Below are 112462 nucleotides of genomic sequence, written 5' to 3'. Positions count from 1 at the left end.
CGGATGCGGGCGACGAGACCTTGGTCGCCGACCCGGTCGGGATGCACCGATCCGAGGATCGCGGACCGGCTGAGCCCGGCGAAACCCTGGCGGCGAACGTTCGCGACGGCCGCGTCCTTCCGGCGCGCCTGGGCGGGCGTGTCCGCCCGCGCCGACGTGGCGATCAACACGAGCGCCTCGATTCGCTCCGGTGCGAGGCGGGCTATCTCCCGCGCCACGTAGCCGCCCATCGAGAAGCCGATGAGGGCGAAGCGCTCCGGCGCCTCCTCGGCGACCCGCCGCGCCATCGCCGCGATGGTGTCGTCCCGGCCCAGGTCGCCGTGCAGGATCGGCCCGAACGGCGCGAGGCTCGGGGCCATGTCGGCCCACAGGTCCGGATCGGTCATGAAGCCGGGAAGCAGAACGAGGGGCATGGCGCGGTCGTGATCCTCGGTGGCCCGGGCGCAACATCGGTATCCGAGCGGCACCCCCTTTCGAGATGCGGCGCGCGCCTCCCCGGTGCGGCGTGGACCGGGTCCCGAAAGTCTACGGGCCGGCACGCCTTGGCAATTGGCCGACTCGCCTCATATGCTGATCCGCGACCCGCCGTTCCACCGCGGGGCCGATTTCCCGCGGTTCGAGACCCTGACGCATGAAGCTCGCGACGCTGGCCTGCCTCGCTGCCCTCTGCCTCGTCGGGCCGGCCGCCTACGCCGCGCCGGGCGACACGGCCAAGCCGACCGCCCCGGCGAACCCGTCCCCGTCGGCCGGTGCGCCCAGGCAGACCCAGCAGGCGCCGATCCCGCCCATGCCGGCTCAGCCCGCCCCCCCCGCGGAGCTGCCGCAGCAGCAGGCCGGCCCCTCCCCCGCGCCGCCCGCGGCCCAGCCTCAAGCCGCCCAACGGCCGGCTTCGAGCGCCCGGGCCGAGCGCCGTCGGCGGTCCTATGCCGCCTGCAACCGCGCCTCTCACCAGCGCGCCCTGCGCGGCGGCAAGCGCCGGCGGTTCCTGATCCGCTGCCGGCTCGGCTACGAGCGCACGCACGGCCAGCCCGCGCAGCAGAATCCCGGCCAGCCGCTACAGCCGGGCCGGAAGCCGTGACGGACCGTCCCGGGCCGGACGTGGCGCGGCGATGAAGCTCATCGTCTTCGACGTCGACGGTACCTTGGTCGACAGCCAACACCTGATCGTCGCCGCCCAGGGACTCGCCTTCGCGGAGAACGGCCTGCCCGCCCCGGGCCGGCGCGAGGCGCTCTCGGTCGTCGGGCTGTCGCTGCCGCAGGCGTTCCGGCGCCTCGTCGGCGAGGACGGGCCGATCGCGGACCTCTCCGAGAGCTACAAGCAGGCCTACAATCGCCTGCGGGTCGACCCCGCCTACGAAGAGCCGCTGTTTCCCGGGATGGGCGACCTGCTGGCGCGTCTGCATGCCCGCGACGACGTGCTGATCGGGCTTGCCACCGGCAAGTCCCGGCGCGGGGTGGATCGCCTGATCGCCCATCACGGCTGGGCCGACTGGTTCGCCACCACGCAGAGCGCGGACGACGCGCCATCCAAGCCCGACCCGACCATGCTGCAGCAGGCGATGGCGGAAGCCGGCTGCACCCCGGACGCTACCATCATGGTCGGCGACACGACCTTCGACATCGGCATGGGCGTCGCGGCCGGTGCCGTGGCGGTCGGGGTCGGCTGGGGCTACCACCCGGCCGGCGCCCTCTACGGGGCCGGGGCGGTCACGGTGGTGTCGAGCGCGGGCGCGCTGGAGGGGTTGTTCTCCGGGGGTGAGACTTAGCTTGCAACGAGGCTCGCCGACGTCCTGGAAAGCACCTATCTGGCATCCATGAGCGATGTGACGAACGAGTGGCTCGGCGAACCGGGCGACGGGGAACGCCCCGACCCGGTACGCGCGGCCCGCGGCCATGCCAAACCCGCCCTGCCCCGCCGGTTCTACAATGAGGCCGGCTTCGCCGAAGGCCCGGACGGGTTCCGGTTGACCCTCGACGGCCGTCCGGCCAACACGCCCGCCCGCAACCCGCTGAGCCTGCCGACTCGTGCGCTGGCTGAGAAGGTCGCGGCCGAATGGGCCGCGCAGGACACGGTGATCGATCCGGCCAGAATGCCGCTGACACGGCTCGCCAATACCAGCATCGACGGTGTGGCCCCCCGGCACGCGGCCGTGGTTGAGGATCTCTGCGCCTATGCGGGCACCGACCTGATCGCCTATCGCGCCGGAGATCCGGAGCGCTTGGTCTCGGCCCAGGCTGCCGCGTGGGACCCTGTGCTCGACTGGGCTCGCGAGACCTTCGGAGCCCGGGTGATCCTCAGCGAGGGCGTGATGCATGTCGCGCAGCCGCCCGACACGGTCCGGTCGCTGTCCGATGCCGTCGCGGCGGTGGAAAGCCCGTTCCGGCTGGCCGGTCTGCACACGCTGACCACGCTGACCGGCTCGCTGCTGATCGCGCTCGCGGTCCTGCGCGGCCGCCTCAGCCCGGCCGAGGCCTGGGATGCGGCCCTTGTGGACGAGACCTACCAGGCGGACGTCTGGGGCCGGGATGCCGAGGCCGAGGCGCGGCTGGCGATCCGCCGGGCGGAGTTCGAGGCTGCGGCCGAGCTGATCGTTAGCGTCTAAGCCGGATCTGGGCGGATTGCTCAGATGCACTTGCGCAACATTCCCAGGCGCATTGGTGGGAGATCGTGTCGCCGGCTGACAGGCGGCGAGGATTGACTTAGGGTCCGGCTATTCCAGCCGTCGGACCAACCCATGCGCGCCGATCCTTGCCACGACAGTCGTTTCGAAGACGCGTTGGCTGCGCTCCTGGCCGACAGACAGTCTTCCGACGACGCCGCGGCGGGCCAGGCGCTGTTCGCGGCCCTGTCACGGTTGGAGCGGCAGGCGCTGATTGCCGGCGCCGCTGATACCACTCTGCACAGGATCGCCGAGGCCCGGTTTCTGGTCGGCATCCTGCGCGACGCGATGCGCCCGTCGCGGATCGCGCCGCTGCGGAGCCTACTGCGGCTGGCGGCGGAGACTCGACGGCTGGCGGAGGCCGATCTCGATCCCGTTTAAGGCTGGGCTCGAGTCGGGCGGCTGGCTTCGCCATCCCAGAGAAATATTATTCGCGCGCGAATATCGAAGTTTCCCAGGCGTTCGATCCCCCGCCCTGTCATCCCGGGGCCGCGAAGCGGAGCCCGAGATCCATAACCACCAACAGCTCAAGCACTTGCAATGCCGGCGGCGCTGGATCCCGGACTCGCCTGCGGCGCCCCGGGATGACAGAGTGATGGACGCGGTCTGCGTAGCAACACGGGTCTGAGGTGAGTCACTGGAAACGCAGCAGCGGTCTCGAAAAGTCTCACCCCGCCGGCTGCGCCAGCGCTTCCCGGACCTTCCCCTCAAGCGAGGCGGGCTTGGCCGACGGCGCGAACCGGGCGATCACCGCGCCGTTCCGCGCGACCAGAAATTTCGTAAAATTCCACTTGATCGCCTTGGTGCCGAACAGCCCCGAGCGCTCCTGCTTCAGGTGGTCGAACAGCGGCTCGGCCTCCGGGCCGTTCACCGCGACCTTGCCGAGCACCGGGAAGCTGACGTCGTAGGTCAGCGAGCAGAAGCTCGCGATCTCGGCCGCGTCCCCCGGCTCCTGGGCGCCGAACTGGTTGCAGGGGAAGCCGAGCACCGTCAGGCCTTCGGCGCGATGGGCCCGCCACAGGGCCTCGAGCCCGGTATATTGCGGGGTGAAACCGCATCGCGAGGCGGTGTTGACGATGAGCAGTACCTCGCCCCGATGCCGCGCGAGGGGATAAGGGCTGCCGTCCGCCGCCGGCACGGTGAAATCGTGGATCGTCGTCATGCCCGATCAGTCGGGCAAATGGCGGGATGCCGCAAGGGCGTTACGCGGCCTTCACCTTCTGCACGTCGAAGCTCGGACCCTGCGGGGTCATCCGGTCGTGCGAGACGATCCGCTCGTCCGGCCCCACCACCCCGAGGCTCACGTCGCGGTCGGGCAGGACGACAGTGGTGGTCTTGTTGACGTGCACCAGCACGTGGCGCCGGAGGGGCACCGAGGCCGCCGCCCAGCGCTTGAGCTGGCCGTAATAGGGCTCCCGGCGCCAGACATTCGCCTGGCCGGGATCGACCTGCACGTTCATGTTGCGGGACAGCGGGTCCAGGGTGAGCACCATCTTGGCGCGGTCGGGCTTCCATTCCGGGCCGAGCCAGCTCTCGGTCATCCAGAGGCAGTGGAACGCCCGGCAATGGTCGGGGCGCGTCGCGTGGATCGCACAGCCCTGGCCGGCCTTGGTGTGGCGGCACCACTGGCCCGCGACGCTCTCCACCGCCGGCACGTCGTAGACCTTGCAGCACAGGGTGCAGGCGCCGCAGGCGCGGCCGGGGGCCGGCTGCGCCACGAAGGTTTCCGGCGCGAGGGCGGGAGAAGGACCGGAAGTGAGCATGAATCGTGCGTCGCGCGGGTCAAACACGGGGGCATGCATCCGGCAAAGGCCGGGCGCAGGGCCGCGGGACTACCTGCACGGGCATCGGGTCGGTAGTGTGGCGGATCCCCTGGGCATGAGGACGGTGCGAACGATGCTCTCGAATCTCGCGACCCGCGACGTCGAAACCCTGCTCCACCCCTACACCAACCTGTCGGCACACCGGCATACCGGCCCGCTGGTGCTGGAGCGCGGCGACGGCGTCCACGTCTACGACACGGAGGGCCGATCCTACATCGAGGGCATGTCGGGGCTGTGGTGCACGGCGCTCGGCTACTCGAACGCGGAACTGGTCGAGGCGGCCCGGATCCAGATGGGCCGGCTGCCCTTCACCCACCTGTTCTCCGGCCGCAGCCACGATCCGGGGATCGAGCTGGCCGAGACCCTGAAGGAGCTGATGCCGGTCCCGACCTCGAAGATCTTTTTTACGTCGTCCGGGTCCGAGGCCAACGATACCCAGGTCAAGCTGACCTGGTACTACAACAACGCGTTGGGCCGCCCGAACAAGAAAAAAATCATCGCGCGGCAGAAGGGCTATCACGGCGTCACCGTCGCCAGCGCCTCGATGACCGGGCTGACCGCGAACCATGCCGACTGGGACCTGCCCCTGCCCGGTTTCCTGCATGTGTCCTGCCCGCATTTCTATCGGGGCGCCGAGCCCGGCGAGACCGAAGAGGCCTACTCGGCCCGGCTCGCCGTCGAGCTGGAAGAGACGATCCTGCGCGAGGGGCCCGAGACGGTGGCCGCCTTCATCGCCGAGCCGGTTATGGGCGCCGGCGGAGCGATCGTGCCGCCGCGCGGCTACTTCGCGGCGGTCCAGGCGGTGCTGACGAAGTACGACGTGCGGATGATCGCCGACGAGGTGATCTGCGGCTTCGGCCGGCTCGGCACCTGGTTCGGCAGCGAGGCGCTGGGGATCCGGCCTGATTCGATCTCCTTCGCCAAGGCCCTGACGTCGGCCTACATGCCGCTCGGCGGCGTCAGCATCGACGAGCCGCTCTATGAGGCGATGATCGGCCAGAGCGAGAAGCTCGGCACCTTCGGGCACGGCACCACCTATTCCGGCCATCCCGTGGCGGCCGCGGTGGCGCTGAAGGCGATCGAGATCTACCGGCGCGACCGGGTGATCGAGGGCGCGGCCGAGAAGGCGCCGCACTTCCAGCGCCGGCTCGCGGCGCTGGCCGAGCACGACATCGTCGGCGAGGCCGGCGGCATCGGGCTGATCGGCGGGCTGGAGATCGTCGCCGACAAGGCCAGCAAGCGCCAGTACGAGCCGAAGGCGGGCGTGGCTGCCCGCTGCGTCGCCTTCGCGCAGGGCGAGGGGCTGATCGTGCGGGCGCTCACCGGTGACCGGGTCGCCGTCTGCCCGCCGCTGATCATCAGCTTCGACGAGATCGACGCGCTGTTCGATCGCTTGAGCCGGGCGCTCGACCGCACCCGCGACTGGATCCGTGCCGAGGGGCTGGAGGCAATGCTGGGCTGAGGAGAGCCGGGCCGCGACACGCGCCCCTCTCTCCTGCACGGGCTACGATGTTCACACAACGCGTTGAGCGAGGCTCGACGCGCCGCCTCTCCCGTGCGGGAGAGGGCTGGGGTGAGGGACCAGGTTTTTCCGGAGAGGTCGCATCCCTCACCCTGTCCCTCTCCCGCACGGGAGAGGGGACCTGCGCCTCACCTGCCCGCGTGTTGCCCAGCCCGATGGGTGAGTCCAGTAGCCCGCAGAGGGAAGAGGGAAAGCGCGTGTCGGCCTTGGAGAGACTACGATCGAAACCTGTTTCGATCGTAGTCACCTCACACCGGGTCGCGCTGCGCCTCCGCCTGCGCGGTGGTCTGGATGCCGGTCGCGGTCAGCGGCGTGATCCGCAGGGTGGTGATCCGGTTCTTGGACTTCCGGATCACCTGGAAGCGGAAGCCGTGGAAGTTGAAGGCCGTGCCCTGGTCGGGGATGGTCCGTGCCTCGTGGATGACCAGGCCCGCGATGGTGGTGGCCTCGTCGTCGGGCAGGTTCCAGTCCATCGCCCGGTTGAGGTCGCGGATCGGGACGCCGCCATCGACGTTGACCGAGCCGTCGCCCTGCGGTCGCACGCCCGAGACGGTGACATCGTGCTCGTCGGCGATCTCGCCCACGATCTCCTCCAGGATGTCCTCAAGGGTGACGAGGCCCATCACCTCGCCGTACTCGTCGACCACCAGGGCGAAGTGGGTCTTCTTGGTGAGGAACGCCTTGAGCTGGGCGCGCAGCGACGTGGTGCCCGGCACGAACCAGGTCTCCAGCGCCAGGGCTTCGACCTTCAGGCCAGAGGCGTCGCCACCCGCCGCGTCCAGCGCCCGCAACAGATCCTTGGCGTGGAGCACGCCCACGATGTTCTCGAGCGTGCCGCGCCAGAGGGGCATGCGGGTATAGGGTGAGGCCAGCACCGCTCGGACGATGTCCTCGGAGGGCTGGTCGGCGTCGATCGCCCGCATCTTGGTGCGGTGGACCATCACGTCCGAGACCGACAGGTTCGACAGGTCGAGCAGGCCGCCGAGCATGTCGCGCTCGGCCTTGGCGACGCCGCCCTCCCGATGCATCAGCGCCACCTGCCCGCGCAACTCCTCGGAGGCGGTGAGGATCGACTGGTGCTCGCCGATGGTGATGCCGAACGGCTTCAGCATCAGCCGAACCAGATGCTCGATGGAGATCGCCGCCGGACCCATGATGGCGACCGCGAAGGCCACCGGCCTCGCCATCAGGAGGGCCGCCTTGTCGGGCTTGGAGATGGCGAGCGTCTTCGGCAGCACCTCGGCGAAGACGATGACCAACACCGACATGCCGACGGTCGCGTAGATCACGCCGTTCTTGCCGAACAGGGCGGTGAGCACGCTGGTGGTGAAGGCCGAGGCGCCGATCGCCACGATGTTGTAGCCGATCAGCATCGCGCCGATGAAGCGCTCTCGGATCGCCAGGATGCGGTTCACGATCGCCGCCCGCGGGTCGCCCGCCTGTTCGAGGGCGTGCATCCGCGCCCGGGAGGCGGCCGTGAAGGCTGTCTCGGCGCCCGCGAAGAAGGCCGAGAGCAGCAGTGAGATCACCACGATGCTCGCGGCGAACCACAGGTCGATATGGGTGTCCATCGGTTCCAAGAGGCACGACTCGGGCAGCGGGAAGGCCGCCCATATAGCGTCTCGTTCGGGTTATTGCGCGCCGATCCGGCGCACCGTCCACGTCGCCCAGTAGACCGGCCGCCCGTACAGGGTCGAGGCGTCGCGCCCTGAGGCCGTCGGCGCCAGCCGGTCGAGCCAGGTCAGGAGTCCGGCCTTGCCCGGGTAGATCGCCGGGGTGTCGAGGTTGCCCTGCGCGTCCGTCATCCAGAAATGCGCGCTGCGGTCGTAGCGGCCGGTGCCGTCGCCCCCTGAGCGCAGCCCGAGATAAGCCGGCGAGCGGCCGGCTTCCACCGGGTCGGCGTAGAGGGTGAGCGCCCCGATCCCGTCGAGGTTCATGTCGGGCGTGTATTGCAGGCAGATATCGGCCACGGGGCCCCCCGGGGCATTGGCCGGCCGCTGGCAGTTGTAGGACACCGCCCAGCGCTGCATGCCCTTGGCGCGCGCCACCCGCACGACGCTCCCGGGCGGCAGCGGCGCGGCGAGTTTCTTCGCAGCCGACCAGACCTTCGCGGCCGAGAGGTCCTGCGATGTGCGCAAGTAGAGCGCGGTGCGGCGCTTCTCGGGGGCGAGCCCGCAATCCTCGGGCAGCACGTCCGTGTAGACGTAGTGGTAGGTGCGGTCGACGATGCTGATCGAGCCGGCGAGCCCGTGGGTCTCGAAGGCCGGTGCCGGGCAGGACGAGGCGATCGGCTTGCCGGCCTCGTCGGCCACCGGGGCGGGGGTTGGCGGCGTGCCGCGGCCGCCCGGGGTGAACGGCGTCCAGGCCAGCCCGTAGCCGTCCGGGCTGCGCGTGCGGATCTCGAAGGTCTGGAAGTCGAGGGTGCGGGCCGCGATCTGCACCCGCCGCCGGATGTCGGCCGGCTGGTCGGCGGTCTCGTCCCGCTCGGACTTGCGGCGTCCGCGCCGCCGGCCCGCCGGCTCGGGGTCCGGAGCGCCGCCGACAGTCACCCGCTCCTGCCCGAGCAGGAAGACGTAGCTGTAGGCTTCCCCGGCCCAATCGCGGCCCGAGACCGCGATCGGGTCGCGGGGGCCGATGCCCTCTGCGGTGGGAAGCGGCTCGGACCAGCCGCGGCCTCGCGCACGCTCCTCGGGGAGATCGACCGAGAACCGGTCGGCCGAAGGCGGCAGCGTCGTGGCCAGCGCCTCCGGGCTGCGCCCGGTGCGGAGCGACCCGCCGTCGCGACTGTCGGTGGCGCGCCGCTCCGGGCAGGGCTCGTCCCGGCGGCGCGACGCCAGCGGGCTCTGGCCCTGGAAGATCATCTGCAGCGGCCCCGGCGCCTCCGCGCGCGGCAGCCGCAGGATCTGGACCCCGCGCACGAACGCGCAGGGCGCGGGCGCGATCAGCACGCCCTCGGCCTCGGCCCCGTCGCGGCAGATCTCCAGCCCGCCGCCCCCGGTGACGTAGCAGCTCGGCGCGCTGGCCTCTGCGGCCCGAGCCTCGGCTGGACGCGGTGCTGCGGTGAAGCCGAGCGCCAGGGCGCCGAGCAGCGCCGCCGCCCGCGCCGGCAGGCACCGGGGCTTGTCGAGGTTGTTTGACTGACAATCCACGGTATCGACAGGCGTCGTCGCGGCGGCGTTCAAAGATGTCACGTCTATCGCCGCTGTCGTTCGGGTTGTTGGAAAGGTTCGGCAGCCTCTAGCCTATGGTCCGGCAAGCGGAAAGTGGCGCGGACCACGCATGCCCAGGCCGGCGACGCACCTGTCGCGTTCGGCGGAGCGAACCCGGCGGCCACTCGCCCGTTGTCGCGGCTTGAGGGCGGAAACGTCCAACCCCGTTAGAGTCCGGAGACCAGCGCATGGATATCGCCGTCGAGACCGTCACCGACATCGTTCTGCGGCTGCGCGCCATCGAGGTGAAGGAGGGCAACACGGATCCGGATTCGGGTTCGAACCCGATCGACGACGGCTCCACCGACGTGCTCACCTCGGGCACCGACGACGCCACGGAAGCCGAGGTCCGCGGCGCCATCGCGGGCCTCGACGACGACGCCCGGGCCGAGCTGCTCGCCCTGCTGTATGTCGGCCGCGGCGACATGGAGCCGGAGGAGTGGGGCGAGGCGGTCCGCTTCGCCCGCGAGCGCGAGGCCGGCGGCGAAGGCGCCGTGAAAGAGTTGCTGAGCGCGCCCGATGCCGGCGACCTCCTGGAGGAAGGCCTCGACGCGATGGGGCTGACCCCCGAATTGCCGCAGGCCTGAGCCGCTCATCGGAGACCGGCCCCATGGCTTCCCGGGTCCGCCGCGGCGCCACCAAGGCTCTGCGGGTCCTAACCCGTCCGGTCCGCCGCGCCCAAGGGCACGGCGGCACCGGCCTCGGCGGGCTCGTCGTCGAGCCCTATCGCGGCTACGGCTCGCGCGACGAGATCTTCATGATCGGCCGGGTGTTCCGGCAATCGCCCGGTATCCCCGGAGAGGACCCGGATTCCGTCAGGGCGCAGTGGCGCGACCTGCGCCGGCGCATTGCCCGGCGCACGGTGGCGGGCGCTGCGATCACGGCCCGGTTCGGCGGGGACGCGACCCGGGTCGAGACCGACCGCGACGGCTATTTCCGCCTGCGCCTTCACCCCCGCGACCTGCCCGGCCAGCCCGGCGCCTGGCACCCGGTGGACCTCGTCCTGGAGGATACGACGCCGATTCCCGCCGAGGGCGCGGTGTTCATCCCGCCCGACGGCTGCCGCTGCGTGGTGATCAGCGACATCGACGATACGGTGATGCACACCGGCGTCGCCAACAAGCTGAAGATGCTCTGGCGGCTGTTCGTGGAGGATGCCGACAGCCGGGTCGCGTTTCCGGGCGTCGCCGCCCTGTACCGGGCCCTGCACGCGGGCGCCGGCGGGTCCGAGGGCAACCCGATGCTCTACGTGTCCCGCGCCCCCTGGGGCCTCTACGAGATGCTGTCCGAGTTCTTCCAGCGGCACGGCATTCCGGTGGGACCGGTGCTGTTCCTGCGGGAATGGGGCCTGTCCTGGACGCACCCGCTTCCGCGCCGGGCCACCGATCACAAGCAGGCGCTGATCCGCCACATGCTGTCGCTCTACCGCGACCTGCCGTTCGTGCTCATCGGCGACAGCGGCCAGCACGATCCGGAGGTCTACGCCCAGATCGTCGAGGAGCATCCCGGGCGGGTGCTCGCCGTCTACATCCGCAACGTCTCCAACGACGCCGCCCGGGTGGAAGAGATCGTTCGCCTCGCCGGGGCCGTGGCCCGGGCGGGCTCCAGCCTCGTGCTCGCCGCCGACAGCGTCGCCATGGCCGAGCACGCGGCCGGGATCGGGCTGATCACCGCGGACGCGGTGGCCCGGGTCGCCGACGAGCATGCCGGCGCCGACACCCCGCCGCGCCGCGAGACCGCAAGGATCACCGCCGAACCCGGCGAGACCACCAGCGAGACAGCGATCTCGCCCGACGCCGTTGCGGATGCCCTGGTCGGCGACGGAACCGTGCCGGCCACCGTCGTGGTCGAGCCGGAACGCCCGGCCTCCCTGCCCCGAGCGGCGCTGTGATGGTTTGGGGGCGATCAGGCGATCTCTCGGGCTTGCGGCAGCCCTCACCGTCGTTGTGAGCATCGCAACCTGGTGCGGCGGTCGATCCCGGAATGTGCTGCGGCTCCGGTGCTGCCGGGCATGACTGAAGAGATCCGCGGCTCTGCCCGATCAACGGCGACTGCATCGGCCTGCCGACCGCAATCGTGATCGGCGGGATGCCCCACCTGTTCCCGTCGAACATGGTGCGAACGCATCGCGGGTTGCGCGCGGCCGGGATCGAGGCCGGTCTTCAACGGTTCGAGAGCCTATCGCACGCGCAGTACCTCGCGGCCCCGGGCACCCCGGAGACCAAAGCGGTGTTCGGCGAGATCACCCGGTTCCTGAACGCGCATCTGGCCCGCTGAGAGCCCAGGGCTCGGCACCTTGTGGTGAGGGACGCTCTCCCCATGTTGCAATGCAGCATTTCAGAGAACGCGCTTCTCGTTCCGAGCGGGCCTCCTAAGTTGGAGCGCTCGCGTGCCGGCCCCCACTCGTCTCGATCTCCGGAGCCCATCCGTGCAAACCTACACCCTCGCGATCGCCGATGGCGTGCTGTTCGCCTGCCTGCCCGACGAGGCCGACATCTCGGCTGCGATCACCGAGGCCGCGGCCACCAATTATGGCTTCGGCCTGAGCCTCGACATCGTCCGCGGGGCGACGCTCACGAACGCCAAGGCGCCGGAGGACGAGGTCGTCTGGCAGGAAGGCTCGGACAGCGAGCTGCTGGACGAACAGGGGCGCCGCTACCGCTACGCGGTCCGCCGCCACTCCTGATCGTCACTGCACCAGCACGGCCTGGCTGCAGAGGGTGCCGTCCATCTCGACATCCGCGTAGCCGATCCGCACGCCGAGGCTGCGCAAAACCTGATCGAGCACCAGGTCGAGGGGCGCGGCGGCGAGGCTGAGCGTCGCGGCGAGGGAGGTCTGGAGCAGCGGGGTCAGCCCGAAGCCGTTCAGGTTGAGGCTGAGATTGCCCAGCAGGCTGCCGGTCAGCGATTGGGCGACGTTACCCGACGAGACCGTGCGCGTGGTGTGATTGGCGATATCGGCCTCCGTGAAGGTCAGCGTCTGGGTCGTCGCGCCGATATTGGTCACCGTCCGGCCGCCGATGTTGATCAGCGGCAGCCCGATCAGCACGGCCGGCTGCGACAGGTCCGGGCTTGTGGTGCCCCCGTTGATCGAGGCGCGGTTCACCGCCGCGATCGCCAGGGTCGCGACGCCGGTCTGCACCTCGATGGTGGCCTGGCGTCCGCCGCCTGACCCTGAGCAGGTGAGCGTGCGCAGCGTCCCTTGAGCGGACGCCACCTCGGCATAGACCGGCAGGTAGATGGTTCCGAGCCCGAGCGGGGCCGAGACCGTAGCCTCGATCAGCAGCCGGGTCTGGGCGGTCTTCACCGTGGCGTTCGGGCTTCCCGGCCGGACCCAGCCGGAACTGCGGCGGCGTTCACCAATCGCCAGGGTCAGCCGGGTCGAGAGCAGTCCCGGCACGGTGGCGCCGAGATCGATCGCCACCTGGTTCTGCCCGTTGGCCAGGGACGCTGTGGCGGCCAGGAGATCCATCACCTGCACTGACGGGCCTGCCAGGCCGCGTCCGGGGGCCAAGGCCGCCACGTCGCCCAGCGCATCGACCTGGCCGACCGGCACGAGGTTGCCGGCGTTCGGCAGCGCGTTGAGGATGCTCGAGAGGGCCGCCACGGTAGCGGAACTGCCCTGCGCGGCGACCCGTATCGCCATCAGGATCTGCCCGACGCTGGCGTTGGCCTTCACGATGTCGGTGTAGTTGGCCGCCTGTAGGTTGAGGCTCGCCGCCAGCGCGTCGAGGACGCGCAGGCCGTCAACCTTGGCGCTGGCCAACGCGTTGTAATCGCTGACGCCCAGCGACAGCTTGGCCCCCAGCAGGGCCCCGAGGACGGCGTTGGCGATCCCGCCGCTCAGACCCGCGGTGCCCGAGCCGATCGTGAACGCCGCGAATTGCGCGCTGGCCGCCGTGCCGGTGACCCGGATCGGCACGCTGCCGGGCAGCCCGATCGCCCGGCCGAAGGTCACCGGGACCGTGGTCGACAGGCCGACCCGCACGGCGTTGGCCGGGCTCGCTCCGGGGTTGAACCGGCTACCGGGGGCGACGTTGGGGGCGCTGGCGTCGTAACCGCCGGTCGCCACCGTCGCCTGCGCGGTCCCGTAGCCGTTGTCGCCCAGCGAGCGGCGCGCCACCGTGTCCGCCTTGGCCGGGTCGACGGCGGCGAGCATCGCGGCGATGTCGGCCGCGCCCTGCGCCTTGCGGCGAGCCTGGAACACCTGGCCGAGATCGATCCCCACGGCGCCGGCGCCCATCAGGAGGGAGCTGCCGAGCGCCACGAGGATCACCACGTTGCCGCCCCGGGCCTGGCCGAAGCGCCGCGCCCGTGCGACCGCCCACCATAGTCGGCTCACAGGCCGCCCTTCCGGACGCTGATGCTGCTGCGCAGGACGCTGGGCAGCATCGGGATCAGCTTTGAGAAGACGTTGATCCCCAGGGTGTTGGCGTCCAGCGTGACGGTGACCGTGTAGATCGTTGCGTCGCTCGGATCGGGCCCGACCTGCACGGCGACGCTTCCCGGGCGGAACATCGCGCCGCCGCTAAGGCTGCGGTTCACCATGGTCTGCGCCAGGGTTGCGCGCTCGACATCGGTGACGCCCGCGATGGAGGCGCGGGCCGCCTCGGCCGCGATCTGACGCAGGTTGTGGATGGCGCCCAGGCAGATTCCGAAGGCGGTGATGCCGGCAAACAGCATCAGCAGCAGCGGCGCGACGAGGGCGAACTCCACCGCCGAGCTGCCGCTCCTGCAGGCTAAACCGGACCGACCGCCACACCGAAGCCTTTGGAGTAAGCCCATCGAAACGCCCTCCGGGTGCCGAGCCGCCGCGGCGGCTGCACAACCCATGGTCGCATCGATCCTCTAATCAAAGGTTGTGGTCATCGTCCGAATTCCAGTGTTTCCGGGCGAATACGGACGATTAAATTTCTACCGTCGGTCGCAGCGTTCCAATTCCCGACGGGTCGAACGTCGCGCTCTTGATGATGACGTGAACGGGGCGTCCGGGGGTCAAGCCCAGTTCGCGGACCGCCGCCGCCGTGACCCGCGCGGCCACCAGCGCGCCGTTGCAATCGATCTCCACCGCGACGTCGGCGCCGCTCGGGGTCACGGTCGCGACTTGGCCGGAGAGGATATTGCGGGCGCTCAGGCCTCGAGGCCGCTCGGTCGCCACCAGCACGTCGCGGGCCGGGATCCGTACGCGCAGCCGCGTTCCGGGCGGACGCATCGCCAGGCCCGGCACCAGCAGCTGCCCGGCCGTGCCGGTCAGGCGGGTCAGCCCGGTTTCCGGATCGGCCCCCGCCACGACCATGTCGAGGAGCGCGCCGGCTTCCGCCTCGTGGACCGGCACCAGATCGGACCGGCGCAGGATCGCCTCGGCGGGGCCGGCCGCCGCCACGCGCCCGGCTTCCAGCACGATCACCGTGGTCGCGAGCCGCGCCACCTCGGCCACCGCGTGGCTGACGTAGACGACCGGCACGCCGGCCTCGTCACGCAGGCGCTCGATGTACGGAAGGATCTCGGCCTTCCGGGCCTCGTCCAGGGCCGCCAGCGGCTCGTCCATCAGCAGCAGGCGCGGCTTGGCGAGCAGCGCCCGCCCGATCGCGACCCGCTGGCGCTCGCCCCCCGACAGGCCGACGGGGCGGCGGTCGAGGAGATGGCCGATCCCCAGCATCTCGGTCACCGCGGCAAAGCCGGCCGGGTCGGCGGGCCGGCGCGCGAAGATGCGGCCGTAGCCGAGATTGCTCCGCACGCTCAGATGCGGGAACAGCCGGGCGTCCTGGAACACCACCCCGACACGGCGCCGGTGCGGCGGCAGGAAGACGCCCGCCGCGGTGTCGACGAGCGTCGCCCCGCCGGCGACGATCCGACCACGATCCGGCCGGGCCAGCCCGGCGATCAGGTCGATCAGCGTCGTCTTTCCCGATCCCGAACGCCCGAACAGGGCGGTCAGTCCCGGGCCCGCGGCGAAGGCCGCATCCAGCGCGAAGGCGCCGCGCCGGAGCTGTACGTCGACGGTGATACTCATAGCCCGTACCTCCCGCGGCACGGGCGGCGGCGCAGCGCGTTGGCACCGGCTACGGAGCTTGCACGATGATCACGGTCCACCACCTCGAGAACAGCCGTTCGCAGCGCGTGCTGTGGCTGCTGGAGGAACTCGGCCTCCCCTACACGGTGAAGCGCTACGATCGAGATCCGCAGACCATGCGGGCGCCTCCGGACCTCATCGCCCTCCATCCGCTCGGCAAGGCGCCGATCATCACGGAGGAGGAAACGGTGGTGGCCGAGACCGGCGCCATCGTCACCTACCTGACCGACCGGGCCGGCGGCGCTCTGGTGCCCGCCCAGGGAACGCCCGAGCGCGGGCGCTACACCTACTGGCTGCACTACGCCGAGGGCTCGGCCATGCCACCGCTGCTGCTCAAGCTGGTGTTCGGTCGCTTGGCTCCGCAGAGCCCCTGGGCCTTGCGGCCCCTGGTCCGCGGGATCGCCGACACGGTGCTCAAGAGCTTCGTCGATCCGGATCTGCGGCGGCACGCGGCGTTCTGGGATGGGGAACTCGCCGACAGGCCGTTCTTCTGCGGCGGGGAGTTCACCGCGGCCGACATCATGATGAGCTTCCCGCTGGAGGCCTTCGCAGCCCGCGGGACCGGGACCGGGCCGCGGGTCACGGCCTGGCTCGCGCGGATCCATGCTCGCCCGGCCTACCGAGCGGCGCTGGAGCGGGGCGGCCCCTATGCGTACGCCTGAGCGGCGGTTGCACGGGGCGGCGGTCTGGCGTCTCGCCATCAGCCCGCCTGCAACCGGCGCGCAGCGCGGGACGCCAGGAACTCCGAGACCAGCAGGGCCGTCACCGACAGGGCGACCGAGATCAGGGTGAGGCGCAGGGCCGGCCCCTCCCCGCCCGGGACCTGGGTCAGCGTGTAGATCGCCGAGGGCAGGGTCTGGGTCTCCCCGGGGATGTTCGACACGAAGGTGATCGTCGCCCCGAACTCGCCCATCGCCTTGGCGAAGGCCAGCACGGCACCCGCAATGCAGCCCGGCAGGCTGAGGGGCAGCGTGACGGTGAGGAATACGACGAGCGGGCTCGCCCCGAGGGTGCCGGCCGCCTGCTCGAGTCTGGGATCGACCGCCTCGATCGACAGCCGCATCGCCCGCACCATCAGGGGGAATCCCATCACCGCGCAGGCGAGCGCGGCCCCGGTCCAGCGGAAGGCGAAGACGATGCCGATCTCCGCGAGCGCGCTCCCGAGGAATCCACGCCGGCCGAGCGCCAGCAGCAGCAGGTAGCCTGTCACCACCGGCGGCAGGATCAGCGGAAGGTGGACCAGCCCGTCGAGCAGCGCCCGCCCGGGGAACCGGCGTCGCGCCAGCAGCCACGCCACCGCGAGCCCCGGCAGCAGGCTCGCGAGGGTCGCCACGCTCGCCACCCGTAGGCTCAAGGCGACGGCGTTCCAGGCGTCGGGGGGGAGGTCGAACACGACCTTGGACGCGGGCGGCTACTGGCTGGCGCCGGGCTTGCCCATCACCCTGAAGCCCTGGCGCTCGAAGGAGGCCTTTGCCGCCGGGCCGCGCAGATACGCCAGCAAGGCGGCTGCATCGGGGTTGCGCGAATCCTTGATCAGCGCGGCCGGATAGACGATCGGCGGGTGGCTGTCGGACGGGAAGGTCGCGACCACGTGGACGCCCGGCTCGGCGGCGGCGTCCGTGGCGTAGACGATGCCCAGCGGCGCCTCGCCGCGGGCCACCAGCAGCAGGGCCGCGCGCACGTTCTCGGCCTGGGCGACCTGCCCCTTCACGGCGTCCCAGGCCCCGAGCTTCTCAAGGGCGGCCTTGCCGTACCTGCCCGCCGGGACGGCATCGATCGTGGCCATCGCCAGCTTGCCGCCGCCGAGGATCCGGGTGAGCGTCGAGCCGAGGTCCGGCGCCAGGGCGATCTCCGGGTCGGAGCCGGCATCCTTCGGCCCGGACGCGATCAGCACCAGGGCGTTGCGCAGGAGGTCGACGCGCGAGCCGGGCTTCAGGCTGCCGGCCTTCTCTGCGTCGTCCATCCAGGCCTGGTCGGCCGAGATGAACAGGTCGGCCGGCGCCCCGGCCTCGATCTGCTTGGCCAGGGCGTTCGAACCCGCATACGCGATCCGGGTGTTCGTACCGGTTTCCTTCGTCCAGCTGGCCGCCGCGTCGTCCAACGCGTTCTTCAAGCTCGCTGCGGCGAAGACGACCACCGGATCGGCCGCTCGGGCCGGCCTTGTCGCCGGGACGAGGGCCAGCACGGCGAGCAGCGTCAGGATCCGTCGGGTGGGTGGCATCGGCTCGGGCATCCCCTGGCGCGACCCGTGAACCGGCCGCCTGCGCCCGGGACCTTAAGTGCGGCGCCCCGGCGGGCCAAGCGCCGTTCAGTTGCGCGACGTCTCCCGGCGCTCCCGTGGCGCCGCCTCGGCCCGGTGAAGCCGGCTCAGCAGCACCAGCAGATGGCCCGGCAGCGGGCCGTCCGGCGCCGGTCCGCCGAAGAGCCGTTCACGGGGTAAAGGGCGGACCGCCCCATCGTTGACGATGACGGGCTCGCGCGGTCCGGAACGCCTGGGCTTGGTCACGCTGTACGCACCCTGCTTGATCACGCAATCTGGCGGAAGCCGGCAAAAACGTCGGCCCCAGTCGCCAGTTCCGTGGGCGATCTGTGGATTCTGTGGTTAACGCTTGGACACCCTGCCGCATTCCTAGGCGCCGCCCGCAGCGAATCCGGAGTGCGTGGACCGCCTCACCAGGTCCGAATGTCGCGCCGCCCGTGCTGCTCGGCTTCGGGCGCCGGACTCATCCCGGCCGCGACCAGGATGGCCCACAGCGTGGCCACGAGGGTCGTCGTGAGCGTGACGGCGACGCTGACGAGCAGGGGTGAATTCATGGCGACGCTGTCATCTGTCAAAACGGGCGCGCCGGCACACGAAGCGCGGCGCGCCAGAGTTGAGGGTCTGGCCTTGGGGAAGCCGAGACTGTTGTAATCAGCGAAATCCTGCACGGAAACTGATTTAAATCGATTTCGGTCCGGCGATTGTCAGATGTGTCGACGCAGCAACAAATCGGCAATCCTCGCCTCCGACGTGGCGAGATCGCGGCGCCGGATGCGGTTTTTTTCGCATCTGCCCCTGTGATGCGGCGCGCTCCGGGGCTACAGCCCGGCACCATGCTCGAAGGTCTGCCACCCCACCGCCCGACTCACATCCTGCGCCTGACGACCGATGAGCGGTCGGCCCGGGCCATGACCGATCTGCTGGGCGAGATGTTCGATCCCACCGAGACCGCCGTGGCGGCGTTCGAGGATGCGGATGGCTTCACCTGGCGGCTCGAGGCCTACTTCGCGGACGCTCCGGACGAGGATTACGTCCGCGATCTGATCCGTCCGGTGATCGGGGACGAGGCGGACGTCGCCGAATTCCGCACCATCGAGGAGCGGGATTGGGTCCGGACATCCCTGGAGGGGCTGAATCCGGTCCGGGCCGGCCGCTTCCTCGTCCACGGCGCACATGACCGCGATGCGGTGCGCGGCAACGACCTGCCGATCGAGATCGAGGCGGCCCTGGCGTTCGGCACCGGCCATCACGGCACGACCCTCGGTTGCCTGCGGGCGCTGGTCGCGGAATTGAAGCGACGGCGTCCGGCGCGTGTCCTGGATGTGGGCACCGGGACCGGGATCCTGGCTTTCGCGGCCGCCAAGGCGTTGCGGCAGCCGGTGGTGGCGGGCGACCTCGACGGCGAGGCGGTCCGGACCGCCCGGGAGAACGCCCGCCTCAATGGCCTCGGACCCTATCTCAAGCTCTACGAGGGCCCCGGCGTGCGCCATCGGCTCGCAGACCGGACCCGGCACTTCGACCTCGTCTTCGCCAACATCCTCGCGCGGCCCCTGCGCCGCCTCGCCCCGACCCTGTCGCGTGTGGTCGCCCCCGCGGGCGTGCTGGTCCTGTCCGGCCTGATCGAACGCGACGTGTCTGGTGTGCTCTCGGCCTATCGCCACCAGGGCTTCCATCTCGTGAGAAGCGGCCTGATCGAGGGCTGGGTCGCCCTGGTGCTGACCCGCGGCGGTGCGGCGAAGCGGCCCCGGCGCTGAACCGGGATCCGGGCCGCGCATTGCCCGGGCATGAGCCAGATTCCGCGTCCCGATCCGCCATCCGATCCCATCACCGAGGGCGCGCAGGCCCGGGCCCGGGGCCGACCGAAAGATTCCTGTCCTTACCCGGCCGACTCATCCGATCGCATCGCTTGGCTGGAGGGTTATAACGGCGTACCCTCCGGCAAAGCCCCGGATCTGCCGATCGCCGACGCCTGATTCCGGCGCCCCGCCGGAAATCCCAGGCAGTCCCTGCGCTATCGCGCGGTCCGGAGCCGTCCCGGCCCCCTCCATCCTTCCGGCAACGTCTCGGCGACCGGGCTGTCCGCACCGTCCGCGTGTGCGACCGGGGCGCCGAGCGCGGCCATCAAGACACGCAGACCCTCGACCCACTCCTCCGCCTCCGCGAGCGACGCGAAGCCGTCGCGCCGGATCACCGTATCCGGCTCGATCGTGGTGATGGCGTCGAAGAGACCGTCGGGTCTGTCGCTGATCCGGTAGAAGACGCGGCGTGGCATGACCTGGGAGATAGGGCAAAGAACTGGCGTGATAAGATTGCGCGCGACTCTAAACCATAGGTTACGCCTGCGAGCATCATCCGAAAGGTGGGTGGACGGTTCGAAAAGCGGGGCTGCGCGCGATCCGCGCGTCGATTCCGCCCGGTTGCGACGATGGACCGGCCGGCGATAGGGTCCGCGCATGACAGAGCCAAGCCCGACCCGCCCCCGGTTCCAGACCTTCGACGACCCGAGCCATCGCAAGGGTGCGGAGCGGATCGAGGCCCTGCGCGCGGCCCTGCGCGAGACCGCCGTCGACGGGTTCGTGGTGCCCCGGGCCGACGAGCACCAGTCGGAATACGTGCCGGCCGACGCGGAACGGCTGGCGTGGCTCACCGGCTTCACGGGCTCGGCCGGAACCGCCCTGATCCTGATCGAGTCGGCCGCCCTGGTCGTCGATGGGCGCTACACCCTGCAGGCACCCGAACAAGTCGATACCGGGGTCGTCACCGTGGTGCCGCTGGCCGAATCGACCGCGGAGGCCTGGATCGCCGACAACCTCAAGCGCGATCAGGTTCTCGGCTACGATCCCTGGCTGCACACGTCGGACGGCGTCGCCCGCCTGGAGCGGGCCGCCGTGAAGGCGGGCGGGTCGGTGCGGCCCGTGCCGAACCTCGTGGACGCCGTCTGGGCAGGCCGTCCGAAGCCGCCGGCCGGGCCGGTGGTTCCCCATCCCCAGGCGTTCGCGGGTGAGTCGGTCGCCGACAAGCTCGCCCGGGTGCGCACGGCCCTGGCCGAGGGCGGCTGCGATGCCCTTGTGATCTCCGACCCGCACAACCTCGCCTGGGCGTTCAACCTGCGCGGCTCCGATGTCGGCCATACCCCTCTGGCGCTCGGCTACGCGATCGTTCCGCGCGAAGGGCGGGCACGGCTGTTCCTGGTCTCGCCAAACGTCGATCCGGCTCTGCGCACGGCCCTGGCGCCGGTCGCCGAGATCCTGTCGCGGGCCGACCTCGACGACGGGCTCGGTTCGCTCAGCGGCGTGCGCGTGCGGGTCGATGCCGCGACGGGCGCCGTCGCCCTGAAGGAGAAGATCGAGGCCGCGGGCGGGACCGCCGATGTCGGCAAGGACCCGATCACCGCCATGAAGGCGGTCAAGAACGCTGCCGAGATCGAAGGCGCCCGCGCCGCCCATATGCGCGACGGCGCGAGCGTCGTGCGCTTCCTGGCTTGGCTCGACGGCGCCGCCGCCGCGGGGGGCTTGAGCGAGATCGCCGCCGTGGAGGCCCTGGAAGACTTCCGCGCAGCCGGCGGCGACCTGCGCGACGTGTCGTTCCCAACGATCTCGGGCTCCGGCCCGAACGGCGCGATCGTACATTACCGGGTCACCCGTGCCAGCGACCGGACCGTGCGGGCTGGCGAGCTGTTCCTGATCGATTCCGGGGCGCAATACCCGGACGGCACCACCGACATCACCCGGACGGTCGCGGTCGGCGAGCCGACGGAGGCGATGCGCGAGCGGTTCACCCGTGTGCTGAAGGGGCACATCGCCATCGCCCGGGCGGTGTTTCCGAAGGGCACGACCGGCGCCCAGATCGACGCCTTCGCCCGCGCGCCGCTTTGGCAGGCGGGACTGGATTTCGACCACGGCACCGGCCACGGCGTCGGCGCCTTCCTGTCGGTCCATGAGGGGCCGCAGCGCATCGCCAAGACCGGGACCGTGGCGCTGGAGCCCGGCATGATCCTGTCGAACGAGCCAGGCTACTACGCGCCCGGCGCCTACGGCATCCGGATCGAGAACCTCGTCCTGGTCGAGCCGCGCGCGATCCCTGGTGGCGAGCGCCCGATGCTCGGCTTCGAGACCCTGACGCTCGCTCCCTACGACCGGCGGCTGATCCGCCCGGACCTGCTCGCGCCGGAGGAGCGGACCTGGATCGACGCCTATCACGCCCGGGTGCGCGACACCCTGGCACCGCTCGTCGATGCCGGAACCCGCGTGTGGCTGGAACGCGCCACCGCGCCGCTGGCGGGTTGAGGGCGGGGAGGCTTTGCTGGGCGCGCCCTTGTGCAGGCGCAGGCAGCACGACAGAGTAGACAGACCGCTTGGTGGACCTCGTTCGCTCAAGCAACGCGCGGCCAAGCTTTTCGAGGGTGCTTGACCATGCCCCGACGCTCACAGGATCTCGCCGAGGTCGCGAAAAAGGCTGCCAATGCGTCCTTCGGGAGCGCTCTGGTGCAGAAAGTTTGCCTCGGCGATATGGAAGGGTCTGACGGCGAAGACGTCAGGCGCGTCCAACTGATCGTCTCGGACGACGCGACGGACCAACTCGACGGCGACAAGCTGCTCGATGCCGGCCTAGCTATCAGCCAAGCTTTGCGGAAGGCGGGCGAGCCGTTGCGTATCGTCGTCCAGTACGCTGAACAGCGCGAGCTTGACGAACTTGACGCTGATTAATCCTGACCATCTGTTCGTACAGGCAGATACTTTTCTTCTTCAAATCGATCGTGGCTCGTTACGTCAAGCCGAGTTGCGTCGGGCATTTTCGAATGTCTACTACGGATTGTTTCACGCGATCTTGACTGCCGCAGTTGATGAGGTGGTCGGCAGAAGCGTGCGAGGAAGTCCTATTGGGACCCTGGCCTATCGCTCAATATCCCATCAGCGATTGAGAATTCTATGCGAATAAATTGAAAAAAATCTCGAACAGAAGATCAAATCTTGCGAACCCATCGGCGGGTTCGATGTTTATATGCGAACGATAGCCCGGCCGGTAATTGAGTTGCAGGACAAGCGGCACGCCGCCGACTACGATCCGTCCCTGTCGTTCTATGCAAACCGACGCGCGGGCGGCCCTCCAGACGGCCCGATCCGCGGTCAACCGGCTGGCCCATCTGAGGGCGGATCAGCGACGGGCGTTCCTCAATCTCATCCTGTTCGAGCCCCGCTGAGCGATCCCAGCGGCGTCATGGTCTCGGCCTCACCGCGCTGAGCGGAGGACAGGGCGCTGACCCCCGCGCTATAAGAGGCCTCGTCACGGAAAAGCCCGCGCCGGTCCCGAAGACATCCGGGTGAAACCGCGACGGCCCCGCGCGCGAAGGGACAGCATGATCCGCCGCCTCGCCTTCCTGCTCCTGATGCTCGCCGCGAGCCTGTCGGCTGCGTCCGCGCAGGGGTTCCGCACGCCGCCCGACCTCGTGCGGGCGAGCCTCGTGGCCGAGCCGGTCGCGGTGGCCGGGGCGCAGCCGTTCACCCTGGCGGTGCGGATGCAGGTGAAGCCGGGCTGGCACGTCTACTGGCGCAATCCGGGCGATTCCGGCCTGCCGCCGGAGGTGACGTGGACCCTGCCGGCGGGCTTTAACGCGGGCGCGATCCGGTGGCCGGCCCCCGAGCGCATCGCGATCGCGACGCTGATGAACTACGGATACGAGGGCGAGGTCACCCTGCTCGTGCCGGTCACGCCGCCGCCGAGCCTCGACCCGGCCGATCCGGTGCGGATCCAGGCCAAGCTGACCTATCTGGTCTGCGAGACCGAATGCGTCCCGGGCTCCGCCGACCTCGCCCTCACCCTGTCGGTGGGCGAGCCCCGGCCCGATGCCGAGCAGGCCGCCCTGTTCGAGCGCGCCCGCACCGCCTTGCCCACCCCGGCGCTCTGGCCGCTGCAACTCTCGAGTCAGGGCGACACCCTGCAGCTCGACTTCGCCGCGCCCGGCCTCAAGCCCGAGACCATCAAGGCCGCATCGTTCTTCCCCTATTCCGAGACCGCGATCGATAACGCCGCCGCCCAGGTGATGCGCGTCGACGAATCCGGACTGCACCTCACCCTCGCCCGGAGCACCCCTACGGATCCGGCACCGGCGGCCCTGCCGGGCGTGCTCACCGTGGACGAGGAGACCGGCGGCGGCACGCACCGCCTCGCCTTCGCGTACGGGGACGAGCCGGTGCTGCCGGCCCCTGCGGCTGCGCCCGAGGCTTCCGCCGCAGCCCAACCGGTCGCCCCGGTTTTCGACGCGCTGACCCTGGCGACCGCGGCGGGCCTGGCCTTCCTGGGCGGGCTGATCCTCAACCTGATGCCCTGCGTCTTCCCCGTCCTGTCGATCAAGGTGCTCGGCCTCGTGCGGCATGCCGGCGAGAGCGCGGCGCGCGTGCGCCTGCACGGCCTCGCCTACACGGCGGGCGTGCTGGCGAGCTTCCTCGGCCTCGCCGGCCTGCTGCTCGCCCTCAAGGGCGGCGGGGCCGCGATCGGCTGGGGTTTCCAGCTGCAATCGCCTTCCGTGGTGGCCGGGCTCGCCTATCTGCTGCTCGCCATGGGCCTGAGCCTGTCGGGGGTGGTCCATGTCGGCGGACGGCTCGCCGGCATCGGCGACGGGCTGGCCCGGCGCTCGGGCCTGAGCGGCTCGTACTTCACGGGCGTGCTCGCGACCCTGGTCGCGACCCCCTGCACGGCGCCGTTCATGGGCTCGGCCGTGGGTTTCGCGCTGACCCAGAGCGCCGGCGTCGCGCTTGCGGTGTTCGCCTGCCTGGGCCTGGGCCTCGCCCTGCCCTTCCTAGCGCTGACCCTGTGGCCGCCGGCCCTGCGGGCGCTGCCGCGGCCGGGGGCCTGGATGGAGACCCTCAAGCAGGTTCTGGCCTTCCCGGTCTACGCCACGGTGGCGTGGCTGATCTGGGTCCTGGCCCAGCAGGTCGGCCCGCAGGGGCTGCTGGCGGCGCTGATCGGCCTCGTGCTGGTGGGCTTCGCGGCCTGGGCCTGGGAGCACGGACGCGCCGCGGCCCCGCGGGTCGGCCCCATCGTCCAGGGCGTCGCGCTGCTCACGGTCGCCGCCGTCGCGGCGCTGACCCTGAGCCTCGATCGCGACCGGGCCGTGCCCGCCGCCCAGGCCGCCGCCGACGGCGTCGAGCCGTTCACGCAGGCGCGTCTCGACGCCCTGGTGAACGCGCGGCGGCCGGTCTTCGTGAACATGACCGCCGCCTGGTGCATCACCTGCGCGGTCAACGAGACGACCTCGCTGTCCACGAAGGCCGTGCGGGCCGCCATGAAGGATCGGAGCGTCACCTACCTGAAGGGCGACTGGACCAACCAGAACCCCGAGATCACCCGCCTGCTTGAGGCGCATGGGCGCAGCGGCGTGCCGCTGTACCTACTCTACACGGGCGCTGGGGAGCCGCAGGTGCTGCCGCAGATCCTCACCGAGGGAACGGTGCTGGCGGCCTTGGAGGCGGTGCCGGCCGCGTCCGGCAAGAGCGCGGCGCTGGTGCGCTGATTGCGACGAGCAGGAAGGGTTCAGGCTTCGAGGGAAAACGTTTCGTCGAAGGCATAGCCCGAGCCCCGCACGGTGCGGATCGGGTCGGCCTGCCGCGGGGCGTTGAGCGCTTTGCGCAAACGCCCGACATGCACGTCCACGGTGCGCTCGTCGATATAGACGTCGTGGCCCCAGACTCCATCGAGGAGCTGTTCCCGGGAAAACACCCGGCCCGGCGCCAGCATCAGGAATTCGAGCAGCCGGAATTCGGTCGGTCCGAGATGGAGTTCCTCGCCGGCGCGTCGGACCCGGTGGCCGGAGCGGTCGAGCTCGATGTCGCCCGCGGCCAGACGGTCGGCGACGTGGGCCGGCTTGGCCCGGCGCAGCAGCGCCCGAACCCGGGCCAGCAGTTCCGGCACCGAGAACGGCTTGACGATGTAGTCGTCCGCGCCGGTCCCGAGCCCGCGGACCCGGTCGCCCTCCTCGCCGCGAGCGGTGAGCATGATCACCGGCAGCCGCTCGGTCTCGCGTCGGGCCCGGATGCGACGGCACAGCTCGATGCCGGAGAGGCCGGGCAGCATCCAGTCGAGCAGGACCAGGTCGGGCGTGCGCTCGGCCAGGAGCAGTTCCGCGTCGTCACCGCGGCTCGCCGAATCTACCAGGAAGCCCTCGGCCTCCAGGTTGTAGCGCAGCAGGGTGGTCAACGCCTCCTCGTCCTCGACGATCAGGACTTGCATGCTCACGTTCGATAACCTGTTCCGAATTCGGCACGCATCGACTCAACCGCGCCGGAGGGCCCGGACGCGCCGATGGTGCAGTAGGCGCCGCAATCCCTCAACCCACGCGCCACTCCACTCGGGATTTGTCCCACGAGGTGGAGTGCGCGCTGCAGAGGCACCGCGACCCGCATGTCACGGGGCCGGGGCGGAGGGCCCGACCGTCGCATAGTTCGACGCGTCGTTCTTCGGCCGCTCCCCCGCCAGCGTCTCGCCGGTGGCGAGGTAGTGGATCGTCTCGGCGATGTTGGTCGTATGGTCGCCGATGCGCTCGACGTTCTTCGCGCAGAACAGCAGGTGCGTGCAGAACGAGATGTTGCGCGGATCTTCCATCATGTAGGTGAGGAGTTCGCGGAACAGCGAATTGTACAGGGCGTCGATCTCGCCGTCCCGCTCCCAGACATCGTAGGCCGCCTTGATGTCGCGGCTGGCATAGGCGTCGAGGATGTCCTTGAGCTGGGCTTCCGCCAGGTCGCTCATATGGCGCACGCCCAGCACGATCTTCTGCGCGGGCGCCTGATCGGAGATCGCGACGACCCGCTTGGCGACGTTCTTGGCGAGATCGCCGATCCGCTCCAGATCGCCGGAGACGCGGATCGCCGAGATGGTCTCGCGCAGATCGATCGCCAGCGGCTGGCGCCGGGCGATGAGCAGGACTGCCCGCTCCTCGATGTCGCGCTGGAGCGCGTCGAGGCGCTTGTCGGCGAGGATCACCGCCTGGGCGAGCGTATCGTCCCGGCGGACCAGGGCGTCGGTCGCCTCGGCGGCCATCTTCTCGGCGACGCCGCCCATCTCGGAGATCGAGCGGCGGAGGTCATCCAGGTCGGTGTCGTAAGAACTGACGATATGGCCGGGCATGGTGGATCCTTCGATGGCGTCCCGCAAACCTTGATCCGCGAGGTCTGGCGGAAACCCGCCGCTGCGATCACGGATACCGATGTGCGTTTCCCGGTACCCAGTCCCTTGCGTAGTTCACGTCATGATGCGGAGCGGATCGGCTTTCGGTATGCGACGACAAACAATCGGAATAGGCCGATGTTCCCAGATCAACGCAGCATGTCTCGGAGTAGCGCCCGGTCGTCTTCCGATCGGGCGCGGCCCCTCGTCTTGAAATCGGCGGGTCGACATGTGCCGATCCGGTACTCAACTCTTAAGCGAATTGCTTAGCCGAACCGGCCGGTGATGTAATCCTGGGTGCGTTGCTCGACAGGATTCATGAACATCCGGTTGGTCGGGCCGAACTCGATCAACTCACCCAGATACATGAAGGCGGTGAACTGCGAGATGCGGGCAGCCTGCTGCATGTTGTGCGTGACGATCACGATGGTGAATTCGTCGCGCAGTTGCTCGATCAACTCCTCGATGCGGCCCGTGGAGATCGGGTCGAGCGCCGAGGTTGGCTCGTCGAACAGGATAACCTCCGGGCTCTGGGCCACGGTGCGGGCGATGCACAGGCGCTGCTGCTGGCCGCCGGAGAGGCCGGTGCCGGCCTGGCGCAGCTTGTCCTTCACCTCGTCCCAGAGGGCGGACTTGCGCAAAGCCTGCTCCACCCGCCCGTCGAGCTCGGATTTCGGCAGCTTCTCGTAAAGGCGCAGCCCGAAGGCCACGTTGTCGTAGATCGACATCGGGAACGGCGTCGGCTTTTGGAAGACCATGCCGATCCGCGCGCGCAGATCGTTCAAGTCGACGGACGGATCGAGCACGTTCTGGCCGTCGAGCATGATCTGACCCTCGGCCCGCTGCTCCGGGTAGAGGCTGTAGATCCGGTTGAAGCAGCGCAGCAGGGTGGACTTGCCGCAGCCGGACGGTCCGATTAGGGCCGTGACCTGCCGGTCGTGGAAGTTGATGTCCACGTTCTTCAGCCCGTGGAAGCTGCCGTAGTAGAAGTTGAGGCCCTTCACGGCGATCCGGACCGCACCGCCCTCGTTGGCGTGGTTGCGGGTGAGATCGACCGTGGGGATCGCGGAGGCGGCGTTCATCGTCGTGTCCTCGAGAAGGGTCTTAGCGCGACATCTGCGGCTTGATGACGAGACGGGCGATGATCGACAGCACCAGGATCGTCGCGGTGATGAGGAGCGCCCCGGCCCAGGCGAGGCTCTGCCAGTTCGGATAGGGCGAGAGGGCGAACTGGTAGATCATGACCGGGAGGTTCGCGACGCCGCCCATCAGGTCGGGCGAGAACCACGAATTGTTGTTGAGCGCGGTGAACAGGAGCGGCGCCGTCTCGCCGGCGATGCGGGCCAGCGCCAGGATGATCCCCGTGACGATGCCGGCCGAGGCCGCCCGCCAGGTGACGCTGATGATCACCGTCGAGGGCGGGGCGCCCAGCGCAGCCCCGGCCTCGCGCAGGGTGCCGGGCACCAGGCGCATCATGTCCTCGGTCGTGCGCACGATCACCGGCACCGCGATGATGGCGAGCGCCACGCCGCCGGCCCAGCCCGAATAGGTCCCCATCGGCCGGACCATCAGGGTGTAGACGAACAGGCCGATCAGGATCGACGGTGCCGAGAGCAGGATGTCGTTGAGGAAGCGGATCAGCCCGGCGATCTTGGAGAACCGGCCGTACTCGGCCAGGTAGGTCCCGGCCATGACGCCGATCGGCGTCGCGACCGTGATCCCGATTCCGGTGAGCACCAGGCTGCCCAGGATCGCGTTGGCGATGCCGCCGCCCTCGGAGCCGGGCCCCGGGGTCGGGTGCATGAACATGGCGGGCGTGAAGCCCTGCACGCCCTGGATGATCAGCATCAGCAGGATCGAACCGAGCACCACGGCGCCCACGATCGTGGCGACCAGGCAGGCGGTGCGCAGCACGCGGTCGGCGATCCGCCGGCTGGGGCGGACACGTCCGGAGCGGCGCGGCGCGGCGGTGTTGAGGGCCATGGGGTTGGACGCGTCCATCGTGAGCCCTCCTCAGGCAGCTTTGACGCGGCGCGTCAGCAGCCGGGCGATGATGAGCACCACGAAGGTGATGACGAAGAGAATGCAGCCCAGGGCCATCAGGGCGTTGAGCTGAAGTCCGTCAGCCTCGTTGAACTCGTTGGCGATGCGCGACGCGATGGTCGAGCTCGGGTCGAAGATCGAGGCCGAGAGGCGGTTGGCGTTGCCGATCACGAAGGTCACCGCCATCGTCTCGCCGAGGGCGCGCCCGAGGCCGAGCATGATCGCGCCGATGATCGAGACGGAGGCCTGCGGGACCAGCACGTGGCGGACCACCTCCCAGGTGGTGCAACCGATGCCGTAGGCGCTCTCGCGCAGAACGGTCGGGATCTGGTCGAGCATGTCCCGGGCGATCGAGGCGATGAACGGCACGATCATGATCGCCAGGATGATGCCTGCGGTGAACACGCCGACCCCGGACGGGACCCGGGCGTAGAACAGCGTGCCGACGATCGGCATGCCCTCGACGATGTTCGACACCGGGATCTGGACGAAGCGCGCGAAGAGCGGCGCGAACACGAACAGGCCCCACATGCCGTAAATGATGCTCGGCACCGCGGCGAGCAGCTCGATGGTCATCGCCACCGGCTTGCGGGCCCAGCCCGGGCAGAGCTGGGTAAGGTAGACGGCGATCCCCAGGGAGACCGGGACGCCGATCAGGAGCGCCAGGGTGGCCGAGGCCACGGTCCCGATCACGGCGACCAGGGAGCCGTACTGCTCGGTCCCGACGTTCCAGGCGCTGGAGGTCAGGAAGGCGAAGCCGAATTCCCGGAAGGCGGGCCAGCCGCCATAGAGGATCGAGCCCAGGATTCCGGCAAGCACGATCAGCACGAACAGGGCGGCCCCGTAGGAGCAGACCCGGAACAGGGTGTCGAGGCTCCGGCTCGGTCCCTTGCGCGCGGCAGCGGCGCGAGGTCGGGCGAGGGCAATCGTCTCGGTCAAAGCGGACATCCGCGATTCTCTGCGAAGGGAGGCGTGGTAGCGCGGTGCGGGCCGCGATGCGAGGGAGGGGGCTTCAACCCCCTCCCTCCTCTTACTCACATGTTGAAGACGGGCTTACCGTCCTTACCCTTCACGGTTTTCCATTCTTCGTGGATCAGGGCGACGACATTGTCCGGCAGCGGCACGTAATCGAGGTCCGCGGCGAGTTTGTCGCCGTTCTTATAAGCCCAATCGAAGAACTTCAGCGTATCTGCGGCCTTTGCCGCGTCGGCCGATTCCTTGTGGACGAGGATGAACGTCGCCGCCGTGATCGGCCACGCGTCGTCGCCCGGCTGGTTGGTCAGCGAGATGCCGAAGCCCGGGGCCGACTTCCAGTCGGCGCTGGCGGCGGCGGCCTGGAACGCCTTGTCGTCCGGCTGCGGATACTTGCCGGCCTTGTTCTGCAACAGGGCGTAAGCGAGCTTGTTCTGCTTGGCGTAGGCGGATTCGACGTAGCCGATGGCGTTCGGCACCTGCTTGACGGTGGCGGTGACGCCCTCGTTGCCCTTGCCGCCCTGCCCGACCGGCCAGGAGATCGTCGTGGCCGCGCCGTATTCCTTCTTCCAGGTCTCGGAGGCCTGGGACAGGTAGGTGGTGAAGATGTTGGTCGTGCCCGAGGCGTCCGACCGGTAGACCGGGGTGATGGTGGCGTCGGGGAGCTTCACGCCGTCGTTGAGCTTCGCGATCCGCGGGTCGCTCCACTTGGAGATCTTGCCGGCGTAGATGTCTGCCAGGATGTCGCCGGTGAGCTTCAACTTGCCGGGCTCGAGGCCGGCGATGTTCACCACCGGCACGACGCCGCCCATCACGGTGGGGAACTGGACGAGGCCGTCCTTGGCCAACTGCTCGCCCTTGAGCGGGGCGTCGGTGGCGCCGAAATCGACGGTCTTGGCCTGGATCTGCTTGATGCCGCCGCCGGAACCGATCGACTGGTAGTTCAGTCCCGAGCCGGTCTCCTTGCGGTAGGCTTCGGCCCACTTGGAGTAGACCGGGAACGGGAAGGTGGCGCCGGCTCCCGTGATGTCGGCAGCGAGTGCGGCGGACGCCAGCTGGACCGTCGCGAGGCCGACGGCGAGCGCGTAAGCAAAGGGTCTCAAGGGAATCTCCGTAGCCGTCGGGCGAGAGCCTGCGCCTCTCTGCCGGCAAGCCCATGCCCGCGGCAGAGCTGTGCGGCCGGTCTTCCAAGAGACCCGGCGCCGGCCGCCCGATGGGCCGGGCGTTACGACAGGGAGATGACATCGGCATGACATCGCGCCGCAGACACGAAGGCACGGTTTGGGGCGCTGGCGCGTTCAAGCCCGGTGGCGGCGTCTCGGCGATGCCGTCCGCGCGACCAGGAAGGCAGTCGGATCGTGGATGATCAGGGGACCGACGCACAGGAAGGTCCCGATGCGGCATGGCTTGCCCTGCACGCCGACCGCGAGGCCGTGGAGCGCGCGCTGACCCTGGCGCAGGCGCGCCAGCGCTACGGCACCGACGCCGAGGCGATCGCTCAGGCGCGCCGCGAGGAGGCCGAACTTCTGGTGGATCTCGACCGGATCCTCACGCAGATCCGGGCCGCGGAGTATCGCCGGCGGCCGGGCTCGCGGCGCTGGTAGCGCAGGGCGAAAGCAATCTTGGCCGGGGCGAATATGGATTCGGTCGCGGCGCGGCTTCAGCCGACCCGGCGCAGCTCCCGCTCTTTCTGGCGCAGGCGCAGGAGCAGTTCGACGTGGGTGTCGGTGATCGGCTGCGTGTCGACGCTGCCCTCATAGACCGTACGAAGCGTCAGCCCGAGCTGATGCGTGTCGATCGCCTGCTTGAGGGCTCGACCGGGATGCCCGCGCCCCTCGGACGCGACGATGGACGGCTTCATGTTTTCCTCCCGCCCTTCAACCGCGTGCTCCTGAACCACGGTCCCGGGATGGGATCAGTCTCGCCAAGAATGGTTAACGAAACGTTACGCGCAACAAACGGTTAAGGTTGATGCGCGTTCATGCATCTGCGCCTTGCAGCAGCCTGGCCGCCGCGGCCCGGGCCTCATCGGTCACCGTGGCGCCGGCCAGCATCCGGGCGATCTCCTCGCGGCGCTCCGCGACCGGCAGGCTCGCCACTCGGGTCGCGACCCGGCCGGCGCCTTTCACAGGGGCCTTGGCGATCAGGAAATGCGTGCTCGCGCGGGCTGCGACCTGGGGCGCGTGGGTCACGGCCACCACCTGGACGGTGGCGGCGAGCCGGGCCAAGCGCAAGCCGATCGCGTCGGCCACCGCGCCCCCGACCCCGGTGTCGATCTCGTCGAAGATCAGAGTCGGGGCGGAGCCCTTGTCGGCGAGCACGACCTTCAGGGCCAGCATGAAGCGCGACAACTCACCGCCGGAGGCGACCTTCATCATCGGGCCGGGCTTCGTGCCGGGGTTGGTTTGCGCCCAGAACTCGACCCGGTCGATGCCGGCGGGATCGCGCGCCTCCGGGTCGGTGACGATCTCGGTGATGAACCGGGCGCGCTCGAGCTTCAGCGGCGGCAGCTCGGCCTTCACGGCCGAGTCGAGCTGCTTGGCCGCCCGGCGTCGGCCGGCGCTGAGTTTTTCCGCCGCCTCGGCATAGGCGGACTCAGCCTTGGCGCGGGCCTGTTCGAGCCCTTCGAGGGCCGCCTCCCCGGCATCGAGGCTCGCGACCTCGCCGGCGTAGCGCTCCGCCAGGGCGGCGAGGTCGTCGGCCGGGACGTCGTATTTCCGCGAGGCGGCGCGCAGCGCGAACAGCCGCTCTTCCGCGCGCTCCAGGTCGCGCGGGTCGAACTCGGTCTCGGAGACGGCCGCGTCCAGGACCGCCCGCGCCTCGTCGAGGGCGACCATGGCGGCGTCGAGGGCGTTGACGCAGGGATCGATCAGGGCGGGGAGCTGCCCGGCCCGGCGCTCCAGCTTGCGCAGGGCGGCCGAAATGTGCGGCACGCCGGAATGCGGTCCGCCGACGGCGTCCAGCGCCTCGTTCAGCTCGCGGGCGACCTTTTCCGATTGCTGCATGACGCTGCGACGTTCGGCGAGCTGAGCCTCCTCGCCGTGCTGGGGCGCCAAGGTGGCGAGTTCCTCCACGGCGTGGCGCAGGAAATCCGCCTCCTTGCGGGCCGCCTCGATGCGGGCTCGGTGCTCGACGAGTTCCGTGCGCGCCGTGCGCACGGCCTTGGCCGCCGTCGCGACCTTCACGAGTTGCGATTGCAGGCCCCCGAAGGCGTCGAGGATCGCCCGGTGGGAGGCCGGGTCGGCCAGCGCGCGGTCGTCGTGCTGGCCATGGATCTCCACGAGCGCGGCGCCGATCGCCCGCAACACCTGCACGCCCACCGGCTGATCGTTGACGAAGGCGCGGGTGCGGCCGTCGGCCATCTGGGTCCGGCGCAGGATCAGGTCGCCCTCGGTGTCGATCTCGGCCTCGGTCGCGATCCGACGGGCCGGATGATCCAGGGGGAGGTCGAACACCGCGGTGACGCCGCCCTGCGGCTCGCCATGGCGCACGAGTCGACCGTCGCCGCGACCACCGAGGGCCAGGGTGAAGGCGTCGAGCAGAATCGATTTGCCCGCACCCGTCTCCCCGGTCAGGACGCTGAGGCCTGTCCGGAAATTCAGTTCGAGCCTGTCGATCAGAACGATGTCGCGGATCGCGAGCTGCGCCAGCATGCGGCGGCGGGGATTCCTGAGGACGGGACCGCAGACATAAGGCCGCTGCGGCGCGGAATCACCCCAAAAATGCGCCGCGGCGCATCTCCGGTGACGCGGGTCTGCGCGGACGAGAAAGGCCCGGAGCGTCGGCTCCGGGCCTTGGGACATCTGGCGGCAGGCCGAAACCCGCCGGATCGATCACTCGGCCGAGGCGGTCTTGCCCGTGACGGTCCGGTAGATCTTGGACAGGAACGAGGTCTTCTCCTCGCGGGGCTCGACGCCGCCCTTGGCCAGGAGCGCGTGCGCATCCTTGTACCAGGGGCTGTCCGGGAAGTTGTGCCCCAGCACCGCCGCGGAGTTCTGTGCCTCCTGGGTGATGCCGAGCGCCCAGTACGCCTCGGTCAGGCGCTCCAGCGCCTCTTCCGCGTGGCGGGTGGTCTGGTACTTGGCGACGACGTCGCGGAACCGGTTGATCGCGGCCGGGAAGTTGCGCCGCTCCAGGTAGTAGCGGCCGACCTCCATCTCCTTGCCGGCGAGCTGGTCGCGGGTGATCTGGATCTTCGAGCGTGCGTCCGTCGAATACTCGGAGGTCGGGTACTTCTGGACCAGTTCCTGCAGGGCCACCAGCGCCTTCTCGGACCGGTCTTGGTCGCGGGTCACGTCCGGGATCTGCTTGTAGTTCGACATCGCCATCAGGTACTGCGCGTAGGCGGCATCCTTGCTGGCCGGATGGCGCTGCAGGTACCGCTTCGCTGCGCTGATCGCGTCGTCGTACTTCTGGCCCTCGTAGTTGGCGTAGGCCGTCATGAGCAGCGCCTTCCGGGACCACTCGGAATATTGGTACTGCTTGTCGAGGCTATCGAATTTCTTGACCGCGCCCTCGTAGTCGCTGTCCTCCAGCTTGGCCAAGCCCTCGCTGTAGAGCTTGTCCGCGGGGACATCCGGAACGACTTCGGGCTTGTACTTCTCGGCGAACAGGTTGGTCGGGTCGAAGTCGCAGCCGCCGAGGCCCAGGCCGAGAACGGCCACGAGAGGCGCCATGAAGGCAGCCGCCCGGCGATGACGAATGGTGACAGGCATCTGGCGCTCTTTCCCGGGACCGGCGCACGTCCCGCGCCGTCGTGCCATCGCGTGAGTGGATCCGGACCGACCGGGCCGTGCCCGTCGTTCACGGACCGTTAAACCCTGACGGTTGATTCGGGCACGAAAGCGGCAAGGCCGCGGCAGACCGTATCGGTTGCCAGCTGTGTCCCGCGGGTCACAGAATAGGGGTCAAAGATCGCCCGCGAAGGCGGCGATGCCGAGGCCGACGCCGAGTTCCGACAGGACGGCTTCGCGGCGCGAGCCCTGCGCCTCGATGATGGCGTAGTTGGACCGGTCCGCGAACAGGGCGGAGAGCACGCCGACATTCATCCGGTGGCCGCCGCAATAGGAGCGATAGGCGCCCTGGATCGGCAGTCCGGCCAGCGCAAGGTCGCCGACCGCATCGAGGATCTTGTGGCGGACGAACTCGTCCGGGAAGCGCAGGCCCTCGGGATTGACCACCGCGGTCTCGCCGACCGCGACGGTGTTCTCCAGCGAGGCACCGAGCGCGAAGCCGGCTTTCCAGTAGCGCTCCACGTCCTTCATCATCCCGAAGGTGCGGGCGCCGGCGATCTCCCGGCGGTAGGTGGCGGGCGACAGGTCCATCGCCTTGCGCGAGCGGCCGATCACCGGGCTGTCGAAATCGATCTCCACGTCGAGGCGGAAGCCCCGGTCGATCGGGCGCAGCTCGGCGAAGGCACGGCCGGTCTCGATGCGGACGTGGCGCAGGATCTTCAGCCAGCGGCGCGGGGTGCCGCAGGAGGCGATCCCGGCCGTGTCGATGGCCTGAACGAATTGGAGAGCGGACCCGTCGAGGATCGGCATTTCCGGCCCGTCGATCTCGACCAGGGCGTTGTCGACCCCCAGTCCGTAGAGGGCCGACATCAGATGCTCGATGGTGGCGACGGCACCGGTCTCGACGTCACCGATGACGGTGCAGAGTTCGGTGGCGGAGACCAGGGCGTGATGCGCCTTGATCAGGCGGTCGTTGCCGTGGGTGGTGCTGGTCCGAAGAAACGCGATTCCGTGATTGGCCGGAGCGGGGCGGATAGTAATCTCGGCCGGGTTCCCGGAATGGACCCCGACTCCCGAGAGCGTTACCGGCCCCTTCAGGGTCGTCTGTTTATGCGTTCGCATTCATTAGCCCCCGGCCGCGATCAGGTCCGCCATCCCGACCGGGGATGGTGAGGAAACTGTCCGATCCGTCCGCTGCTTGAAGCCCCTGCCCGCGCTATCAGGTTGTGTCCCGAAGCGCGTCTCATTGGTCTGGAAGTGTCTATAGCTGCACCGCACAGGGCAGCCAAATCACGGATTCTTACGCTCTGTTACAGACACGCTTGTTGTTCGGAGCGGTTAAAAACCTGATGGCACAAAGGCTTAAAGCTTGGTTAATGCGTGGCTAACCGATGGCCGTTCTGTGGCGTGGATGCATCACGCAGCTGGGGATAGCGTCTCAAACGTTAACCCTGCTGTGACCCCAGTCCTCACATTTCGCAACCAAGGGTTGCTTCGCTGCAGCGCGAAGGGCCGGCGGTCTCCCGCCGGCCCCTTTTCCGTCGTCGCTCGCTCCGAGCGGTCAGTTCGCCTGGCGGCGGAGGAAGGCCGGGATCTCGAGCTGATCGTCGTCCATCATCCGGGACTGGGGTGCGACGCGTCCCTGGGCGTCGAGGCCGCCCTGGGCCGGCCGGTACTGCGGCGCCGCGGGAAGCGGAGCGCGCGGGGCAGCCGGCACGTGCGGCTGGTTCGGCTGGGGCTGGGCCAGCTGGGGCTGAGCCATATGCTGCTGACCTTGGTGCGGCTGCGGCGCCACCGGGCCGGCGGCCCGGGGAGCGGGCACGCCCTCCATGTCGTCCCGCCGTCCGCCGAAGCCGACGGTGGCGAGACGGCGCAGCAGCGAGGTCCGCTTGGATTCCGGGGCGGCTTCCTCGGCGGCCCGATTCGCCAGGATCTGGTTCTGGGCGATCGGCGGCAGTTCGTGGATCTGCGGCATGCGCGGGGCGCGGGCGAGCGGCGCGGCCGCGGGGGCGGCCGGACGCGGGGGCACGAACGGGCCGGCCTGGAACTGCGGCGCCGGCTCGGCCTGCTGCGGAGCGGGGGCCGGGACGAACGGCGCGGCGGCCCGCGGCTGGGACGGGGCGAGGACGACCTCGTCGCGGGCGACCGGGGCGGGAGCCTCGAAGCGGGTCTCGGCGCGCATCTCGGGGGCCGGCTGCGGGGCGGCCGGCGCCTGATGCTGCGCGGGGGCCTGGGCGATCGAGTCCGTGCGGATGCTCGGAACCGGCGAGGTCGCGCGGGCGCGGGCCTCGGCGCGCAGGCGCTCGGCGACTTCAGCGATGCGCTGCTCGGTCTCGGCGATCGCCGGGTTGTTCGGCGAGTTGGCCGAGATCAGCAGCGGCTCGATGCCGGTGGCCACGACAGACACCCGGATGATGCCATCGAGGCTTTCGTCGAAGGTGGCGCCCAGGATGATGTTGGCGTCCTGGTCGACCTCCTCGCGGATGCGGGTGGCGGCCTCGTCGAGTTCGTACAGGGTCAGGTCCGAGCCGCCGGTGATCGAGATCAGCAGGCCGCGGGCGCCCTTCATGGAGACGTCGTCGAGGAGCGGGTTGGCGATGGCCGCCTCGGCGGCGCGGTTGGCGCGCTTCTCGCCCGACGCCTCGCCGGTGCCCATCATGGCCTTGCCCATGCCGCGCATGATCGCCCGGACGTCGGCGAAGTCGAGGTTGATCAGGCCTTCCTTGACCATCAGGTCGGTGATGCAGGCGACGCCGGAGTAGAGCACCTGGTCGGCCATCGCGAAGGCGTCGGCGAAGGTGGTCTTCTCGTTGGCGACCCGGAACAGGTTCTGGTTCGGGATCACGATCAGGGTGTCGACCGCGGCCTGCAACTCCTGGATGCCGCTCTCGGCGGTGCGCATGCGGCGCACGCCTTCGAACTGGAACGGCTTGGTCACGACGCCGACCGTGAGGATGCCCATGTCGCGGGCGGTCCGGGCGATGACCGGCGCTGCGCCGGTGCCGGTGCCACCGCCCATGCCGGCGGTGATGAAGCACATGTGGGCGCCCGAGAGCTGGTCCCGGATCTCGTCGATCACTTCGTCGGCGGCGGCCGAGCCGACCTCCGGGTGGGAGCCGGCGCCGAGGCCCTGGGTGACGCCCAGGCCCATCTGGATCACCCGCTCCGCCTTCGAGGAGGTGAGCGCCTGCGCGTCGGTGTTGGCGACCACGAACTCGCAGCCGAGCAGGCCTGATTCGATCATGTTGTTGACTGCGTTGCCGCCTGCGCCGCCGACACCGAAGACGGTGATGCGGGGCTTGAGTTCCCGGATGTCCGGCGCCTGGAGGGTAATGGCCATGGTGTCGAGCCTCTCGCTTACTCTGCTTTCCGTGCGGCGCTGCGGCGCCGATATTTTTTCGATCCCCCGCCCGTGAAGGCGGCGGTGAAACCCTAGAAGCTCTCTCGGAGCCAGCGCCCGACCCGGCTGATGTACCGGTCCGATCCCGTGGCCGCGAAGGCGCCGTGCCCCCGCGGCTCGAAGTGCTCGGCGTGCGCCACCTGCGGGTAGACCAGCAGGCCGACGGCGGCCGAGAAGGCCGGTCCCTTGGCCGCCTCGGGCAGGCCGCGGATCCCCAGCGGCCGGCCGATCCGGACCTGACCCTGGAGGACGCGCCGGGCGACTTCCGGCAGGCCGACGAGCTGGCTGGCGCCGCCCGTCAGCACCACCCGCCGGCCGGCCTGGGCGGCGAAGCCGGCATCCCGCAGGCGGTCGCGGACCAGCTCGACCACCTCCTCGACCCGCGGCTTGATGATCCGCACCAGCTGCGAGCGCGGGATGTGGGCCGGGGCCTCGCCCTCGTCCTCGCCGACCCCGTGCACGGCGATCATGTCGCGATCGTCGGACGGGGTGGAGAGGGCCGAGCCGTAAAGGGTCTTCAGCCGCTCGGCCGCGGCCATGCGGGTGGAGAGCCCCCGGGCGATATCCATGGTGACGTGGTGTCCGCCGACCGCCACCGCGTCCACGTGGACGAGGTGGCCGCCCGAGAACACGCCGACGCTGGTGGTGCCGCCGCCCATGTCGACGACGCACACGCCCATCTCGGCCTCGTCGTCCACCAGGGCCGAGAGCCCGGCGGCGTAGGGCGTGGCGATCACCGCCTCGACCCCGAGGTGGCAATGCTCGACCGCCAGCATGACGTTGCGGGCGGCGGCGAGTTCGCTCGTCACGACATGCAGGTCGACCCCGAGGGCCTCGCCGATCATGCCCGACGGATCGATCACGGCACCCTGCCCGTCCAGCGCGTAGCCGGTGGGCAGGGCGTGCAGCACGGCCCGTCCGGGGCTGACGCCGTGGGCGCTCGCCGTCTCCAGCACCCGCTCGACATCGCTGCCGGTGACGGTGCCGGAGCGGGTGTTCACCCGGGCCTGGAAATGCTGCGAGGCGAGCCGGCCGCCCGACATGTTGACGATGACCGACTGGACCTCGACCTTGGCCATCCGCTCGGCGGCGTGGACCGCCTGGCGGATCGCGCCCTCGGCGGCGGCGAGATCGACGATCGCCCCACCCTTCAGCCCCAGCGAGCGCTGGTGGCCGATGCCGATGATGCGGGCGAGGTGCGTCCGGCCGCGCAGGGTCGAGAGCGCCTCGGCCGGCTGCAACTCGGCGATGAGGCAGACGACCTTGCTGGTGCCGATGTCGAGCACCGACAGGGTGGTCGAGCGCCGGGCGGAGAGCGGCTTCAGGCGCGGCGTGAGGCCGTGTTGGCTGTGCATTGACACTACCGGACGCAGAAGGCGGGACGGGCGGAGATCGAGGTTAAGGGCATCAGCTGGCCGCGCCCTTCTTCTTCGCCTTCTGGGCTTCCGCGCGGGCGGCGGCGGCCTCCTCGGTCAGGCGCACCACCAGGCGGTCGGGCATGCGCAGGTCCACCGCGATGATGTCCTTTTCGAGCAGGCCGGCCTCGCGCTCGAACCGGACGAGACGCGCGAGCGCCGCGGCTGGGTCGATCTCGGGCAGGCGCACGTCCACGCCGTCGAGCTTGAGGGTCCAGCGCCGGCCCGAGACGTAGGTCCCGGCCTTGATCCGCTCGGAGAGCGGACCGGCGGCGGCGATGAGGGCGAGATATTCGGGCAGCTTGTTGTTGGCGTCGTCGCCCACGACGAGCGGCAGGCTGGCGTAGCGGTCGTCCCGCATCGCGTCGATCACGGTGCCGTCGGCGGCGATCACGTTGATCTCGCCGTTCTTCTGCCAGAGGGCGGCGGGCTCGCGCTCGACCTGGGTGATCGCGATCTCGTTCGGATAGATCTTGCGGACCGAAGCCTGGGCGATCAGCGGCACGGCCAGCAGCTTCTCGCGCACCGCCACGACGTCCAGGAACGGGACCGAGGAGCGCCAGTCGATGCCGGCTGCCGACAGCACCTCGCGCTCGTACATCCGGGAGATGCCCGAGATGGTCACGCGCTCGACGCCGAAGCCGAGGACCCGCGCGGCGATGTCCAGGGGCCGACCCTGCTCGGCGACGAAGGACTCGTAGCGCCCGCTCGCCACGAAGCCCGCGAGCGCCACGGTGGCGAGGGATACGGAGACGCCCACGGTGCCGACGCCGCGCGGCAGGCGCTGGGTCAGGAGCTGGCCCCTGCGGGACCGGCGCACCGAGAGGGAGCGGGCGGGAGTGCGTCCGGTGAGCCGATCCAGCGCGGCGCCGACGAGGCGCGCGGGAAGGCTGCGACCGGCAGCGTCACCGCCGCTCAGCGATTCAGAGAAGCGTCCTCCACCATCCATCGGACGAGCTCACCGAAACCAAGACCCGCATGGGCCGCCATCTCCGGCACAAGGCTCGTCTGGGTCATGCCGGGTTGCGTGTTGACCTCCAGGACGACGAGCAAACCGGTTCCACCCGGTGTGTCGTCGTAGCGAAGGTCGGCACGGCTGACGCCCCGGCAGCCCAGTGCTTGATGCGCCGTTAACGACAGTTCTTGGACACGCTGGTAAACATTTGGTTTAAGTTCGGCCGGCAGCACGTGGACCGACCCCCCCGGGGCGTACTTCGCGTCGTAGTCGTACCAGTCCCCCGTGGCGGCCTTCACCTCGATCACCCCGAGCGCCTTGTCGCCCATCACCCCGCAGGTCAGTTCGCGACCGGCTATGTAAGGTTCTGCAAGGACTTGCTCGCCGAAGGTCCAGTCCTCCGAGGCGAGGATCTGGGGCGGGTGCGACCGGCCGTCGCGGACGATGATGACCCCCACGGACGAGCCCTCAGCGATCGGCTTGACCACGTAGGGCGGCGGCAGCGGGTGGTTTTTCGCGGCCTCGAAGCGGTTAACGATCCGACCTGCCGGCACGTCCACGCCGGCTGCGTGCAGCACCGTCTTCGCCCGCTCCTTGTTCATGGCCAGCGCCGACGCGAGCACGCCCGAATGGGTGTACGGAATCTTCAGGATCTCCAGCAGCCCCTGGATTGTCCCGTCCTCTCCGTCCGGACCGTGCAGGGCGTTGAAGGCCACGTCCGGCCGCAGCTCGGTGAGCACCGAGGCGATGGCGGGCCCGACGTCGACGCGGGTGACCCGGTACCCCTCCCCTTCGAGCGCCGTGGCGCAGGCCGCGCCGGAATTAAGCGAGACCTCGCGCTCGGCGGAGGTACCGCCCAGGAGGACGGCGACGTGCTTGGACATGGTGGGCTCCGGGAAAGTCTGGGTCGAGGATCGGGTCACGTTGGGCCGACCAGGTCATGGATCGCGGCGAAGACCGCCGCCGCAGTGGCCGGCGGCAGAGCGCCGATGCGGCGCAGGATGCGGCCGGGTTCGATGCAGGCGATCTTCAGCGGACGGACCGTGGAGGCGACGCCGAGGCCCGCTGCGGCGAAATCCCTGATCGGGATGTCACCGCTCATGCCGGCGTTTCGGGCGCTCGTGATCATCGCAATCCGCACGTAGCCGGCCTGCGCGACCGCGGCTCCGGAGACGACGACGGCGGAGCGTCGCTTCTCGGCCACGCGGTCCGAGTAGGGGAACTTCACGACCACGACGCAGCCGGCCGAAAAGCTCGCGGCCTCAGAGGTCGGCATAATCTTCGTCATCGATGGGGCCGCCCCATTCCATGAAGGCGACGAACGGATCCTCGCCCTCCGGGGGCGCCTTGTCGATGCGGACGCCGTCCGGTGAGATCCGGTAGCGCAGACGATCCCCCGGGCCGATAGAAAGGCGCTCGCGTACCTCTGCGGGCAGCACGGTCTGGCTCTTGACCGAGATCTTCGAGTAGGCGGTGCGGGCGGACTTGCCGGGCATGGCCGATACCCCTTCAACGCGACTTACAACTTACTGACTTACCGCCGCCGAATCCACGCCGATCCGCCGGATCTCCCAGCGCAGCGTGACGCCGCTGGTCTCCCGAACCCGGCGCCGGACTTCCTCGCCCAGTCCCTCGATATCGGCAGCGGTGGCGCCGCCGGTGTTGATCAGGAAGTTGCAATGCATCGGCGAGACCTGGGCGCCGCCCCGGGTCAGGCCGCGGCAGCCGGCGGCGTCGACGAGCTGCCAGGCTTTGCCACCCTCCGGGTTGGCGAAGGTCGAGCCGCCGGTGCGCTCGCGGATCGGTTGTGCGGCCTCGCGGGCCGCCGTGACCCGCTCCATTTCGGCTTCGATCGCGGCGCGGTCCCCGGGTGTTCCGCGGAACAACGCGCGCGTGAAGATGACGTCCTCGGGCGCGTCGGAATGCCGGTAGGAAAAACCCATCTCGGCGTGGCTGAAGCGGCGCAGCGCCCCGGTCCGGTCGATGCCATGCGCCTCGACCAGCACGTCGGTGGTCTCGCCGCCATGGGCGCCGGCGTTCATCCGCAGGGCGCCCCCGATCGAGCCCGGAATGCCCCGGTAGAACGCGAGTCCGTCGAGCCCGGCCTCGGCGGCCGCCTTGGCGAGGCGCATGTCCGGCACGGCGGTGCCGACCTGCAACGTCTCGCCGTCGATCGCGATACCGCCGAACGCCTTGCCGCCGAGCCGGATGACCACGCCCGGCACGCCGCCGTCGCGGACGATCAGGTTGGAGCCGAGGCCGATCACGGTGACCGGCACATCGGGTTCCAGGGCGGCGAGGAGGTGCGCGAGATCCTCCTCGTCCGCCGGGGTGAACAGGACCTCGGCCGGACCGCCAACGCGGAACCAGGTCAGGTCGGCCAGCGGCTGGTCGGCGAGCAGGCGCCCGCGCAGGGCCGGCGCGGCGGCGCGGATTCGGTCGTGGAGCGATGCGGTCATGGGGTAATCTCCCCTCTCCCCACAGGCGGGACTACGGTCTTCATACAGTTCAAGAGGTGACGCTGGTCCCCTCTCCCCGCGCGCGGGGAGAGGCCCGCATGGACCTTGTCGTCCGTGCGGGAAGCGCAGGCGAAGCCGGAGCGGAGGTGAGGGGGCGTGAACGGATGAGGCTCATTCGGAGCCGCCCCCTCACCCTCGGCTGCCGCCTCGCTCCGGCGACGACAAGGTCGTCGCGGCCCTCTCCCCGCACGCGGGGAGAGGGGGGCAGCGCGGCCAGGATGGTGTCCAGAACCGCACCAATATTGTCCGCGATCTCGGGATTCCAGAAGCGGAGGACGTGGTAGCCCTGTGCGGCCAGCCATTCGTCCCGGATGCGATCGCGTACATTGTCCGCGTGCTGGCTGCCATCGATCTCGACGATCAGGCGCGCCTCGCGACAGCAGAAATCCGCGACGTAGCGCCCGATCGATTCCTGCCGCACGAACTTGAAGCCGGCAAGACGTCGATCGCGCAGGCGATACCAGAGGCGACGCTCCGCCTCCGTTTGAACGAGGCGCAGATGGCGCCGAAACCGGGTACGTTCCGCCTTGGCCGATCGCATCTCCCCATTTCCCCGCGCGGCTCGATCTACGGCTAGGATGCTGCCCGTGACCATCGTCAGAACCCGGACGCCTTCCGGCGAGGCCATCGTGATCCTGCCGGAGGCGGAGTTCGAGCGGCTGCGCGAACTGGCGGACGACACGCTCGACACCTGCGTCATCGACAAGTCGCAGAGCCGCCTGAACGCCGGCGACGAAGAACGCCTCGATGAGTCCGATCTCGATGCGTTGCGCGCGGCCCCGAGCCCCCTGGCGTTCTGGCGCGCCCGGCGAGGGATGACGGTCGCCGCGCTGGCGCGCGACGGCGCGGTGCCCGAGGTGCAACTCACCGATCTGGAAACGGGCGCGGGCACGGCCGATCCTGCCGTCTACGAACGGCTGGCGCGGGCACTCGACATCGATGTCGAAGACCTCATGCCTGACTCAGCCTGATCGACGCCCATCCGCTCACTTACCTCGCGCGGCGAGTTCGCCCGGCAGCGCGTAGGCCCATTGCGTGATCGTGCCGGCGCCGAGGCACACGACGTAGTCGGTGGGCTTGGCGAGTTCGGCGACGATGCCGGCCAGTTCCTCGGGCCGCTCCAAGGGGCGGGCGTCCCGGTGGCCGCGGGAGCGCAGGCCCGCGACCAGGGCGTCCCGGTCGGCGCCCTCGATCGGCGACTCGCCGGCCGTGTAGACCGGGGCGACGATCACCGTGTCGGCGTCGTTGAAGCAGGTGCAGAAATCGTCGAACAGCGACGCGAGCCGGGTGTAGCGGTGCGGCTGCACCACCGCGATGACGTTGCCGTCGGTCGATGCGCGGGCGGCCTTGAGCACCGCCTTGATCTCCACCGGATGGTGTCCGTAATCGTCGAAGATCGTCGCCCCGTTCCACTCGCCGGTGCGGGTGAACCGGCGTTTCACGCCACCGAACCCGGCGAGCGCCCGGCGGATGGCGTCGTGCGAGACGCCGAGCTCGTTGGCGACGGCGAGCGCTGCGGTGGCGTTGAGCGCGTTGTGCTTGCCCGGCATCGGCAGGACCAGGTCTTCCATCTCCATGCGGAAGCCCGGGCGCCGGTCGCGGATCATGACGCGGAAGCGGCTCTGGCCGCCCTTCAGGTCCACGTCGAGCAGGCGCACGTCGGCCTGAGGATTTTCGCCGTACGTGATGATGCGCCGGTCCTCGATATGGCCGACCATGTCCTGCACCACCGGGTGGTCGGTGCACATCACCGCGAAGCCGTAGAACGGGATGTTGTCGATGAAGCGCCGGAACGCGTCCTTCACCGCCTCGAACGAGCCGAAATGGTCGAGATGCTCGGGGTCGATGTTGGTGACGATGGCGACGTCGGCCGGCAGCTTGAGGAAGGTGCCGTCGGATTCGTCGGCCTCCACCACCATCCAGTCGCCCTCACCCATCCGGGCGTTGGTGCCGTAGGCGTTGATGATGCCGCCGTTGATCACGGTCGGGTCGAGGCTGCCGGCGTCGAGCAGGGTCGCGACCAGCGAGGTCGTGGTGGTCTTGCCGTGGGTGCCCGCGATGGCGACGCAGGACTTGAAGCGCATCAATTCGGCCAGCATCTCGGCGCGCCGAACTACCGGAAGGCGACGCTCGCGGGCGGCCTGCAGCTCCGGGTTGTCCCGACGGATCGCGGTCGAGACCACCACCAGGGCGGCCGCGTCGACGTTCTCGGCCTGATGGCCGACGAAGGTGCGGATGCCCTTCTCGGCCAGCCGGCGGACGTTGGCGTTGTCCGAGGCGTCGGAGCCCTGGACCGTGTAGCCGAGGTTGCTCATCACCTCGGCGATGCCGGACATGCCGATGCCGCCGATGCCGATGAAGTGGATGGGGCCGAGCTTGTCGGGCAGCTTCATCTGTCGTCGTACCTTCCGTAAAGTCATGGTTTCAAAAGGTCCGGGACCTTTTGCGGGTGCAGGGCGGAGCCCTGCTGTCGGGCCTTGCCCAACGCATCAGGGCTCCGCCCTGACGACCCGCCAAAGGGCTGAGCCCTTTGGAAACCCGATTGCTAACCGCTTCTGGCAGTCTGGATGACGACCTCGGCCAGCCGCTCGGCGGCGTCGTGGATGCCCGCGCTTCTGGCCGCATCGGCCGCCGCGGTCAATTTTGCCGGCGTCTCGAAGCAGGCGACCAGCTCGGCCGCGAGGCGATCCGGCGTGAACGCGGTCTGCTTCAGGGCCAGCGCCGCGCCGATCGCGTCGAGGGTCGCGGCGTTGGCGGCCTGGTCCTGATCGAGGGAGCCGGGCAGCGGCACCAGGATCGACGGCCGGCCGATCGCGGACAGCTCCGAGACCGTCGAGGCGCCCGAGCGCGAGACCACGAGGTGGCTCGCGGCCATGCGGGCCGGCAGGTCCTTGAAGAACGGCGCGGCCTCGAGCCCGGCGAGCCCCAGGGCGAGGTAGCGGTTCTGCACCGCGGTCAGGTCCTCGGGCCGGACCTGCTGAATGAGGTGCAGGCGGGCGCGCAAGTCGGCGGGCAGGCGCTCGATCGCCTCGGGCACGACCTCGCCCATGACCCGCGCGCCCTGGCTGCCGCCGAACACGAGGAGCCGCAGGCCGTCGCCGAACGTGGGATACGGGATCTTGGCCGCCTCGATCACGGCCGGGCGGAGCGGGTTGCCGGTATGGATGCGCGGCGCGCGCGCCTTGTCGGGTACGCCCCGGACCTCCTTGAAGCCGGTGGCGATGGTGCGGGCGCCCCGGGCCAGGAAGGCGTTGGCTCGGCCCATCACGGCGTTCTGCTCGTGCAGCACCGTCGGCACTCGCAGGATCTGGCCGGCGAGCACAGGCGGCACGGTCGGGTAGCCGCCGAAGCCGACGATCGCGGCCGGGTTGATCCGCCGGATCTCCCTGGCGGCGACGCCGAAGCCGCGGCCCAGCGTCAGCACGGCGCCGGCCCGCTTCAGGGGCGAGCGGCCCGAGGGCGTCGCGGAGGCGATCGTGATCACCTCGGAAGCCGGGAACTCGCCCGAGATGGCTTCGACCCGGGCGTCGGTGGCGAGCGCCACCCGGATGCCGCGGGCGCGGAGAGCATGGGCGAGGCTCTCGGCCGGGAACAGGTGGCCGCCGGTGCCGCCCGCGCAGAGCAGGATCGTGGGGGTGAAGACCGTCACCGCATCACCCCGGCGACGGTGGCCGACGCGGTGCCGGGCGGCTTCTGGCTGAGCAGGACGGTGCGCGGACGTTTGCGGGTCAAGGCGACCAGGAAGCCGGTGCCGAGCGCCAGCGAGATCATCGACGAGCCGCCGAAGGAGACGAACGGCAGGGTCATGCCCTTGGCCGGCATCAGCTGGGTGTTCACCGCCATGTTGATGCAGGCCTGGAGTCCGAACAGGGTGGTCAGTCCGGTGATCGCCAGCCGCGAGAAGGTGTCGTCGGTGCGCCGGGCGAGCTTGAGGCCGCGCAGCACGATGAAGGCGAACAGGCCGACGAGGCACAGGCAGACGATCACGCCGAATTCCTCACCGGTGACAGAGAAGATGAAGTCGGTATGTGCGTCCGGAAGGTGGCGCTTGGCCACCCCCTCCCCCGGGCCGGTGCCGAACCAGCCGCCCGAGCGGAATGATTCCCGCGACCAGAAGTCTTGGAAGCCGCCGCCCGAATCGCGGTCGAGGAACTTGTTGAAGCGCTCGCGGACGTGATGGAAGAACAGGTAGGCCGCGAACACGCCGCCGAGGCCCAGAACGCCGAGCAGCGCCACCCAGATCAGGTGCAGGCCGGCGACGAAGAACAGGGCGCACCACACCATGGTGATCAGCATGGTCTGGCCGAAATCCGGCTGCAGCAGCAGCGGCACGATGGTGACCGGCAGGAGCAGCATCGCCAGGAAGCCGCCCGGCATATCGCGGCGCTGGGCGCCCTCCGAGAACGCCCAGGCCGCCACGACCACGAAGGCCGGCTTGACGAATTCCGACGGCTGCAAGCCGATCGGTCCGAACTGGATCCAGCGATGCGCGCCCTTGATCTCCGGGCCGAACTTGCCGGCGAGCAGGCAGAGCGCGACGCCGCAGATCCAGGTGACCAGCGCGAGCCGCCGGACCCCGCGCAGGGACAGGAACGACACCGCGCAGATCAGCAGGATGGTCGGCGCGAGGTAGAGCGCCTGCCGGTTGAGGAAGTAGAAGGTCGGCAGGCCGATGCGCTCGGCGACCGGTGGGCCGCCGCCCATCAGGAAGACCAGGCCGGCCACCATCAGCGCGAACAGCGCCGCGAGCAGCCCGCGGTCCACCGTCCACCACCAGTCGGTGAGGGGTGTGCGTTCCGCGCGTGAGATCATGCCGGGCAACGACTCCAGGCCGCGCGGAGGCCGGTCCGCGTCGGTCGGGCCGATCCTGTGGGGGAATGGTAAACGGAGCCTTATGGCCGGATGACCCTGGCGGCACCTGGGATTCCTCGGCGCGGAAGAACTACCGTATTCGTCCGAGGTATACTGTCGACGATGTCATCGAATGTTAATTCTCATTGTGCAACTTGGAGGTGTATCCCCACCAGGATCGGAGAGCGGTGCGATGCGTGCCCCGCTCTGCCAGGCCCGATCCGCACAGCAGAAGCCGGTCCGACATGTTCGCTGCTCTGAAGGTCCGTGAAGCGCAGGCCAAGCTGGCGGCCCTCGACCGCGTCCAGGGGCTGATCGAGTTCGATCTCGACGGCCGCATCCTGTCGGCGAACGGCAATTTCCTCGACGCGGTCGGCTACACCCTGCCCGAGGTGGTCGGGCAGCATCACAGCCTCTTCGTCGATCCGGAATACCGGGATTCAGCGGATTACCGGGCGTTCTGGGAGCGCCTGCGCGGCGGCGCGTTCGAGTCGGGCCAGTTCCGTCGGGTCGGTCGCGGCGGGCGGACGATCTGGATCCAGGCCTCCTACAACCCGATGCTCGACGCCCGGGGCCGGCCCTACAAGGTGGTGAAGTTCGCCACCGACATCACTCGGCAGCGCACCGAGGAGGCCGACCGCGCCGGCCAGATCGCCGCGATCCACAAGGTCCAGGCGGTGATCGCCTTCGACCTCGACGGCATGGTCCTCGAGGCTAACGACAACTTCCTCGCCGCGATGGGCTACGGCCGCGACGAGGTGGTCGGGCAGCATCACAGCCTGTTCGTCGAGGCGGGCTACCGGGACAGCGAAGCCTACCGGGCGTTCTGGGCGGCCTTGCGCAACGGCACCTATCAGGCTGCCCAGTTCCGCCGCCTCGGCAAGGACGGGCGGGAGATCTGGATCCAGGCCTCCTACAACCCGATCCTCGACGCCGGTGGCCGGCCCTACAAGGTGGTGAAGTTCGCCACCGACATCACCGATCAGGTCCGCCTGCTGGCCGACCTACGCAGGTTGATCGACAGCAATTTCGGCGCGATCGAGCACGCGGTCATGCATTCCACGGACGCCGCCCGCCTGGCCTCCTCGGCGGCGGACTCGACCTCCGGCAACGTCCAGACCGTGGCGGCGGCGGCCGAAGAGCTCGCCGCCTCCGTCGCCGAGATGTCCCAGAGCATCGTGCGCTCCCAGGGCGCCACCGACACCGCCTACGCCTGCGTGCGCGAGGCGGACGGCCACACCAAGCGGCTCGCCGACAGCGCGACGGCGATGTCCAGCATCGTCGGGCTGATCCAGAGCATCGCCGGCCAGATCAATCTGCTGGCGCTCAACGCCACCATCGAGGCCGCCCGGGCCGGCGAGGCGGGCCGCGGCTTCGCGGTGGTGGCCAGCGAGGTGAAGGCGCTCGCCGACCAAGCGGCCCGCGCCACCGGGCAGATCAACAGCGAGATCGCCAGCGTCCAGCAGGTCTCGCAGGAAGTGGTGGTCGCATTGGGCTCGATCGGGGCCTCGGTCTCGGTGATGCGCGAGACCGTGGTGTCCACCGCGGCGGCGATCGAGGAGCAGAGTGCGGTGACCCGGGACCTCGCCGAGAGCATGCAGAGCGCCGCCGGTGCGGTCACGGCGATTACCGGCAATATCGGGGCGATCGCGCAAGCCGTCGCCGACGTCTCCGAGGCGGTCGCCACCACCCGCGATGCCGCCAAGGTGCTGGCGCGCTGACCGGCCCGGACCGGGTTTCCAAAGGGCTCAGCCCTTTGGCTGGGTTCGGGGGCGGAGCCCCTGATGCATCGGGCGAGGCCCGACAGCAAGGCGCCGCCCTGCACCCGCAAAAGGTCTCGACCTTTTGAAACCCTGAAGACCGAAGCCCTCAGGGCAGCGCCTGCACCAGTTCCCGGAACCGGTCGCCGCGGATCTCGAAATTGCGGAACTGGTCGTAGGAGGCGCAGGCCGGCGAGAGCAGCACCACCGGCTCCGGGGCGCCCGAGGCGGCGGCGTTCTCGGCGGCCTTGGGGACCGCGACGTCGAGGGTCTCGCAGCGCGTGTAGGGCACGACGCCCTCCAGGGTGGCCGCGAAGGCGTCCGAGGCCGCGCCGATCAGGTAGGCGTGGGCGACCCGCTGGAAATACGGCACCAATGGGAAGATCCCGCCCTCCTTGGCCTTGCCGCCCAGGATCCAGTGGATGTCCCTGAAGGCGGTCAGCGCCTTCTCGGTGGAATCCGCGTTGGTCGCCTTGGAATCGTTGACGAACAGCACGGCGCCGCGTCGCCCGACCTGCTCCATCCGGTGCGGCAGCCCCGGGAACGAGGACAGGCCGGCCCGGATTTCTTCGCCGGTGAGGCCGAGGGCTCGGGCGACCGCCACCGCCACGGCGGCGTTCTGCCAGTTGTGGGCGCCGCGCAGCGAGCCGATGCCGTTGACGTCGGCGAGCGCTGTCCCGTCGGGGTCGCGGACGATGCCGTCGCGCACCGTCACGGCGTCGGCGCAGAGCGCGTCCCCGGTGGGTACGTGGACCCGCACGAGGTCACCGGCGCGCCGCTCGGCGATCGCCCGGCTCGGGCCGTCGTCGATCCCGACCACCGCCAGCCCGGCGCCGGCGATCAGGCGCTCCTTGATGGCGGCGTACTGCTCCATGGTGCCGTGGCGGTCGAGATGGTCCGGCGTGATGTTCATCAGCACGCCCACCGTCGGGTCGAGGCCCGGGGTCAGGTCGATCTGGAACGACGACATCTCGATCACGTGGACGCGGCCGGCATCCGGCGGCGCCAGCGACAGGATCGCGGTGCCGATGTTGCCGCCCATCTGCACGTCGCGCCCGGCCTGGGCGAGCACGTGGGCGATCAGCGCCGTGGTGGTCGACTTGCCGTTGGTGCCGGTGATCGCCACGAACGGCGCTTCGGGCGCCAGCGCCCGGCGCTCCCGGCAGAACAGCTCGATGTCGCCGACGATCTCGACTCCGGCCTCGCGGGCGAGCCGGACGGTCCAGTGCGGCTCCGGATGAGTGAGCGGCACGCCGGGGCTGAGCACCAGGGCCTTAAAGCCGGACCAGTCGGAGTCCCGCAGATCCTGCGTGCCGATGCCCGCATCCTGCGCACGCGCACGCGCAACGCTGTCGGCATTGTCGTCCCAGGCAACGACTTCAGCGCCGCCGGCCTTCAGCGCATTGGCCGTGGCCAGCCCCGATCCGCCGAGCCCGAACAGGGCGACCTTCTGGCCCGCGAAGACGGTGACGGGTGTCATGGGAAACTCAATTCAACGTGGGAACATCGCCGATCCCACCCAACCCCCTCATCCTGAGGTGCCTGCGCCAGCGGGCCTCGAAGGAGCCCTCCAGGGGTCACGCGGCCGGCTGGAGGGCTCCTTCGAGGCGCCCGCTTCGCGGCCGCACCTCAGGATGAGGGCCCGATTGGGATCGGCCGTAGTGATACATAGTCTAGCACAGTTTCTCAGCGCAGCTTCAGGGTCGCGAGGCCCGCGAGCGCCAGGATGACCGCGATGATCCAGAACCGGATCACGACCTGCGGCTCCTTCCAGCCCTTCTGCTCGAAATGGTGGTGTATCGGCGCCATCCGGAAGACGCGCTTGCCGGTGAGCTTGAACGACGCGACCTGGATGATCACCGACATCATCTCCAGGACGAACAGGCCGCCGACGATGGCCAAGACGATCTCATGCTTGGTCGCCACCGCGATGGTGCCGAGCAGGCCGCCCAGCGCCAGCGAGCCGGTGTCGCCCATGAAGATCTGGGCGGGCGGCGCGTTGAACCACAGGAAGCCGAGGCCGGCTCCGATCACCGCGCCGCAGACGACCGCGAGTTCGCCGCTGTCGCGGACGTAGTTCACCTGGAGGTAGCTCGCGGTGAACGAGTTGCCGACGAGATACGCGATGATCCCGAACGTGCCGCACGCGATCATCACCGGCACGATCGCCAGACCGTCGAGGCCGTCGGTCATGTTCACGGCGTTGCCGGCGCCGACGATCACGAAGGCTCCGAACAGGGCGTAGAACCAGCCGAGGTTCAGCAGCGCGTCCTTGAACACCGGAAAGGCGAGCTGGTTCTGCAGGGCGGCCGGTGAATAGACCGAGACGATCGTGCAGGCCGCGATGGCGATCATCGCTTCCAGGGACAGCCGGAACTTGCCGGAAAAGCCCTTGTGGGACTGCTTCGTCACCTTGAGGTAGTCGTCGTAGAAGCCGATCGCCCCGAAGCCCAGGGTCACGGTTAGGGTCACCCACACGTAGTGATTGCGCGGATTGGCCCAGAGCAGGATCGCCACGATGGCGCCCGCCAGGATCATCAGCCCGCCCATGGTCGGCGTACCGCGCTTGGTCAGCAGGTGGGTCTGGGGACCGTCCTCGCGGATCGGCTGGCCCTTGCCCTGGCGCAGGCGCAGCAGGGAGATGATCCACGGCCCGAACCAGAACACGAACAGGCCCGCCGTGAACAGCGCGCCGCCGGTGCGGAAGGTGATGTAGCGGAAGACGTTGAGCGGCGAGAACGTGCCGCTCAGTTCCGAGAGAAGGTACAGCATCCGGGCGCTCGGCCCCTTTGTTCAGGCGCGGGTTTCGGGGGGCGGCACCGATCGTCGCGAACGCTCGGGCGTGCCGATCATGGGGCGGATCAGGTCCGGATCACGGGGCGGCGGCCATTCCGCGCCGCGCCGGGTCGACCGCGTAGCGGGCTTTCAGCACATCGACAATCCGCCCCATGCGGCTGCCGTTCGATCCCTTGACCATCACGGCGTCGCCGGACCGCAGGTTGCGGGTCAGCGGCTCGATCAGGTCGGCGGCGGTGTCGGCGACGCCGCCGCGGCGGCTCACCGGCAACGCCTCGAACAGGTGGCGCATCAGCGGCCCGGAGGCGAAGACCAGGTCGATCCGAGCGGCCTCGATCGCCTCGACGAGGCCGCGATGCAGGTCGGGGGAGGCCGCGCCGAGTTCCAGCATGTCGCCCAGCACCGCGATGCGGCGGCCGCGCGGGCCGGTCTCGATGCCGGCGAGCGTCGCGATCGCGGCCCGGACCGAGGCCGGGTTGGCGTTGTAGCTCTCGTCGACCAGGTAGGCGGTGCCGCCGTCGATCTCGAGGGCGGTGCGCTCGCCGCGCCCGACCGGCGGACTCAAACCCGCCAGCGCCAGGGCCGCCTCGGCGAGATCGGCCCCCAGCGCGTGGACCACCGCCATCACGCCCAGCGAGTTCAGCGCCGCATGCCGCCCGGCGGTGCCCAGCTTGTAAGTGACGGGCTGCCCCATCACGACGGCGTCGACCACCGACAGGTCGGGGCGCAGCACGATTTTCTGCGCCCGCACGTCGGCTTCCGGATGCTCGCCGAAGCTGACGATCCGGCCGGCCCGCGACGCGCTCGCATGGGCGACCAGGCGGTCGTAATGCGCGCTGTCCCGGTTGATGATCGCCACGCCGCCGGGTTCCACGCCGGAGAAGATCTCGCCCTTGGCGTCCGCGATGGCCGAGACCGAGGCGAAATGCTCGACATGCACCGGCTCGACCGTGGTGATCAGCGCGATGTCGGGCCGGACCTGCGCGGTCAGCGGCACGATCTCGGCCGGGTGGTTCATGCCGATCTCGAACACGCCGTAGCGCGTGGTGCGCGGCATCCGGGCGAGCGTCAGGGGCACGCCCCAATGGTTGTTGTAGGAGGCCGCCGAGGCGTGGGTGTCGCCCTGCCCGGCCAGGACGTGGCGCAGGGCCTCCTTGGTCCCGGTCTTGCCGACCGAGCCGGTCACCGCCACGATCTGTGCGTCGGTGCGCGCCCGGGCGGCTTCGCCCAGGCGGGTCATCGCGGTCAGGACCGGGTCGGCCCCTGAATCCGGGACCGCCAGCACGGGGCCGTGGGCGGCCAGATCCTCGGCGCGGGCCTCGCTGACCACGGCGGCGGCGGCGCCGCGCCCGAGGGCGCTCGCGACGAAGTCGTGGCCGTCGCGCGCCTCTCCCTTGATGGCGAAGAACAGGTCGCCCAGCTGCAGCGTGCGGGTGTCGATCGACGCGCCGCCGATCGGGCGGTCTGCGCCGATCAGGCGTCCGCCGGTGGCGGCTTCGAGCTCGTCACGGGTCCAGAGTGCGGTCATGTCAGCCCCCGGTCACCATCCGGCCGCGCCATCAACGTGCGGCCCCGGCGATGGCGGCGCGCAGGACCTCATGGTCAGAGAACGGCAGCGTCCGATCTCCCACGATCTGGCCGGTTTCATGGCCTTTGCCGGCCACGACCAGCACGTCGCCGGGGCCGAGTCGCCGCACGGCCGAGCCAATCGCCTCGGCCCGGTCGCCGATTTCTTCCGCGTTGGGCGCTGCCGCCAGGATCGCCCGCCGGATCGCTTGGGGTTCCTCCGTGCGGGGATTGTCGTCGGTGACGAACACAACATCCGCCAGGCGCTCGGCGATAGCCCCCATCAGCGGGCGCTTGCCCCGATCGCGGTCGCCGCCGCAGCCGAACACCACGACCAGCCGGCCGGACGCGAACGGGCGCAGCGCGGTCAGCACGCTCTCCAGCGCCTCGGGCTTGTGGGCGTAGTCGACCAGGCACAGGCCGCCCCGCGCCTCACCGATCCGCTCCATCCGGCCGGGCACGCCGGTGAGGTGGTCGAGGGCCGCGAACACGCCGCCCGGATCTGCGGCGCCGGCCGGGGTCGCGAGCGCCAGGCCGGCCGCCACCAGGGCGTTCTCGACCTGGAAGTCGCCGACGAGGGGAAGACGCACCGTGCGCGTCACGTTTCCATGCAGGAGCGTGACGGCCTGGGCGAAGCCCTCGGTCCTCGCTGAGACGAGGCGGATGTCCGTGCCCGACCGTCCGACCGTGCGGACCGGCCGCCCGGCGCCCTCTGCCGCCGCGATCACCCGGTCGGCATAGGCGCCGTCGATGTTGACGATCGCCGGGCAGCCTGCGGGCAGCAACTCCGTGAACAGGCGCAGCTTGGCCGCGAGGTATTCCTCGATGCTAGCGTGGTAATCGAGGTGGTCGCGGCCGAGATTGGTGAAGCCGGCTGCCACGAGACGCACGCCGTCGAGGCGGCGCTGCTCGATCCCGTGGGAGGACGCCTCCATGGCGAGCTCGGTCACGCCCTCCCGGGCGAGGCGCGCCAGGGTCTGGTGCAGCGTCACCGGGTCGGGAGTCGTGAGCGAGCCGTATTCGGCGCCACGGTTGGTGACGATCCCGACGGTGCCGAGGCTCGCGGCGTCACGACCGAGCCGGGCCAGGATCTGGCGCACGAAATCGGCGACCGAGCTTTTTCCAGCCGTGCCGGTGACCGCGACCACGGCCCCGGGCTGCGCTCCGGCGAGCCGGGCTGCGGCGAGGGCCAAGGCCCGGCGGGCATCCGGAACTGCGATCCACGCCACCGCCTCGGGTAGGTCGGCTGGGCGCTCGCCCTCCCCGGCCACCGCGACGGCGCCGCGTCCGGCGGCCTGGGCGGCGAACAGGCGGCCGTCCGCCTGGGTGCCGGGCACCGCGACGAACACGCCGCCCGGCACGACCTGCCGGCTGTCGGCGGTCAACGCCGACACGGTCAGGTCGGCGGCCGGGCCGGCGGCCTCCGGGAAGAGCTCGGCGAGGCGCGCGTTCACGGGCCGCCCAACTGGTTGACGTGGTAGGCGTTGAGCTTGACCATCTGGGGGAACGGTCGCACCGGCGGCTCGAATTGCGGCGGCAGGCCCAGGATCGGGGCGACCCGCTCGATCACCTTGCCGGTGACGACGCCCGAGTTCCACGCAGCCGTGGCGTAGCCGCCCGATTCCGGAAGGCCCTGCGGCTCGTCCATGATGGTGATGAACAGGTACTTCGGGTCGTTCATCGGCGCCGCCGCCATGAAGGTGGTGAACAGGCGGTTGTGGATGTAGCGCCCGCCGATCACCTTCTCGGCCGTGCCGGTCTTGCCGCCCACGAAATAGTACGGGACCGCCGCCTTCTTGGCAGAGCCCTCCGCCGCGTTGAGGCGCATGATGTAGCGCATCGCCTCGGAGGTCTGACCGGAGAGGACGTGCGTGGCGCGGGCCTTGTCGTCGGGCGCCGCCTTCAGGAAGGTCGGGGTGATCAGGTCGCCGCCGTTGGCGATCGCCGCCACAGCGGCCGCGGCCTGGATCGGCGCCACCGCGATGCCGTGGCCGAACGCGATCGTGATGGTGTTGATCTCGGTCCAGCGCGACGGGACGATCGGGGCCGCGCTCTCGGGCAGCTCCGTGCGCAGCCGGTCGAGCAGACCCATCTTCTTCAGGAAGGCCTTGTGGCCGGGCACGCCGACGCCGAGCGCCATCTTGGCCGAGCCGATGTTCGACGAGTGCGTGAACACTTCCGGCATGGTGATGACCCGGTTGGTGCCGTGATACTCGTGGATCTTCTGCCGGCCCCAGTTCAGCACGCCGCCGCGGGTGTCGAAGGTCGAGTTGACGTTGTACTTGCCGGAATCCAGCGCCATGGCCAGCGTCATCGCCTTGAAGGTCGAGCCCATCTCGTAGACGCCGACATTCATGCGGTTGATCCGGTCGGGCGAGAGCGCGTCCTTCGGGTCGTTCGGATCGAAGTCCGGCATCGACACCAGGGCGATGACCTCACCGGTCTTGACGTCGAGGATCATCGAGGCGCCGGCCTTGGCCTTGAAGTGGTCGATGCCCCAGGCCAGCTCGTCGCGCACGGCGAACTGGGCGCGCAGATCGATGGAGAGCTGCACCGGCTTCAGGTCTGCCTGCTTGCTGACCAGCCCGAAGCTGTTGAGCGCCTGGAGGCCGGTCGAGTCGATGTACTTCTCCATGCCGGCGATGCCGACGCCGTCGAGGTTGGTCGCGCCCAGGATGTGGGCGGCGGCGACGCCGTTCGGGTAGACCCGCTTGTGGTCCGGCAGGAAGCCGATGCCCGGGATGCCGAGCCGGTGGACCTCGGCCTGTTGCTTGGGCGTCAGCTCGCGCTTCACCCAGACGAAGCCCGCGCCCTTCTTGTCCTTGCGCGAGGACAGCTTGGCGCGCAGCTCGGAGGCATTGAGTTCCGGCAGGACCGCGGTGAGCAGCTCCACCGCCTCGTCCTTGTCGTAGATGTTGCCGGGCTCGGCGAAGACCGAGACGGTGCGGATGTCGGTGGCCAGGATCTCGCCGTTGCGGTCGACGATGTCGGGCCGGAACGCCGTCGAGGATGCGGCCGCGACCCGGTGCTCCTGGCTGGGCGGATCGCCGAACACCGCCATCATCAGCAGCTTGGCCGAGATCGTCCCGAACACCGCGACGAACACCAGCCCGACCAGGGCGACGCGCATGTGCGAGCGCTCGATGGCGAGCCGGAACATGCTCCGCACGAACGCCTTGGCGCGGGCGGCACGCATGTCCGGGTGCAGCGCCCGGGCGGCGGCCTCGAGCGCCGCCGCATCCTGCTCCGACACGGCGAAGTGCGGCGCATCGTGCGCCGGTGCGTCGGGCTCCGGGACAGGGTGTTCCGAGATCTGCGCCTCGGCTGCCGCGTCTCTGATCTGGTCGGCGTCTTCGGACACGGATGATTACCTCGAAGCGGTATTCGGGGTGCGGGTCGTGGTGACGGTGCGGGTGATCGAGCCGGTGGTGCGCGGCTCGATCCCGCCCTTGTCCTTGGGAGTCGCGGTTGCGGCGAGCAGCCGGCCGATCTCGTCGCCGCGCTCGGGGCGGGCGGGCAGGTCCGACAGGCGGGCCAGGTGGCTAGTGCCGATCGGCTCCAGCGCGAGGTGCTTGTCCACCGCCGCCTGCAGCCGGTCCGGCCGGGTCAGGAGCTGCCACTCGGCGCGCAGCACCGCGATCGCCTGCCGCTCCTTGTGCAGGGCGGTCTGCAGCTTCGAGACCTGACCGCCCTGGTAAAGCGTGTCGTACTTGATCGAGTAGGCGTAGATCGCCGAGGCCACGAGGCCGGCGACCGCCAGGAGGTTCAGCAGGCGGATCATCGGCGATGGCCCCCGCGGGCGGTGTCTGGCAGGCTCGCGAGCGCGTGGAGCGCCGCGAGCGGTTCGGGCAGGTCGGATTCGGTGCGCTCCGCGGCCCGCAGCTTGGCCGAGCGGGCGCGCGGGTTGCGGGCGATCTCGGCCTCGCCCGGCAGGACCGGACCCTTGGTGACGAGGCGGAAGCTGCGGATCGTCTCGGCTTGGCCGCCCGGCAGGTGGCGCGAGCCCTGGGCGGCGCGACCGCTGCGGGCGGCGAAGAACTGCTTGACGATCCGGTCTTCCAGCGAATGGAACGTCACCACGGCGAGCCGTCCGCCCGGGGCCAGGACCCGCTCGGCTGCGTGGAGCGCGCGGACCAGCTCGCCGAGCTCGTCGTTCACGGCGATCCGCAGGCCCTGGAAGGTCCGGGTCGCGGGATGGATGTGGCTGCCGGGCTCGACCCAGACCACGCCGGCGACCAACTCGGCGAGCTGGGCGGTGGTCTCGATCGGGCCGCGGCGGCGGGCCTCGTGGATGGTCCGGGCCACGGCCCGCGAGCGCCGCTCCTCGCCGTAATGATAGATGATGTCGGCCAGCACGGTCTCGTCGGCCTCGTTCACGAGGTCCGCAGCGCTGGGGCCGTCGCCGCCCATGCGCATGTCGAGGGGCCCGTCGCTGCGGAACGAGAAGCCCCGCTCCGGGGTGTCGAGCTGCATCGACGAGACGCCGATATCGAGCACGATGCCGGCGACCTGGCCTTCGCCGGCCTCGGTAAGCAGCGCGTCGAGGTCGCCGAACCGGCCCGGGACGAGGCGCAGGCGCCCGCCGGCCTCGCAGACCAGGGCCTGCCCGCCGGCGATCGCCCGCGGGTCGCGGTCGATGCCGATCACCTTAAGCGTCGGATCGGCCGCCAGCAGAGCGCGGGTGTAGCCGCCGGCTCCGAAGGTGCCGTCGACGGCGACGCCGCCGTCGAGCTTGAGCGACTCGACGACTTCGGCGAGCAGCACCGGCACGTGGGGCTGGCCGGAGGCGGCGGGGCCGTCGCGGTGCGCGGACGCCGTCTCGGCCGGGGGGCGGCGCCGGATCATGCGCGCCTCGCCGGGCCGGTGCGGGGACAGTCGGGGGTTCGGCGCGATCCGGAGAGTCCGGCGCGGATGCGGCTCGTGCGTCTCATGGTGCCCTGTGCCGGGCCGCGCGAGCGCGGCGCGCGTGACGGGAACGGCACCGGATGCGGAGCGCGCGAAACGCCGCGCACGGACGGGACCTGCACCTGTGCAGGTTACGCCCGGCGATCCGATACACGCCGTTGACGGGAGGATGCCGGGTATCATGGGCCTCGGAGGATCGTCAACGCGCGAGCCTGGCGCTGGCGAGCCGACCGATCTGACCCCGGTACGGTTAACCGAAGGTTTTTGCCGGGCGCGAATTTTGCGCGTCGCGGAGCCTGTAGAGCTACCGCGCGATCGCCGCGGCGCACGGGTCCGGGGGGAGTTGGATCAGCCGGCCTATAAGCCGGGTTCTGTAAGGCCGGAGCGCTCGCGCGCGCCGACGTGGCGGCCATTCCTCTGGGACGGTCGTTGCCGACCGCCTCGAGCAACCAACCCGGGCGACTGGCCTGGAGAGCGGGCCTGCCCTTCTCGCGAAGGGCGCGCCGCCCCTATTCGGTCTTGCTCCCAGTGGGGTTTGCCGTGCCGTCCGCGTTGCCGCGTCCGCGGTGCGCTCTTACCGCACCCTTTCACCCTGACCCCGGACGCATCCGGGGCGGTCTGCTCTCTGTGGCACTGTCCCTGGGGTCGCCCCCGCCGGACGTTATCCGGCACCGTCTCTCCATGGAGCCCGGACTTTCCTCCCCGGACGTCGATGCGCCCGGAGCGGCCGCCCGGCCGGCTGATCCGCGGGCAGATGCGCCCGCGCCGCCGTCCGGGTCAAGAGTCGCGGGTGGATTACCAGCTGCCGGTGTTCTCCATCGACGTCCACGGCTCCTGCGGCTCCTTGGCGCCGCCCTTCTGCAGGATCTCGATTGAGATGCCGTCCGGCGACTTCACGAAGGCCATGTGGCCGTCGCGGGGCGGACGGCTGATGGTCACGCCCTTGTCCTGGAGCTGGGCGCAGAACGCGTAGATGTCGTCGACCTGGTAGGCTAAGTGCCCGAAGTTGCGGCCGCCGGTATAGGTCTCCGGGTCCCAGTTGTAGGTCAGTTCGACCAGCGGCGACTTGGTCGCCTGGGCCCGCTCGACATCCCCGGGGGCGGCCAGGAAGACCAAGGTAAAGCGGCCCTTCTCGTTCTCGACGCGGCGGACTTCCTTCAGGCCGAACGCGTCGACGTAGAAGGCGAGCGCCCGGTCGAGATCGGCCACCCGGACCATGGTGTGGAGGTATTCCATAAGGCGGCTATCCCTCTGTCGGAGCGAGGGCCGTCGCGACGCCCTCTGCGGAAACGAACATGACCGGCGGAGCCGGCCTCCGTCCTAGCTAGAGCGCGCGCCCCCGGCCGAGTAGGCCGCCCGGGCCGGTCATGGCTTGCCCATGGCGATATCGGCCGCCACCGCCCGCAGCCGCTCCGGCTCCCGCTCCTTTCGCTCGCTGTAGCGGTCGACGAGATAGTCGGCCCGCTCGCGGGTCAGCAGCGTGAACTTCATCAACTCCTCGCAGACATCGACCACGCGCTCGTAGAGCGGCCCCGGCATCATCCGGCCGGCCTCGTCGAATTCCTTGTAGGCCATCGGCACCGAGGATTGGTTGGGGATGGTGATCATCCGCATCCAGCGGCCGAGGAGGCGCAGGCTGTTGACCGCGTTGAAGCTCTGCGAGCCGCCCGAGACCTGCATCACGGCCAGGGTACGCCCCTGCGTCGGCCGCACCGAACCTTCGCTGAGCGGCAGCCAGTCGATCTGGCTCTTCATCACGCCGGTGAGAGTGCCGTGGCGCTCCGGCGAGACCCAGACCTGCCCCTCCGACCACAGCGAGAGCGCGCGCAACTCCTGCACCTTCGGGTGGTCGGCGGTGGAATCGTCGGGCAGCGGCAGGCCGTGCGCGTCGTAGATCCGGACCTCGCCGCCCATGGCTTCGAGGAGGCGGGCTGCCTCGTAGGCAAGGAAGCGGCTGAACGAGCGCTCCCGCAGCGAGCCGTAGAGGATCAGGAAGCGCGGCGCGTGCGCGAAGGGTTGCGCCACCGCGAGCTGACCGGAGGTCGGCACCGCGAAATGCGGCCGGCTCAAATTCGGGAGGCCGTCGTCAAACGGTTGGGCGGGCTTGTCCACGGGCAGACATTCTCATATGTTCGTACTATCGTTTGATTGTTGAAACGAAAATGGACGAACCGCAAGCCCTCGCGGCCTTCATGGCGCTGGGTCAGGAGCACCGGCTGCGGGCGCTCCGGGCGCTGGTGAAGGCCGGCCCGGACGGCATGGCCTCGGGCGCACTCGCTAACGCCATCGGGGTCTCCGCCTCCACCATCTCCTTCCATCTGAAGGAGCTGCAGCAGGCGGGGCTGATCGGGTCCCGGCGGGCTGGGCGCTCGATCATCTACAGCGTCGCCTACCCAATTCTCGCCAGCCTGATCGCATTTCTCATGACGGATTGCTGCCAGGGGCACCCCGAGATCTGCGCGCCCGCGCTGGCCGCCTGCGGCTCCGGAACCAACGAGGTGGACCATGCCTGATCGCGCCTTCGACGTTGTGATCTACCACAACCCGGATTGCGGCACCGCGCGCAACACGCTGGCGATGATCCGCAACGCCGGCATCGAACCGCACGTCGTCGAGTACCTCAAGACCCCGCCCGCCCGGGCGCTGCTCAAGCAGCTCCTCGCCCGCGCCGGCCTCACGGTTCGAGACGCGCTGCGCGAGAAGGGCACGCCCTATGCCGAACTCGGCCTCGCCGACCCGTCCCTGACCGACGAGCAGCTGCTGGATGCCATCCAGGCGCACCCTATCCTGCTCAACCGGCCGTTCGTGGTCAGCCCCAAGGGTGTGCGGCTGTGCCGACCGTCCGAGCGGGTGCTCGATCTGCTGCCGCAGCAGCAGGGCGCGTTCGTCAAGGAAGACGGCGAGCCGGTGGTGGACGAAATCGGCCGCCGCGTCGGTCTCGCCTGACTCGGCGCCGGAAAGATTCCCGTCCGCATGCTCGCGCTCGCCATCTTCGTCGTCACCCTGATTTTCGTCATCTGGCAGCCGGGGGGATTCGGGATCGGCTGGAGCGCCCTGGTCGGTGCGGGCGTGGCCCTCGCCACGGGGGTGATCCAGCCGGCCGACGTGCCGGTGGTCTGGCACATCGTCTGGGACGCGACCTTCACCTTCGTGGCCCTGATCGTCATCTCGCTGCTGCTGGACGAGGCCGGCTTCTTCCACTGGGCGGCGTTGCACGTCGCCCGATGGGGCGGTGGGCGGGGCCGGCGTCTGTTCCCCCTGGTGGTGGTGCTGGGCGCCGCCATCGCGGCCGTGTTCGCCAATGACGGGGCGGCGCTGCTGCTGACGCCGATCGTGCTGGCGATCCTGCTGAAGCTCGCGTTCAAGCCGCAGGCCGCCCTGGCCTTCATCGTCGCCTGCGGATTCGTGGCGGATTCCACCAGCCTGCCGCTGGTGATCTCCAACCTGGTCAACATCGTCTCGGCGAACTTCTTCGCCATCACCTTCGGGCGTTACGCCGCCGTGATGGTGCCGGTCGATCTGGTGTCGCTCGCCGCCACGCTTCTGGTGTTGGGGCTGTATTTTCGGTCCGCGCTGCCGGTCACCTACCCGGTCGACCAGCTGGAACCGCCCCGTGACGCGATCCGCGACCCGCTGCTGTTCCGGGCGGCGTTCCCGCTGCTCGGCCTGCTGCTCGGGGCCTACTTCGTCACGGCGCCGTTCGGGGTGCCGGTCTCGGTGGTCACCTGCGCGGGCGCGGCCATGCTCCTGCTCCTCGCCCGGAGGGGCGGCCGCATCCCGATCCGCAAGGTGCTGGCCGGCGCGCCGTGGCAGATCGTGCTGTTCAGCCTCGGCATGTACCTGGTGGTCTACGGGCTCCGGAATGCCGGGCTGACCGATGCGCTGGGCGGCGGCCTGGTCTGGCTCGCCGGTTACGGGCCGCTCGCGGCGACGCTCGGGGCGGGCTTCGGCGCCGCGATCCTGTCCTCGGTCATGAACAACATGCCGAGCGTGCTCATCGGTGCGCTGGCGATCCAGCAGGCGCCCGACCTGCCGCCGCTGATGCGCGAACTGATGATTTACGCCAACGTGATCGGCTGCGACCTCGGCCCGAAATTCACCCCGATCGGCAGCCTCGCGACGCTGCTGTGGCTGCACGTTCTGGCGAGCAAGGGACAGCGGATCGGCTGGGGCCAGTACATGCGGATCGGTCTCGTCATCACCGTGCCTGTGCTGCTCGTCGCCCTGCTGGCCCTGGCCCTGTGGCTGCCCCTGCTCGGGACGGGATGATCCGGTGGCCGATCGGACCCGCCGCTGGCCGGTGATCTCCGCGCTGGGCGTCGTGCAGATCCTCGCCTGGGGCTCGACCTACTACCTCCCGGCCGTGATGGCCAAGCCGATCGCCCGGGATACCGGATGGCCGCTGGCCTGGATCGTCGGCGGCCTGTCCCTCGGCCTGCTGGTCGCAGCCGCGGTGTCGCCGCGCGTCGGGCGCGTCATCCAGGCGCGCGGGGGGCGCCCGGTCCTGGCGCTGGCAGCCCTGCTGCTCGCGGCCGGCCTCATGGTGCTGGGCCTGTCCCCCACCCTGCCGGTCTTCCTGGCCGGATGGCTGATCCTCGGCCTCGGCATGGGTTGCGGCCTGTACGATCCCGCCTACGCAACCCTGGGACGCCTGTACCGCGCCGAGGCGCGGTCCGCGATCACGGCTCTGACGCTGGTTGGCGGCTTCGCCAGCACCGTGTGCTGGCCGCTCACGGCGTTCCTGGTCGCGCAGGTCGGCTGGCGGGAGACCTGCTTCGCCTATGCCGGCTTGCACCTGACGGTGTCGCTGCCGCTGGTCCTCGCGCTGATCCCGCCGGCCCCTCCCCCGGCGGTGGTGACGACCGGGCAAGGGGCGCCCGTCGTACCGCTGACGCCGCGGCAAGTCCGGGCCTTCCTGCTGATGGCCGGCGTGCTGGTGCTCGGCGGCACCATCATGGCGCTGGTCTCGGTGCACCTGCTGACCCTGCTGCAGGCCCGGGGCGTCACCCTCGCCGCCGCCGTCGCGTATGGAGGCCTGATCGGGCCGTCGCAGGTCGCCGCGCGGCTGATCGAGATCGCCAACCGGGGCCGGCATCACCCGCTCTGGACGCTGACCGCCGCCTTCGCGCTGGTCGCCTGCGGGCTGCTGCTGCTGGCGTCGCACGAGCCGGTGATCGGCCTCGCCCTGATGATCTATGGCGCCGGCAACGGCGTCTACTCGATCGCGCGCGGTACCGTGCCCCTCGTGCTGTTCGGGCCCGACCATTATGCCGGGCTCGTCGGCCGGCTGGCCCGGCCCGCGCTGGTGGCTCAGGCTATGGCGCCGCCGCTCGGCGCCTTCCTGCTGGTGCGGATCGGGCCCGACGCCCTGTGGGGCCTTCTGGCGCTGTTGGCCATCATCAACCTCGGGCTGATCGGCGGACTGTGGCGGCTGAAGGCCGTCGCCGCCAGGTCGTCCTGACCCCCGGGGGCGATGCGCTGAGCTTCTCCGATCATCAGTCCGCGCTCCGCGACCGCGTTGCGCCGGGCCGCGCGAGGGACCAGAACGGGTCGGCCCCCGATCGGAGAGAGAGCCGAATGCGTACCGAGACGCCGCCGCTGATCCGCCTGGAGGAATACCGGCCGAGCGACTACCTGATCGATCGCGTCGACCTCGACATCCGTCTGGATCCGCACGCCACGCGGATCGACGCGACCCTGGCCCTGCGTCCGAACCCGGCCGGCCGCGCGGGCGCGCCGCTTCATCTCGACGGTGACGACCTCCGGCTGGTCTCGGTCGCCCTCGACGGCGCGGCGCTCGCCGCGGATGCGTACACGGCCACGCCATCGGGCTTCGGCCTCCACGCACCACCCGGGCAGCCGTTCAGCCTGCGGCTCGTCACCGAGATCGACCCGACCGCCAACACCAAGCTGATGGGCCTCTACCGGTCGAACGGGGTCTACTGCACCCAGTGCGAGGCCGACGGCTTCCGGCGGATCACATACTTCCTCGACCGCCCCGACGTCATGGCGGTGTACACCACCCGGATCGAGGCGGATCGGGCCGAGGCTCCGGTTCTGCTCGGCAACGGCAACCTCGTCGAATCCGGTTCCGCCGGGACCGATCGGCATTTTGCGATCTGGCACGACCCGCACCCGAAGCCCGCCTACCTATTCGCCCTGGTCGGCGGCCGGCTCGGCCAGGTCGAGACGCGCTTCACCACGATGGAGGGGCGCGCCGTCACCTGCGCGGTCTACGTCGAGCCCGGCAAGGAGGACCGCGCCGGCTACGCCCTCGATGCGGTGATCCGCTCGATGCGCTGGGACGAGACCGCCTTCGGCCGTCCCTATGACCTCGACGCGTTCAACGTCGTCGCCGTGTCCGACTTCAACATGGGCGCCATGGAGAACAAGGGCCTCAACATCTTCAACGACAAGTACGTCCTCGCGAGTCCGGAGACCGCCACCGACGGCGATTACGCGGCGATCGAGGCGATCATCGCCCACGAGTATTTCCACAACTGGTCGGGCAACCGGGTCACCTGCCGGGACTGGTTCCAGCTCTGCCTCAAGGAGGGGCTGACGGTCTTCCGCGACCAGGAATTCTCCTCCGACATGCGCTCCCGGCCGGTCCACCGGATCGCCGAGGTCCGGTCCCTGCGGGCGCGGCAGTTCCCCGAGGATGCGGGCCCCCTCCGCCACCCCGTGCGGCCACGCGCCTATGCCGAGATCAACAACTTCTACACGGCGACCGTCTACGACAAGGGCGCCGAGATCGTCCGGATGCTGCGCACGCTGATCGGCGCAGACGCGTTCAGGGCCGGCATGGACCGCTACTTCGCCGACAATGACGGCCGCGCCGCCACCGTCGAGGACTTCTTGGCCGCCTTCGCCGCGGTGACGGGCCGCGACCTCTCGGCCTTCGCCCGCTGGTACGAGCGGCCCGGAACGCCGCGCCTGACGGCGACGATGGCGTACGATCCGGCTGCGTCCCGCTGCACCCTGCGGTTCACCCAGAGCCTGCCCGGCGAGGGCGGCCGGGACACGCCGCCGCTGGTGATCCCGGTGGCGCTCGGGCTCGTCGGCGCCGCGGGACCGCTCTCGGGTGCGACCTGTCCGGATGTGCGTGACGGAATCTTCGTCCTTGACCGGGCCGAAGCCGAGATCGTGTTCGACGGCGTCACCGAGGAGCCGGTGCCGTCGCTGATGCGCGACTTCTCCGCCCCGGTGCGCCTGGATCTCGCGCTCACCGACGCCCAGCGCATGCGGCTGCTCGCGCAGGACAGCGATCCGTTCAACCGCTGGCAGGCGGCGCAGGACGTGGCCCTCCGCCTCATCCTTGAGCCCGATCCGGCCCGCGCCTACGCGTTCGCGGAGGCGCTCGGCCGCTTTCTGGACAGCGAGGCGCTGTCCGATCCGGCCTTCGCGGCCCTGGTCCTGGCCCTGCCGAGCGAGGGTGAGGCCGCGGACGCGCTGCTGTCGGACGTCGATCCCGACGCGATCCACCGGGCGCGGTTCGCGCTGCGGGCGCATCTGGGCCAAGTCCTGCGGCCGCGCCTGGAGCGGCTCGACGCCGCCCTCGCGGCGGCCGACGACGCGGCCTACAGCCCGGACGCGGCGTCGGCCGGGCGCCGATCCCTGCGCAACGCCGCCCTCGACCTGATCGCGGCCGGCGACCCCGAGACCGGGGCATCGCGCGCCGCGGACCGTCTGGCGCGCGCCACCAACATGACCGACCGGTTGGCAGCGCTCGGGATCCTGGCGCTGATCCCCGGTCAGGCCCGGGAGGAGGCGCTGGCGGGCTTCGCGGAGCGCTTCGCCGACGAGCCGCTCGTGCTCGACAAGTGGTTCGCCATCCAGGCTCAGATCCCCGAACCCGGGACCCTGGACCGAATCGCCCGGTTGAAGGCCCACCCGGCTTTCACCATGACCAACCCGAATCGGGTCCGCGCGGTGGTGGGAAGCTTCGCTTTCGGCAATCCGACTCAGTTCGCGCGGGCCGATGGCGCGGGTTTTTCGCTCGTCGCCGATACGGTCGCAGCCCTCGATTCGGCCAACCCACAGGTTGCCGCACGGCTCCTGACGGCCTTCGGATCCTGGCGTCGGCTGGAAAAATCGCGGGCTGCCAAAGCCGGCGAAATGCTTAATCGGATCAAGGCCATCCCGGGCCTCTCGCGGGACTCCGCGGACATCGTCGCGCGCACCCTCGGAGGCGGCTAAGATACTGAACTTGCGGTAGAAAACGATTCTCTGGCCGAGTCCTAACCCAGGGGGTGCGTCAAGGCCGAATGGTAAAAAATCCGTGGACAAGCGCCCCTCGAAGATGGTTGTATTCAATCAGATTCGGGGCGCGCGAGACGCCGCGGACGGATCGCAGTTCCCAAGGGTGAGGTTCGGCCATGCCGGAGGCGGCTTCCGCTTCCTTCTCCGCGCGTGCGGAATCGAGTCTTGCCGTTTCCTGGCCGATGCGCGTCCAGGATCCGCGGCTCGGTCTGGTCGAGCGGTGGCTGCGCTACGCCGTGCCGGGCATCCTGGCGGTGTTCCTGGCCTGCCTGATCGGCCTCGCGGCGCTCCACATCCAGGGCCAACGGGCCGAGATCCTGGCCGGCGCCAAGGCCGAGGTCGAGGGCTTCGCCCGGCTGGCTGCCCGGGCGATCACGTCGGCCGGCGGCCGGGCGGGCGACCTGCGCGCGCTGCTGCCGGAGAGCGAGCGGCACCCGGGGCGGCGCCTGCTGCTGCTCCGGCCGGATGCCCGCATCGCCGCCGCCCACCCGCCGCTGCCCGCGGGCTCCATGACCCTGGCCGAGGTGCTCGGCGAGAGCGAGCCGCTCTCGGGCCTCGGCGAGCGCGCTGGTGCCATGGCCCTCGACCTGCCCGGCGGCGAGAGCGTGCTGGCGGCGATCCACAGCCTGCCGGACGGGGCCGGTCAGGTCGCCGTACTTCAGCCGATCGAGCCGCTGATGCGCGGCTGGAGCGCCCGGGCCCGGGACCAGATCGTCCTGGTCGCGGCCGCGATCCTGGTGATCGTCGGCGTCGGCCTCGCCTACGGGCTGCAGAGCCGGCAGGCGACCCGCGCCGACCGCGCCCGCGAGCAGATCCGCGGTCGCCTGGAGACCGCCCTGCGCCGCGGCGCCTGCGGGCTCTGGGACTGGGACATCGCCCGGGGCCGGATCTACTGGTCCGATTCCATGTACGCGCTGCTCGGCTACCAGCGGCAGCACGAATATCTCTCCTTCGGGGCGGTGAACGCGCTGGTTCACCCCGATGACGGCGACCTCTACAGCCTCGCCCGGGGGCTCGCAGCCAACCAAACCTGCGTCGATCACGCCTTCCGGATGCGCGGAGCCGACGGCGCCTACGTCTGGCTGCGCGCCCGGGCCGAGGTGATGCCCGACGCCACCGATGGCGGCCGCCATCTCGTCGGCATCGCCACCGACATCACCGAGCAGCGGGCCCTGGAAGAGACCAACGCGGCCTCCGACATGCGCCTGCGCGACGCCGTCGAGGCGATCTCGGAGGCCTTTGTCCTGTGGGATACCGGCAACCGCCTCGTCCTGTGCAATTCGAAGTTCCGCCACCTCCACGCCCTCAGCCCCGAGGACGCGCAATCGGGCCGGAGCTACATCGACGTGATGGGCCGGGGCGTGCTGCCCCAGGTCCGACGCGAATCCCCCGAGGCCAACCTGGCGCTCACCGGGCTGGCCGCCCGGACCTTCGAGGCCGAGTTGACCGACGGCCGCTGGCTGCAGATCAGCGAACGCCGGACCAAGGACGGCGGCTACGTCTCGGTCGGGACCGACATCACCAGCCTGAAGCGCCACCAGGAACAGCTCCAGGCCTCGGAGCGCGAGCTGATCGAGACCGTCAAGGATCTCAAGCGCTCCCGCCGCACCCTCGAGCTCCAGACCCAGCAGCTCGCCGACCTGGCTGAGCGCTACCTCGACCAGAAAGCCGCGGCCGAAGCCGCCAGCCAGGCCAAGTCCGAGTTCCTGGCCAATATGAGCCACGAGCTGCGCACGCCGCTCAACGCGATCATCGGCTTCGCCGACGTGATGGAGAACGCGGTTCTCGGTCCCCTCGGTACCCCCCGCTACACCGAGTATTGCCGCGACATCCGCGAAAGCGGCTCGCACCTGCTCTCGATGATCGACGACATCCTCAACATGGCCCGGCTCGAGGCGCGGCGGGTGCGGCTGAACCCGCGGACGATCCCCGCCGATGCCGCCGTCGCGTCGGCGCTCGGCCTCGTCGAGGCGGTCGCCCGGGAAAAGGGGATCGCGGTTGGCATCGACGTGCAGCCCGGGATCGAGCTTCTCGCCGATCCGAGCGCGATGCAGCAGATCCTGGCCAACCTCGTGCAGAACGCCGTGAAGTTCACACCGGCCGGGGGCCGCATTGCGGTGCGCGTCCGCCGCGCGGGGGCCAGCACGCACCTGTTCGTCGAGGATAGCGGCATCGGGATTCCGCGCGCCGACCTCGCCCGGCTCGGCCGGCCGTTCACCCAGGTCGAGGCGCAGATGACCCGCAGCCACAAGGGCTCGGGGCTCGGGCTTGCGATCACCCGCTCCATGGTCGAACTGCACGGCGGCACCCTCCGGATCCGCTCCGAGGAGACGGTCGGCACCGTCGTCCTCGTGCGCCTGCCGGCCCCGGCCCCCGAGCAGACGGACCGCCTCGGCCGCGCTGTCGCCGCAGGCCGGAATGCCGGTCGCAGGTCGGTCGCCGCCTGAGCCGGCCGGCGCGTCACCGACTCGTGTCGAGGCCGCCCATCCGCGCCAGCCGGCCCTGCTCGACCTGCCAGCGGGCATCCGCCACGGCGCGTGTCAGGCGCCGGATCCGCCAGCGGCGATAGGGCGAGAGGTATCCCGATCCGCCAAGCCCGGCCTCGTGACGGCGCAGGCGTCGCAGCAGGTCCGGCAACAGCGCCGAGGCCGCGTCGGCGGTGGCGATCTCGATGGCCCGCAACTCGGCCCGGAACTCCGCCTTCCAATCCTCCATGGCGACTTCTCCGTGCCGACCGCGGTCTACGCGGGGAACCGTCGTCCGTTGCCGACCGATGGGCCGGGGTCTCGCCCGCGACACGGAATCGCCCCCTCAGAACGCGTGTCGCGGTCCGGCGTTTCCCTTGCAAAGGATCCACGCTTCGGATCGACCTTCGGGACATTGCAACGATGCGTTCAAGGACACAGCTCCGCCTCACCCTCGCAGCCCTGCTCGTTCTGGCAACCGCCCCGGCTCTGGCCCAGAGCGTCGGCTACGCTACCGGCTTTCCGGGTAAGGACCCGGCCGGCGACGAGGAGATCGGTTGGGGGCCGGCCTACCGTCCCGAGACCAGCTTCGCCCAGCCCGGCACGCCGCCGACGCCTGGCCAGATCGCCGGCCGGGCCTACCGGGCCCGGACCGGGCACGGTGTCTACGATCAGGTTCAGGGCGAGGGTCCATATCGCAACCGGTAGCGCAGCGTCCCGAAGCGCCCCGGCCTTCGGCGGGCGACGACGCGTGCGGCTTGAGCGTCAGCGCCGCCGCAGCACTTTCTTGGCCGCGATGCGCGCCTCCTGCTCGAACCGAGCCAGCCGCAGGCGCCGCTCCAGGGACAGGGTGCGATCCCCCGGCGGCAGGGCGATGAGTTCGGCCACCTGCGTGCGCTCGCGGTAGAGATCCTCCAGAGCCGAGCCCTCGAGCGTCGCCGAGTCGAGCCTGTTCGCGAAGCCGGTCTCGTGGCAGCCGCGAACGATCTCGGCCTCCATCAGCAGGCCGGGGGCATGGCTGCGCAGATCCTCGTCGTAGGCGGTCTTGAGCAGCGTCGCGGTGCCCCCGGCGACCAGGGCGAGGCTGACCGCGATCGGCCGCCCGTCGAGCGTCAAGGCATCCGCCCGGACGCCGACCGGGCCGGACCCTTCGGCAAACAGGGCGCGGGCGAGCGTCTCCGTCTCGGGTCGGCAGGCCATGGCGGTCCCTGCTTCACCCTTCCAGCCCCGGCGTTCGAGGGCGAGGAACGCCGCGACCAACGCGGCGAGGTCTGGGCCGCCTGTGGCGCTCACAGGCGCGAGGAGGCCGATCTCACCGAGCCGACGGGCGCGGCGGCGCAGATCCTTGAACCGAGAGCGGTTCGGATGCCCGGCCAGGAAGGCCGCGTGGTCGGCCCGGCGCTCCATCACTGGGCGCTCGAACGCAGCCACCGTGCCGATGACCCAACCGCGCGCGCGCATGGCCGCCAGCATCTCCGGCACCGCGCCGTCCTGCACCGGCAGGAGGGGCCAGCGCCAGGCCCGGCCGCCGGACGCCTGCTCCAGGCCGGCAACGAGGGCCTCGACCGCGCTGGCGCGCTCGGGGCCGTCGATCACCAGGGGCGCCGTGGCCGTCACCAGCGGCGACAAGAACGGCCGTGCGACCCGGCCACCGAGGCCGGTCAAGTCGCGCCGGAGCGCGAACGGCAGGAGCGCGGCCAGGCGATCCCCGCGGTGGACCGTGACGAAGCTCACAGCCTCGGGGAGCATCCCGGTGGCTTGGTGTGCGGCGACCGAGTGGTGCGCGTAATGGGGGTGGGGCGTGGCGCTCGCGGTGAACAAGGCGTCCCACGCCTCCGGATCCGGGGCCGGACCGACCGAGGCCGCCAGGCCGGGAGGACTTCCGAACGCGGCGGCGGCGTGGACGATCATCGCGTCGCTCCTGCGGACCAGATCGGAGTCGGCAGCCCGTGCAGGCGTCCCGCGGCGCCGGCCAGCAGCATGGCGCGGGTGATCGTCGCCAGCGCCACCGCGAACGCGGCACCCAGGGTTCCGAACGGTGGAATCAGGACCAGGCACAGGAGCGCGGCGGCGATCAGCATGGCGGCGGTGATGCCGGCACAGAGGCGCTCCCCGCCCAGCATGGTCAGCAGGTCCTCGCCGGGGCCGAACAGGCTGGCGGCGACGCTGCCGGCCACCAGCACGGCCAGGATCGGAACGCTGGAGCCGAGGCCGGGGCCGAACATCGCCAGCAGCAGGGGGCTTGCGACCACGATCCCGCCGCCGACCAGCAGGGTGGCGGCGGCGGTCAGCCGGCCCTGCCGGCGGACGAGGTCGGCGAGCAGCGGGCGGTCAGCCTGGGCCTGGGCGGCGCTGTAGCGCTGAAGCGTCGCCGCGCTGGCGGCGAAGTGCACGAACACCACGAATTGCTGGATCCGGGTCGCGGCGAAATACAGGCCGAGCTCGGCCGGGCTCACCAGGGCGCCGAGCACGATCACGTCCACGAAGGTGAAGCCGGCATTGGCCAGGTCGATCCCGGCGATCGGCAGGCTCGTGCCGAGCCAGGTCCGCCAATGATAGCGATGCGGCCCGGCCGGCAGGCCCGCCCGCAGGCGCGCCACGAGCAGGGCGGCCTGGAGCGCCGTGGCGATCGCGGCCGCGACCAGCATGCAGGCCATCGCGACCTCGGCCCGGGGTGGGGCTCCGAGCAGGACGGCGCCGACCATGCAGGCCATCATCAGGCTCTGGCGCAGCAGGTAGGGCGGCGCGATGGCGAGACCGACCCAGTTCTGGCTGCGCGCCACCCCTTCGAGGTAATCCTGGAGAGCGAAGAGCGGCATCACGCACACAGCCACCGCGATCGGCGCCCGGTAGGCCGGAGCGAACAGGCCCGGCTCGAGCCACAGCAGCGACGCGCCGAGGGCGGCCACGCTGATGGCCGCCCCGCCGGTCACCAGGGCGCCGGCCCGGATGTATCCGCGAGCCAGGTCGAGGTCGCCCCGGGCCTGATCACAGGGAACGAACCGGCAGGCGCCCTGCGACAGGCCCAGCGTCAGGGTATGGCCCAGCATCGCGGTCCAGACCCACACCGACGCGAACACCCCGTAGGCGTCCCAGCCCATCAGCCGGGCGGCGAGCACCTGCGCTGCGTACGCGAAGCCGGCCGCGCCGACCCGGATGGCGAAGACGGTAAGCGCGGCCCGCGCCGGGCCGCCTCGCAGGGCATGCAGGCGCCGGCCGGCGGCGGCGAGCAGGGAGCGGGCTGGGACGGCCGTGGCTGACACTACGCGCTCCGCGCCGGGCTCATTTCGCGCATCACCCTGAAGGCGGGGCCGGCCTTCGAAGCCGGATGATGCCCGTCGATCCCGTGAAGGCGGCGCCAGACACCAGGGATCCTCGGACGCGGGATCCTCGGATCCTGTATCCAGGACGCTGTTCCAGTCACCGCCGAAGAACGGTCTCGGGATGAGGGGTCTAGCCCGGGGCGCGTTGCGGCTCGGTTAAGGGCGCGGGGCCCGGCGCGGTCGTCGGTTCCGGGGCGGCCTCGGTCCGGGCGAGTGAGGTGGCGATGGTCAACGCCACGTGCTCGGCCATGCAGCGCAGGCCGAGATCGTTCAGCCGGAACTGCCGCCCGAGCATGTGGCTCTCACCCTTCTCGGTTCGGCTCGACAGGTAGCGCAGGGCCTCGTAGCGCCGGACCAGGGGCACCTGCTGCTCGTTCGCCACCGTCCGGACCGCGTCGACGATCCGGTTGTAGTCGACATCCGCCACCATGCTTGCGGTGTAGATCGGATCGACCAGCACCACGTCGATCCCGTGCGAGCGGATCCAGGCCACGGCTTCGCTCAGCGAGCTGGCGAAGGCGTCGGCATCCACCCGGGCGATGGCGTCGTGGGTCCCGACCTGCCAGACGACGAGGTCGGGCTCCGCCTCGGCCACCATGGTGCGCAGGCGCTCGGACGCCCCGGAGGCGATCTCCCCGGGCAGCCCGCGGTGGTCGATGGTCACGTCGATCTTGGGCAGGGCCCGTTCCAGGGCGGCTTCGAGCTTGGCCGGATACGAGGCCGAGGCGCCCGGCGCGGAGCTGCCGCCGATCGCCAGGATCTTGAGGGCGCGGTTCTCGCTGAGCGCGGTCCGGACCGCGCCGAGCTTGGCCATGGTGTAGAGCTGCGCACCCGGCACCCGGCATTCCAGCGACAGGCCGGGTTGATCGCCCGGACCCGGATCCGCCGGCTGCTCCGCCGCAACCGCCAGGATCGGCGCCGCGAGACCCAGGATCAGGCCGGCCAGCGCCCGGCGGATCCCGGAGGCGCGCCTGCGCCTCACGGCCGGGGCCGGGACGACTTGCTGCGGGTGCGCCATTCGACGAACCATGCGGTGAACCCCAGACCCACCAGGCCGCTTCCGGCGACCAGCATATCGACCAGCACGCCGCCGCCGGTCTGGAAACGCACGAGCTGCCCGAACAGGCTCAGGATCGAGCCCATCGAGAAGACCGCCAGCGAGTTCCGGCCCAGCTGACTGAGATAGCGCCCGACGACCCCGATTCGGGGAGCTATAAGTGCGTAAAGCGGAGCGAAGGCGAGCAATACCCCCAGGAAATGAAGAAGCCGCGCCGGTGTCAGGTAGGTCTTCTCGAACGTGAACAGCAGCCGCGGCTCGGGCACCATCAGGGGATCCGGCCGGATCTCGGTCACGGCCAGCACGACGCCGACGGTGACGATGGCGAAGCCGACCGGGACCAGGCGCCGCGACCAGCGGCGCAGGGTGTCCGAGCGCAGGCTCCAGCCCTGGAGCACGAAACCCAGCACCAGCAGCACCTGCCAGCAGAACGGATCGAAGAACCAATCCCCCTCCCCCGGCCAGGACGGGACGTTCCACTCGAACACGAGGCTGGCGAGATAGATGCCCCCCGACAGCGCCAACGCCGCGATCAGGCTGATGCGGCCGACCAGCACGAAGATCGGTGCGATGCCGATCAGCAGCACGTAGAGCGGCAGGATGTTGAAGAAGCCGAGTTGGTAGGTCATCAGCGCCATGCCGCAGACCGACTGGATCGGGTCTGCGAAGAACCCGCCGGCATTGTGCCATTCCAGGATCAGCGGGTTGTCGAGCAGCAGCGCCGCGCCGGCGATGAGCGCCAGGGCGAGCAGCATCACGGTGAGCTGCGCCCGGTAGACCTCCACGGTGCGGGCGAGCAGCCGCACCACGCTCTTGCCCGCGGCCTCCGGCTTGCCGTCGCGCCCGCGCGTGGCGATGCCGATCGACCAACCCGCCAGGAACACGAACAGCTCGGCGGCATCCGAGATGCCGTATTGCGAGAAGGTGTAGCGCTCGAAGGTGTTGCCCGGGATGTGATTGATGAAAATCGTCACCAGGGCGAAGCCGCGCCAGAAGTCGATCGCGTTGGGGTCGCGCATCGTCGCGGCGGCTCCGGGGTTTCGGCACGGGATCGGGGATCGGCGGCCCCTGATACGGCGCCGGACCGCCTCTGCAAAGGCGAACAAAGGGAGAGTTCGCGGGGGCAGGCGAACCGGGCGGTCACGCTCGCGTTAGGTCCGGGCAAGGAGATCCCACCACGATGACCCGCACGATCACGATCCTCGGACTCGCGGCCCTGCTGCCGGTGCTGGCCACCACGGCCGCATCGGCACAGGCTCAGACCGGCACCGGCGGCGGACCGACCTCGACGATCACGGCGCCGCACACCTCGTCGGTCGGCCAGACCATGCCACCCGCCTCCGGCGCCGGCGCCGCCACGGTCAACGACCGCCGCGACCGCACCCGGCAGCAGATCGAGGACGACAAGATCTCGCAGGGCATCTGCATCGGCTGCGCGCCGAAGTAGGCCTTTTCCGATCCGGACCGATCCGGGGCCATCGATTCGGCCCCGGATCTTTCACTCGGGCGTCACCGCAGCGCCAACTCGTCCTCGCTCTCGCGTGCGAGGCGAAGCAGGTTCTGGCCGTAATTGGTCTTGGCGAACATCTCGCCGCGGGCGATCAGCTGGTCGCGGGTGATTAAGTTCTGGAGGAAAGCGATCTCCTCCAGGCAGGCCACCTGCAGGCCCTGGCGGTTCTGCAGGGTGCGGACGAACTCGCTGGCCTCCAGCAGGCTGTCATGCGTCCCGGTGTCGAGCCAGGCATAGCCGCGCGACATCCGCTCGACATAGAGCTGTCCGCGCTCGAGATAGGCCTCGTTGACGCTGGTGATCTCCAGCTCGCCCCGGGCCGACGGCTTCACGGCGGCGGCAATGTCGAGCACCTGGTTGTCGTAGAAGTACAGGCCGGTCACCGCCCAGGTCGATTCCGGGTTCTGCGGCTTCTCGACGATCTTGGTCGGGCGCCCGCTCTTGTCGAGATTGACCACGCCGTAGGCCTGCGGGTTGTCGACGTGGTAGGCGAACACCGTCGCGCCGTCCTTGCGCGACCGCGCCTGGTTCAGCAACTCCCTCATGCCGGCGCCGAAGAACAGGTTGTCGCCCAGGATCAGCGCCACGTCGTCGGTGCCCACGAAGTCGCGCCCGATCACGAAGGCCTGGGCCAGGCCCTCCGGCCGCGGCTGCACCGCGTAGCTGAACTGCAGGCCGAACTGCTCGCCGGTGCCGAACAGGCGCTTGTAGTTGTCGAGGTGCTCCGGCGAGGAGATGATCAGGATCTCGCGGATGCCGGCGAGCATCAGCACCGAGATCGGATAGTAGATCATCGGCTTGTCGTAGACCGGCAGCAACTGCTTGTTGATCGACAGCGTGGCCGGGTGCAGGCGCGTGCCGGATCCGCCGGCCAGGACGATGCCCTTCATGGCTTGGAAGCTCCCTCTCGAACCGGCCCCACGAGCCGGTCGAGGATGTCGTCGAGCGCCGCCTGCCAGGGCCGCGGCGCGAGGCCGTAGGCCGCCGTCAGGCTGTCGGTGGACAGGCGCGAATTGGCCGGCCGCCGGGCCGGTGTCGGATAGGCGGAGGTCGGGATGCCGGTGACCGGGATCGACCGGCCCCCGCGCCGGGCGGACCCGGCTACGATCGCCTCGGCGAAGCCGTGCCAGGTGGTGGCGCCGGCATTCACATAATGGAACGTGCCGGTGGGCGCGTCCGCATCCTCGGCCAAACGCTGCGCAATGGTCGCCAGGGCGGCGGCGAGGTCGGCCCCGGAGGTCGGGCAGCCATGCTGGTCGTCGACGACCGTGAGGGCGTCGCGCTCGCCGGCGAGCCGCAACATCGTCTTGACGAAGTTGCCCCGGTGCGGGCTCACCACCCAGGCGGTGCGCACGATCGCGTGGCGCGGGTTGGCAGTGCGCACGGCGAGTTCGCCCGCGGCCTTGCTGGCGCCGTAGACGCTCTGCGGGTCGATCGCCTCGTCTGGGGCATAGGCGCGGTCGGGCTTGGTGCCGGCGAAGACGTAGTCGGTCGAGACGTGAACGAGCGGGATTTTCTTCTGGGCCGTCGCGGCGGCCAGGATCGCCGGGGCGAGCGCGTTCAGGCGCCAGGCCTCGACGACGTCGGACTCGGCCTTGTCGACGGCCGTATAGGCGGCGGTGTTGATCACCGCCCGGTAGGCGCGCGCGTCCAGGGTCCGGGCGACGGCGCCCGGGTCGGTGATGTCGAGCTCGGCGCGGCTCGGCGCGTGCACCAAAACTCCGACCGGCCAGGCCAGGGCCTGCAGCTCGGTGCCGACCTGGCCGGCGCCGCCGAGGACCAGGAAGTCCATCAGCGGGTCAGCCCGAGGCGCTCGCCCGTGTAGCGGCCCTCGCGGATCGGGCGCCACCAGCTCTCGTTGTCGAGGTACCAGGCCACGGTCTCTTCGAGCGCCTGCTCGAAGGTCTTTTGAGGCTTCCAGCCGAGCTCGGTCTCGGCCTTGGTGCAGTCGATGGCGTAGCGCCGGTCATGGCCCGGCCGGTCGGTGACGAAGCTGATCAGCTGCTCGTGGGGCCCGTTCGCCGGCCGCAGCCGGTCGAAGGCCGCGCAGAGGGCCTTCACCACCGCGAGGTTGTTGCGCACTGCCCGCCCGCCGAGCAGGTAGGTGTTGCCGATCCGGCCACGCTCCAGCACGGCGACCAAACCCTTGGCGTGGTCCTCGACATGGATCCAGTCGCGCTCGTTCAGGCCGTCGCCGTAAACCGGCAGCTTCTTGCCCTCGAGGGCATTGAGGATCATCAGCGGGATCAATTTTTCCGGGAAGTGCCGCGGGCCGTAATTGTTCGAGCAGTTGGTCACCAGCACCGGCAGCCCGTAGGTCTCGTGCCAGGCGCGAGCCAGGTGATCGGACGCCGCCTTCGAGGCCGAGTAGGGCGAACGCGGGTCGTAGCGGCTGTCCTCGGTGAAGAACGCCTCCGGGGGCAGCGAGCCGTAGACCTCGTCGGTGGAGACGTGGAGGAACCGGAACGACTTCTTCTCCGCCTCCGGCAGGGTCTCGAAATACCCGCGGGCCCCGTCCAGCATGGTCTGGGTGCCGATGACGTTGGTGCGCACGAACGCGCCCGGATCGGTGATCGAGCGGTCGACATGGCTCTCGGCGGCCAGATGCATCACCGCCTGCGGCTTGAAGTCGGCCATGGCGGCCTGCACGGCGGCGCGATCGCAGATGTCGGCCTCGACCAGCCGGTGGCGCGGGTTGTCGGCGAGCGGCGCGAGGGAGATCGGGTTGGCCGCGTAGGTCATCGCGTCGAGGGTGCAGACCTCGTGGCCGAGATCGTTGACGAGGTGCAGCACCAGCGCCGAGCCGATGAAGCCGCAGCCTCCGGTCACGAGAATGCGCATGGTGGGTCCCCTTCAAATCGTTCGCGTGCGGAAATGAACTGCCGGAAGCTAAAGACCGCCCGGCGTGACGGAAATACGGCCAGGCCGCACGGCGGCCGGAAACGCGGGATCAGAACACCCGGCCGAGATCGGCGAGCCGGGGCGCGCGGCGGTCCTTGTCGGACAGGATCGCGGCCTCGCCCGAGACCGGCCACGGGATCCCGATCTCGGGATCGTCCCAGGCCAGCGCCCGGTCGTGCTCCGGGCTGTAATAGGCGTCGACCTTGTAGGCGACCATGACGTCCGGGGTCAGGGTGCAGAAGCCGTGGGCGAAGCCGTGCGGGATGTAGAGCTGCTCGCCGCCCTCGGCGTCGAGCGTCACCGCCACGTACTTACCGAAGGTCGGCGATCCGCTGCGGATATCCACCGCCACGTCGAGGATCGTGCCCTGGAGCGCCCGGATCAGCTTGGCCTGGGCCTGCGGGGCGACCTGGAAGTGCAGGCCGCGGATCGTGCCCTGCGGCGCCGAGAACGACTGGTTGTCCTGCACGAACGGGGTGGTGATCCCGGCCCGGGCCATCGCGTCGGCTCGGAACGTCTCCGAGAACCACCCGCGCGCGTCGCCGAAGCGCTTCGGCTTGATGCGCTTCACGTCCGGGATTTCGGTCTCGACCACGTCCATGCCAGCGCGCCCCTCCCCGCGGATGCTGCCGGGCAGCCCCGCGGACCTCTCCGCCTCGGTCGTCCCGGGCATCGCGCCGGCCGCGCCGAGATCAACCTCGATGATCGCAGCGCGACTTCCGGTCATTCGCCGGCCGTGTCAAGGCGTGTTGGCTGCGGGGCCGCCGGTCGAGCGGCTGTCTCGGTGGTTGTTTTCGGGGGCGCAGTCTTGGCCGGAACGGGTTTCGCCAAAACAGTTCTGGCAAGAACGATTCGGCTTCGAGGATGATGCGGTCCAAGGAGAGCCGATGACGGGCTCGGTCGAGTCCCTGCTGCGCGACCACCTCGCCGACCCGGCCTGCGCCTGGAGCCTCGGCGCCTACGGGGCTGTGGCGGCCTTCTCCCGGGATCCGGCGGAGCCCGTCGTGTCCCGCGAGGGCGGCCGGATCGGGCTTGTGACGCCGCGGGGCGCGGTCGCTCTCGCCGCGACGCAGGATCTGGTGCCGTTCGCCTACGAGACCGGCTTCACCGACGGCTGGAGCCAGGCGGTCGCCCTATGCTTGCCTGCCCAAGCCTGTGCCATGGGCTGCCGCGCCGTGCTGACCGAACTCGGGCCGGACGATGCCGCTTCTCGGGCGCAAGATCGCGGGGCAATCCTGTTCGATCTCGGCCTCGGGCTCCGGGCGGTGGATGCCTGTGTGCGGGTGGCCGATCCCGGCCTGATCGACTGTCTGAGAGCCGCGTGCGGGCGACCGATCTTCGCGCCCGGCAATCCGGTCGGACCCATCCTGCTCGAGACAAGCCCGCATCGGGTGTTCCTGGCGCGCATCGGCCGGATCGAGGTCTACACGCCGATCCCGCCGGTCGGCGGCGCGAGCGCGCCGGGTCCGCATACGCACATCCTGCCCAAGCTCCTGCGGCTCGGCCGGACGCATGCGGCCACCGCTCCGATCCCGGCGGGCCTCGTGCCCTGCGCGGCGCTGCACCCGGCGCACCCGGCCAAGGACGCGACGGGCCGTCGGTCCGGCTTCGACGCCGCCCGCCACGCCGCGTTCGGAAGCCTGCTCGACGCCTGGGGCGACCCCGCGCTCACCGCGCTCAGCCGGACGGTGCTGGCCGGCGATGAGCCGGATCCCGTTTCGGCGAATAGCCGCTTCGCCCGCTCGGCGATCCGGGCGGCCCGGGCGCAGGTTGTGGCGATGCGTGGCTGGTGTGAATCCTTCGACCACCACCCTCGTTGACCGAAAACGCTCTCAGCGCGCTGGCGGCGGCGGAGGCGGTGGTGCCAGCAGCGGGGCGAGTGTCGGATGGTCGGCGGCGGCGATCCAGGCGCCTCCCTGCGGGTGGATCTGGGTGGCTGCGCTCAGGGTGCCGGCGCGCGCCTGTGCGACGAGTTCGGCGAGCGGGAACGGCCCTTCGACCGTGTCCCGGTAGACGTGGAAGAGAGCAGCCGGCGGCGGTGGCGGCGGGACGGACGCGGCCGGGTTGGCGAGCCGCATCAGGCCCTCCGTGGTGAAGGCTGAGGGCTCGATCACGCGCTTGTCCACGGCCCGTAGGAGCGGCGGGTCGGCCGGGTCGCGGTTGGCCTCCTCGGGGGGCACGTCGGCGAGGCTGCCCGGGATCGGTTTGGTCCAGTCCTCCACCCGGGCGAGCAGCGCGTCGGACAGCCGGTCCGGATCCCCCGGTAGGCCGCCGGCCTCGATGGCAGCCTGGCGCCAGCGCAGAGCAAGCGACACCGCGACCGCGTTGCCGACACCGCCGACCCGGGCCTCGGCGTCGAAGTTCACCGTCTCGCGCCGCGGTGCGTAGGCGCGCTTGGCAGTCCAGGCGAACAGGGCCGCCATGGCCAGAGTCTGGACCGGCGACAGGGCCGCCTCGGCTTCAGCGACCTGGGCCGCGATCGCCTCGCGCTGGACACGGTCGAACAGCTTGCGCCGGAGGGTCCGCTCGGACCCGACGCTGCGCCAGTCCCCCGGCTCGAACGCGAAGCGCCACAGCCCGGTCTCCGGAGCGCGCTGGAGCAGGCCGAGGCAGACCGCGCGCAAGAACAGCGACAGGGTCTCGCGCAGGGCATCCGATTCCTCGGCCGAGGGGGCGACCGGGTCCGGGAAGCGGAGATAGTCCTTGTGGTTGTGGAGCGGGATCGCGTCGAGGCGGTCCAGTTCCTGCGCGTAGGCGGTCCGCCAGTCGCGGCGTAGGGGACCGAGCACATCGAGCGGTACGCCCGACAGCTCGCAGTAGCAGACGATGCGGCCCCGCTGGCTCGATTCGAGAAAGCCGATCTCTCCGGCGCCCAGCACCGGCGGCAGGCTCGCCCGCAGGATCGGGCCGAATTCCGCCTGGAAGGCACGCGAGCCCTCCACCGCCAGGATCGTCTTGAACTGTTCGCCGCCCGGGCTGAAGGCGTCGAACCGTGCGTAGATCCAGGGCATGCAGCGCAGCAGCATCAGTTCCAGGGTCTCGCGCTGCTTTGCGGGCGGCAATTCGCGGAGCGCATCCAGCGCCGACGGGATGCGGGCGCGGTGCGGCCCGAGCCGGCGCCGGGCCATCTCGCGGACGGCGTTGAGCAGGTCGGCCCGGGTCTCCTCCTCGCGCAGCAGTGCGAAGATCGCCCGCGACCCGCCATAGGCGCGGAATGCCTCGCGGGCCCAGGCGAGCTGCTCGGCCGGGGCGACCGCGATCTTGTCCGGCAGGTCGCCGGAGGGCAGGACCAGGAAAGTGCCGCCTGACGGGCGCTCGATGGCATTGCGGATCTCGGCGATGTCGAGGCGCAGCTCGCGCATCAGCCGGCCGACATCCTCGTGGCCCTGGTTCAGGGCGCCGAGCAGGCCGTCGTAGCGGGCGGCGCCGGTCTCCGGGTCGCGCCCGGTCCGGGTGCCGAGCCTGGCCGAGACCCGGCGCAGCAGCTCGGCCGCCTCGCGGGCGGCCACCGAGCGGATGCGCAGGACGCAGGAGCCGCGCAGATCCTCCCGGGCCTGCTCCAGGTAGCGCTCGGCGTCGCGGCGATGGGAGAAGATCAGGCCGGGGCGGACCTGATCGAGCCGGCTGAGCGACGCGGAGAAGTGCTCCGCCAGCATCTCGTCGGCGAGGCGGGCGTAGGTGTCTGCGGCGCCGGTGAGCCGGGCGAGCGCGCCGCCATCGGCCTCGATCAGGTCCTTCACGCCCTCGATCAGCGCCCGGGCGTAGTCGAGGCCGCCACGTTCCTGGTCGTCGAGGAGGCGATAGAGCGCGGCCGGCAGCGCGCCGTCCCGGTCGGAGAGCCAGGCCGCCTCGAGCTTGGCGCGCACGTCCAGCACTTCGGCGCCGCGGGGACCGTAGGCGGCGCCCGAGCCGGTGCGGCCCAGGATGTCGTCGCGCAGGCGCTCGGCTGCCTTGCGCAGGTTCGGCGCCCAGTCCCGGGGGCTGGCGATCTCGGCCTTGATCGCGTCCACCGCCTCCTCGACGCCCAGCGCCACCGATTCCTGGATCGAGGAGCCGTCCGCCCGCTGCAGCAGGGTGCCGACAAGGTCGTATTCGGGGATGCCGGGCGGGGCCGGTTGGAGCACCTTCGGAAACGCCTCGAAGGCGGAGAAGCGCAGGGCGAGCCGGTCGGCGGCGAAGCGGTCGCGCTCCTCCACCGTGGGGATGTGACGCTCCGCCAGACGCTCCCCTTGCCTGCGGGCGACGCCGAAGAACGCCTCGACCATGCCGAGGCCCGCCCGGGCGGCGTGCTCCTCGAATTCGAGGCTGCCGCGGGTGGCGAGCACCGCTTGGCCGAGCGCCGAGTAGTTCAGCGAGAACAGGGCGGCACGGCCGGCGCGGTCCGGGCTCGGCGGCGCCCATTTGCGCATCTTGTGCTGCGTCTGGTTGACCCCCGTCGAGCGCTTGCGGCCTGAGAATTCGGAATTGCCGAAATCCTCGAACAGCACGTCGGCCATCATGTCGTAGAGGTCGCCGATCGCGCCGGTGCGCTGGTCGGCGAGGTTCTGGGTGTCGAACAGGTAGACGTCGCTGAACGGCCGCTCGACCCCGCGCGCCACCCGGGCGTGGTCGCCCCAGCTCTCGACATAGGGCGGCTCGGGATTGCCGCGCATGGCGTATTCGAGTTCGGACAGGGTGGCGACGCCGTTGGCGAAGACCCGGTCCTTGTTGGCCCCGACATAGCCCGAGGGCAGGACCAGGAAGAGGTCGACCGCGTCGGGCCGCTTGGGCGTCTCCAACGAGGAGATCGCGTAGCCGGCATCGATCACCGCCCCGGAGCCGGTTCCGCCGGCCACCGACGCCACCACGACGACGCGCAGGTCCGTGGAGGTGTCGAGGCCCAGCGCGCGCAGCTGCGCCTCGTTCGAGACGTTGGCCAGCACCGCGCCGGCCTTGGCGGTGAGCCGGTCGGTGAAGTTGCGCACCTCGTCGAAGAACAGCAGCCGCGCGATCGCGCGGATCTGGCCGGCGCCCTTCGAGGCGTCGATGCGCGACAGGTCCCGGGCGGGAAGCCAGGAATCGATGTGCGGGTAGCTGCGCCGCTCGGCCTGGTAGCGGGCGAGGTTGACCGCCTTCTGCAGGGTCTCGCCTTCGCGGAACGCCACCTTCGCCGAGAGTGCATCGGTGGCCGCCGCCCGGCCGGCCTCGCGGGCCTCCAGGGTGTCGGTGTCGAAGTACAGGAAGGATGCGGCCGGGAACTGGTCGAGGGCGCTGATCCGCGTCCCGTTCCAATCGGCCTGGAGGATCCGGCGGCGCAGGCGCAGTAGCACCTCCATGCCGGTGCCGCCGAGCGCCACGAACACGGTGGGGCGGACCTTCAGGAGTGTCTCGGTCTCGGCAGCGGGCCGGGTGTCAGCCATATCTCAGCGCCTCCGGTCGGGTGCGCGCAGGAACAGCACCAGGGCAGCGCAAAAAAGCACGATGCAGAGCGCGAACCCGGCCGCCAGCCCCGCCCAGGCCTGCCAAAGCCGGCCGACCGTGGCGCTCACCAGGATCGACGCGGTGAGCATCAGCGCGGAGAACAGCATCCAGCTCGCGCCGTTGGCGGCGTCCAGCGTCGCGCGGCGGTTGATCAGGTGGGCGCGCACGCCCTGTCGGACGAACAGGAACAGCACCGCCAGCACCAATAGGGCGGCGGCGCCCAGCGCCAGCTCCGTGGTGGTCGGCCCCCGTTCGAGGCCGCTGAACGGGTTCGCCGGGGTGCTGGATTGAGCCGGCGGCGGCGCGGTCTGGAGCGGATCGGCCTGGGGCGCCGGGTTCTGCGGGGCGGGAATGGTGAAATCCTGGCCCGTTCGCGCCTGGACGCGGACGATCCCGGCAGGCCCAGCGCCGTCCCTGTACAAAAACATCATGCGCCGGATCCGGGCTCCTGGAGACGGGTTGCGCGGGCCGGCCCCCACAGGCCCGCCCGCACCTGCCAGCGGCTGCCGTCGGGGGCGCGGATTGTCTGGGCCCGGTACGGCCTGAGGCTCACCCGCTTCTGGGCAGTGCCGAGCGTCACGGTGTGCGGCCGGGTCCGGGTGGCGGCCACCGCCCCGAGGGCGGCGGCGGCGGCGAGCGCCAGCCCGCCGGAGGCGGCAGCGATGAGCGGCCAGGGCGAGAACGCCGCCTCGATCCGCACCGGAAGGCTCACCGAGGCTTCCGAGACGCCGCGATAGTCGCGGAACAGGCCGGGCAGCCGGCCCTCCACGGCGCTCGCATCCCCAACCGGCCCGCCCATCTTGTCCCCGGACAACAATCCGCTGCCGAAGATCGGCCGCACCCGTTCCAGGAAGGCCGGATCCAGCGCCAGGCGCAAGTCCGTGAGGCGCAGAGTCAGGGTGCCGTCCACGGTGCGGCCGTCGGACACCAGCCCGGCGAGGCCGCCCGGACGCGGGATCGGGGGCAGGGTCAGCACCACGGCGAGCGGCCCGCTCTCCGCCTGCGGCGCCAGGTCGGCGATGTCGGTGGGCGAGACCGCCGCCTGCGCCAGCCCGTCCCCCACTTCGCTCCAGCGCAGCGCCAGCCGGGCCGCCGCGACCCGCTGCGGATAGAGGTCGTTCCGCAGGTGGGCGGTGAGCCGCAGGACCGTCCCGGCCGAGGCGTCGGCCCCGCGCACCACCAGCACGCCGTTCTCCAGCCCGGCCTGCAACCCGCCGGCGTCGAGGCGGTCGAAGCGCAGCGTCAGGCCGCCGGCCAGCACCGGCTTCAGGCTCACCGGCGGATGGCTGAACAGCGCCTTCAGTCCGGGTGCGGCCAAGGCGGCCTCGAGCGACCGGCCGCCGGCCGCGCCGTAGCCGATGCCGTAGATGACGAATCCGCCCTCCGAGAAGTTGCGACCCTTCAGGGGCATCCGAACCGGGTAGGCGACGATCCGGCTGATCGCGTCCGACCCGCGCAGCGCCGCGTAAAAGGCGGCGGTGTTCCGCTCGACCTCGGCGCTGTTGCCCGGGCTGTTCTTGTTGTTGGTGATCATCCAGATCACCCCATCCCGACCGCGCAGGCCGGTGCGGATCGCGCCGAGCAGCGCGCCGTTGAAGTCGGCATCGGCATAGGCCGTGCCGCCGGCCTTGCGCGGCAGGTCGATCGCCGCGACAGCAGCCCGGACCCGCCCGGAATCGTAGGCCCCCTCGTACAGGATCCGCGGTGAGGGCCGGCCAGGGACCTGCCCGTCCTGGTCGAAGGTCGCCACCGCCACGTCGGCCCCCGGGGCCCGGGCCGCTGCTGCCACCAGGGCTTCGACGAGGGGCCGGAACTGCGAGCCCTCGGCGGTCAGGAACGGCTCCATCCAGCCGGAATCCTGCACCAGGAAGACCTGCCGCACCGGCGCATCGGCGAGCGCCCGCCCACCGAGCAGGAGGGCGAGCATCAGCAAGGCCCGCAGAAGCGCCCGGCTCATGGAGCGCGCAGCCGCAGGGCGTGGCAGCGGTATTCCGACCGGCTCCACAGGTAGAGCACGCCATCGTGCACCAGCGCCCGCGCGTCGCCGATCCGCGACACCGCGAGACCCACCGGCAGCCGGCGCAGGCCGGCCCCATGGGCGTGGTGGAGCACGTGCCCGGTCACGGGCGCCGGCAGGCTCTCGCCGCGCAGGAAGCTCCCGCGTGGGCCGGGAATGTCGAGGGCGAGCAGGATCGTGTCGCGGGCCATCGCCAAGCGCGGCACCAGCAGGTTGCCGGCATGGGTACCGAGGTTGAGCGTCTCCTCCGGAGCCTGCCAGGTCACATCGAACCGCTCCGCGCCGGCATAGGTGCAAGGCCCGGCCGCGAGATGCGGCCCGTCGAGCCCGTGGAGTCCGGGATCCGATGCCAGGGCGGCGACGTGGTAGCGGCCCGCGACCATGCCCAGCTGATGGTGCAGGTCGGCGCGGTCGCGCCACGGGGCCTGAGCGATGACCGGCGCGAAGCCGTCCGGCCAGGGTGTGACCCGGGTGTCGTCATCGCGCGTCCGGCAGGCCACGAAGCCATCCGGACCCGTCCAGAACGAATCGCCGAGCCGGTTCATCCAGGGGCCGGCGAAATCCGCATCCGGCGCGGGGGCGTCGAGGTCGCGCAAGGCGAGGACGTTCGATGCGGCCGCCACGCGGCACAGGACGAGACGTCCGTGCCGCGCGCCAAGGGCGAGGATGTCCCCGCCCCGCCAGCACGGGGCCGACAGGAAGCGCAGCCCCGGCATCCGGACCTCGGCATGGTCCAGGCGGGACCCGAGCTGCGGCAGCCGCACGCCGACCAGCGTGTCGGCGGTGGCATAGGCGATGCCCCGGCGGCTCGCCGTCAGGCCCGACCCTACGGGAGCCGGGGGCAGCCGTCCGAGTCCGCCGAACCTGCTTCCGTCCCAGCCCTCGAACGCGCCCAGATTCTCCTGGAACAGGTAGAGCGCCGCCGGATGCCCGGCCCGGATCAGAAGAGGCACGCCGCTCGGCAGCGGCACCTCGGTGACGCTCTCGGCCTCGACGTCGAGGATCTCCGGGGCCGGTACCGGGACCGGCGGACCCAGGGCCACGCCGGTGCCGGGGGCGTACGCGAAGGCGCCCGGGAACGGCCGACCTTCGGCATCCCGGCGGATGCCGAGATGGGCGATGCGGGCATCCCCGGTGGCGATTGCGACCCCCGCTACCTCGGCCGCCACCGGCCGCCCGCCGGCGAAGCGCCAGATTTGGCGGCCGGGGAGGCTCGTGAGACGCGGGTCCGGATCGATCGGCCAGACGCCCTCCGGTGTGGCGCGGGCGAGCGGCGATGGGTCGTCCAAGCTCACAGGCACCGGTCCATGGGTGGGAAAGCGACGGGATCGTTCCCGATTTTTCGCGGGATGGGAAGGGCGGACGGGGAGAGGAGCGCGCGACTCACTGCGCGAGAGCCGATGCGCGCACATCGGAGCCTTTCAGGAGGCGTGAGCGCAGCGCATCCGTCACAGCTCGGCCGCCGCCTCCGGGTCCAGCCAGCGCCAGCCGGTTCCCATCTGGTGGCGGAACCAGGTGACCTGCCGTTTGGCGTAGGCCCGCGTGTCGGCCTGGCCGCGTGCGATTGCGTCCTCGAGATCCATTGCCCCGTCGAGATGGGCGATCAGCCCCGGCACGCCGTGCGCGCGCATCACCGGAAGCATCGGATCGAGCGCGCGGGCGCGCAGGCGGGACACCTCATCCAGCGCACCTTCGGCGATCATCGTCCGGAAGCGGGCGTCGATGCGGGTGCGCAGGACCGTGCGGTCGGGAGCCAGGAATAACCTTTGAAGGTTCTGGCCGGCCAAGGGCCCGGGCACCGGGTCGCCATGGAAACTCGCAATGGGCCGGCCGGTGGCCAAGAATATCTCCAGGGCACGCATCACCCGCATGCGGTCGCTCGGGCGCAGGCGCAGCGCGCCCGCGGGGTCGTGCCGGGCGAGGTCGGCGTGCAGCGCCTCGGTCGGGCGGCCCTCGGCTTCGCGGCGCACCTGCGCGCGCACCGCCTCCGGTACCGGCGGCAACTCCGAAAAGCCCTGTTCCAGGGCCCGGAAATACAGGCCTGTGCCGCCGACGAAGACCGGCAGGCAGCCGTCGAGCATCGCCAACAGTGCGGTCACGTCCCGGGAAAACTGTCCCACGGAGTAGTTCACGGCTCCGTCGACATGGCCGTAGAGCCGGTGGGGCACGCGGACCTCCTCGTCGGGGTCGGGCCGGGCGGTGAGGCGGCGCAGATCGCCGTAGACCTGCATGGAATCGGTGTTGATCACGACGCCGCCGTGGCGCTCGGCCAGCCGGGCGGCCAGCGCCGACTTGCCCGACGCGGTAGGCCCTGCGATGAGGATCGCCGCCGGGCGCCCCCCGGCCTCCATCCGGTCTGGCAAGGCGAACCTCCACGATGCTGGTCGCGGTCCTGATAGCAAACCCGGCTCGGCCGTCCATCACCGACGCGGTGCTGACCGAGGCGCGCGCCGCGCTCGGGACGGAGCACCCGCCGCGGATCCTGCACGGAGAGGTCGCCGCCGAAATCCTGGTGCCGGGCGATCCCGCCGACGCCGGTGCCCTCACGGAGCGGCTGCGGAGTGCGCTCTCCGGCGAGCCGATCGACCTCGCGGTGTTGCCGGTCGATGCGCATCGGCGCAAGCGCCTGTTCCTGGCCGACATGGATTCGACCATGATCGAGCAGGAATGCATCGACGAACTCGCCGGGACGCTGGGCCTCAAGGATCATGTCGCGGCGATCACCGAGCGGGCGATGCGCGGCGAGATCGCGTTCGAGCCGGCGCTGCGCGAGCGCGTGGCGCTGCTTAAGGACATCCCGATCACGGCGGTGGACGGGCTCATCGCCGAGCATCTCAGCCTCACCCCGGGCGGGACGACGCTGGTGCGGACGATGCGAGCGCATGGCGCCCGGACCTGCCTCGTCTCCGGGGGCTTCACCCTGTTCACCGGCCCGATTGCCGGGATGATCGGTTTCGAGGAGCACCGGGCCAACGTGCTCGGCGTCGCGGACGGACGGCTCACCGGCACCGTGGAAGACCCGATCGTCGGCAAGGCCGAGAAGCGCGCCACGCTGATCGAGCTGCGCGACGGCCTCGGGCTCGGCCCCGCCGAGACCCTGGCGGTCGGCGACGGCGCCAACGACCTCGACATGTTGGCGGAAGCCGGCCTCGGCGTGGCCTTCCGGGCCAAGCCCGCGGTGGCCGCCGCCGCCCGGGTCCGGATCGAGCACGGCGACCTCACCGCGCTGCTGTATCTGCAGGGCTACGCTGCGGCCGAGTTCGTGGCGTGAGGTTCAGTGGATGAGGATCCGGACGAGCGTGACGACGGCACCCAGAGTCGAGCCGCTTCGCGGCGCGTTTCGTACCGGGTCCCGGATCAGGTTCCGCTTCGCTTCACCTGTCCGGGAAAGGGGCGGGGCCGCATGAAACGCCACGCCCTTTCCCAGGCGCATGCAGCGTCAGCGCGGCAAGCGACCTAGAACCCAGCGCAAAACTGCCGCGTAGCGGCTCCCCCTGAGCCGCCTGGCCTTGTCCCAAAAATAAAGGCCGCCGCATCCGTCCGGAGCGGCGGCCCTAGGCCCCTCGATAAGGGACCGACTTATTCGAGCCCGATCGCCACGAAGCGCACGTCGCCTGTGGCGCTCGCCACCAGCAGCAGCACGGACTTGCGCCCGTCCTTCTTCAGGGCCTCGACCCGCTTGGACACCTCGGCGGGGGTGTTGACCGCTTCCTGGCCGACCTCGACGATCACCTCGCCGGGCTGGATCCGCTTGTCGGCGGCGGTCGAGTTCGGGTCGACCCGGGTGACGACCACGCCCTTCACGGTGTCCTTGATGGAGTACTTCTTGCGCAGCTCGTCGGTGATGCCGGAGAGGTTGAGGCCGAGCGCCTGACGGGTCGCGCTCTCGGCTTCGGGCTGGCGCAGGTTGGCGAGCTGCGGCTTGTCGGTGTCCTCGAGCCGGCCGAGCGTGACCGGCTTGGTCAGCTCCTCGCCCTTGCGGACGACGACCACGTCGACCTTCTGGCCCACGGGCGTCGACGCGACGATCCGGGGCAGGTCACCCGAGGCCTTCACCGGGGCGCCGTTGAACTTCAGGATGACGTCGCCGACATCGATCCCGGCGGTCTTGGCCGGTCCCTTCTCGTCGACCCCCGCCACCAGCGCGCCGCGCGCGCCGCCCTTGAGGTTCAGCGCCTCCGCTGTGGCGTCGTCGACGTTCTGGATGCGCACGCCGAGCCAGCCGCGGCGGACCTCGCCGAAGTCGCGCAGCTGGTCGATGACGGGCTTGGCCGTATCCGACGGCACCGCGAAGCCGATACCCACCGAGCCGCCGGTGGGCGACAGGATCGCCGTGTTGATGCCGATCACCTCGCCGTCCATGTTGAACAGCGGACCGCCGGAATTGCCCTTGTTGATGGCCGCGTCGGTCTGGATGTAGTTGTCGTAGGGGCCGGACTCGATGTTCCGGCCGCGCGCCGAGACGATGCCGGCCGAGACCGAGCCGCCGAGGCCGAACGGGTTGCCGATGGCGATCACCCAGTCGCCCGGGCGCATCGTGTCGGAGTTCCCGAACGGGACGGCTTTCAGCGGACGCTCGGCGGTGGGCTTCACCCGCAGCACAGCCAGGTCGATCTTCGAGTCCTTGCCGATGATCTCGGCCTTCAGCTTGGTGCCGTCGTGCAGGATCACCTGGATGTCGTTGGCGTCGCCGATGACGTGGTTGTTGGTCACCACGATCCCGGACGTATCGATGATGAAGCCGGAGCCCAGGGAGTTCGACTTGCGCTGCTGGCGCGGCGAATCGTTGTCGCCCCGCTCGCCGCCCTTGTCGCCGCCCTTGCCCCCGCGGCGGTTGAAGAACTCCTCGAACAGGTCCTCGAAGGGCGTGCCCGGGGGCAGCTGCGGCATGGTGCGGCTGCTGCGCGCATCGACCGTGGTGGAGGCGGAGATGTTGACCACCGCGTCGGTGACCTGATCGGCGAGGTCGGCCAGCGAGGCCGGACCCTTGGCGAAGGCCGGGGCCGGCAGGGACGCGGTCGCGAACGAGGCGCCGACCAGGATCGCCGCCATGAACGAGCGTGTGCGGGAACGGGGCTGCGCCTGCGCGCGGCCGAAGGGCGCCCGGGGGGCGCTCGCGACGGGGTGCATGGTCGACCTCTTCAAGAACGCGTTTCCGGTTTCGCGGGCCGCCGACCGGGATCGGCAGCCCGCGCATTTTCTTGCATCGTAGTCCGCCGGCGCCGGGGCGCCAGCGGTCAGCGCGTCGCGCCCGTCGAGGCGGTCGGGTCCGTGGGCCCGCGGGGCGTACGCGGCGCCGAAGCCGTCGCCCGACCCTGAGGGTCGCTGAAGTAGCGGAAGAAGTCCGAGCTGGGGCTGATCACCAGCCGCGTGTCGGAGCCCTTCAGCCCGGTCTCGTAGGCCTGCATCGAGCGGTAGAAGCTGAAGAAGTCCGGGTCCTTGCCGAACGCCTCGGCGAGGATCCGGTTCTTGTCGGCGTCGCCCTGGCCGCGCAGCTGCTCGGACTTCTGCGTCGCCTCCGCGAGGATCACGGTGACCTCGCGGTCGGCCTTGGCGCGGATTGTGGCGGCGCTCTGGTCGCCGTTGGCGCGGATGTCGGCGGCCTCGCGCTCACGCTCGGTCTTCATCCGCTTGTAGACGGCGGCCGAGTTCTGCGCCGGAAGGTCCACCCGGGTCATGCGCAGGTCGACGATCTCGATGCCGAGCGCCTTGGCCTGCCGGTTCACGTCCTCCTGGATCTGGTGCATCAACTGGCCGCGCTCGGTCTTGACGATGGCGTCGCGGGTCGAGCGGGCGAGCACGTTGCGCAGGCCGGAATTGGTGAAGCTGGCGAGGCGCTGGTTGGCGAGCCCGATATTGCCCACCGCCTGGTAGAAGCGCAGCGGATCCAGGATGCGGTAGCGCGCGAAGGCGTCCACCTCGAGGTTCTGCCGGTCGGCGGTGAGCACCGTCTGCACCGGCAGGTCGAGGTCGAGCACGCGCTTATCGAAGATCACGACGTTCTCGACGAACGGCACCTTGAAGTAGAGGCCGGGCTTCTCTTCGCCGGTGGCGTTGAGCACGGCGCGGACGCGGCCGAACTGCAGGACGAGGGCCTGCTGCATCTGGCCGACGGTGAAGATTGAGGCGTAGAGCCCGATCGCGACGATCGCCGCGATGGCGATCAGGCCGGTGCGGAGAGCCTGTTTCATCGGGCGGCTCCCGTGGCGGCCGGGGACTGGGCGCGGGCCCCGAACTCGGTGAGCGGCAACACCGGCAGGACGCCCGCTGCGGCGCCCGAGCCCGGCTGTGCGCCGTTCTGGTCGATGATCACCTTGTTCACGGAGCCCAGAACCTTCTCCATCGTCTCCAGGAAGAGCCGCTCGCGGCTGATGGCCGGCGCGGCCTTGTAGGAGGCGTAGACCTCACTGAAGCGCGCGGCCTGGCCGGTCGCGTCGGCCGTCGCCTTCGTCCGGTAGGCCTCGGCCTGCTGGAAGATCTGCGACGCCCGGCCCCTCGCCTGCGGCACTTCGCGGCTGGCGTAGGTCTTGGCCTCGTTCTGTGCCGTGTCGGCGTCCTGTTGGGCGGCGTTCACGTCGATGAAGGCCGGACGGACTTCCGGCGGCGGGTTCACCGAGACGAGCTGCACCACCTCGATGCGGACGCCGGCGCCGTACTCGTCCAGCGCCTTCTGGACCATCTCCTTGACCTCCTGGGCGATGCTCGACTGCTCGTTGGTCAGGATCGCCTGGATGTTGCGGCGGCCGATCACCTCACGCATCGCGCTCTCGGAGATCGCCTTGATGGTGCCTTCGGGGTTCTGGAGGTTGAACACGAAGTCGGAGGCCTTGAGCGGGTTGATCCGCCACTGCACCTCGAAGTCGAGGTCGACGATGTTCTCGTCGCCGGTGAGGATCAGGCTCTCGTCCGGCACGTCGCGGTTGCGGCCCTGGCCCCCGGGCCCGGCGCGGAAACCGATCTGGATCGAGTTCTGCGAGCCGACATCCGGCTTGACCACGCCGCCGATCGGATAGGGGAAGTTGTAGCGCAGGCCCTCGCCCTTGGTGCCGACGTAGCGGCCGAAGATCGTCTCGATGCCGACCTGGCGCGGGTAGACGGTGTAGAAGCCGGTAGCGAGCCAGACCGCGACCGCAAGCCCCGCGATCACCGCGGCGCTGCGGCCGCCGCCGATGCCGCTCGGGCTTCCGCCGCCATAGCCGTTGCCGCTGTTGCCGCCGCCCGGGATCAGGCCGCGCAGGCGATCCTGCCCGCGCCGGAGCAGGTCCTCAAGGTTGGGCGGGGTCTTGCCGCCGCCGCCGCTACCCCATGGGCCGCCGCCGTTGCCGCCGGGCCGACCCCACGGGCCGCCGCCGCCACCGCCGCTCTGATTGCTCCAAAGCATCCTAGCCGTCGTCTCCTGCCTGCCCGCACCCGGTCCGCACGCTGAGCGTGCTCCCCGGACCGCGTCTCCCTGCCTGAACGGCCACGCTCGCCCACCTCATCCCGCCCGCCGGCCCGTTCGCGGGACCGGTGGGTCGGTTTGGTGGCTAAACGCCTGCGCGGGCGACTCTTCTCGAGAGGCCAGGAGCCCCATGAGATCGCACGCCCGACAGGCACCTGCGGGTGTGCGCCCCACGCTGTCAAGGCTGGCAGGTGGGCACGCACAGGCCGGAACACAACCGCGGCGGCGCGCCTCAGCGGATGCGTGCCCAATCGACGAACGCGAAGGCGTGCTCGTCGCGCGGGCCGGCCGGGTGTGCCTCGCGGAAGGTCTCGCGGAACGCAACCCGATCGAACGTGGGGAAGCGCACGTCCCCCTCCGGCTCGGCCTCGACTTCGGTGAAGTGGAGCCGGTCGGCATGCGGCAGGGCGAGGGCGTAGATCTCGGCCCCGCCGACCACCATCAGCTCCGGGCCGGAAGCGGCCGCGACGGCGGCGTCCCAGTCGTGGACGACCTCGGCGCCCTCGGCGCGGAAGCTGGGATCCCGGGTGAGCACCAGGGTGCGGCGGCCCGGAAGCGGACGGCCGATCGAGGCCCAGGTCCGCCGGCCCATCAGCATCGGCTTGCCCATGGTCAGCGCCTTGAACCGCTTTAGGTCGCTGGACAGGTGCCAGGCGAGCCCGTTGTCGCGGCCGATCACGCCGTTGCGGGCGAGCGCCGCGACCAGCGAAATGGTCGTGCTCATACCGCCACCGGGGCCGAGATGGCCGGGTGCGGGTCGTAATTCTCGATGGCGATGTCCTCGTACCGGAAGGCGAACAGGTCGCGAACCTCCGGGTTGAGGCGCACCTGCGGCAGCGGGCGCGGCGCCCGGTCCAACAGGGTCCGTGTCTGCTCCAGGTGGTTCATATACAGATGCGCGTCGCCGAACGTGTGGACGAAGTCGCCAACTGCGAGCCCAGTTACCTGGGCGATCATGTGGGTCAGGAGCGCGTAGCTCGCGATGTTGAACGGCACGCCCAGGAAGGCGTCGGCCGAACGCTGGTAGAGCTGGCAGGATAGGCGGCCGTCGCTCACGTAGAACTGGAACAAGCAGTGGCAGGGTGCGAGCGCCATCCGGTCGAGGTCCGCCGGGTTCCAGGCCGAGACGATCAGGCGGCGGGAATCGGGATTGCGCCGGATCTCGCCGAGCAGCCAAGCGATCTGGTCGACGCTGCCGCCATCGGGCTTGGCCCAGGAGCGCCATTGCCGGCCGTAGACCGGGCCGAGGTCGCCGTGCTCGTCGGCCCACTCGTCCCAGATCGTCACGCCGTTGGCCCGCAGGGCGGCCACGTTGGTGTCGCCGGCCAGGAACCAGAGCAACTCGTGGATGATCGAACGCAGGTGCAGCCGCTTCGTGGTGACCAGCGGAAAGCCCGCGGACAGGTCGAAGCGCATCTGGTGGCCGAACACCGAGAGCGTTCCGGTGCCGGTGCGGTCGTCCTTTACGGCGCCCTCATCGAGGATGCGCCGCAGCAAGTCGTGATAAGCGTCCATCGAGCACTCCAGAGCACCAGAATGGCGGCTGGCATGTTCCAACCCCGTATAGGAGCATTGGGGGTGTGAGTCTCGATGCGGGACGAGCGTCCCCTTTACAGGCGGATGCGCTACCCCGGCCACAGCACGTATGTCACCAAGGCGAGGTTCGACCAGCCGTGCAACGCGATGCCGGGCCACAGCCGGCCGGTGCGCCAGCGCAGCCAGCCGAGCACGAGCGCGAGCGGCAGCAGCGAGACCGGCCGGGCGAGCCCCCAGGACGAGACATGCGCCGCCGCGAAGATCACCGCCGTGACCAGCACCGCGCCCATCGGCCCCAGGGCCTCCCGGGCGCGGGCGAAGGCCTCCCCGCGCAGCAGCAACTCCTCGGCCACGGGCGCCAGCACCGCGAGATAGAGCAGCCAGGCCGCGACCGCGCTCTGGCTCATGAACGGCGACAGCCTCACCCGCTGGCCGAAGCTCGCGCCGAACAATTCGGCGGTCCCTGTGACCCAGGCGATGTGCAGCACCGGCCACACCAGCAGGAGTCCCAGCAGCACGACCGGCCGCATCCCGTTCGGGCGCTCTCGGTCGAGGGCGAGGCGGCGGCGCCAGCCCGCGGGGTCGCGCCACCAGGCCCCGCCCAGCACCAGGGCGGCGAGGTAGATCTGGCGCAGGGCATCGACCGCGAAGGCGCGGTGCGCGAGGTCCACGGCGCCGAGGAACGGGCGGCGCTCGGTCGGCAGGAACGGATCGATCCCCGCCCACAGGTCGAACCCGACCCGGACGGTCACCAGGGAGAGCAGGCTCGCGGCGCCGAGATAGACGATCACGAGGCCGACCAGCAGTGCGAGCCGCCAGATCACCCCCCAGATCCGGTCGAGCACGGGCGCGGGGACGCTCGACTGCGCACTTCCGGCAACAGCCTGGTCAAGAGGTTCGCCCTGAGACAGTGGCGCGACACGATCGGGCTTCAAAACCGGACCGATCCCCTCTATATCTTGGGAGCCGGTCGCGAGGCCGGCTATGGCGATAAACGATCTTCGCAATAAACCGATCGGACCCGGGGGCGGTACCCGGCGCCTCCACCTGAGCCCAGGACCGATGGCCGCAAGGCCAACGGAGTTCGACTGGTCTCAGGCGGGGGCGAAGCAGGTTCGACGACGGCGTAAGGGTTGATCTTTCGTTCGGCATGGTTCCGCCGTTATCGGGCCTTTGCAAGAGTTGCCAACGACACTTTTGCTTCGGTGGCGGGGGCCGCGTAAGCGGTCTCCAAGATCGGTCTCAAGTCCTCGCGGTTCTCGCCGCAGAGGCGGGGCATGAAGGCGCCCGGCACCAGAAGCCGTCACTCATTTCCTCGGTCCGGCCATCCGCGGCGGGGCGCCGGGCGCAGACCGGGCTAGAGCGCGACCGCAGATGGCAGACGACCTGATTCGCTACGATCTCCTGGTGCAGGACGCCCTCCGCGGCGTCGTCCGCAAGGTGCTGACCGATGCCGCCCGGGACGGGCTGATGGGAGACCATCACTTCTACGTCTCGTTCCGGACTGAGGCGCCCGGCGTGCGGATGTCGCAGGCCCTGCGCGAGAAATACCCGCAGGACATGACCATCGTCCTGCAGCACCAGTTCTGGGACCTCAGCGTCCACGAGCACACGTTCGAGGTCGGCCTGTCCTTCTCGGGCGTGCCGGAGCGGCTGCTGGTGCCGTTCGACGCCCTGTCGGGCTTCTTCGACCCGTCCGTGCAGTTCGGCCTGAAGTTCGACCTCACCGAGGCCGGCGAAGTGCCCGAGGAGGCCAACGCCGCCCCGGCTAAGGCCGGCCCGCGCGGGGCGGGCTCCGAGCCCAGTGAGGTCCGGCCCAAGGGGTCCGGGCTCGCGACGATCGGCTCGGCCGCCCCGAAGGGCCTGCCGGCCCCCGCCGCGCAAGGCGACAAGCCCGACGAGAAGGCTCCCCGCCCCGCCGCCAAGAAGGACGGCGAGGAGGGCAGCGCCGAGGTGGTGAGCCTAGACGCGTTCCGGAAGAAGAACTGAACTCTCCGGGCCGAATCAACGGCCCAGGGCTTCATCGGTGGACGAGACTGTCGTGCAGCCGATCCTGTCGGCGGCGGAGCGCAAGCATCGCGCGAAACGCTTCGACGAAGGCGTGAAGCTTATCGCGACCTTCTTCAACGCTACGGCGATCCTCACGCTCGGAACGGCGTTCATCAGTCCGCTGGTTCAGCATCCCGCGGATGTGTTCACCAACAACGGCTGGGCTTTCCTGCTCGCGTCCGTCATCCTACATCTGATCGGACAGATCGCGCTTCGGGTGTTTCTGCGCGCCGAGGAGTAGCTGGATGCCCCAGAGCTATGCCCTTCAGATCCTGATGATCGCCGTCGCCATGTCGGTGCTCGGCCTCGGGGGCCTCTTCGTGGCCGCGCGCATCTACGATCGCAACACGCGCCGGCTCGAAGCGCGCCGAGGTGATTGAGACCGGCGCGCGCTGAGAGCTGGTGCCTGCCGCCTTTAGCCCCGCAGCTCCGCCTCCATCCGCAACCCATGCTCCGGCCGCAGCGTCACCCGGTGGAGCGGGCTGACCGGCGGGTGGTCCGCCGGAAGGTGGAAGCGCACCGCCCGGACCACATGGGCCAGCACGATCACCGCCTCCTGGATGGAAAAGCTCTGGCCGATGCAGACCCGCGGGCCGGCCCCGAAGGGCAGGTAGGCGAAGCGCGGGATCGCGTCGCGGTTCTCGGGCAGGAACCGCTCCGGCATGAAAGCCTCCGGGTCCTGCCACAAGGTCAGATGGCGGTGGAGCACCCAGGGCGCCACCATCACGAGCGAGCCGCGCGGGATCTTGATCCGGCCGAGCCGGTCGTCCCGGGTCGCCTGCCGGCTGAGGAACGGCACCGGCGGGAACAGGCGCATCGCCTCCTCGATCACCGCCCGCGTGTAGGGCAACTGCTCGACGGCGAAGTCGCCCGCGCCCGCGGCGTCGACCTCGGCCTCGACCCGCGCCTGCGCGGCCGGATCCTGCGACAGGCAGTAGAGTGCCCAAGTCAGCGAGTTGGCCGTGGTCTCGTGGCCGGCCGCGATGAAGGTGACGATGTTCGCCTTCACGGCGAGGTCTGACAGCCCGTTGCCGGTCTCGGGGTCCTGGGCGGCGAGCAGGAGGGTCAGCAGGTCGCGCGGCGCATCGCCCTGCGCCATCGCCGCCTTGCGACGGGCGATCAGTTCGTCGACCACCTCGGCGAAGAAGCGCCCGGCCGGCCGCGCCCGCAGGCGGCCGATGCGCGGCACGAAGTCGGGCACCCCGAACACGTCGAGCGGGTCGATCGGCCCCACCGCCTCGAGGAACCGCGTGATCGCGCGGCCCAGGGCGTCGGGATCGCCCGGCAGCCCTTGGGTGAAGATCGTCCGCTCCAGCACGTCGAGGGTGACGCGGGTCATCTCCAGCGCCACGTCGACCTTCTTGCCGCCCCGGCGGGCGAGGCGGCGTCCCAGCTTGGCCCCCGCCGCGTTCATCGCATCGGAGAAGCCCTGGACCGTGCGGGCGTTGAAGATGGGGGCGAGCGTCCGGCGCTGGAGCCGCCACTCGTCGCCCTCGGCGCTGAGCAGACCGTTGCCCAGGCCCGGCGCCAGCACCCGCCGCTGCAGGTCGTCCTTGCGGTAACCCTCGACGTTCTCGACCAACAGGTAGCGAATCAAAGACGGATCGCTGACCACGGTGATCCGGCCCATCGCGCCCTCGGCGGCCACGACCGGCTCCTTGAAGTGCACGTCCATCCAGGTGGTGATCGGGTTCTTGCGGGCGGCCCGGAGGAACTCGAACAGGCCCAGCGGTTCGCGCAGCGGGCGCGGCACGGGCGGGCGGAATCGCGCGGACGCGCCCTCGGCCAGATCGCGGTCGGTTCGGTCGATCGTCGCGCTCATCGGCTCCCTATCCGGCGGGAACAGAGCCCCGCGCTTGTCCGGCGCCGGGGAAAAACCGGCATCGCGATTCATCCGCGCCTCATTTAAGTAGGCACCGCACTGCACCAAACGTAGAGGCCACGATGTCGCCCACCGAGACCGGAACCGCCACCCGCACCGAGTCCGACACCTTCGGGCCGATCGAGGTCCCGGCCCACCGGTACTGGGGCGCGCAGACCCAGCGCTCGATCCAGAACTTCAAGATCGGCACCGAGCGCATGCCGGCGCCGCTGGTCCACGCCCTGGGCCTGGTGAAGCAGGCCGCCGCGCTGGTGAACAAGGATCTCGGCGCGCTGGAGCCCAAGCTCGCCGACGCCATCGCGGCGGCCGCCGCCGAGGTCGTGGCCGGCCGACACGACGACGAGTTCCCGCTCGTGGTCTGGCAGACCGGCTCGGGCACGCAGTCGAACATGAACGCCAACGAGGTCATCGCCAGCCTCGCCAACGAGGCCCTGGGGGGTAAGCGTGGCGGCAAGACGCCGATCCACCCGAACGACCACGTCAACCGCGGCCAATCCTCCAACGACACCTTCCCGACCGCCATGCACATCGCGGTCGCCCGGGAGATCAGCGGCCGGCTGATGCCGGCGCTGACCCACCTGCACACGGCGCTGGACGCCAAGGCCAAGGCGTTCGAATCGATCGTCAAGATCGGCCGGACCCACCTGCAGGACGCGACCCCGGTCTCGCTGGGCCAGGAATTCTCGGGCTACGCCGCCCAGGTGGCGCTCGGCGGCTCGCGCGTCGCCGCGACGCTGCCGGGCGTGCTGGCGCTCGCCCAGGGCGGCACCGCGGTCGGCACCGGCCTCAACGCGCATCCCGACTTCGCGGAAAAATTCGCCGCCCAGGTCGCGGCGCTGACCGGCCTTCAATTCACCAGCGCCGACAACAAGTTCGAGGCGCTCGCGACCCACGACGCTCTGGTGTTCACGCAAGGAGCGCTCTCGGCGCTGGCCGCCGGCCTGTTCAAGATCGCCCAGGACATCCGCCTGCTCGGCTCCGGCCCGCGCTCGGGCCTCGGCGAGCTGTCGCTGCCCGAGAACGAGCCGGGCTCCTCCATCATGCCCGGTAAGGTCAACCCGACGCAGTGCGAGGCGCTGACCATGGTCTGCTGCCAGGTGGTCGGCAACGCCACCACGGTGAGCTTCGCCGGCTCGCAGGGTAATTTCGAGCTGAACGTGTTCAAGCCGGTGATCGCCAACGCGGTGCTGCAATCGATCCGGCTGCTCGCCGACGCCGCGGTGAGCTTCACCGACAATTGCGTGGTCGGCATCAAGGCCAACGAGGACAAGATCGCCGACCTGATGAGCCGCTCGCTGATGCTGGTGACCGCGCTCGCCCCCTCGATCGGCTACGACAAGGCCGCCGAGATCGCCAAGACCGCCCACAAGAACGGCACCACCCTCAAGGAGGAGGCGCTGCGCCTGGGCTACGTGACCGAAGAGGAGTTCGAGCGCGTGGTCCGGCCGGAGACGATGCTGGCCCCCAGCGCCGATTGATTTTTTTGAGACTTGGCCGGTGCGGGTTGTCCTGCGCCGGCCGCGGGAACCGGGAGGCGATCCGTGGCCGAGATCATCAACCTGCGCCAGGTCCGCAAGGCAAAGGCCCGCGCGGCCGAGGAGTCGAAGGCCGCGGACAACCGGATCGCCTTCGGGCGGCCGAAGAAGGCCAAGACTCTGCAGCAGCGGCGCAAGGCCCTTGAGGTCGAGCGCCACGAAGGCCACCGGCTCGAACGCGACGAGCCGGATCCGGACGCGACCGTATGACCGGTTCACGTGCGGCCCGCGCGGCGTGAGCGCGGGCATCAGCAAGCGCTCCGTGGTGATCGCCGGCCACCGCACCAGCGTATCCCTGGAGGATCCGTTCTGGGTGGCGTTGCGGGAGGTTGCGGAGGCGCGCGACCAGTCGGTCCAGGCACTGGTCGGGGCTATCGATGCCGGGCGCGGCGGCCAGAACCTGTCCTCGGCGATCCGGGTCTTCGTGCTGGACGCCGTGCGGGCCGGACCGCTCGGCAAATCGTGAGCGCGATCGGGCTGCGCCGCCCTTCCGCTCCCCGTCCGTCCGTGTGATCTGCGCGACAGAACAACGCAGAAAGCCCGAGCCATGCCTATCCGCGAGCCGCTGCTCAAGCCGATCCCGATCGCCGATCTGCGCCCGACGCAGATGACGGTGGGCTACCGGGAGGTCGAAGAGAAGCGGCGGCGCTGGCGCAGCTACGACGGCGACAAGAAGAAGGCCTTCCTCGGGGCGCACATGATCCCGACCGTGCTCGGCCCCAAGAAGCGCCACTACGTGGTGGACCATCACCATCTGTCCCGGGCCCTGCAGGAAGAGGGCGTGGAGAGCGTGCTGGTCACGGTGCTGGCCGACCTGCACCACCTCGAGAAGGATGCGTTCTGGACGGTCTGCGATCACAAATCCTGGGTCTATCCCTACGACGCCGCGGGCGTCCGCCAGGATTTCAAGGCCATCCCGAAGGCGATCGGCGACCTCGTCGACGACCCGTTCCGAAGCCTCGCGGGGGAGCTGCGCCGGGCCGGCGGCTTCGCCAAGGACACGACGCCGTTCAGCGAGTTCCTGTGGGCGGACTTTCTCCGCCGCAACATCAAGGAGAAGCGCATCGAGGCCGACTTCTCCGAGGCGCTGGAGAAGGCGATGGCACTGGCCAAGTCCAAGGACGCGGGCTACCTCCCCGGCTGGTGCGGCCCCTCCGAGGGGTGACGGGCTGAGCGCGGTGCGAATCGCTCCGCACAGGGCATCGGCCACCGGGCCCGGCACCGGCTTGCGGAGGGCGACCATGATCCCGTTCAGCGACAGCGGGATCCGATCGCCGAGGGGCAAGGCGCGTCCGACCCCCTACGGAATCCCGATGATCTTGTGCGTCTGCAAGGACAGGCGCCAGCGGGCGTCCTGCCGGCAATACGCGATGGCGGCCTGGGTGCTGGCGCGCTGCTCCGGGCCGTCCATCGGCTGCAGGAAGCGGTGCCGGAAGGCGAGGCCGACGAAATCCGCCGGGTCGGCGTCGGCCTGGGGATAGACGAGCTTCAATTCGTGCCCTGTTTTCTGCGCCAGGGGATTGCCGCCCTTGGGGCTGACGCAGATCCAGTCGATCCCCGGGGGGGCAGGCAGCGTGCCGTTGGTCTCGATGGCGATCTCGAAGCCTTCGGCATGCACAGCCTCGATCAGGGGCGTGTCGAGCTGGAGCAGCGGCTCGCCGCCGGTGAACACGACGTAGCGACTCTCCGGACCCCCGGACCAGGTCCGCGCGATGGCGCCGGCCAACGCCGCCGCGTCGGCGAAGCGTCCGCCGCCCTCCCCGTCCAGGCCGACGAAGTCGGTGTCGCAGAACCGGCAGGCAGCGGCCGCGCGGTCAGCCTCGCGCCCCGACCATAGATTGCAGCCGGCGAATCGGCAGAACACCGCGGTGCGTCCCGCCTGGGCGCCCTCCCCCTGCAGGGTGTGGAAGATCTCCTTGACCGCGTAAGCCACCGCTGTTCCCGAACTCTTTTCGCCCGACCGCCATCCCGCACATAAGCGGCGGGCGGCCCGTAGACCACCGACAACCACGCGGCGCAGACCCCGGGATCCGTCTCGCCTTGCTCTTGCCACGGTAGCGACGTTCATGCCGTGATGCAGCACGACGACCGCCCCCAACGGTCCGGGCCGCGCGAATCCCGGCCTGCCGGCCGGACGTCCGGTGCCTCGGCGCCGACCCTGGCGATCCTCTGACGAGTCGGGCTCGAATGTCCTCTTCTCTCCTCCGGCGCGTAACCGTCGGATTCGCGGCGTTGACGGGTCTTCTCGGCACGAGCCTGATCGGGATCCAGGCCGCCGGCGCGTTCACCGCCCCGATCCTCGTGGTCGATGTCGATTCCGGCAAGGTGATCTATTCGCAGGCCCCCACCGATCCCTGGTACCCGGCCTCGATCACCAAGCTGATGACCACCTACGTCGCCCTGGACCTTGTGCGGCAGGGCAAGGTCTCGCTCGATTCCATGATCACGATCTCGGCGGCGGCGGCCTCCGAGCCGCCCTCCAAGATGGGCTTCAGGCCGGGCACGCAGCTGACGCTCGACAACGCCCTCAAGATCATCATGGTCAAGTCGGCCAACGACGTGGCCTACGCGATCGGCGAGACGCTCGGCGGTTCGGTCGAGGGCTTCGCCGACCAGATGAACGAGACCGCGCAGCGGATCGGCATGCGCGACAGCCGCTGGACCAACCCCAACGGCCTGCCCGACCCGCGCCAGTGGACCTCGGCCCGCGACATGGCGGTGCTGGCCCGGTCGCTGATCCGCGACTTCCCGGATTCCCACGACCTGTTCTCGATCTCGGCGATCCAGTTCGGCCGCGCCGTCATGGCCAACCACAACGGCCTGCTCGGGCGCTATCCCGGCGCCGACGGCATGAAGACCGGCTTCATCTGCTCGGGCGGGTTCAACGTGGTGGCGACCGCCTCGCGCAACGGCCGCCGGGTCATCACCATCGTGATGGGCCAGCCGAGCCCCCGCGAGCGCGACGTGAAGGCCGCCGACCTGTTCGACTACGCCTTCACCCAGAGCGCCGGCTGGACCAGCCCGACCCTCGACGCCCTGCCGGCCTCCGCGCTCGGCGCGCCGCCGGACATCCGCCCCTACGTCTGCGGCGGCAAGAAGCCCCCGGCGATCGACGACGGCGCCGGCGCGGTCAGCGCCCCGGGCTCGGCGGCGCAGCTCATCGGCGGCTCGGCGGCCAATTCCCCGGCGCTGGCGATGGCGGCCTTCTCCAGCTCGGCATTGCGTGCCCGGACGCTGCCGCCGCGGGCCCCGCTCCAGCCGATCGCGGTCTGGGTCGGGCGCAATCCGGCCGAGGGCCAGCAGATCCTGGAGGCTCAGGAGAACGCCCAGAAGGCGGTCGCCGCCAACACGCGCGCCGCCAAGCTCGAAGCCGCCAAGGCCAAGCGCGAGGCCGCGCTGCAGGCCGCCAAGCAGGCTCGCGAGACCCGGCTTGAGCAGGCCAAGGCGGCGAGCGCCGCCAAGGCCGCGGCCAGGCCGGCTTCGAAGGTCGCCGTGAAGCCAACCCACGGCCTGCCGCGCAACGCCAGCGCCTACACGTCCGTCGAGACCCCGGGCATGCCGGAGGCCAAGCCGGGCAAGGGTCTCTCGAAGCCCGCCGCCAAGCCCGCCGCTCACAAGGCGCCGGCCAAGCCCGAGGCCCGGAAGGCCGAGGTGAAGAAGCCTCAGGGCAAGAAGGCGGCGGCCGAGGAGTAGCGTCAGTCCGGCATCGCACCCGGGCGCGTTGCCTCCGGACCCGAAAACCCCCATCTCGGCGGCCATGTCGTTGACCGCCTCGCCCGCCTCTGATTCGCGCCGCCCCGAGCCGATCCCGCTCACCGTGCTGACCGGCTTCCTGGGAGCCGGCAAGACCACGCTGCTGAACCGGCTGCTGCGCGATCCGGCGCTCGCCGACACCGTGGTGATCGTCAACGAGTTCGGCGAGATCGGGCTCGACCACCTGCTGATCGAGTCCATCGACGAGGACATGGTCCTGCTCGGCGCCGGCTGCCTGTGCTGCACGGTGCGGGGCGACCTGATCGCCACCCTCGAGGACCTGCTGCGCAAGCGCGACAACGGACGGATCACGCCGTTCCGCCGGGTCGTGATCGAGACCACGGGGCTCGCCGACCCGGCGCCGATCCTGCACGCGCTGATCTATCACCCGTACCTGGTGCTGCGGTACCGCCTGCAGGCGGTGGTGACGGTGGTGGATGCGGCGACCGGCGCCGCCTCCCTCGACGCCCACCCGGAGGCCGTCCGGCAGGCCGCGGTGGCCGACCGCATCGTCCTGACCAAGGCGGACCTCGTCGGCGACACCGCCGGGATCCGGGCGCGGCTCGCCGCCCTCAACCCGGCGGCCCGGATCCTGCCCCCGGACGCCCCGGCCGACGACCTCCTCGGCGGGCTGTTCGGCCTCGACGGCAAGGGCGCCGACGTGCGCGCCTGGCTCGGCGACGCGGCCCTGGACCTCCCGCACCAGGCCGACGTGAACCGCCACGATGCGGCGATCCGGGCCGTGTGCCTGACCAGCGAAGCGCCGGTGCCGCGCCCGGCCTTCGAGATGTTCATGGATCTGCTGCGCTCCGGCCACGGCCCCAAGCTGCTCCGGCTGAAGGGCATCGTGGCGTTGGCCGACGACCCGGAGCACCCGATCGTGGTCCACGGGGTCCAGCACGTGTTCCACGCGCCCCTGACCCTGCCGGCCTGGCCCGACCCCGACCACACCTCTCGGCTCGTGCTGATCCTGCGCGACCTCGACCCGGCCTTCGTCCAGCGCCTCTGGGACGCGTTCCTGGGCCGGCCGCGGGTGGACGCCCCCGACGCCGCGGCGCTCACCGACAACCCGCTGGCGATCCCGGGGGGCTGATCCGCCGGGCGGCACCGTCCTTGAAGCCATCGACCCGAACGGCGCTTCCGAGGCGCCCCTACGTCCCGGACTGGGACGGTTGGTCGAAGGATCGGGACAGGCGATGGCGCAACGCTTCACCGTGATACAGGGCGGCCTCACCGGGACGGCGGTGCGCGAGCCCGCGTCGGAGCGGCCGCATCCCGGCCTCGCCCTGGCCTGGGGCCGGGACGTGCAGGCCGGCGCCCTTGCCCCGCTGGAGGCCGCCGAGGCGGTGGACCGTGCGATCCGCACCCGCCTGGCGGCCCTCGGCCGTCCGGTCCGCAGCGCGGGTGCGGTCACGGCGCCGGTTCGGGCCGTGGAGCGTGCGCGCCGGACGCGGACGATCCCGGCGGACAGCGTCCTGGGCGTACGGCCCGCGGGCTGGGCGCCTCAGGCGGTGTCCGTCCCGGTCTTCGATGATCGCGTTCCGGCCGCCACCGCACCGGCCGAGCCCGCGCGGGTCGGGGCGGCCGGCCGCAACTCCGCCCGGGGCGGCGCGCTGCGGCGGGCCTTGCTGCGCCGGGTCGATGCGATCGCGGTCGGTCTGTTCAACCTCGGCGCCGGCCCGGTGGCCTGGCGCCGGGCGCGGGGCTGAGCGGGGCCGTCAATCCGCCGCGTGTCGGGCCGGCCGTCGCCACCCTAGCTGGTCCGCATGGCGCGCGACACACTCCACGGCCTCCGGCCCAAACCCCGCCGGACCAAGGCCCCAGCGGCGCCCGCATCCCCCGGGGCGGCCGAGCGGGTCGAGGCCGTGATGGCGCGCCTCGCCGGCGCCGATCCGGACCCGAAGGCGGGGTTCGACGACACCGATCCGTTCCGGCTACTGGTCACCGTGCTGCTCTCGGCCCAGTCCACCGGCCCGACGGTGGCGCGCATCGCCGACGCGCTGTTCGCCCGGGCCAAGGATCCGGCGGGGATGCGGGCGCTGGGCGAGGCGGAGATCACCGACATCATCCGGCCGGTCGGGCTCGGGCCCTCGAAGGCACGTAACATCGTCAAGCTGTCCGCAGCCCTGATCGAGACCTACGGCGGCACGGTGCCGCGCAGTGCGGCAGAGATGCGCCTCCTGCCCGGCATCGGCCGCAAGAGCGCCGAGGTGACGGCGAACTTCGCGTTCCATGAGCCGGTGATCGCCGTGGACACCCATGTGTTCCGGGTCTCGAACCGGATCCCGCTGGCTCCCGGCGGCACCGTGGATGCGGTGGCCGACGGCCTGGCCCTCGCTGTGCCGGAGCGCTTCAAGGACGGCGCCCATGTCTGGCTGTTCCGGCACGGGCGCGACACCTGCACGGCCCGCAAGCCCGACTGCCCGCGCTGCCCGGTCTCGGATCTGTGCACGTGGCCCGGCCGGGAGATCTGAGCCGGCCTCCTACTCGTCCTCGCCGAATCGGTTCGCCAGCAGGGCCTCGATGCCGTCGAGGCAGATCTGCGCATCGGGGCCGACCGCCGTGACGGCGATGCGGGTGCCCATGGCGGCGCCCAGCGTCAGCAGGCCCATGATCGAGCGCCCGCCCACCGTCTCGCCAGCCCGGGTGACGGTCACCACGGCGTCGTAGCGTTCCACGGTCTGCACGAACTTCGCCGAGGCGCGGGCGTGGAGGCCGCGCCGGTTGATGATCGGCAGCATCCGCAGGAAGCCGCCCTCCGGAACCTCCGGATCGTCATCCGTCTCGAACAGCTCGTCCATCGCCCTTCGTGTTTCCCACCCGTACCGCAGCTGACCGCGCGGCTTGCTTCGACACCTAAGCAGACTTGGCCCGCGCGGCCAACGGATCTTCGGCCGAGCACTTTAAGCCGACGCAAGTTTTGAAGACAGAATTGCGCGGCCACCTGATGGGGCGCAGCCTGATCATTGGTCGAACGGTCTATGCGCATTCCCCCTCCACCGCAGAGGGGGGAGGAAGCGAGGGTGTCAGGTCTCGACAGTCAAATCCGCCAGCGCGAGGAGAAAGCTCCCGTCCCTACCACTCGTACTCTGCACCCACGCCCAAACTGGTGCGCCCGTCGCTTCCCGCCTCGCCCTTGAGCTTGATCCGGCGGGTGACATCGAAATCGACGCCGACGGCGGTGTCGGCGGGCTTGGCGCCGGCCTTCACGCCGACGGAGACCCGGTCCGAGATGTAGCGCGAGGCGCCGAGCGCCGGGCCGCCGCTGGCGCCCGTGGAGACGTCGAGGCTGTCGAGCCCGAGGCTCTTGCGGGCTTGCTCGAACACATCCGGCCCGGAGGCTCCGCCCGAGAGCTGCGCCACGGCCTGTGCCAGCTGCAGCGCCTGGAACGGCGACAGGCCTCCCGCGGCCTTCTTGAACAGCAGGCGTGACAGGATCTCGTCCTGGGGCAGCACCGGATCGGAGGTCAGGCTGAATTGCGGTGCGTCCGCATAGCCGCTCACCGCGACCCGGGCGGTGACGTCGCCGGCCTTGGTCTCGGCGGCGAAATCGAGTTCCGGCGTGGTCAGGCTGCCCGCGAAGGTCAGGTTGCCGCGGCTGAAATCGAGACGCTGCCCGACCAGCTGGAACACCCCGCGGCGCATGCCGAAGCCGCCGACCGCGTTCGGCGCCCGCGACGTTCCGGTGACTCGGAGCGATCCGCCGAGTTCGGCATCGATGCCGCGCCCGCGCACGAAGATCCGGCTCGGAGCCTCGATGCGCACGTCGAGGGTGGCGTCGAACGGTACGGCGGGTTTCTTCTGCCGTTTGCCGGGTGTGACTGCCGCCTTGCGGTCGGCCCGCAGCGCCAGCCGCGCCCGGACGTCGGGCGGCGTGTTGACGTGGCGCACGCCCGGCAGGGGCTTCACCGTTGAGGGCAGCCGATCGGGCACGGCCACGTCGATCGACACGATGTCGATCCGGCCGGCGATCCGCGGCGTCCGGGCCAGCGGGCCGGCCAGGGTGAGATCGACGCTCGACACCGCATTCATCAGCGGGCTGGAGACCAGCTCCGCCTTGTCGGCGGTGACATGGAACTGCCCGGGGAAATCTGGCTCCAGGGCGACCCGCCCTGTGACCGAGAGGCGGCCGCCGTTCCGGGCGGACGCCGTGAGGCTCTCGACCACGAGGCTGTCGCCGCGGCCGGTCACGCGCCCGTCGATCGCGGTCAGCCGGATGCCGTTGACCGGGTCGGTGAAGCTGCCGCCGCTCAGCACCGCCGAACCCTGGGCCTTGGGCGCCGCCAGGGTGCCGGTGACGCCACCGTCGATGGCGACCCGCCCGGTGACGCTCTGCCCGCCGGTGCTCAGCAACGTGTTGGCGAGGGACGCGTCGAGGGTGCCGCGGGCGCGCAGGTTGAGCGGGCCTCCGGCCTCGACGGGCAGCGAGCCCGCCACCGTCAGGGCGACGCCGCGCCCGGCCGTGACCCGGCCGTCGAGGCTGGCCTGCCCGTCCGATAGGGCTCCCTTGGCGCTGGCATCCACCGGCGGCAGGCCGGCCTGACGGGTCTGGGGTGCCACGAGTTTCGAGACGGTGAGCGCGTAATGGCCCTCCGGACGCCCCGCGGGGCCGTGCAGGTCCGCATCACCGTCCACCGTGCCGGAGAGGGCGAGATCGGGCGCGGCGATCCGGGCCAGCGACAGCGGCAGCGCGCGGATCGCCACCCTCAGGTCGAGGTCCTTGCCGGCCCGGCCCGAGACCGTGACCCGGCCGGTGCCCGCCGCGATCGACAGCCCCTCGATCACCGCGCCGCCGTCACGCAGAGTGACGGAGGCCGGCCCGGTCAGGGCGAAGCGGTCGCCGCCGCGGGCGGCCGAGAGGCGCTGGATCTCGATGCGGGTGTCGTCGTCCGGCACGACCCGGACCGCGCCGTCGAGGTTGAAACCGCGCGCCTTGGCGGTGAGCGTCACGTCGCTGCCCGCCGGGCTACTGAGCGCGGCGAGCCGGACCGTGTCGATCTGCTGGCCGGCGGCGAGGAGGCGGTCGGCGTCAAGGCGCCCGTCGAGTGCCGGGTGGGCGCGCAGGTCGCGGCCCTTCAGGTCGGCATCGAGGCGGTTGAGGCCGTAGGCGCCGTAGCGCAGGGCGGCGCCGGTCGCCCGGATCGCGGCATCCTGACGGCCTCCGTCTCGGGCGAGGGTGACCGTGGCGTCGAGCTGCCCGGCCACGGGCTCCGGGGCGAGCGGCGAGATGTCGGCGAGATTGGCTGCCTTCACGGATAGCGTACCGGCCGACAGCCAGGTCTCGGCCGCCACGGTGGCGTTGCCCGAGACGGCCACCGAGCCGAGGTTGAGGTCGAGCCGGTCGAGCACCCAGTCGGGCCCGGCCTTCGCCACGTGGGCGCCGCCGCGCAGCGCCTTGCCGGCGACGTCGCCGGACAGCGTGAGCGTGCCGTCCGGCGCAAGCAGGGCGTCGGAGAGGACGGCTTCGGCCCGCAAGTCACGGATCGGCTTGCCGTCCGCGGTCGCGGCCGGCGCCGTGACGGTCGCGGCAAGCTGGGGATGCTCGAGGGAGCCGGTCATGCGCGCGTCGATGCCGGCGCGCCCGGTCAGGCGCCCGTCGAGGTCGGCGAGGCTCTTGAGGTCGATGCGGCCGGTGACATCGGCTGTCGCCGAGGTCGCCTCGCCCTGCAGGGTGGCGGTCAGGCCCGAGCCCTCCAGGCGCAGATGCTCGAACCCGTAGCCGTCATAGGATTGCGACACCCGCCCCTGCAGCGTCGGCGCGCGGCCGAGCGCCCGGTCGGCCGCCGCGATGCCGGTGGCGAGGCCAGCACTGGTGACGGTGAGGTCGGCCGCCAGCGCCTTCCGGGCCGGATCGCCGGTGAGGCGTGCCTTGGCGTCGAGGCTGCCGGAAAGCCCGCGCCCGGCGAGGCCGGAGAACACCGCCAGGTCCGGCAGCGCGGCGTCGAGGGTGCCGGTCAGCGTGTTCTGTCCGACCCGTCCGGCGTAGCTCGCCTTGGCGGTATCGGATTCGATCCGGAGGCTCGACACGTCGATCACCCCGTCCGGCCCGGAGGCCGCCCGCAGGGTCAGTTGCGCGCGGCTGCCGAGAGCGCGACGCAGGGCCGGGTCCGCCAACCGCAGGCCCTCGACCTTGCCGTCCGCCGTGATGGAAAAACGCTGGGCGGACGGATCGCCCTGGGGATCGACCCCGAGGCGGGCCTCGATCCGGTCAAGGCTGGAATCCCGGCTGCGCAGGCCGGCCGCGTCGAGGGTCCCCCGCACCGTCGGCGCGGCGAGCGGCCCCTTCACGCTGCCGTCGAAAACCAGCGTGCCGATCTCGGCCTCGCCGGCCTTGGTCACCGCGCCCTCGGTGGGCAGCGCGCGGGCCTGGAGCGTCAGGTCTGCGATCCGGTCCTTGGTCAGGCTGCCGCTCGCTGCAAGCCGCGCGGTCCGCGAAGTCAACTCCAGCCGGTCGATCCGGAAGGCGCCGCTATCCGCGAAGGCGAAGCCGCCGTCGAGCTTGGTCGTGCCGGCGAAGACCGATGCGGCCGGACCCGGCACGAGGCCCTCGATCCGGGCCGCGAGGTCCAGGGCCAGCCGACGCTCGGCACCGATCCGGGAGATCTTGGCGCCGCCCTTGCCGCCGATATCCGGGCCGGCGGTGAAATCGAGATGGGCGTTCCAGGCATCCAGCGTGCCGGTGCCGACGAGGTCGAAATCGATCGGCGGCGTGCCGGGGACGTTGGCCGCCTTGGACAGCAGCCCGCCCGTCGGCTCGACCAGGTTGGCCTTCAGCTCCAGGCGGTCGCCCTGCGGCACGTAGACCAGCGACAGCAGGAAGCGCCCGGCCGCGTCCAGGCGCTGAGCCCGGGCCTGCAGATCGAGCCCCTCGCTTGCCGCCCCGAGCCGCGCCTTGCCCTCGACCGAGAGCCGCGCCGGCTGACCGGCCACGGGCTCGCCCAGCACCAGCTCGGCCAGCTTGAAGCCCTTGATCTCGACCTTCACGGGTAGGTCCGGCAGCAGCTTGCCGTCCGGCTTGGCCTCCGGCGGGGTCGGGCCGGGGATCGGCCGGCGCAGCACTTCGATCCGCCCGATCTCCAGGCTGTCCACCTCGAGCCGGCCCGATAGCAGCGCCAGCCGCCGCCAGACGATACGGGCGCGGTCGAGCTTGAGCCATACGCCGTCGCGGTCGCTCACCGCCACGTCGCGGATCGTGGCATCCGAGGACAGGGCCCCGTCCACCGCCCCGATCGCCACGCGCGACGACGGTGTCGAGAGCGCCCGGGACAGGAGCCCGCCGAGCACGGTTTTCTCGCTGTCGTCGGCGTGGGTCGTGTTCGGAGCGACGGACAAGATCGCGCATCCCAGAATCAGGCACAGGGCGATCAGGACCCGCGCGGCGCCCCTCCTCCTTTTGCGGGGGAAGGTGGCCCCCGAAGGGAGGCGGGAAAGGGAAGCGACGCCTCCGGAAAGGACGCGATGGGCGTGAAATCCTGCGCCGTCTCGCTTTCCCTCTCCCGACCCGGCCTGACGGCCGGCCCACCCTCCCCCGCAGAGGGGAGAGGGAGGGCGTCCGGATCCGCCCCGACCTCCAAAAAAATCTGCCATTCAGAACGCCTGCCCCAGGCTGAGATACAGAACAGCTGGGCGGACATGGCCGCCCTTGTAGGGATCGAGCGGGAAAGCGAGATCGGCGCGGATCGGGCCGATGCCGGTGTAGTAGCGCAGCCCGATGCCCACCGATTTCCGGATCTTCTCATCGAAATCCGGCAGGGCCGAGGCGAAGGCGGTGCCCGCATCGAAGAACGGCACCACCCCGATCGTGTCGGTGATCTTGATCCGCGCTTCGATCGACGCCTCCAGCAGGCTGCGGCCGCCGATCGGCAGGTTGAACGGACCGATCGGCCCGAGCGTCCGGTACGGGTAGCCGCGCACCGAGCCGCCGCCGCCCGCGAAGAACCGGAAATTGTCCGGGATGTCCCCAAGCGGCGCGCCCGAGACCGAGCCGAAGCCGATCCGCCCGGCGAGAATGTAGCGGGATTCGTCGTCCAACGAATAATAAGTCGAGCCCTGCGCCTTCGCGACGACGATCCCGGGCGACGAGATCGCCCCGGGATAGGCGGCGAGCGACGCGATCGCCCGGAACCCCTCGGTGGGATCGAGCAGGCTGTCGGTGGAATCGTAGGTCACCGAGGCCGGCACGCCGATCAGCCGGTAATTGACCGTACCGAGGGCGTCCTTCGAGCGCCCGGCCTGCGCGTCCAGCCCGATCTGCGCCGAGAACGTGTCGGAGAACCGATGCCGGATCGCGCCCGAGACCCCGCCGCCATCGACCAGGTAGCTCTGCTGCACCTCGCGGGTGATGAAGGCGTTGGCCAGGAAGTCGTTGCGGGTGCCGCCGAGCGCAGGCTGAACGTAGGTCGCCGACAGGCGCCCGCCCAATCCGTTGGTGCCGATCCCGGCGATCTTGCGCTGGGTTGCGAACGGGTCGTTGCCCAACCCGAGGTAGTAGATGTCGGCATCGAGCCGGAACGTCTCGCCGCCGCCGAACAGGTTGCGGTTGGCGTAGTACGCGCGCACGCCGGGCCCATCGACGGTGGAATACCGCGCGGAGACGCCGACGAGATTGCGCTCGCGTTCGCTCAGTTCTGCGAAGAGCGGCAGGTTT

107 protein-coding genes and 2 other RNA genes (2 of these 109 only partly in view) are annotated in these 112462 nt (G+C 70.6%); 40 read left to right on the top strand and 69 right to left on the bottom strand.

Going from position 1 to position 112462, the window contains the following annotated elements; genetic code table 11:
- Positions 1–413, bottom strand: the 5' portion of a protein-coding gene (locus tag MFF40_RS07320) for an alpha/beta fold hydrolase (protein WP_238260041.1). The gene continues 301 nt to the left of window position 1, outside the view; only the first 413 of its 714 coding nucleotides appear in the window; its start codon is at positions 411–413; its stop codon lies off the left edge, out of view.
- A gap of 218 nt (positions 414–631) precedes the next feature.
- On the opposite strand from MFF40_RS07320, the gene MFF40_RS07315 reads away from it, so the two are divergent.
- The 4 genes from MFF40_RS07315 to MFF40_RS07300 all read left to right on the top strand — a co-directional run bounded on the left by MFF40_RS07315 (position 632) and on the right by MFF40_RS07300 (position 3041).
- Entirely contained in the window at positions 632–1078 is a 447-nt protein-coding gene (locus MFF40_RS07315; RefSeq protein WP_238260040.1) for a hypothetical protein, read from the top strand.
- Positions 1079–1109: 31 nt separating this feature from the next.
- Positions 1110–1766, top strand: a complete 657-nt coding sequence (locus MFF40_RS07310; protein ID WP_147855358.1) for an HAD-IA family hydrolase — start codon at positions 1110–1112, stop codon at positions 1764–1766.
- Between the two features lie 48 nt (positions 1767–1814).
- Positions 1815–2603 carry an ATP12 family chaperone protein gene (locus MFF40_RS07305; RefSeq protein WP_147855359.1) on the top strand — a complete coding sequence of 263 codons (789 nt, stop codon included), beginning with the start codon at positions 1815–1817 and terminating at the stop codon, positions 2601–2603.
- A 132-nt stretch (positions 2604–2735) separates the two neighbouring features.
- Positions 2736–3041 (top strand): hypothetical protein, encoded by a 306-nt coding sequence (locus tag MFF40_RS07300; protein WP_147855360.1) that lies wholly within the window; start codon positions 2736–2738, stop codon positions 3039–3041.
- 286 nt (positions 3042–3327) lie between these two features.
- Here the strand turns inward: MFF40_RS07300 and MFF40_RS07295 are convergent, their stop codons facing one another.
- Positions 3328–3822 carry a glutathione peroxidase gene (locus MFF40_RS07295; RefSeq protein WP_238260039.1) on the bottom strand — a complete coding sequence of 165 codons (495 nt, stop codon included), beginning with the start codon at positions 3820–3822 and terminating at the stop codon, positions 3328–3330.
- Positions 3823–3862: 40 nt separating this feature from the next.
- Complete coding sequence (locus MFF40_RS07290; RefSeq protein WP_238260038.1) at positions 3863–4423, bottom strand: hypothetical protein; 561 nt, start codon at positions 4421–4423, stop codon at positions 3863–3865.
- Positions 4424–4556: 133 nt separating this feature from the next.
- Between MFF40_RS07290 and MFF40_RS07285 the strand changes: the two genes are divergently transcribed.
- A complete protein-coding gene (locus MFF40_RS07285; protein ID WP_238260037.1) occupies positions 4557–5945 on the top strand; it encodes an aminotransferase in 1389 nt (462 codons plus the stop codon).
- Between the two features lie 308 nt (positions 5946–6253).
- Here MFF40_RS07285 and MFF40_RS07280 read toward each other — a convergent pair whose 3' ends face one another.
- Both MFF40_RS07280 and MFF40_RS07275 read right to left on the bottom strand, forming a co-directional pair.
- Positions 6254–7576 (bottom strand): HlyC/CorC family transporter, encoded by a 1323-nt coding sequence (locus MFF40_RS07280; protein WP_147855363.1) that lies wholly within the window; start codon positions 7574–7576, stop codon positions 6254–6256.
- Between the two features lie 60 nt (positions 7577–7636).
- Entirely contained in the window at positions 7637–9196 is a 1560-nt protein-coding gene (locus MFF40_RS07275; RefSeq protein WP_238260036.1) for a hypothetical protein, read from the bottom strand.
- A gap of 206 nt (positions 9197–9402) precedes the next feature.
- Between MFF40_RS07275 and MFF40_RS07270 the strand changes: the two genes are divergently transcribed.
- The 4 genes from MFF40_RS07270 (at position 9403) to MFF40_RS07255 (ending at position 11900) form a co-directional block, all read left to right on the top strand.
- On the top strand, positions 9403–9801 hold the full coding sequence (locus tag MFF40_RS07270) for a DUF3775 domain-containing protein (protein WP_238260035.1): 399 nt from the start codon (positions 9403–9405) through the stop codon (positions 9799–9801).
- Positions 9802–9824: 23 nt separating this feature from the next.
- The gene (locus tag MFF40_RS07265; RefSeq protein WP_147855921.1) at positions 9825–11105 is read left to right on the top strand and encodes an App1 family protein phosphatidate phosphatase; all 1281 of its coding nucleotides are present in this window, start codon (positions 9825–9827) and stop codon (positions 11103–11105) included.
- Between the two features lie 197 nt (positions 11106–11302).
- A complete protein-coding gene (locus MFF40_RS07260; RefSeq protein ID WP_187277805.1) occupies positions 11303–11491 on the top strand; it encodes an alpha/beta hydrolase family protein in 189 nt (62 codons plus the stop codon).
- A gap of 151 nt (positions 11492–11642) precedes the next feature.
- Positions 11643–11900, top strand: coding sequence for a hypothetical protein (locus MFF40_RS07255; protein ID WP_147897283.1), 258 nt, complete (start codon positions 11643–11645; stop codon positions 11898–11900).
- Between the two features lie 3 nt (positions 11901–11903).
- Here the strand turns inward: MFF40_RS07255 and MFF40_RS07250 are convergent, their stop codons facing one another.
- From MFF40_RS07250 to modC, 3 genes are all read right to left on the bottom strand, one after another.
- Positions 11904–13556, bottom strand: a complete 1653-nt coding sequence (locus tag MFF40_RS07250) for a TadG family pilus assembly protein (protein ID WP_147897284.1) — start codon at positions 13554–13556, stop codon at positions 11904–11906.
- Positions 13553–13930: a TadE/TadG family type IV pilus assembly protein gene (locus MFF40_RS07245; protein ID WP_238260034.1), complete on the bottom strand. Its 378-nt coding sequence runs from the start codon at positions 13928–13930 to the stop codon at positions 13553–13555. Before MFF40_RS07245 ends, MFF40_RS07250 begins: the two co-directional genes overlap by 4 nt.
- Before the next feature lie 190 nt (positions 13931–14120).
- The gene (modC, locus tag MFF40_RS07240; protein WP_147897285.1) at positions 14121–15227 is read right to left on the bottom strand and encodes a molybdenum ABC transporter ATP-binding protein; all 1107 of its coding nucleotides are present in this window, start codon (positions 15225–15227) and stop codon (positions 14121–14123) included.
- Between the two features lie 65 nt (positions 15228–15292).
- Here modC and MFF40_RS07235 point away from each other — a divergent pair, with 65 nt between their 5' ends.
- On the top strand, positions 15293–15949 hold the full coding sequence (locus tag MFF40_RS07235; RefSeq protein WP_147854799.1) for a glutathione S-transferase: 657 nt from the start codon (positions 15293–15295) through the stop codon (positions 15947–15949).
- 38 nt (positions 15950–15987) lie between these two features.
- Here MFF40_RS07235 and modB read toward each other — a convergent pair whose 3' ends face one another.
- The 4 genes from modB to MFF40_RS07215 all read right to left on the bottom strand — a co-directional run bounded on the left by modB (position 15988) and on the right by MFF40_RS07215 (position 18101).
- The gene (modB, locus tag MFF40_RS07230) at positions 15988–16680 is read right to left on the bottom strand and encodes a molybdate ABC transporter permease subunit (RefSeq protein WP_147854800.1); all 693 of its coding nucleotides are present in this window, start codon (positions 16678–16680) and stop codon (positions 15988–15990) included.
- Positions 16681–16698: 18 nt separating this feature from the next.
- A complete protein-coding gene (gene modA / locus MFF40_RS07225; RefSeq protein WP_147854801.1) occupies positions 16699–17508 on the bottom strand; it encodes a molybdate ABC transporter substrate-binding protein in 810 nt (269 codons plus the stop codon).
- Between the two features lie 87 nt (positions 17509–17595).
- Positions 17596–17793: a hypothetical protein gene (locus tag MFF40_RS07220; protein ID WP_147854802.1), complete on the bottom strand. Its 198-nt coding sequence runs from the start codon at positions 17791–17793 to the stop codon at positions 17596–17598.
- Positions 17794–17957: 164 nt separating this feature from the next.
- On the bottom strand, positions 17958–18101 hold the full coding sequence (locus MFF40_RS07215; RefSeq protein ID WP_187277708.1) for a hypothetical protein: 144 nt from the start codon (positions 18099–18101) through the stop codon (positions 17958–17960).
- A 279-nt stretch (positions 18102–18380) separates the two neighbouring features.
- Here MFF40_RS07215 and MFF40_RS07210 point away from each other — a divergent pair, with 279 nt between their 5' ends.
- Positions 18381–19301, top strand: coding sequence for a 50S ribosomal protein L11 methyltransferase (locus tag MFF40_RS07210; RefSeq protein ID WP_147854803.1), 921 nt, complete (start codon positions 18381–18383; stop codon positions 19299–19301).
- Between the two features lie 30 nt (positions 19302–19331).
- On the top strand, positions 19332–19520 hold the full coding sequence (locus MFF40_RS07205; protein ID WP_147854804.1) for a ribosome modulation factor: 189 nt from the start codon (positions 19332–19334) through the stop codon (positions 19518–19520).
- A gap of 38 nt (positions 19521–19558) precedes the next feature.
- On the opposite strand, the gene MFF40_RS07200 is transcribed toward MFF40_RS07205, so the two are convergent.
- Entirely contained in the window at positions 19559–19819 is a 261-nt protein-coding gene (locus MFF40_RS07200; protein WP_147854805.1) for a hypothetical protein, read from the bottom strand.
- Between the two features lie 181 nt (positions 19820–20000).
- Between MFF40_RS07200 and MFF40_RS07195 the strand changes: the two genes are divergently transcribed.
- The 3 genes from MFF40_RS07195 to MFF40_RS07185 all read left to right on the top strand — a co-directional run bounded on the left by MFF40_RS07195 (position 20001) and on the right by MFF40_RS07185 (position 25057).
- Positions 20001–21833: an aminopeptidase P family protein gene (locus MFF40_RS07195; RefSeq protein ID WP_238260033.1), complete on the top strand. Its 1833-nt coding sequence runs from the start codon at positions 20001–20003 to the stop codon at positions 21831–21833.
- Between the two features lie 120 nt (positions 21834–21953).
- Positions 21954–22253 carry a hypothetical protein gene (locus tag MFF40_RS07190; protein WP_147854807.1) on the top strand — a complete coding sequence of 100 codons (300 nt, stop codon included), beginning with the start codon at positions 21954–21956 and terminating at the stop codon, positions 22251–22253.
- Positions 22254–22903: 650 nt separating this feature from the next.
- On the top strand, positions 22904–25057 hold the full coding sequence (locus MFF40_RS07185; RefSeq protein WP_187278080.1) for a protein-disulfide reductase DsbD family protein: 2154 nt from the start codon (positions 22904–22906) through the stop codon (positions 25055–25057).
- A 20-nt stretch (positions 25058–25077) separates the two neighbouring features.
- Here MFF40_RS07185 and phoB read toward each other — a convergent pair whose 3' ends face one another.
- The 6 genes from phoB to pstS form a co-directional block, all read right to left on the bottom strand.
- Entirely contained in the window at positions 25078–25773 is a 696-nt protein-coding gene (phoB, locus tag MFF40_RS07180; RefSeq protein WP_147854464.1) for a phosphate regulon transcriptional regulator PhoB, read from the bottom strand.
- 174 nt (positions 25774–25947) lie between these two features.
- Positions 25948–26670, bottom strand: a complete 723-nt coding sequence (gene phoU, locus MFF40_RS07175; protein ID WP_147854454.1) for a phosphate signaling complex protein PhoU — start codon at positions 26668–26670, stop codon at positions 25948–25950.
- Positions 26671–26975: 305 nt separating this feature from the next.
- Positions 26976–27791 (bottom strand): phosphate ABC transporter ATP-binding protein PstB, encoded by an 816-nt coding sequence (gene pstB, locus MFF40_RS07170; protein ID WP_147854455.1) that lies wholly within the window; start codon positions 27789–27791, stop codon positions 26976–26978.
- A gap of 22 nt (positions 27792–27813) precedes the next feature.
- Positions 27814–28710: a phosphate ABC transporter permease PstA gene (gene pstA, locus MFF40_RS07165; protein WP_147854456.1), complete on the bottom strand. Its 897-nt coding sequence runs from the start codon at positions 28708–28710 to the stop codon at positions 27814–27816.
- A 12-nt stretch (positions 28711–28722) separates the two neighbouring features.
- Entirely contained in the window at positions 28723–29700 is a 978-nt protein-coding gene (gene pstC, locus MFF40_RS07160) for a phosphate ABC transporter permease subunit PstC (RefSeq protein ID WP_147897288.1), read from the bottom strand.
- Positions 29701–29786: 86 nt separating this feature from the next.
- On the bottom strand, positions 29787–30827 hold the full coding sequence (pstS, locus tag MFF40_RS07155) for a phosphate ABC transporter substrate-binding protein PstS (protein ID WP_147897289.1): 1041 nt from the start codon (positions 30825–30827) through the stop codon (positions 29787–29789).
- A gap of 255 nt (positions 30828–31082) precedes the next feature.
- On the opposite strand from pstS, the gene MFF40_RS07150 reads away from it, so the two are divergent.
- Positions 31083–31328, top strand: coding sequence for a hypothetical protein (locus tag MFF40_RS07150; RefSeq protein WP_147854459.1), 246 nt, complete (start codon positions 31083–31085; stop codon positions 31326–31328).
- A 56-nt stretch (positions 31329–31384) separates the two neighbouring features.
- Here the strand turns inward: MFF40_RS07150 and MFF40_RS07145 are convergent, their stop codons facing one another.
- From MFF40_RS07145 to MFF40_RS29050, 12 genes are all read right to left on the bottom strand, one after another.
- Entirely contained in the window at positions 31385–31585 is a 201-nt protein-coding gene (locus tag MFF40_RS07145; protein ID WP_147854460.1) for a hypothetical protein, read from the bottom strand.
- Positions 31586–31703: 118 nt separating this feature from the next.
- A complete protein-coding gene (gene recN, locus MFF40_RS07140) occupies positions 31704–33377 on the bottom strand; it encodes a DNA repair protein RecN (RefSeq protein ID WP_238260031.1) in 1674 nt (557 codons plus the stop codon).
- Positions 33378–33557: 180 nt separating this feature from the next.
- Complete coding sequence (locus MFF40_RS07135; RefSeq protein ID WP_147854462.1) at positions 33558–34439, bottom strand: outer membrane protein assembly factor BamD; 882 nt, start codon at positions 34437–34439, stop codon at positions 33558–33560.
- A gap of 192 nt (positions 34440–34631) precedes the next feature.
- Positions 34632–35579, bottom strand: coding sequence for a UDP-3-O-acyl-N-acetylglucosamine deacetylase (gene lpxC / locus MFF40_RS07130; protein ID WP_147854463.1), 948 nt, complete (start codon positions 35577–35579; stop codon positions 34632–34634).
- Positions 35580–36018: 439 nt separating this feature from the next.
- A complete protein-coding gene (ftsZ, locus tag MFF40_RS07125) occupies positions 36019–37797 on the bottom strand; it encodes a cell division protein FtsZ (protein ID WP_147897291.1) in 1779 nt (592 codons plus the stop codon).
- Between the two features lie 92 nt (positions 37798–37889).
- Entirely contained in the window at positions 37890–39212 is a 1323-nt protein-coding gene (gene ftsA / locus MFF40_RS07120) for a cell division protein FtsA (protein WP_147897292.1), read from the bottom strand.
- Between the two features lie 52 nt (positions 39213–39264).
- Positions 39265–40221, bottom strand: coding sequence for a cell division protein FtsQ/DivIB (locus MFF40_RS07115; RefSeq protein WP_238260029.1), 957 nt, complete (start codon positions 40219–40221; stop codon positions 39265–39267).
- Positions 40188–41111 (bottom strand): D-alanine--D-alanine ligase, encoded by a 924-nt coding sequence (locus tag MFF40_RS07110; protein WP_238260027.1) that lies wholly within the window; start codon positions 41109–41111, stop codon positions 40188–40190. The genes MFF40_RS07115 and MFF40_RS07110 overlap by 34 nt, the downstream gene beginning before the upstream one ends.
- Positions 41112–41146: 35 nt before the next feature.
- A complete protein-coding gene (locus MFF40_RS07105; RefSeq protein ID WP_238260025.1) occupies positions 41147–41461 on the bottom strand; it encodes a type II toxin-antitoxin system PemK/MazF family toxin in 315 nt (104 codons plus the stop codon).
- A 28-nt stretch (positions 41462–41489) separates the two neighbouring features.
- Positions 41490–41723, bottom strand: coding sequence for an AbrB/MazE/SpoVT family DNA-binding domain-containing protein (locus MFF40_RS07100; RefSeq protein WP_238260023.1), 234 nt, complete (start codon positions 41721–41723; stop codon positions 41490–41492).
- 30 nt (positions 41724–41753) lie between these two features.
- Positions 41754–42686 (bottom strand): UDP-N-acetylmuramate dehydrogenase, encoded by a 933-nt coding sequence (gene murB, locus MFF40_RS07095; protein ID WP_147854201.1) that lies wholly within the window; start codon positions 42684–42686, stop codon positions 41754–41756.
- A gap of 49 nt (positions 42687–42735) precedes the next feature.
- Positions 42736–43287 carry an endonuclease domain-containing protein gene (locus MFF40_RS29050; protein WP_378994562.1) on the bottom strand — a complete coding sequence of 184 codons (552 nt, stop codon included), beginning with the start codon at positions 43285–43287 and terminating at the stop codon, positions 42736–42738.
- Positions 43288–43324: 37 nt separating this feature from the next.
- Here MFF40_RS29050 and MFF40_RS07080 point away from each other — a divergent pair, with 37 nt between their 5' ends.
- On the top strand, positions 43325–43717 hold the full coding sequence (locus MFF40_RS07080; protein WP_238260021.1) for a helix-turn-helix domain-containing protein: 393 nt from the start codon (positions 43325–43327) through the stop codon (positions 43715–43717).
- A 15-nt stretch (positions 43718–43732) separates the two neighbouring features.
- On the opposite strand, the gene murC is transcribed toward MFF40_RS07080, so the two are convergent.
- The 3 genes from murC to MFF40_RS07065 all read right to left on the bottom strand — a co-directional run bounded on the left by murC (position 43733) and on the right by MFF40_RS07065 (position 47558).
- Entirely contained in the window at positions 43733–45139 is a 1407-nt protein-coding gene (gene murC, locus MFF40_RS07075) for a UDP-N-acetylmuramate--L-alanine ligase (RefSeq protein ID WP_147854203.1), read from the bottom strand.
- Between the two features lie 152 nt (positions 45140–45291).
- Positions 45292–46395 carry an undecaprenyldiphospho-muramoylpentapeptide beta-N-acetylglucosaminyltransferase gene (murG, locus tag MFF40_RS07070; RefSeq protein WP_238260019.1) on the bottom strand — a complete coding sequence of 368 codons (1104 nt, stop codon included), beginning with the start codon at positions 46393–46395 and terminating at the stop codon, positions 45292–45294.
- Positions 46392–47558 carry an FtsW/RodA/SpoVE family cell cycle protein gene (locus MFF40_RS07065; protein ID WP_147854205.1) on the bottom strand — a complete coding sequence of 389 codons (1167 nt, stop codon included), beginning with the start codon at positions 47556–47558 and terminating at the stop codon, positions 46392–46394. The genes murG and MFF40_RS07065 overlap by 4 nt, the downstream gene beginning before the upstream one ends.
- Positions 47559–47842: 284 nt before the next feature.
- Here MFF40_RS07065 and MFF40_RS07060 point away from each other — a divergent pair, with 284 nt between their 5' ends.
- Positions 47843–49318: a methyl-accepting chemotaxis protein gene (locus MFF40_RS07060; protein WP_147854206.1), complete on the top strand. Its 1476-nt coding sequence runs from the start codon at positions 47843–47845 to the stop codon at positions 49316–49318.
- A 148-nt stretch (positions 49319–49466) separates the two neighbouring features.
- Here MFF40_RS07060 and murD read toward each other — a convergent pair whose 3' ends face one another.
- The 10 genes from murD to arsH all read right to left on the bottom strand — a co-directional run bounded on the left by murD (position 49467) and on the right by arsH (position 60736).
- The gene (gene murD / locus MFF40_RS07055; RefSeq protein ID WP_147854207.1) at positions 49467–50837 is read right to left on the bottom strand and encodes a UDP-N-acetylmuramoyl-L-alanine--D-glutamate ligase; all 1371 of its coding nucleotides are present in this window, start codon (positions 50835–50837) and stop codon (positions 49467–49469) included.
- Positions 50838–51043: 206 nt separating this feature from the next.
- The gene (gene mraY, locus MFF40_RS07050) at positions 51044–52129 is read right to left on the bottom strand and encodes a phospho-N-acetylmuramoyl-pentapeptide-transferase (protein ID WP_147854208.1); all 1086 of its coding nucleotides are present in this window, start codon (positions 52127–52129) and stop codon (positions 51044–51046) included.
- Positions 52130–52229: 100 nt separating this feature from the next.
- A complete protein-coding gene (locus MFF40_RS07045; protein ID WP_147897293.1) occupies positions 52230–53681 on the bottom strand; it encodes a UDP-N-acetylmuramoylalanyl-D-glutamyl-2,6-diaminopimelate--D-alanyl-D-alanine ligase in 1452 nt (483 codons plus the stop codon).
- Between the two features lie 31 nt (positions 53682–53712).
- Positions 53713–55173, bottom strand: coding sequence for a UDP-N-acetylmuramoyl-L-alanyl-D-glutamate--2,6-diaminopimelate ligase (locus MFF40_RS07040; RefSeq protein ID WP_147897294.1), 1461 nt, complete (start codon positions 55171–55173; stop codon positions 53713–53715).
- Positions 55170–57080: a peptidoglycan D,D-transpeptidase FtsI family protein gene (locus MFF40_RS07035; protein WP_147856842.1), complete on the bottom strand. Its 1911-nt coding sequence runs from the start codon at positions 57078–57080 to the stop codon at positions 55170–55172. The genes MFF40_RS07040 and MFF40_RS07035 overlap by 4 nt, the downstream gene beginning before the upstream one ends.
- A 6-nt stretch (positions 57081–57086) precedes the next feature.
- Entirely contained in the window at positions 57087–57500 is a 414-nt protein-coding gene (gene ftsL, locus MFF40_RS07030; protein WP_147856841.1) for a cell division protein FtsL, read from the bottom strand.
- Positions 57497–58564, bottom strand: coding sequence for a 16S rRNA (cytosine(1402)-N(4))-methyltransferase RsmH (gene rsmH, locus MFF40_RS07025; RefSeq protein WP_238260018.1), 1068 nt, complete (start codon positions 58562–58564; stop codon positions 57497–57499). The genes ftsL and rsmH overlap by 4 nt, the downstream gene beginning before the upstream one ends.
- A gap of 404 nt (positions 58565–58968) precedes the next feature.
- An RNA gene (gene rnpB / locus MFF40_RS07020) (RNase P RNA component class A) lies at positions 58969–59367 on the bottom strand.
- 52 nt (positions 59368–59419) lie between these two features.
- Positions 59420–59860 (bottom strand): VOC family protein, encoded by a 441-nt coding sequence (locus tag MFF40_RS07015; RefSeq protein WP_147897149.1) that lies wholly within the window; start codon positions 59858–59860, stop codon positions 59420–59422.
- Positions 59861–59989: 129 nt separating this feature from the next.
- Positions 59990–60736 (bottom strand): arsenical resistance protein ArsH, encoded by a 747-nt coding sequence (arsH, locus tag MFF40_RS07010; protein ID WP_147855467.1) that lies wholly within the window; start codon positions 60734–60736, stop codon positions 59990–59992.
- A gap of 50 nt (positions 60737–60786) precedes the next feature.
- Between arsH and MFF40_RS07005 the strand changes: the two genes are divergently transcribed.
- From MFF40_RS07005 to MFF40_RS06980, 6 genes are all read left to right on the top strand, one after another.
- Positions 60787–61137, top strand: coding sequence for an ArsR/SmtB family transcription factor (locus MFF40_RS07005; protein ID WP_147855466.1), 351 nt, complete (start codon positions 60787–60789; stop codon positions 61135–61137).
- Positions 61130–61570 carry an arsenate reductase (glutaredoxin) gene (gene arsC / locus MFF40_RS07000; protein ID WP_147855465.1) on the top strand — a complete coding sequence of 147 codons (441 nt, stop codon included), beginning with the start codon at positions 61130–61132 and terminating at the stop codon, positions 61568–61570. Before MFF40_RS07005 ends, arsC begins: the two co-directional genes overlap by 8 nt.
- A gap of 27 nt (positions 61571–61597) precedes the next feature.
- Positions 61598–62893, top strand: coding sequence for an arsenic transporter (locus tag MFF40_RS06995; RefSeq protein ID WP_147855464.1), 1296 nt, complete (start codon positions 61598–61600; stop codon positions 62891–62893).
- Between the two features lie 4 nt (positions 62894–62897).
- Complete coding sequence (locus MFF40_RS06990; RefSeq protein WP_147855463.1) at positions 62898–64085, top strand: MFS transporter; 1188 nt, start codon at positions 62898–62900, stop codon at positions 64083–64085.
- A 116-nt stretch (positions 64086–64201) separates the two neighbouring features.
- Entirely contained in the window at positions 64202–66823 is a 2622-nt protein-coding gene (pepN, locus tag MFF40_RS06985; protein ID WP_147897148.1) for an aminopeptidase N, read from the top strand.
- A gap of 179 nt (positions 66824–67002) precedes the next feature.
- Positions 67003–69333 carry a PAS domain-containing sensor histidine kinase gene (locus MFF40_RS06980; protein ID WP_147897147.1) on the top strand — a complete coding sequence of 777 codons (2331 nt, stop codon included), beginning with the start codon at positions 67003–67005 and terminating at the stop codon, positions 69331–69333.
- A 13-nt stretch (positions 69334–69346) separates the two neighbouring features.
- Here the strand turns inward: MFF40_RS06980 and MFF40_RS06975 are convergent, their stop codons facing one another.
- Positions 69347–69601, bottom strand: a complete 255-nt coding sequence (locus MFF40_RS06975; RefSeq protein WP_147856824.1) for a hypothetical protein — start codon at positions 69599–69601, stop codon at positions 69347–69349.
- A 173-nt stretch (positions 69602–69774) separates the two neighbouring features.
- On the opposite strand from MFF40_RS06975, the gene MFF40_RS06970 reads away from it, so the two are divergent.
- Positions 69775–70059: a hypothetical protein gene (locus MFF40_RS06970; protein WP_147856825.1), complete on the top strand. Its 285-nt coding sequence runs from the start codon at positions 69775–69777 to the stop codon at positions 70057–70059.
- A gap of 57 nt (positions 70060–70116) precedes the next feature.
- Here MFF40_RS06970 and MFF40_RS06965 read toward each other — a convergent pair whose 3' ends face one another.
- From MFF40_RS06965 to MFF40_RS06950, 4 genes are all read right to left on the bottom strand, one after another.
- Positions 70117–71262 carry a GNAT family N-acetyltransferase gene (locus MFF40_RS06965; RefSeq protein ID WP_147897146.1) on the bottom strand — a complete coding sequence of 382 codons (1146 nt, stop codon included), beginning with the start codon at positions 71260–71262 and terminating at the stop codon, positions 70117–70119.
- A complete protein-coding gene (locus MFF40_RS06960; protein WP_147897145.1) occupies positions 71259–72614 on the bottom strand; it encodes a lipopolysaccharide biosynthesis protein in 1356 nt (451 codons plus the stop codon). Before MFF40_RS06960 ends, MFF40_RS06965 begins: the two co-directional genes overlap by 4 nt.
- Positions 72615–72804: 190 nt before the next feature.
- Positions 72805–73692 carry an SGNH/GDSL hydrolase family protein gene (locus MFF40_RS06955; protein ID WP_147897144.1) on the bottom strand — a complete coding sequence of 296 codons (888 nt, stop codon included), beginning with the start codon at positions 73690–73692 and terminating at the stop codon, positions 72805–72807.
- A complete protein-coding gene (locus MFF40_RS06950; protein WP_147897143.1) occupies positions 73653–74750 on the bottom strand; it encodes an OpgC family protein in 1098 nt (365 codons plus the stop codon). The genes MFF40_RS06955 and MFF40_RS06950 overlap by 40 nt, the downstream gene beginning before the upstream one ends.
- A gap of 161 nt (positions 74751–74911) precedes the next feature.
- Between MFF40_RS06950 and MFF40_RS06945 the strand changes: the two genes are divergently transcribed.
- Positions 74912–75178, top strand: a complete 267-nt coding sequence (locus MFF40_RS06945; RefSeq protein WP_147855040.1) for a hypothetical protein — start codon at positions 74912–74914, stop codon at positions 75176–75178.
- A gap of 62 nt (positions 75179–75240) precedes the next feature.
- On the opposite strand, the gene rfbA is transcribed toward MFF40_RS06945, so the two are convergent.
- From rfbA to rfbC, 4 genes are all read right to left on the bottom strand, one after another.
- Positions 75241–76131: a glucose-1-phosphate thymidylyltransferase RfbA gene (rfbA, locus tag MFF40_RS06940; protein ID WP_238260017.1), complete on the bottom strand. Its 891-nt coding sequence runs from the start codon at positions 76129–76131 to the stop codon at positions 75241–75243.
- Positions 76128–77033: a dTDP-4-dehydrorhamnose reductase gene (gene rfbD / locus MFF40_RS06935; RefSeq protein ID WP_147855038.1), complete on the bottom strand. Its 906-nt coding sequence runs from the start codon at positions 77031–77033 to the stop codon at positions 76128–76130. Before rfbD ends, rfbA begins: the two co-directional genes overlap by 4 nt.
- Entirely contained in the window at positions 77033–78082 is a 1050-nt protein-coding gene (rfbB, locus tag MFF40_RS06930) for a dTDP-glucose 4,6-dehydratase (protein WP_238260016.1), read from the bottom strand. Before rfbB ends, rfbD begins: the two co-directional genes overlap by 1 nt.
- A 109-nt stretch (positions 78083–78191) precedes the next feature.
- On the bottom strand, positions 78192–78743 hold the full coding sequence (rfbC, locus tag MFF40_RS06925) for a dTDP-4-dehydrorhamnose 3,5-epimerase (RefSeq protein ID WP_147855044.1): 552 nt from the start codon (positions 78741–78743) through the stop codon (positions 78192–78194).
- 286 nt (positions 78744–79029) lie between these two features.
- Here rfbC and MFF40_RS06920 point away from each other — a divergent pair, with 286 nt between their 5' ends.
- Positions 79030–79962, top strand: a complete 933-nt coding sequence (locus tag MFF40_RS06920; RefSeq protein WP_147897139.1) for a DUF6925 family protein — start codon at positions 79030–79032, stop codon at positions 79960–79962.
- Positions 79963–79974: 12 nt separating this feature from the next.
- Here the strand turns inward: MFF40_RS06920 and MFF40_RS28835 are convergent, their stop codons facing one another.
- The 5 genes from MFF40_RS28835 to miaA form a co-directional block, all read right to left on the bottom strand.
- Positions 79975–83541: a tubulin-like doman-containing protein gene (locus MFF40_RS28835; RefSeq protein ID WP_283206092.1), complete on the bottom strand. Its 3567-nt coding sequence runs from the start codon at positions 83539–83541 to the stop codon at positions 79975–79977.
- 3 nt (positions 83542–83544) lie between these two features.
- Positions 83545–84033 (bottom strand): hypothetical protein, encoded by a 489-nt coding sequence (locus MFF40_RS06910; protein ID WP_147897138.1) that lies wholly within the window; start codon positions 84031–84033, stop codon positions 83545–83547.
- Complete coding sequence (locus tag MFF40_RS06905) at positions 84030–85559, bottom strand: hypothetical protein (protein ID WP_238260015.1); 1530 nt, start codon at positions 85557–85559, stop codon at positions 84030–84032. Before MFF40_RS06905 ends, MFF40_RS06910 begins: the two co-directional genes overlap by 4 nt.
- The gene (locus MFF40_RS06900) at positions 85556–86914 is read right to left on the bottom strand and encodes a hypothetical protein (RefSeq protein WP_238260014.1); all 1359 of its coding nucleotides are present in this window, start codon (positions 86912–86914) and stop codon (positions 85556–85558) included. Before MFF40_RS06900 ends, MFF40_RS06905 begins: the two co-directional genes overlap by 4 nt.
- Before the next feature lie 153 nt (positions 86915–87067).
- On the bottom strand, positions 87068–87970 hold the full coding sequence (gene miaA, locus MFF40_RS06895) for a tRNA (adenosine(37)-N6)-dimethylallyltransferase MiaA (protein WP_147897153.1): 903 nt from the start codon (positions 87968–87970) through the stop codon (positions 87068–87070).
- Positions 87971–87996: 26 nt separating this feature from the next.
- Here miaA and serB point away from each other — a divergent pair, with 26 nt between their 5' ends.
- Positions 87997–88890, top strand: a complete 894-nt coding sequence (gene serB / locus MFF40_RS06890) for a phosphoserine phosphatase SerB (protein WP_147897136.1) — start codon at positions 87997–87999, stop codon at positions 88888–88890.
- Between the two features lie 308 nt (positions 88891–89198).
- On the opposite strand, the gene MFF40_RS06885 is transcribed toward serB, so the two are convergent.
- The 6 genes from MFF40_RS06885 to MFF40_RS06860 all read right to left on the bottom strand — a co-directional run bounded on the left by MFF40_RS06885 (position 89199) and on the right by MFF40_RS06860 (position 95531).
- Positions 89199–90749, bottom strand: coding sequence for a Do family serine endopeptidase (locus tag MFF40_RS06885; RefSeq protein ID WP_147857445.1), 1551 nt, complete (start codon positions 90747–90749; stop codon positions 89199–89201).
- 107 nt (positions 90750–90856) lie between these two features.
- On the bottom strand, positions 90857–91810 hold the full coding sequence (hflC, locus tag MFF40_RS06880; protein WP_147857461.1) for a protease modulator HflC: 954 nt from the start codon (positions 91808–91810) through the stop codon (positions 90857–90859).
- Positions 91807–93000, bottom strand: a complete 1194-nt coding sequence (gene hflK, locus MFF40_RS06875; protein WP_238260012.1) for an FtsH protease activity modulator HflK — start codon at positions 92998–93000, stop codon at positions 91807–91809. The genes hflC and hflK overlap by 4 nt, the downstream gene beginning before the upstream one ends.
- Before the next feature lie 292 nt (positions 93001–93292).
- Positions 93293–93784, bottom strand: a complete 492-nt coding sequence (locus MFF40_RS06870) for a dihydrofolate reductase (RefSeq protein WP_147857355.1) — start codon at positions 93782–93784, stop codon at positions 93293–93295.
- A complete protein-coding gene (locus MFF40_RS06865; protein ID WP_147857356.1) occupies positions 93781–94575 on the bottom strand; it encodes a thymidylate synthase in 795 nt (264 codons plus the stop codon). Before MFF40_RS06865 ends, MFF40_RS06870 begins: the two co-directional genes overlap by 4 nt.
- 110 nt (positions 94576–94685) lie before the next feature.
- The gene (locus MFF40_RS06860; RefSeq protein WP_238260010.1) at positions 94686–95531 is read right to left on the bottom strand and encodes a CPBP family intramembrane glutamic endopeptidase; all 846 of its coding nucleotides are present in this window, start codon (positions 95529–95531) and stop codon (positions 94686–94688) included.
- Between MFF40_RS06860 and ssrA the strand changes: the two genes are divergently transcribed.
- The 4 genes from ssrA (at position 95523) to MFF40_RS28830 (ending at position 97025) form a co-directional block, all read left to right on the top strand.
- Positions 95523–95904: a transfer-messenger RNA gene (gene ssrA, locus MFF40_RS06855) on the top strand. The genes MFF40_RS06860 and ssrA overlap by 9 nt on opposite strands.
- A gap of 66 nt (positions 95905–95970) precedes the next feature.
- On the top strand, positions 95971–96585 hold the full coding sequence (locus tag MFF40_RS06850) for an SspB family protein (RefSeq protein WP_147856589.1): 615 nt from the start codon (positions 95971–95973) through the stop codon (positions 96583–96585).
- 52 nt (positions 96586–96637) lie between these two features.
- Complete coding sequence (locus MFF40_RS06845) at positions 96638–96886, top strand: hypothetical protein (RefSeq protein ID WP_238260008.1); 249 nt, start codon at positions 96638–96640, stop codon at positions 96884–96886.
- A gap of 4 nt (positions 96887–96890) precedes the next feature.
- Positions 96891–97025 carry a hypothetical protein gene (locus MFF40_RS28830; RefSeq protein WP_279596777.1) on the top strand — a complete coding sequence of 45 codons (135 nt, stop codon included), beginning with the start codon at positions 96891–96893 and terminating at the stop codon, positions 97023–97025.
- Between the two features lie 35 nt (positions 97026–97060).
- Here MFF40_RS28830 and MFF40_RS06840 read toward each other — a convergent pair whose 3' ends face one another.
- Positions 97061–98467, bottom strand: a complete 1407-nt coding sequence (locus MFF40_RS06840) for a cytochrome P450 (protein ID WP_147897133.1) — start codon at positions 98465–98467, stop codon at positions 97061–97063.
- 122 nt (positions 98468–98589) lie between these two features.
- Here MFF40_RS06840 and fumC point away from each other — a divergent pair, with 122 nt between their 5' ends.
- From fumC to MFF40_RS06820, 4 genes are all read left to right on the top strand, one after another.
- Positions 98590–100005, top strand: a complete 1416-nt coding sequence (fumC, locus tag MFF40_RS06835) for a class II fumarate hydratase (RefSeq protein WP_147897132.1) — start codon at positions 98590–98592, stop codon at positions 100003–100005.
- A gap of 63 nt (positions 100006–100068) precedes the next feature.
- Positions 100069–100272 (top strand): DUF4169 family protein, encoded by a 204-nt coding sequence (locus MFF40_RS06830; RefSeq protein ID WP_147856634.1) that lies wholly within the window; start codon positions 100069–100071, stop codon positions 100270–100272.
- Positions 100273–100297: 25 nt separating this feature from the next.
- The gene (locus MFF40_RS06825; RefSeq protein WP_147856633.1) at positions 100298–100528 is read left to right on the top strand and encodes a ribbon-helix-helix domain-containing protein; all 231 of its coding nucleotides are present in this window, start codon (positions 100298–100300) and stop codon (positions 100526–100528) included.
- A gap of 81 nt (positions 100529–100609) precedes the next feature.
- On the top strand, positions 100610–101227 hold the full coding sequence (locus MFF40_RS06820) for a ParB-like protein (protein ID WP_238260006.1): 618 nt from the start codon (positions 100610–100612) through the stop codon (positions 101225–101227).
- Between the two features lie 135 nt (positions 101228–101362).
- Here MFF40_RS06820 and queE read toward each other — a convergent pair whose 3' ends face one another.
- Positions 101363–101995, bottom strand: coding sequence for a 7-carboxy-7-deazaguanine synthase (queE, locus tag MFF40_RS06815; RefSeq protein ID WP_238260005.1), 633 nt, complete (start codon positions 101993–101995; stop codon positions 101363–101365).
- 254 nt (positions 101996–102249) lie between these two features.
- Between queE and MFF40_RS06810 the strand changes: the two genes are divergently transcribed.
- The 4 genes from MFF40_RS06810 to MFF40_RS06795 all read left to right on the top strand — a co-directional run bounded on the left by MFF40_RS06810 (position 102250) and on the right by MFF40_RS06795 (position 106289).
- Positions 102250–103755 (top strand): D-alanyl-D-alanine carboxypeptidase family protein, encoded by a 1506-nt coding sequence (locus MFF40_RS06810; protein WP_238260002.1) that lies wholly within the window; start codon positions 102250–102252, stop codon positions 103753–103755.
- Between the two features lie 64 nt (positions 103756–103819).
- A complete protein-coding gene (locus MFF40_RS06805; RefSeq protein ID WP_238260000.1) occupies positions 103820–104908 on the top strand; it encodes a CobW family GTP-binding protein in 1089 nt (362 codons plus the stop codon).
- Positions 104909–105011: 103 nt separating this feature from the next.
- Positions 105012–105524 carry a hypothetical protein gene (locus tag MFF40_RS06800; protein ID WP_238259998.1) on the top strand — a complete coding sequence of 171 codons (513 nt, stop codon included), beginning with the start codon at positions 105012–105014 and terminating at the stop codon, positions 105522–105524.
- A gap of 57 nt (positions 105525–105581) precedes the next feature.
- Positions 105582–106289 carry an endonuclease III domain-containing protein gene (locus MFF40_RS06795; RefSeq protein ID WP_238259996.1) on the top strand — a complete coding sequence of 236 codons (708 nt, stop codon included), beginning with the start codon at positions 105582–105584 and terminating at the stop codon, positions 106287–106289.
- 9 nt (positions 106290–106298) lie between these two features.
- Here the strand turns inward: MFF40_RS06795 and MFF40_RS06790 are convergent, their stop codons facing one another.
- From MFF40_RS06790 to MFF40_RS06780, 3 genes are all read right to left on the bottom strand, one after another.
- A complete protein-coding gene (locus MFF40_RS06790) occupies positions 106299–106616 on the bottom strand; it encodes an HPr family phosphocarrier protein (RefSeq protein ID WP_238259995.1) in 318 nt (105 codons plus the stop codon).
- Positions 106617–106890: 274 nt separating this feature from the next.
- Positions 106891–111402: a translocation/assembly module TamB domain-containing protein gene (locus tag MFF40_RS06785; protein ID WP_378994524.1), complete on the bottom strand. Its 4512-nt coding sequence runs from the start codon at positions 111400–111402 to the stop codon at positions 106891–106893.
- On the bottom strand, positions 111403–112462 hold the 3' portion of the coding sequence (locus MFF40_RS06780) for an autotransporter assembly complex protein TamA (protein WP_378994521.1). It continues 1010 nt past the right edge of the window; the window shows 1060 of its 2070 coding nt (coding positions 1011–2070); its start codon lies beyond the right edge, outside the window; it ends in the stop codon at positions 111403–111405.

Origin of the sequence: Methylobacterium mesophilicum, assembly GCF_022179445.1 — a bacterium.
GTDB classification, from domain to species: Bacteria; Pseudomonadota; Alphaproteobacteria; order Rhizobiales; family Beijerinckiaceae; genus Methylobacterium; species Methylobacterium mesophilicum.
This window is presented reverse-complemented; position numbering and strand designations above follow the sequence as displayed.

Coding starts and splice junctions, on each gene's coding strand:
- MFF40_RS06980 (WP_147897147.1), top strand. CDS start 67,003: ATGCCGGAGGCGGCTTCCGCTTCCTTCTCCGCGCGTGCGGAATCGAGT.
- MFF40_RS06955 (WP_147897144.1), bottom strand. CDS start 73,692: ATGGCGCACCCGCAGCAAGTCGTCCCGGCCCCGGCCGTGAGGCGCAGG.
- pstB (WP_147854455.1), bottom strand. CDS start 27,791: ATGAACGCCGCCTCCGCGATCCCCACGGTCGATCTCACCCGCAACCAC.
- arsC (WP_147855465.1), top strand. CDS start 61,130: ATGCCTGATCGCGCCTTCGACGTTGTGATCTACCACAACCCGGATTGC.
- MFF40_RS06950 (WP_147897143.1), bottom strand. CDS start 74,750: ATGCGCGACCCCAACGCGATCGACTTCTGGCGCGGCTTCGCCCTGGTG.
- MFF40_RS06870 (WP_147857355.1), bottom strand. CDS start 93,784: ATGAGCACGACCATTTCGCTGGTCGCGGCGCTCGCCCGCAACGGCGTG.
- MFF40_RS07295 (WP_238260039.1), bottom strand. CDS start 3,822: ATGACGACGATCCACGATTTCACCGTGCCGGCGGCGGACGGCAGCCCT.
- MFF40_RS07145 (WP_147854460.1), bottom strand. CDS start 31,585: ATGAAGCCGTCCATCGTCGCGTCCGAGGGGCGCGGGCATCCCGGTCGA.
- MFF40_RS06800 (WP_238259998.1), top strand. CDS start 105,012: ATGGCGCAACGCTTCACCGTGATACAGGGCGGCCTCACCGGGACGGCG.
- MFF40_RS07115 (WP_238260029.1), bottom strand. CDS start 40,221: ATGGATGGTGGAGGACGCTTCTCTGAATCGCTGAGCGGCGGTGACGCT.
- MFF40_RS06805 (WP_238260000.1), top strand. CDS start 103,820: ATGTCGTTGACCGCCTCGCCCGCCTCTGATTCGCGCCGCCCCGAGCCG.
- MFF40_RS07185 (WP_187278080.1), top strand. CDS start 22,904: ATGATCCGCCGCCTCGCCTTCCTGCTCCTGATGCTCGCCGCGAGCCTG.
- mraY (WP_147854208.1), bottom strand. CDS start 52,129: ATGCTGTACCTTCTCTCGGAACTGAGCGGCACGTTCTCGCCGCTCAAC.
- ftsA (WP_147897292.1), bottom strand. CDS start 39,212: ATGCACAGCCAACACGGCCTCACGCCGCGCCTGAAGCCGCTCTCCGCC.
- MFF40_RS06995 (WP_147855464.1), top strand. CDS start 61,598: ATGCTCGCGCTCGCCATCTTCGTCGTCACCCTGATTTTCGTCATCTGG.
- MFF40_RS06945 (WP_147855040.1), top strand. CDS start 74,912: ATGACCCGCACGATCACGATCCTCGGACTCGCGGCCCTGCTGCCGGTG.
- MFF40_RS07080 (WP_238260021.1), top strand. CDS start 43,325: ATGCTGCCCGTGACCATCGTCAGAACCCGGACGCCTTCCGGCGAGGCC.
- miaA (WP_147897153.1), bottom strand. CDS start 87,970: ATGGAGGCCGGGGGGCGCCCGGCGGCGATCCTCATCGCAGGGCCTACC.
- MFF40_RS07265 (WP_147855921.1), top strand. CDS start 9,825: ATGGCTTCCCGGGTCCGCCGCGGCGCCACCAAGGCTCTGCGGGTCCTA.
- MFF40_RS07235 (WP_147854799.1), top strand. CDS start 15,293: ATGATCACGGTCCACCACCTCGAGAACAGCCGTTCGCAGCGCGTGCTG.
- MFF40_RS28830 (WP_279596777.1), top strand. CDS start 96,891: ATGCCCCAGAGCTATGCCCTTCAGATCCTGATGATCGCCGTCGCCATG.
- MFF40_RS06785 (WP_378994524.1), bottom strand. CDS start 111,402: ATGGCAGATTTTTTTGGAGGTCGGGGCGGATCCGGACGCCCTCCCTCT.
- MFF40_RS07210 (WP_147854803.1), top strand. CDS start 18,381: ATGCTCGAAGGTCTGCCACCCCACCGCCCGACTCACATCCTGCGCCTG.
- pepN (WP_147897148.1), top strand. CDS start 64,202: ATGCGTACCGAGACGCCGCCGCTGATCCGCCTGGAGGAATACCGGCCG.
- MFF40_RS07100 (WP_238260023.1), bottom strand. CDS start 41,723: ATGCCCGGCAAGTCCGCCCGCACCGCCTACTCGAAGATCTCGGTCAAG.
- MFF40_RS06910 (WP_147897138.1), bottom strand. CDS start 84,033: ATGATGTTTTTGTACAGGGACGGCGCTGGGCCTGCCGGGATCGTCCGC.
- MFF40_RS07135 (WP_147854462.1), bottom strand. CDS start 34,439: ATGCCTGTCACCATTCGTCATCGCCGGGCGGCTGCCTTCATGGCGCCT.
- MFF40_RS29050 (WP_378994562.1), bottom strand. CDS start 43,287: ATGCGATCGGCCAAGGCGGAACGTACCCGGTTTCGGCGCCATCTGCGC.
- modA (WP_147854801.1), bottom strand. CDS start 17,508: ATGCCACCCACCCGACGGATCCTGACGCTGCTCGCCGTGCTGGCCCTC.
- recN (WP_238260031.1), bottom strand. CDS start 33,377: ATGCTGGCGCAGCTCGCGATCCGCGACATCGTTCTGATCGACAGGCTC.
- MFF40_RS07300 (WP_147855360.1), top strand. CDS start 2,736: ATGCGCGCCGATCCTTGCCACGACAGTCGTTTCGAAGACGCGTTGGCT.
- hflK (WP_238260012.1), bottom strand. CDS start 93,000: ATGCTTTGGAGCAATCAGAGCGGCGGTGGCGGCGGCGGCCCGTGGGGT.
- hflC (WP_147857461.1), bottom strand. CDS start 91,810: ATGAAACAGGCTCTCCGCACCGGCCTGATCGCCATCGCGGCGATCGTC.
- MFF40_RS07260 (WP_187277805.1), top strand. CDS start 11,303: ATGCCCCACCTGTTCCCGTCGAACATGGTGCGAACGCATCGCGGGTTG.
- phoU (WP_147854454.1), bottom strand. CDS start 26,670: ATGCCCGGCCATATCGTCAGTTCTTACGACACCGACCTGGATGACCTC.
- rsmH (WP_238260018.1), bottom strand. CDS start 58,564: ATGATCCGGCGCCGCCCCCCGGCCGAGACGGCGTCCGCGCACCGCGAC.
- MFF40_RS06810 (WP_238260002.1), top strand. CDS start 102,250: ATGTCCTCTTCTCTCCTCCGGCGCGTAACCGTCGGATTCGCGGCGTTG.
- MFF40_RS07290 (WP_238260038.1), bottom strand. CDS start 4,423: ATGCTCACTTCCGGTCCTTCTCCCGCCCTCGCGCCGGAAACCTTCGTG.
- MFF40_RS07215 (WP_187277708.1), bottom strand. CDS start 18,101: ATGAATTCACCCCTGCTCGTCAGCGTCGCCGTCACGCTCACGACGACC.
- ftsZ (WP_147897291.1), bottom strand. CDS start 37,797: ATGGCCATTACCCTCCAGGCGCCGGACATCCGGGAACTCAAGCCCCGC.
- MFF40_RS06865 (WP_147857356.1), bottom strand. CDS start 94,575: ATGGACGCTTATCACGACTTGCTGCGGCGCATCCTCGATGAGGGCGCC.
- MFF40_RS07315 (WP_238260040.1), top strand. CDS start 632: ATGAAGCTCGCGACGCTGGCCTGCCTCGCTGCCCTCTGCCTCGTCGGG.
- MFF40_RS28835 (WP_283206092.1), bottom strand. CDS start 83,541: ATGGCTGACACCCGGCCCGCTGCCGAGACCGAGACACTCCTGAAGGTC.
- MFF40_RS06885 (WP_147857445.1), bottom strand. CDS start 90,749: ATGCACCCCGTCGCGAGCGCCCCCCGGGCGCCCTTCGGCCGCGCGCAG.
- MFF40_RS07280 (WP_147855363.1), bottom strand. CDS start 7,576: ATGGACACCCATATCGACCTGTGGTTCGCCGCGAGCATCGTGGTGATC.
- MFF40_RS07310 (WP_147855358.1), top strand. CDS start 1,110: ATGAAGCTCATCGTCTTCGACGTCGACGGTACCTTGGTCGACAGCCAA.
- MFF40_RS06820 (WP_238260006.1), top strand. CDS start 100,610: ATGCCTATCCGCGAGCCGCTGCTCAAGCCGATCCCGATCGCCGATCTG.
- modC (WP_147897285.1), bottom strand. CDS start 15,227: ATGAGTATCACCGTCGACGTACAGCTCCGGCGCGGCGCCTTCGCGCTG.
- phoB (WP_147854464.1), bottom strand. CDS start 25,773: ATGCAAGTCCTGATCGTCGAGGACGAGGAGGCGTTGACCACCCTGCTG.
- MFF40_RS06975 (WP_147856824.1), bottom strand. CDS start 69,601: ATGGAGGATTGGAAGGCGGAGTTCCGGGCCGAGTTGCGGGCCATCGAG.
- MFF40_RS07015 (WP_147897149.1), bottom strand. CDS start 59,860: ATGGAATACCTCCACACCATGGTCCGGGTGGCCGATCTCGACCGGGCG.
- MFF40_RS07205 (WP_147854804.1), top strand. CDS start 19,332: ATGAGCCAGATTCCGCGTCCCGATCCGCCATCCGATCCCATCACCGAG.
- rfbA (WP_238260017.1), bottom strand. CDS start 76,131: ATGAAGGGCATCGTCCTGGCCGGCGGATCCGGCACGCGCCTGCACCCG.
- MFF40_RS06850 (WP_147856589.1), top strand. CDS start 95,971: ATGGCAGACGACCTGATTCGCTACGATCTCCTGGTGCAGGACGCCCTC.
- MFF40_RS07065 (WP_147854205.1), bottom strand. CDS start 47,558: ATGATCTCACGCGCGGAACGCACACCCCTCACCGACTGGTGGTGGACG.
- MFF40_RS06970 (WP_147856825.1), top strand. CDS start 69,775: ATGCGTTCAAGGACACAGCTCCGCCTCACCCTCGCAGCCCTGCTCGTT.
- MFF40_RS07195 (WP_238260033.1), top strand. CDS start 20,001: ATGACAGAGCCAAGCCCGACCCGCCCCCGGTTCCAGACCTTCGACGAC.
- serB (WP_147897136.1), top strand. CDS start 87,997: ATGCTGGTCGCGGTCCTGATAGCAAACCCGGCTCGGCCGTCCATCACC.
- MFF40_RS06795 (WP_238259996.1), top strand. CDS start 105,582: ATGGCGCGCGACACACTCCACGGCCTCCGGCCCAAACCCCGCCGGACC.
- rfbC (WP_147855044.1), bottom strand. CDS start 78,743: ATGGACGTGGTCGAGACCGAAATCCCGGACGTGAAGCGCATCAAGCCG.
- MFF40_RS06920 (WP_147897139.1), top strand. CDS start 79,030: ATGACGGGCTCGGTCGAGTCCCTGCTGCGCGACCACCTCGCCGACCCG.
- murC (WP_147854203.1), bottom strand. CDS start 45,139: ATGAAGCTGCCCGACAAGCTCGGCCCCATCCACTTCATCGGCATCGGC.
- MFF40_RS06965 (WP_147897146.1), bottom strand. CDS start 71,262: ATGATCGTCCACGCCGCCGCCGCGTTCGGAAGTCCTCCCGGCCTGGCG.
- MFF40_RS06840 (WP_147897133.1), bottom strand. CDS start 98,467: ATGAGCGCGACGATCGACCGAACCGACCGCGATCTGGCCGAGGGCGCG.
- MFF40_RS07110 (WP_238260027.1), bottom strand. CDS start 41,111: ATGTCCAAGCACGTCGCCGTCCTCCTGGGCGGTACCTCCGCCGAGCGC.
- ftsL (WP_147856841.1), bottom strand. CDS start 57,500: ATGATCCGCCTGCTGAACCTCCTGGCGGTCGCCGGCCTCGTGGCCTCG.
- MFF40_RS07060 (WP_147854206.1), top strand. CDS start 47,843: ATGTTCGCTGCTCTGAAGGTCCGTGAAGCGCAGGCCAAGCTGGCGGCC.
- fumC (WP_147897132.1), top strand. CDS start 98,590: ATGTCGCCCACCGAGACCGGAACCGCCACCCGCACCGAGTCCGACACC.
- MFF40_RS07270 (WP_238260035.1), top strand. CDS start 9,403: ATGGATATCGCCGTCGAGACCGTCACCGACATCGTTCTGCGGCTGCGC.
- MFF40_RS07305 (WP_147855359.1), top strand. CDS start 1,815: ATGAGCGATGTGACGAACGAGTGGCTCGGCGAACCGGGCGACGGGGAA.
- MFF40_RS06790 (WP_238259995.1), bottom strand. CDS start 106,616: ATGGACGAGCTGTTCGAGACGGATGACGATCCGGAGGTTCCGGAGGGC.
- MFF40_RS07285 (WP_238260037.1), top strand. CDS start 4,557: ATGCTCTCGAATCTCGCGACCCGCGACGTCGAAACCCTGCTCCACCCC.
- MFF40_RS07045 (WP_147897293.1), bottom strand. CDS start 53,681: ATGACCGCACTCTGGACCCGTGACGAGCTCGAAGCCGCCACCGGCGGA.
- murB (WP_147854201.1), bottom strand. CDS start 42,686: ATGACCGCATCGCTCCACGACCGAATCCGCGCCGCCGCGCCGGCCCTG.
- lpxC (WP_147854463.1), bottom strand. CDS start 35,579: ATGCGAACGCATAAACAGACGACCCTGAAGGGGCCGGTAACGCTCTCG.
- pstA (WP_147854456.1), bottom strand. CDS start 28,710: ATGGACGCGTCCAACCCCATGGCCCTCAACACCGCCGCGCCGCGCCGC.
- rfbD (WP_147855038.1), bottom strand. CDS start 77,033: ATGGACTTCCTGGTCCTCGGCGGCGCCGGCCAGGTCGGCACCGAGCTG.
- murD (WP_147854207.1), bottom strand. CDS start 50,837: ATGACACCCGTCACCGTCTTCGCGGGCCAGAAGGTCGCCCTGTTCGGG.
- MFF40_RS06905 (WP_238260015.1), bottom strand. CDS start 85,559: ATGAGCCGGGCGCTTCTGCGGGCCTTGCTGATGCTCGCCCTCCTGCTC.
- rfbB (WP_238260016.1), bottom strand. CDS start 78,082: ATGCGCATTCTCGTGACCGGAGGCTGCGGCTTCATCGGCTCGGCGCTG.
- MFF40_RS07005 (WP_147855466.1), top strand. CDS start 60,787: ATGGACGAACCGCAAGCCCTCGCGGCCTTCATGGCGCTGGGTCAGGAG.
- pstC (WP_147897288.1), bottom strand. CDS start 29,700: ATGTCCGCTTTGACCGAGACGATTGCCCTCGCCCGACCTCGCGCCGCT.
- MFF40_RS07200 (WP_147854805.1), bottom strand. CDS start 19,819: ATGCCACGCCGCGTCTTCTACCGGATCAGCGACAGACCCGACGGTCTC.